The organism is Sinobacterium caligoides (assembly GCF_003752585.1).
GTDB classification, from domain to species: domain Bacteria; phylum Pseudomonadota; class Gammaproteobacteria; order Pseudomonadales; family Sinobacteriaceae; genus Sinobacterium; species Sinobacterium caligoides.
This window is the reverse complement of record NZ_RKHR01000007.1, coordinates 126,588-208,396: the sequence shown is the minus strand read 5'-3', so window position 1 is coordinate 208,396 and position 81,809 is coordinate 126,588. Positions and strand designations below refer to the sequence as shown.

Below are 81,809 nucleotides of genomic sequence, written 5' to 3'. Positions count from 1 at the left end.
GGTAGTGTGGGGCTTCCCCATGTGAGAGTAGGTCATTGTCAGGCTCTTATGCTAAAACCCCGTAAGCTAACGCTTACGGGGTTTTTTTATGCCTGGATAAAGGTACTCTAGGAGAGAGAAGACGAGCTGTCATCGGTGTTACAAGGGAGGGGAAGAGGTGATATCGAGAAAGGCGAACAGGACTATTTTGAAGCCCTGTCAGAGTGTCGCGTACCTGTTAATCATTCTTTTGTAGTTTATTGGCCCTGACGGCGAGGTCCCAACCGCCGAGATTTTTCCAACGATTAACCATCAGGCAAAAGAGTTCGGCAGTGCGTTCTGCGTCGTAGTCGGCTGCGTGTGCTGCGGCGTTGTCGAACTCAATACCGGCCAGTGAACAGGCTTTTGCTAACACCGTATGGCCGAGGACAAAGCCGGCGAGGGTGGCAGTGTCAAAGTTTGAGAATGGGTGGAAAGGGTTTCGTTTGATATCGCAGCGCTCGGCTGCGGCCATCATAAAGTTGTGGTCGAAGGCGGCGTTATGTCCGACGAGCACGGCTCGAGTACATCCCGATTCCTTGACCGCTTGGCGTACATGCTGAAAGAACTCTTTCAACACCTCGTCCTCGGTGCGGGCTCCGCGCAGCGGGTGGAAGGGGTCGATGCCGGTGAAGTCGAGGGCCGCCTGTTCTATATTGGCGTTCTTAAAAGGCTCTACCTGGTAAAAGTAGGTTTTATCCTTATGTAAGTAGCCCTGGTTATCCATCTGCACCATTGTTGCACCGATTTGTAGCAGTGCATCGGTCTTGGCATTGAAGCCGCCGGTCTCTACATCAACGATGATGGGGAGGAAGCCCCTAAAGCGCATAGCCATGGGGGTCTTGAGTTTGGTTTTACTTTCGCTCACAAAGAAGTCCTTGTCGAATCACTTGATGACTGTCGCGCGCCAGTGAAGCTGTTCGCCTGCCATTAATGGGGTTAGCTGTTGGTCACCGAGAGGTAGCTGTTCAGCCACGGTCCAGCTGTCTTTGGTTAGCTTGACTTTTTGCTGATTGCGCGGCAGTTGGTAGAAGTCTGGCCCGAAGTGGCTAGCGAAGTCTTCTAGCTTGTCGATTGCGCCTGCTGCATCGAAGGCTTCTGCGTAAAGCTCGAGTCCTGCAAAGGCGGAATAGCAACCTGCACAGCCACAGCTTTGCTCTTTCATACCTGTAGTGTGTGGAGCAGAGTCAGTGCCTAAGAAGAAGCTTTTATCACCGCTAATGGCAGCCTCGATGAGGGCCGTTTGGTGAGTATTTCGTTTCAATATGGGCAAGCAGTAATAGTGCGGCTTGATACCGCCGACCAGCATATGATTACGGTTAAATAAGAGGTGCTGCGGGGTGATAGTCGCCCCAACAAGGTCGCCATGGGTACGGACAAATTCGGCGGCGTCGGCAGTGGTAATGTGCTCGAGGACAACACGTAGTCGACTAAAACGGTTAACAATGGTCGTGAGGTGGCTATCGATAAAGGCTTTTTCACGGTCAAAGATATCAATATCTTGATGGGTAACCTCCCCATGTACCAACAAAGGTAACCCTACTTCCTCCATAGCCTCAAGAGCCGGGAAGATCTTTTCGATGGCGCTAACCCCTGAGTCGGAGTTGGTAGTGGCGCCGGCCGGGTAGAGTTTTGCCGCATAGACGATACCACTCTGTTTGGCCTCTCGTATGTCTTGTGGTGAGGTTTTGTCAGTGAGGTAGATCGTCATCAGCGGTGTGAAATCATTGCTCGCATAGCGATCTATACGGCTTTTGTATGCTTCGGCCATCGTGGTGTTGACGATCGGCGGTGTGAGATTGGGCATTACGATGGCGCGGGAGAAGATACGTGCAGTATCCGGGACAGTGCTACGCAGGGACAAGTCATCACGTAAATGCAGGTGCCAGTCATCAGGCCGGGTAATAATTAGTTCGGTCATTGCTCATTCTCAGCGGTACATGTGCGCTGCATATTACTCGATTTGGCAGATTTTCTAAAGAAACGCTTACTGCTATCGTGGTGGTAGCAGTGAGTTTAGATAAAACAGAGAGGGTGTGTGTGTTGCGTTTAACGGAGAGCAGTGTTGTAACATCAACAATAAGCCGGCGAGCGGCTGCTACAGGATGAAATTTAGTGCAACTCCGTTTAGAATAACGATCAATCATTGCACGCTAGCTAAGATTTGGCCATTGGCAGTTTCGCTAGCAAACTCAACGCGGAAATAGATATGTCAGATATAAAAAAAGTAGTACTCGCCTATTCCGGCGGTCTCGACACCTCGGTAATCGTAAAATGGTTACAAGAGACTTATAACTGTGAGGTAGTAACGTTTACTGCCGACATCGGTCAGGGGGAAGAGGTTGAGCCCGCCCGTGCTAAAGCTGAAGCTCTGGGTGTGAAGGAAATTTATATCGACGATCTGCGTGAAGAGTTTGTTCGTGACTATGTCTTCCCAATGTTCCGCGCCAATGCAATCTACGAGGGTGAGTACCTACTCGGTACCTCTATCGCCCGCCCGTTGATTGCTAAGCGTATGATCGAGATTGCCAATGAGGTGGGAGCCGATGCGATAAGCCACGGTGCTACTGGCAAAGGTAATGATCAGATTCGTTTCGAATTGGGGGCATACGCACTGAAGCCTGGTGTCGCAGTCATCGCGCCTTGGCGTGAGTGGGACCTCACTTCTCGTGAGACATTAATGGCTTATTGTGCAGAGCGCAACATCCCTGTTGACTTCGATAGCAAGAAAAAGAAGTCGCCTTACTCGATGGATGCCAACCTGTTACATATCTCCTATGAGGGCGGTCTTTTAGAGGACCCTTATGCTGAGGCAGAGGAGGACATGTGGCGTTGGAGTGTTTCTCCAGAGGAGGCACCGAATACTGCGACCTATCTTGAACTAGATTACCAGCGCGGCGATATCGTTGCCATCGATGGCAAGGCGATGACGCCGGCTGAGGTACTGACCTACCTGAATGAAGTCGGTGGCGCCAACGGTATTGGCCGCTTGGATATTGTCGAAAACCGTTATGTGGGTATGAAGTCTCGCGGCTGTTACGAGACACCGGGTGGTACCATCATGATGCGTGCGCACCGTGCGATCGAGTCAATCACTCTGGATCGTGAGGTAGCGCATCTTAAAGATAGCATCATGCCCAAGTACGCCGAGCTGATTTATAACGGTTACTGGTGGAGTCCTGAGCGCAAGATGATGCAGACGATGATTGATGAGTCACAGGAGTTTGTTAACGGCCGAGTACGCCTTAAGCTCTATAAGGGTAACGTTACCGTGGTAGGACGTAAGTCTGAAAACAGCTTGTTTGATGAGTCGATAGCCACCTTCGAAGACGATGCCGGTGCCTACGATCAGAAGGATGCCGCGGGCTTCATTAAGCTGAATGCGCTGCGCCTGCGTATCGCTGCTAATAAGGGCCGAAATAACCTATAGGCTCTGTTGTTAAGTGACACTTTGAAAAACCCGCTAAGCGGGTTTTTTTGTGGCTGAGGTTTATCGATGCAGTAGGTGTGTCGGTTGTAACGAGTTCTAGGAGTGCTGAATACAAGCTAGACCAATAACCCGGATAACTTGTCTCGTAACCAATTTTGAGCCGGGTCGTTGTTGTTACGGCTGTGCCAAAACATGGTGTGCACGACAGGCTTTGTTTCAAAGGGCGAGTTTAAGATTTGCAGGCCGAGTTTATCGGCATATTGGTTAGCAAAAGTAGAGGTCATAAAACCGATACACTCGCTATTGGCGATTAAGCCCATCATCGACATCAAGGAGTGACTTTCACAGCTTATCTTTCTTTGTAGCATAGACTCTTCGGCGAAATAGTCGGCGGTATATAGTTTGCTTCGCCTGACCTTAACTGTGATGTGTTGCTCGTGGTAATACTCTTCAGAACTTAAGCTACCGGTTATTCGAGGATGATCGTTACTGCAAACAACTACTAGCTCTTCGCTATATAATGGTTTGGAATGATAGGACTGGCTGCTGATTTGACCGATATCGATGGCGAGGTCGGCTTGCTGCAGGTTCAATTTATAAAGTAACTCGTCCTCATCGTTTGGCGCTAAATTGAAGCGGATAGAACAGTTGCCCATCCCTTCATCCTGCTCGACGAGAGGTTGTAACATGCTCATCATGGGCTCGTTGACAAAAACCTCAAATACCCGGCCCTTACGCGGATCAAAATTTCTAAAATTGCCGAGGGCAAATTCAAGGTTGTTTAATGCCGGTTCGATTTGCTGGGCAAGCTGCTGTGCGGCATTTGTTGGCGATATCCCTCGCCCCTCACGGACAAAGAGTTCACAGCCGAGCTGCTGTTTTAATCGTTTTAAGGCGCCACTGACTCCAGGTTGGGTTAGCCCTAGCGACTCTGCTGCCAGGGTGATCGAGCGCAGGCGGTATACCTCTAAGAAGATGGTCAGTAAATTGAGGTTCAGGCTGTCAGTCATCAATTAACCCATAGATTTTTGTTATGTAGGAAGCATATATTACTTTATTTCAAGTTATGTGTTAACCCCCTATAGTAACTTCATCCATTTAATATTGATTGCAATTCTCAGGGGCAAGTATGAAAAAACAACTAAGCGTTCAGAAATCAATCATTGCTATGGCCATCGTTATTTCTGCGCCGCTGCAGGCCGCCGCTCATGACCATGATCATGTCCACGGGGACTTGAGTACAGGCGGTGGTATGCCGGCTACTGCGGCGACTATTGCCTCGAACGACCAGTTTTCAAGCACACTCAACTGGGATGATCGAGTCGCATTTGCACGAAATAAGAGAGGGTTGATCGTGCCCCTGGATGTCGCATCGGCGAAGATAGTCCGTGATAACTATGATTTTATCAGTCAGGACTATATCAGTGAGACTGTTAACCCATCACTATATCGTCAGGCACAGCTGAACAATACGGCCGCTGGTCTGTATCAAGTTAGAGAGGGTATTTATCAGGTGCGGGGCACGGATCTGTCTAATATTACCTTTATCCGCGGCAAGACGGGCTGGATTGTTTACGATGTACTATTGACCAAGGAAGCGGCGAAAACGTCAACCGAATTCTTCCTTAACAACGTGCCCGAGGGCGGGGATTTGCCTATTGTGGCGATGATCTACTCACACAGCCATGCCGATCATTTTGGTGGTTCACGGGGGATTAAAGAAATGTTTCCCGGTGTGCGTGTATACGGCTCAAATAATATTACTAAAGAGACCGTTGATGAGAACGTGCTCGCAGGCAATGCAATGTCTCGGCGTGCAGCCTATCAATACGGGGCGACCTTAGGTGCGCATCGTCACGGCATCGTCGATGCGGGTTTAGGTAAAGGGCTTTCCCAGGGAGAGATTACCTACGTTGCCCCGGATTATACTTTTAATAGCGAAGGCAAGTTTGAGACTTATTCTGTCGATGGTCTTGAGATGATCTTTATGGATGCGGCAGGTACCGAAGCGCCATCGGGCATGACGACGTTTATCCCCAGTATGGGAGCGCTGTGGAGCGGTGAGCTGACTTACCACGGCATGCACAATATCTATACCTTACGTGGAGCTAAGGTTCGTGATGCGCTGAAATGGTCTAAAGATATTAACGAGATGATAAATGCCTGGGGCAACGATATTGACGTTGTTTTCAGCGCACACTCATCGCCGGTCTGGGGGAATGAGGAGGTGCTCGATTTTATGAAAATGCAGCGTGATAATTATGGTTTTGTGCACAATCAGACCCTGCGTTTAGCCAATAGCGGTGTCGTATTGCAAGACATCGGTGATGCCCTCGTAGATGCGCTACCTCAATCTATTCAGCAGGCGTGGCACACCAACGGCTACCATGGCTCATACAGTCATAATGCGAAGGCTGTGTATAACATGTATCTTGGCTACTACGATATGAACCCGGCAAATCTAGACCCGCTACCAACGGCCAAGGAGTCGAAGAAGTTTGTCGAATATATGGGCGGTGTCAATAACGTTGTAGCCAAAGCGACAGTCGATTTCGAACAGGGGCGCTATCGTTGGGTAGCGACGGTATTAAACAAGGCGGTGATAGCCGAGCCGAAGAATAGAGAGGCGAGAAGGCTATTGGCAAACACCTACGAGCAACTCGGCTACCAATCAGAGACCATGGGCTGGAGGAACAGTTATTTAACTGCGGCGCAAGAGTTGCGAGTGGGGACCATGCCAGGGGCACCGAAGTCCGCCTCTACTGATGTGTTGTCAGAAATGAGCGTGACTAACCTGTTGGATTATATCGCAGTTAAAATAGATGCCAAGAAGGCTGCCAAGACCCCATTTAGCATGAATATCATCATACCGGACCTCAATGAGATTCATTATGTTGAGATGTCTAATGGCAACTTAAGTAACGGCCTAGTACGAGAGAAGCATATGGCGGATACGACGATTGTGGCCATTAAAAAGGATATAGCGACACTGTTGAGTGGTCGTCAAAGCATCGAGAAATTAAAGGCTTCTGGTGCGGTGATGATTCAGGGTGATGAGTCTGTTTTTAGCAAGCTTAAGGCGGCTTCTGTAGAATTTGATGAGAGTTTTGAGATTGTACCGCGCCCGCTAAAAGGCCAGGAGGTTGATGCTAAGTTCTATTAACTATACGGACTAGATCGGTTTGCTTGAAAAGGTCGGCAGCTGTCGGCCTTTTTATTGGTATGGCTTCTCGTGGGATAAATGGATCTGTGATTTAGCGGGATAAATCAGTATAATGCCGCTCTTTTCACCCTGTGGATTACCTTGTATGAGCACGTTAACAGACCAGATTAGTCAGCGCCGTACTTTTGCGATCATATCTCACCCCGATGCGGGTAAGACAACGATTACAGAAAAGCTTCTTCTTTTAGGTAACCTCATCCAGGTTGCCGGTTCTGTGAAGGGCAAAAAGGCAGACCGTCATGCGACATCGGATTGGATGAGCATGGAGCAGGAGCGTGGAATTTCTGTTACCTCGTCCGTCATGCAGTTTCCCTATAACGGCTGTACGGTGAACTTGCTCGATACACCGGGCCACGAAGACTTCTCTGAAGATACTTATCGTACGCTGACCGCTGTCGACTCGGCGTTGATGGTCATCGACGGGGCGAAAGGTGTCGAGGATCGCACGATCAAGCTGATGAATGTCTGTCGCCTTCGTGACACACCCATTATTGGCTTTGTGAATAAGTTGGACCGTGATATCCGCGAGCCGATTGAGTTGCTTGACGAAGTGGAAGAGGTGCTCGGTATTGCTGCCGCGCCGATTAACTGGCCGCTGGGCATGGGCAAGGAATTCCAGGGTGTGTACAACTTATACACAGACACGATTCATGTGTTTGAGCAGGGCAAAAACTTTGTTCTCGGTGATGATATTCGCATCCAGGGGCTTGCCAGTGACGAGGCGAAGGAGTACCTCGGTATCTACTACGATGACATCGTTGAAGAGCTAGAGTTGGTCCGCGGTGCATCACACGAGTTTAATTTAGACGATTATCTCGCCGGTCAGCAGTCGCCCGTCTTCTTCGGTACTGCCATGGCTAACTTTGGCGTTAAAGAGATGCTTGACGACTTCGTCAAATGGGCGCCTAACCCCTTGGATCGTGATACTGCCCAGCGTACCGTGGCGGCAACGGAAGAAAAATTCAGTGGCTTCGTTTTTAAGATTCAGGCAAATATGGATCCCAAGCATCGTGACCGTATTGCCTTTATGCGAGTGTGTTCAGGCAAGTACAGTAAGGGCATGAAAATGAAACATGTCCGTACCGGCAAAGACGTTAAAATTGCCGATGCGGTGACTTTTAAAGCCGGTGAGCGTGTATTAGTCGAAGAGGCGGTGTCGGGTGATATTATTGGCCTGCACAATCATGGCAGTATTCAAATTGGTGATACCTTCACCCAGGGTGAGGAGCTGAAATATACGGGCATTCCACACTTTGCACCGGAGCTATTCCGCCGTATACGCCTTAAAGATCCTTTGAAGATGAAGGCGCTACAGAAGGGCTTGCAGCAGCTTTCGGAAGAGGGGTCTACTCAGGTGTTCTTCCCAACGCGCAATAACGACATCATTGTCGGCGCAGTAGGGGTGCTGCAGTTCGAGGTGGTGGCCTACCGCTTGAAGGATGAATACAAGGTTGAAGCCATCTACGAGCCAGTGAACGTCTACACTGCACGTTGGGTGGAGGGTAGTGAGGAGCACTTGGCGGAGCTTAAGCGTAAGGCGAATGACAATGTGGCGATCGATGGCGGTGGTCATTTAACTTATCTTGCGCCGACACGAGTGAACTTAGCGCTCGCGGAGGAGCGTTACCCTGAGGTCGACTTTAGGTCGACACGAGAACATTAATCGATCGACTATACTGAACCCGCACTAGCGGGTTTTTTTTCGCTGGTAGGTTGGAGTTTGATAGATCGACTTGCCGGTCGGGCGCTGCTGGTGAAGAATAGCCAATAAGACGATAACAACGTGGATGCACTGATGACCGTTAAAGACCGCTTACTGACAGCCGTGGTGCCAGCTATTATGTTGTTGTTATTAGGGGGCTGTTCGAGCCTGCCTAAACATGTATTGAAAGAGGCGTCCTATGTCACCGTTCTGCCGGAGGAGACTCCAATGGGCCGCTCGGTGCAGGAGCAGAGTCGCAGGCATGCGGGGCAGTCGGGTTTTACCTTGCTGCGCTCTGGTCGATCGGCATTTACCAGTCGTATGCTGGCGATCAGAATGGCGGAGAAGAGCCTGGATTTGCAGTATTATATTTGGGAGGCCGACACCACCGGTATGATTCTGGCGAGGGAGCTGATTCGGGCGGCTAACCGAGGGGTGAGGGTACGTTTGTTGTTGGATGACAACAATATGCAGGGTTATGATCGCGTATTGGCCGCGATGAACAGTCATCCAAACATTCAAATTAGAATATTCAATCCATTTGCTAATCGTGAATCACACCTTTTCGATGCTATGACGGACTTCTCTCGCATTAATCACCGCATGCACAACAAAGTGCTGGCAGTGGATAACGCGATAGCGATTGTTGGCGGCAGGAATATTGGCGATCACTATTTCGCGGTCAATCCACAGGCTAACTTTCGAGACCTTGATGTCGTCGCAGCAGGACCGATAGTCGAGCAGATCTCCGATACCTTCGATGAATTTTGGAACGGGCCTTATGCGTTGCCGGCGGAAAAACTTGTCGCTATCGATAGCCAGCATGATGGTGCTCATTTAGAAGAGAAGTTGACCAAGGCTCTGGAAAAGAAGCCTTATCCCTATTCGCTAACCGACGACCTCGATAAGCTGCAGGCGCTACTGGCTGATTATGAAGAGGCCTTTGTCTGGGCTAAGGCTGAGGTTGTCTATGACCGGCCAGAGTCCATTGAGGGTGAGAGTGCCGAATATGGTATTGCCTCATTAATGACTGAGAGGTTATTGCAGGCGCGACAGCGAGTTTATATTGAATCGGCCTACTTTGTTGCCAGCGGTGATACGGTGGCTAATGTTGCCAAATTGATCGATGATGGTGTCGATATACGGGTGCTGACCAATTCCCTGGCCTCTAACGATGTGATCGCTGCGCATGCCGGATATGCAGAATTTCGCGAAGCATTAATACGAGAGGGAGTGGAGGTCCATGAGTTGCGGCCCGATTCGGAAGAGATACGCAAAGCCTGGAGCGTCGCGCTGGGTGCATCTAAAGCTGGCCTGCACACTAAGGCCCTGGTCATCGATGATGACAAAGTGTTTGTCGGTAGCTATAACCTAGACCCTCGGTCGGCCAATATTAATACTGAAATTGGTCTGTTGATCTATAGTGAAGCCTTGAACGCCCAGCTTGCTGAATACATGGCGCAAGGTCGGTCGCTGAAAAACAGTTACCAAGTTTATCTCAATAAAGAGGGTAAGCTCCGTTGGCGAACACTTGAGGGCGGTGTGTTAATCGAGTATAAAAACGAGCCGAAAACACATTTTTGGCAACGCTTCTTCGCAGATTTTATTGAGCTATTACCGGTTCAATCGCAGCTTTAATTAAGGCTGCGGTTGTTCGAGTAGCGCCTCAATGGCCGCCTCTAAAGCTTCTGGCTTCGTGGCTGGTGCGTAGCGTGTTATCTGTGAGCCATCTCTGCTGATCAAAAACTTATTAAAGTTCCATTTTATCGTGGTGCTGCCGAGCAGGCCTTTTGCTTGCTGGCGGAGGAATTTAAACAGTGGCTCGGCCTGCGTACCATTGACGTCAACCTTGGCTAACATGGGGAATGTGACGCCATAGTTCAATTGGCAAAAGCTAGAAATCTCCTCCATTGTACCTGGCTCTTGTTGTGCAAATTGATTACAGGGAAAACCGATAACTTGCAGCCCCCGCTCAGCATATTTTTGGTTGAGCGCCTCGAGGCCAGAGAATTGAGGTGTCAGCCCACACTTACTTGCGGTGTTAACCACTAACAATACTTTACCTTGGTATTCGCTTAGTGTGCTGCTGGTGCCGTCGGCCTTACTGACGCTGAAGTCATAAATACTGTCGCTCATTGAGAATCTCCTTATAATTATTTATTAGCATAAATTAAAACATGAAATATGAGTCGTTGCACGGTCATCATTAGAAAGCGTTAGCTGTATAAGCATAGATCGTCTAGATATAACAAAACCAACTAAGCTTTATCCCGGATCCAGCTATAATTAAACGATGTGCAGGTATCGTTGGCCGCGTCGCCAGTTCGTTGTCGCAATGATAATATCAGAGTTAAAAGTCCTGTGAAGTAGACCTATCCCGCCGGCTATCGTGCTTTTACTTTTGCGACGATTGCTCCAATTCTGTGGCGAGGCAGAGGAGGGTTAAATGAGTATGAAAAGGCTGGCCAGCTGTTCTGGAATATTAGTGCCAGCGCTAGTGGCATTGCTGTCTTTTTTTTCTTTGAGCTCAGCTGTTGGTGATGGCGTCGGGCAGCTCGTGCTTTCGCTGGTGACGGTGTCGCCTGAGGTTTTCGGTGGTGATGTCTTTAACGACTCGATGCTGATATTGAAAGACAGTAATGTGCTGCCAGTTGAGGTTGAGATGGGGGCGGCAAACAGTGTCTCTTTTCAGTCGATACTTTATGGTGTGCTTTTTTCATTTTTTTGCTTTTATCTTTTTATTGGCTTGCGTTTGCGTAGAAGTAGTCAGTTATATTTTGTTACCTATATCTTTCTCGTTGTGCTTCTTGTTTTGTGTCGAGACTATTCGTTGCTTGGCTGGCTTGTTAATGATCATGCGGAAAGTGTTTACCCGTTACTGTTGGCCTGGTTGAAATTATTGGTGTTGGCCGTGCATGTGCTGTTCATATCCTCGTATATGAAGAGCAGGACAACTCAGCCCAATCTCTATATTAGCCTGTGTGTTTTGCTGTGCGTTAGCTTGGCGTTAGCGGTCGTTATGCCTTTTCAATCCACCGCAGCTCTGAAGATCATGTTGCCGGTTATTTATAGTTTATTTGTAGCTCTATCGATGTTTCTCGTCGGTTTCGGTGTGCAGCAGAAAATAGCGGGAGCAAAATATTTATTTGTTGCGGTTCTTTGTGCTGTGGTGGGTTTTGTCGTCAGTGAGATGGTCGAGGATGGGCTACTGCTGCTTAACGAGTATAGCTATCAGGCGCTGGTGATTGGTGTTGTCGCCGAGGTACTGTTGTTTGGTTTTTGCTTGGCAGATAAGCTGGCGATAAGCCATCAGCGACATCGTTACTTGTTGACCTCTACGCTAAAAGCTAAGGACAATGAGCTAAAAGCCTATGAGCAAAGCAATAAATTAAAAAATCAATTTCTCGCGGCAATCAGCCATGAGTTACGCACACCGATGAACGGTGTTGTGGCTGCTATCGATATATTGACGCCTGATAATCCTGACCGTGTTGAGCGAGAGAAATATCTTCAGTTGGCCAATAGCTCGGCAGAGGATATGACGAGGTTGCTGGATAAGCTGCTATCGTTTGCGGAACTGCAATCGGGAGCGGTACGTGCGAAAGAATCACAGTTTAATCTCCGTGAGCTGATTGTGGATCTGTGTGAGCGCTACGAGGAAAGGGCGCAGCGCAAGGGTATTAACCTACAGCTTTTTATTGATCAGGCTGATCAGCTTTGTGTGCTGGGTGACGTGAAAAAGCTGCGGGAAATTATCAGTCAGCTCATCGACAACGCGGTTAAGTTTACCGATCATGGCTCGGTTGTTGTAAGGCTAGATGTTTTGCCAGCGGAGACAGATCTAACGGCCGTGATTAGTGTGACAGACACCGGTGTGGGGATTCAAGCGACGGACAAGCAGAGTGTCTTTAATGCATTTGAACAGCAGGATGCGGGCTGTGATCGACGCTACAGTGGTTTGGGTATTGGCCTGAGTATCTGTCAGCAACTCGCCAATATCATGGGAGGCGAGTTGAGCTATGAGAGCGAAGAAGTGATCGGCTGCACGTTTACACTGTCTGTGCCGTTGAGACCGGCTCAGAAGCAAGCGCTAGAAGCAGAGCCAGAAGTTATCGTTCAAAACCGGGGTAATATAGCGCCGATTCTCATCGTCGAAGATAACTACGTCAATCAGTTGGTGCTCAAGGGCATGTTGACGAAGCTTGGCTACGAGGTGTTAACGGCTGACAACGGTATTGAGGCGTTGTCGGTGATGGATCGTTATGCGGTTTCCATTGTGTTGATGGATTGTCAGATGCCAGAGATGGATGGTTTTGAGGCCACCAAGAGAATTCGTGCGGGCTATGAGGCTGGTGCGGAGGTGCCGATTATTGCGGTGACGGCGAACGCCATGGAATTTGATACTGAGCGCTGTATTGCGGTGGGCATGAATGACTTTATTAAAAAGCCGGTGCGTAAAAAGATACTGATGAAAAAGCTATTGTACTGGTTGAATAAGCGTCCTGCGGCGAAAAATAACGTCGAGTTTTGAAATGATAAAAACTGTTTCTCGAAAATAATAAAACAGGTCTAAGTCTAAAGTAAAAACTAACAAGATAGATTTAAAAGGCGCGACGATCATCACTCGCCGCGCCCAAGGGGTTAATGTGTTGTCAGCGTTATGCTGTCAACTAGGTCGTTGGCAATCGCCTCCTTGGTAAAGATGACTGGGCGCCATTCGCCACGAGAGAACAGGCGCGTCTGGTCAGCGTAGTGTGGTGACTCAGGGTCGTGTGATTGGCTGTAGGTGAGAAAGGCATCAGCCTTCGGGCCATCTTCGGTAAACTCTAAGGCCATCACCCAGCTGGCACCGCTACGAATGACGTAGTTGCTGTTGGTCACAGGTAAAGAACCAGAGCTATTGATATTGAAGACACCTTCTAGGCCACCACCACCGGGAATGGCGATGCGCTCCTCACCTTTTATCGCATACTGAACCTCTTTCAGCGGTGTATCGAGGGCGATATTTGCTGCCTGTAAGGTTTGCACGGCCTTGCCGAGTGCGATTAACGCCGGATCTTCGTCGACCAATGTCGTGTCATCGATCAGCTTGAGGCCGGAGGGCGTCGCAACAGGGTTAGCAGGATCGAAAGGAGTCTCGAACAGGTCTGCCGATAACCAGCGCTCACCTACCTTATAGTAGCTTTTCAAAAATTCACGGAAGATCGGTGCACCGACACTGTCGTTGCGATAGAGACCGTCCCACTCGCTGAGCAGCTGGCAGGCGGTAGTGATGTCTATCGTCGTGCCGTCGACAACGACCTTGTTGACGGCGCTACAGCGCTCGCTGAGCTCGTCCTTCAGTAGTTCGCTCGACATGCCGCGCTCGCCGGTGACGACAGACTTCAGCTCCTCGAGGTTGAACTTGCCGTCTGCGCCGGAGACACCGTTGGCGGAGGCCTCTTGCAGCAGCACCGCATTCATCCGGGTGCGCGGGCTGCGAATGCTGTCAGCTGGGCCATAGACGATGGAAAAGTCTTCGATCGGCGCGTCGAGGTTGGTCAGCCACGGGCTGCTGTTGGCATTAAAGACGTAGTCGCTGCGAGTGAGTCGTGGTGCTTTTTCGAAGGGCACAACACCTTCAACAGGGGTGGTGCCGGTATCGACCCACTCGAACATCGAGTTGCTGCCATCTAGTATTAATTGGCCGCGCCCCTCCTGCCATGAGTATTGCATCGCCACTGCTTCGTCTGTCTGGGGAGGCGTCGATAGCAGCTGTTTCACCGTCATGTCGACTTGAGGAAGTAGGTTGGCGGTACGAGAACCGTCGATGAAGTAAGCCGTGCCAGACTTGTCGGCGGCCATGGTATTGACCCAGGGAATGCCCTGATAGTCGGCGAAGGCCTGCTCGAACTCGGCTAAATTACTGGCACGATTCATCGCCAGCCACTGTTTGACCATGTTTTCATTGCCCTGGTTGGCGTCGCGATAGGTCTGTGCGCCATCTTTCCAGCCGATAATTGGTCCATAGTGTGAACTGTACAGAGTGCGGGTCTGCGGTTGTAGGCTGCCGTCTGCCTGGAGTACCTGTACCGTGTACTCTTGTGACGACATTTGGCGATATTCGTCATCGTACTTGTACTGGGTAGGGTCGCCGTCTTTTAGCGTCAAGTGGTAGGCGGTGAAACGCTTGGATTGGGAGACGGTATGGGTCCAGGCGATGTTGTCGTTGAAGCCAATTAACACCCCCGGTACGCCGACAAAGCTGACGCCGGTAACGTTGAGCTCACCATCGATCGTGAGTTGGTTCTCGACAAAGCGCAGCGAACCGCTCCAGGGGAAGTGGGGGTTTGATAGCAGCATGCCGTGGCCGGACTCAGTCTTATCCTTACCGAGTGCCCAGCCATTGCTACCGAGTTCTTGATTGTTCTTGGTGATCTCGTTCAGCTCGGTGTTGAAGCTGCTGAGGCTGGTAACTTGTTGGGGGGCGGGTAAGGTGGCAGTAGCCACTTGTGAGGCTAGGGCGGAGCCGCTGGCAAACAGTGCCAGCTTGAGGTGGTAAGCGTAGAGGTCGGTGACCGTGACGGTGGGGATGGGGTAGGCGTTGTCGCCACTACAGGGCGAGGGGTAGACACCGTTCTTATCGGCGACTGCCTGGTTGAAACCGTTGACATAACCGGTCAGGGTCTCCGCGTCTTGTTCGTCGAGGGTCTTGACGGCCTTTTCCGCGTTCGGGTAAATGCCGAGAGCCTGTGTGGCGAAGTCGGCGTTGACATTGCTGTCTTTATAACCGGCACCGAAAGTCTTCGCCAGTTCGGCGCGCACACCGATAATTTCTTTGGCCAACGTACACATGTTTTCCTGTGCATGGGCATAACCCTGACCGTAGTAGAGCGAGCGAATATTACTAGCACTGATATGGGGTACGCCGTAGGAGGTGTATTCGATCAGCGCTGTGTCGGTGCTGGGGGTGCTGTTATCGTCGGAGGTATTGTCTGATGGGGTATTATTCTCGGGCGTATTGCTCGGGGAGTTACTACCATCGCTGCCGCACCCTGCGAGGGCGATTGCGATCGCGATTGCGATCGCACCGGGTAGAAATCGCGTGGTCGGTGTTTTTGTTATCGTCATTACTTGCTCCAAAACTCTTGTCTTCGTTCTTATTAGGTCCTTATACGGTCTGCTCCAGCTCCAATATAAAGCAAGCTCAGGGTGTCAGTTCGATGGCTTAAAATCGTCCTATCCGACCCATCCGAACTTATTTTATGCGCTGACATTACAATCAATTAGTGAAGCCCGCGGGCAATGTACTCGCGGGTTAAATTACGCTAATGTTAGCGCTAGTAATTTTAATAAGATGTATCAATTGATGATGATAATAGCGATAGCGGTGACTCTGCTGCTGGCTGCCTCTGCTTCTATTGCCACGGTGTCGCACGCGCTCTTTAATCGGCAATACCGCGGTCAGCGTAAAGCGTGTTTGGTCATGTTGATGCTCGCCTACTTGACGATAATCGGTGAGCTGGCGGTCTACCATTTCGCCAGCGAAAGCGGGGGCCTGATCACGCCCGGCAGTTACTATTATATTGTGACCTTCTCCGCACCGCTTGGTGCCGCGATTCCGGTGTTCTTGTTTCTCTACCTCAAATCCATATTGAGCCAGCACGCGGCGCGGCGCGACCTGCTTCACCTCGTGTTGCCGTTGCTTTATTTGTTGCTGATGTTGCCTTATAGCGGTCTTAGCTTAGCTGATAAGCAAGCCTTCTTCCATTCTATTAACCAGGGGCAAGACGTCGCATGGCCCTTGTCGATGACGCCGACACGCTCGACCAGATTGGCTGTCTGGGCCATCTTCGGTCTCTTCTATTTGCAGCTCGGTTGGCGTGAATTACAGCTACAAGCTGATAGCGAGGCGTTGTTTAATGTTGCTGTCAGAAAGCTTTTGTTGCTCTTTGGTAGTGCTGTCGCTGTCTTGGTCGTCTTCATCATTGTGCGTTTGCCACATAGCATGACCGGCTTGTTGAGCCTGTTGACGGGGATGTTGGCGATCGCCACCAGTGGGCTCTATCTATATCATCAACGGGTCGATAAAACATTGGGAGCGATAGCGCGGGGGGTGGCGAGCGCTGCTATTTTACCGGTGGTGGATGTTGCGGCTGCTAGTGACGATAGCGTTAATAAAGACACTGCCAGTAAGGGGGCTACAGGTCATAGCGGTACAAATAAGGGAGCAAGTAATACGGCTGCCCCGGTGGCCGTGAAGTCGTATCGTTCTTCGGTGACGGAAAAGGCGGCCGATGCTTTAGTGCGGCGGTTAACTCGGCTGATGGAGGACGGCAATTATAAGGATTCGAAGTTATCCCTAGGCAAGTTGGCGCAGCAACTCGACACCTCGACACACCATCTATCGCACGCCATTAATCAGCACTATCAAGGGGGCTACTTTCAGTTGGTACACTGTTACCGGATTGAAGAGGCCAAGCGGCTATTGGCAGAGAGTACGCTGACGATAGCCGAGATCACCTACGAGGTGGGCTACAATAGTAAATCGGTCTTTTACGGCGAGTTTAAACGACAGACGCGACAGACCCCCAGTCAATATAAAAAATCCTTCAGGCAGCTTCCGCTGACGGGGTAGGGTGGCGTTTTATACTTATCGCCGAGTATCGGCTCGGCGAAGCTACCTGCTTTCTCCCTTGCTGTAAGCGTTAGGGCTTAATCCTCGTACTTACAGAGATAGCTGCTTTCAACGACGGCCTTCACTTGAAAGCGCTTGTTCGCCTCGACGATAAACGTCTCTCCCTCGACGAAGGTTTGGCTGGCTGCGCTATCTGGCAGGGTAACGGCTAGACGGCCGCTGGTGACGGTCATGTATTCGCGCTGAGCCGTGGCAAATTCATAGTCGCCAGCGGCCATGACACCGATGGTGGCAGCGAGTGTCTCGGTTTGAAAGGCGATCGACTTAACGTTACCCGCAAAATATTCGTTGGTTTTAAACATACGGCTTCCCAAGGTTATAGTGTTGTTCTTCTATCGCAAATAATGCCATAGATTAGCTTGCCGTGCATGTTCAGCAGTTGTGCTGAATGTCGACAAAGTTACCGAATCGTCATCTTGTTGATGACTTAAATCAAGTGCCATAGGGCTGGTATTCTATTAAGATATCAACAACTGATCGAATAACGATCAGAGAGTTAAGCATCAAGAGAGGGGGTGATTCCCCGCACCAACCTGCCCCGTCTGGGTAAGGTGGTTTCCTAGCTGGAGATGCGGCCGCACTGGCAATGAATCAGGCGCCCCCCTTTCAGCTGTCATTCGCCCTTGTTATTAGTGGGAAATATGAACAGCACCATCGAGACAATCATCTTATTAGAATATGGCCACGATTTAGCGGCTCATGCACAAGCGTCTCTCGAAGCACAAGGCTATCGGGTGATTGCTGTCGACCTATGTTGTGATCAGGAGCCGACGTTTGGTGCGGTAGAAACTGCGTTGATCGTTGCGGTGTCGCAGGCGCAGTATCGCGCCCAGTGCATCGCTGAGTCCCTAGACTGCGCCCATTGTGTCTACCTCGACCCGGTTGTGCCCGTTGGCGTGGCAAAGCCCTTTAAACCTGTAAGCGTATTGCTGACGCAGCAGTCGACTGATCAGGCTGTGCCAGGGTCAGCCTATGTTGAGCGTTATCCGTTGGCGCGCAATGCGGTTTATCGTTTACCGCTATTCACTGAGTTCTTGTCGCGAGCAAGCGCCACTAGTCGTCCGCCCGCCACGCAGTGTTGCTGTTGTGGGCGTGCGGAGGAAAATGAGGCAAAGTTGCTACAGAGCCGCTCTCGAGGATTGCTCTATTCTTCAGCTCAAGGGCCGAGCTTTACGGGTGATTGGCTGTTCTCCCAGCAAGTGATCGCACAGCGCCAGTATGACCAAGGGCTCGGGCCGTGGTTCTGTGTTGGTTGTTCAGGTTTGGCGACGTTACCGGCGGGTTTATATGGGCGAGCAGAATATGGCTGTCGAGTGTTGGCTGACAACGGTCTAGATATTCGCGGCATTAATTTGTCGCCGCGATTTGGTCGGCCAGACCAGGAGGCACAGGAGACGAAAGCCCCCTGTGTTAGCGATCGCAGGCAGAGTGCTTAAGCGCGTACCCTAGCGTATCGTGGTCGCGCTCTAGCGTAGTAGTAGTAACGGTATGGCTGTGTTGTGCAGTACCTTGCTGGTTAGGCTGCCTAGCAGTATGTCGCGGATACGGCTGTGACTAAACGCTCCCATGACCGTCATGTCGATATCATACTCGGCCTGATAGTGGCCAATGGCTTCGTCTAGTTTGCCTTGCAGCAGTGCACTCTTGACCTGGTGACCGGCTTCTGTGAGCTGTGCGTGAGCGCGTCGTAGGTGCTCTTCACCGTCGGCGCCGCTGCCGACAAAGATCACATGGCAGCAGCTGTCTTTGAACAGCGGGCTGGCACAGACCATCTCTAGGGCTTTTTCTGCGCCGCTACTGCCATCAAAGGCCAGCATGACGTTTTTTGGTTCGACGAAGTCTTGATTAACTACCAGCATAGGGCGATGCAGAGTTCTTAGCGCAGACTCGAGCTTGTGCCCGATGCCGGCTTCGCTGTCCTGGTGGGCCTCGCCTCGCAGGCCCAGCACCAATACGCGAGTGCTGTCTTCGAGGTCTACCAGGGTCTCTGCTAGGCCGCCATGGCGTTGCAGTATTGTGGCGTTGATGCCGAGCTGTCGACAGCGCTGTTGTGCCTCGGCAAGCATCTGCTTACCGTTTTCGAGTATCAGCTTTGCCCGCTGTTGCTCGAGGTTGGCGAGTTCCATTAGCAGGCTCTCGCGAGCCCCTAAACCAATACTGCCCGAGAGGTTAGAGGCTGCAGGCTGCTCGTTATTACAGGTGTGTAGCAGTTGCACCGGTGTGTCGATCGAGCGGCTGATCCAGGCCGCGTAATCGCACACGCTGGTGCTGCTCTTGGAACCGTCAATGCAGGCGAGTATGGTTTTTGGGCTGCTCACTAGTGTCCTCCTAGGACCTGATCAATCTCTTCCGGTTTGTCGTGTACGCCAAAGCGGTCGACGATGGTCTTACTGGCCTCGTTGAGTCCAATGACCTCGACCTGCGCACCCTCGCGCTTGAACTTTAAGACCACCTTGTCTAGAGCTGCTACCGCGGAAACATCCCAAAAGTGCGCCTTGCTGAGATCAATAACAACACGTTCCGCCACTTCTTTAAAGTCAAACTTATCGACAAATTTATCCGCAGAGTTAAAGAACACCTGGCCGTGGATGCTATACAGCCGTGTTTGCGTCTGCTTGTCGAAGCTGGTCTTGCTATACATGAAGTGAGAGATTTTGTTAGCGAAGAACAGCGCCGCCAATAGCACACCGACAAACACCCCGAGGGCGAGGTTGTGGGTCCAAACCACGACGATCACGGTGGCGATCATCACGATGTTGCTGGAGAGGGGGTACTGTTTGATACCGGTGATAGAGCTCCAGCTAAAGGTGCCGATCGAGACCATAATCATCACTGCGACGAGTGCGGCCATGGGGATCTTTGAAACCCAGTCGCTGAGGAAGACGACCATCAGCAGCAGTACGGTACCGGCAATGAGCGTCGATAGGCGACCGCGACCGCCGGATTTAACGTTGATTACCGATTGACCGATCATCGCGCAGCCGGCCATGCCGCCGATGAAGCCAGTGGCAATGTTGGCGACGCCCTGACCCTTGCACTCGCGGTTTTTATCGCTGGTGGAGTCGGTGAAGTCGTCGATAATAGTCGCCGTCATTAATGATTCGAGTAGGCCGACGACGGCCATGGCGGCAGAGTAGGGGAAGATGATTGCCAACGTGTCGAAGTTGACGGGAACCTCGGGCCAGAGGAAGACTGGCAGGGTGTCAGGCAGCTCACCCATATCGCCGACGGTGCGAATATCTAAGCCAACAAACATCGCGAAGGCGGTGCAGCTCAGAATGCAGACAAGGGGCGAGGGGATGACCTTACCGATGACAGGCACATAGGGAAAGAGATAGATGATGCCGAGACCTGCCGCAGTCATGGCGTAGACATGCCAGGTAACATCGGTGAGCTCGGGGAGTTGCGCCATGAAGATGAGGATGGCGAGGGCGTTGACAAAACCAGTGACCACGGAGCGAGAGACAAAGCTCATTAATTGCCCCAGCTTCAGGTAGCCGGCGGCGATCTGCAGGATGCCGGTGAGCACCGTCGCGGCCAAGAGGTACTGTAGACCGTGCTCCTTGACCAGCGTGACCATCAATAGCGCCATGGCGCCGGTGGCGGCAGAGATCATACCGGGGCGCCCGCCGACGATGGCGATGACGACGGCGATAGAGAAAGAGGCGTAGAGACCCACTTTAGGGTCGACGCCGGCAATAATGGAGAAGGCGATGGCCTCGGGGATCAGTGCCAGTGCGACAACAATGCCGGCGAGCACGTCGCCTCGAATATTGCCCAGCCAATCAGCGCGGGTAGAAGACAGTAACATAATAACCTTAGACAACTTGAGCCAGCTGCGGGGTACCCCTGATCAGCCAGTGAATGAATATTAATCGTTTATTTTCGCGCGACCTTAACAGCTAGCGCACCTCTAACGCAACTTTCTAGCGGGATAACATCACCAAAGCGACTTTTTTATCGCCTTAATTATCTCCTAGCCTTGCTCTGTTTTTGGGCCATTGTTAAGGTATTGCGACCAAATTATAGTCGTGCTGGCGAGCCAGCACCGTCTAGGCTGATATAAGCCGTGATGCGCAGCGTTGCGCATTTGTCGATTCATGAACAAACCAGAGTAGTGGCATGACAGATACTATCGATACCCTCGATGATGGTATTGAGCGGGTTTCCCTCAAACAATATACCGAGAAGGCGTATCTCGATTACTCGATGTACGTCATCCTCGATCGCGCCTTGCCCCATGTGGGTGATGGCTTAAAACCGGTGCAGCGACGCATTATTTATGCGATGAGCGAACTTGGCCTGAAGGCGTCGAGTAAGCATAAGAAGTCGGCGCGTACGGTCGGTGATGTTATCGGTAAGTTTCATCCGCATGGCGATAGCGCCGTCTACGAGGCGATGGTGTTGATGGCGCAGCCCTTTAGCTATCGCTATCCGCTCGTCGATGGTCAGGGGAACTGGGGCTCGCCGGACGACCCTAAGTCGTTTGCGGCGATGCGTTATACCGAGTCGAAGTTGTCGCGTTTTGCGGAGATATTGTTGGCCGAGCTGGGTCAGGGCACGGCGACCTGGCAGCCTAACTTTGATGGCACACTCGACGAGCCGCAGACGCTGCCGGCGCGGCTGCCTTACGTCTTGATGAATGGCACCACCGGTATCGCAGTGGGCATGGCGACGGATATTCCACCGCATAATGTCCACGAGGTGGTCGCCGCCTGCGTGCACCTGCTGGAGAAGCCGAAGTCGACGGTCGCGGACTTGTGTCAGTACGTCAAGGGGCCGGACTACCCGACAGAAGCGGAGATTATTACCCCGGCAGCCGATATTCAAAAGATGTACGAGACCGGTCGGGGCAGCATGAAAATGCGCTCGATCTATCATGTCGAGGAGGGTGATATCGTCGTCACCGCGCTGCCGCATCAGACCAGTGGTGCGAAGGTGTTGGAGCAAATTGCGGCACAGATGCAGGCAAAAAAATTGCCGATGGTCAGCGACCTGCGAGACGAGTCGGATCACATGCACCCGACTCGTCTGGTGATTGTACCGCGCTCGAACCGTATAGACCTCGAGCAGTTGATGAATCACCTGTTTGCCTCGACAGACCTGGAGCGTAATTATCGGGTCAATATGAACATGATCGGCATCGATGGTCGACCTAAGGTGAAGAGCCTGCTGACCATCTTGCAGGAGTGGTTAAGCTTCCGTCAGGATACCGTGCGCAGGCGTCTGACCCATCGCTTAGAGAAGATCCTTCGTCGCCTGCATATCTTAGAAGGTCTGTTGATTGCCTATCTAAATCTCGATGAGGTAATCCATATCATTCGCACCGAGGATAAGCCCAAGCTTGTCCTGATGGAGCGCTATGGGATTAGCGACACTCAAGCCGATGCGATCTTGGACTTGAAGTTACGTCAACTGGCTAAGCTTGAGGAGATCGCCATTCGTGGCGAGCAAGATGAGCTGTCGAAAGAGCGCGATATGATCGAGAAAATTCTCGGTTCAGACGCGCGGATGAAAACACTGGTAAAGAAAGAGTTGGTTGCCGCCGGCAAGGCCTATGGCGACGAGCGACGCTCGCCACTGGTACTGCGCAGCGAGTCGAAGGCCTTCACTGAAGAGGATATGCTCAGCTCCGAGCCCGTGACGGTGGTGTTGTCGGCGAAAGGCTGGATTCGTGCGGGTAAGGGGCATGATGTCGATGCCTCGGCGCTGAACTATAAGTCGGGCGACAAGCTCGGTTTTGCTATTCACACCAAGACCAATTATCCGGCTGTTATCCTAGATGCCACTGGTCGAGGTTATACTGTAGCCACCCATAGTTTACCTTCTGTGCGGAGTCACGGTGAGCCGTTAACCGGGCGCTGTAATGTTCCCTCTGGCTCAACTTTCGAGGGCGTATTAAGCGGCGCGGACTCGCAGTTGTATTTGATGGCGACGGATGCCGGCTATGGCTTCATTGGCAAATTTGCCGATTTCCAGAGCAAGAATAAGGCGGGTAAGGCAATTATCAGTGTGCCGAAGGGGGCGAAGGTATTGCCTCCGGTGGCGATTGACGATGTTGATAACCGCTATGTTGTCGCGCTCAGCAATGAGGGGCGAATGCTGGTGTTCCCGGTTGCCGATCTGCCACAACTGGCGAAGGGTAAGGGCAATAAGTTACTGGGCATTCCTGCGGCAAGGGTTGAGAGCCGAGATGAATTCTTGCTGTCGGCGCTCATTCTCGCCGAGGAAGATAAGCTGGTGGTACACGCGGGTAAGCGCCACCTGTCGATGAAACTGGCAGAGCTTGAGCACTACCGAGGAGAGCGCGGTCGCCGTGGTCACAAGTTGCCGAGAGGCTTCCAGAAAGTGGATAAGCTAACCATAGAAAGTGCTTAGCTGATATTCACGCGATAAAAAACCGGCCTAGAGCCGGTTTTTTTATGCAGCCATGAGGCGCTATTCGGGTTGCTCGTCAGCCCTAGTGAGCTGGCCCAGCTGATTGTCGAGCAGCTTTTGGTAAACCGGCGAGACCGACAGTAGCGTGTAGATATCGTTGTGGCCACTATTTACACGGGTGCGTTCTGCGATCGTCGGCTCTGCTAATAGTAAGCGGCTCAGCACGATCTCGCCGAGTTGGTTGGCCTTGGCAAGTAACTCCCCCTCGAATTGCTGTCGATATTGCGTGTCTAGCTCTGTCGGGATCGCCTCAGCGGCCGGGGCAGTGGTGAGCGCTAGGGCGATGTCACTGTGGTCGTCGGGGTTGGAGCTTTGCTCGAACAGGCTACGAATCAGCACGGCCGCGCAGAGTGCTTGAAAGCAGGCGTCGGTGCTGTGGTTGAAGGAGAGCACTTCGCCTTCGTGGCCAGAGTGATGCTGGCCGTCATAGAGTTTGGCGACCTTATCGATAATAGCCATGTTGTCGAGCAGCAGCTGGCAGTCATCTTCTTGTTGCAGCTGGATGGGCTCGCCTCGAGAGTTGGTGAAGCGGATGGCCAATAGTGTCGGTGTGCCCTCGCCATCGACGAGGTTGTTGCTATTGTCTTTTTGGCTGTCGATGAACTGACTGGTCAATAGTGTGCGGGGAAGTTCCTTTTGAATATCAAAGCGCTTGCTGTCGCGTAGACTCGCAAAGATCGAGTCGATGGCGCTGGTAAACTTTCTCGCGCCTAGATAGCTTGCGAGGTAGATCGCGACTAAGATCAGGCCATTACAGAGCCAGAACCAGAAATTGGGCAGCTGAGGCGGCTGAGGGGCGAATTCGATATCGATATATCCGACGATATTGTCTTGTAATAGAATGCTGGCGCGATAGCTGTGCTCGCTGCGCTCCTCACCAGCTTCGGCAACGACGGTATTGTTGGCGTCGTAAATGGAAACGTGTAGAGCCTGGGACCGCTTGAGAGTCTCTGCGGCCAGCACACGCAGGCCTATTCGGCTGTCGCTCAGCATCAGATTGCTGGCTGTATAGGCTGTTTGACTGGCCAGCTGGTTGCCGTACTGGTCTTGTTGGCGCAGATGTTGAGCGCTGAACTGTTGCTGCCATAGAGCAAAGTTGATAGCGAAGATGAGCACAGCGGTGCTCGTCACGAGGGTAGCGAGCTTATGGGCAGGGGCGAGTGACTGCAGGAATTTTACGACGCGCATGGTGATATAACTGCCAATTGTTGCATTACTGGGGTTTGGGTGGTGCTGCCTCGTTCTGTAGCGGTTACAATGGCAGCAGGATAATAAATTGTTCTCGAAAGTTACATCTTCGAAGATATTCAGATGATTAATAGCATATTTTAGGCGGTTTTGGCTATGAAACGTATTGTGTTGATCAACATTTCTGGTGCTGACAAGCCTGGACTGACCTCCACTATCAGCAGTATTCTCGCTCGCTATGACGTGTCTATCCTCGATATTGGTCAGTCGGTCATTCACGACACATTATCGCTCGGCCTATTGGTGGAGTTGGAGAATGAGGCGGCGAGTAGCCCAGTATTGAAAGATATACTGTTCAAGGCACATGAGCTGGAGGTACAGGTCAAGTTCTCACCGATTGATGATGAGAGTTATAGTTCATGGGTAGGGGGGCAGGGTAAGCCGCGGCACATCGTTACGCTGTTGGCGCGTAAGGTGACGGCGCTACATATTGCCAAGGTGTCGGAGTTGGTGGCGCAATACGACCTCAACATCGATAAGATCGACCGACTTTCGGGGCGCGTGGCACTTGATAGCTTTAACGAGCACGACAAGGCCTGTGTACAGTTGTCGCTTCGTGGAGTGTTAACGGACCCTGCTGAGGTGAGGAAGGATTTTCTGACTCTGGCTGGACAACTGGGGCTCGATATCGCCTATCAGGAAGATAATATTTATCGCCGTAATCGTCGACTCGTCTGTTTCGATATGGACTCGACGCTGATTGAGGCAGAGGTGATCGATGAGTTGGCTTACGCGGCAGGAGTCGGTGAGCAGGTTGCGGAGATTACCGAGAGGGCGATGCAGGGTGAGTTGGATTTCACCGAGAGTTTTGCGGCGCGACTGGCTTTACTGGAGGGGTTGGACGAGACGGTGTTGGAGGGGGTTGCGGAGCGGCTGCCAATCACCGAGGGAGCTGAGCGACTGATTAACACCATGCGTGCGCTCGGTTATAAAACGGCTATTCTGTCGGGTGGCTTCACCTATTTCGGCCGTTACTTACAGCGTAAACTGGGTATTGATTATGTTTATGCTAACGAGCTGGAAATTCATAACGGCAAGGTCACTGGTAAGGTGAGTGGCACCGTCGTCGACGGTCAGCGAAAGGCTGATTTACTGCAAGAGTTGGCTCAGCGTGAGCAGCTTTCATTGCAGCAGGTGATTGCCGTTGGTGACGGTGCAAACGACTTGCCGATGCTCTCTATTGCCGGGTTGGGGGTGGCGTTTCGGGCCAAGCAGATTGTTAAGGAGTCGGCCCGGCACTCAATTTCGACCCTGGGGCTAGATGGCGTATTGTATTTATTGGGCCTCAGCGACAGAGAGATTAAGTCCCTTGATTCGTAGCGGTCGCTAGCACTAGCGTCGACGATAGCTGCTGGATATCTATCGTCGATGGTGGCCTAGGCGAGGTCGGCAAACTCATAATTCATCTCGCTATCGGGGCCCTGCAAGTATTCACCTTGGATATAGCCGACACCGATCTGCCACAGGGTTGTTAGCATAGAGGCGATATTGACCTGGGGAACGATAGTGCCAACATCGCTGCTAGCTAGGCTTCGTACTAATTCTTTTAGTTTTTGGCGCTCGTCGTCGTCACCGAGATGCTCGGAGACTTGGTCGGCTAGGCGTACAAAGTCGGCTTTAATATGCTTGAGAATATTGCCATTACTAAAGTGGGAGATTGAGAGGCGTAGGTGGTGTTTTTTCAGTGCGGAGAATAAGTGTTGTGTCGAGGTAATTGCGTCGCTTGCCGCATGCTCAGTGATTTGGAAAACCAATGCCTCGGCAGGGATGTCGGCAGCTTTGAGAATGATGCTAAGCCAATCCCCGAGTTCCGCATCTTTTAGGGCGCTCGATGAGAGGTTGATAAATAGTCGCGTGTCAGCCCCTCTGTTCGCTCGCTGTGCACTGAGAGCCTTGCTGGTCTCCATGATGATCCAGCGATCTAGTTTCGACTCGCCGCCCTGAAAGAAGCGTGCTCCACAGTGTTCTAAGCTTTCGTCGAGTTGATAGCTAGCTTCATAGTATTCGCCAGTATCACCGCGCAGGCTGACAATAGGTTGGTAGTGAATGTTGATGCCACCATTGTCGACGAAGCTATTGAGGTCAATATTGTCGTCAAGAATATCCACTTCGACGGTAGGTGGTGTGTAAATAGCAATTAGGTTATCGCTTCGTTTCGCCTCGATGGCAGCAGTAAAACAGTGGTCGATAATCGTTTGCGCGCTGTCACCGTTCCGTGCGGCGATAGAGCAAATACCACCGTGGCCAGATAGAGCGTAAGTTCTCCCGTCGTGTTCAAAAACCTGCTCTGCGGCGCTGGAGAGTAGTTGATCGAGGTGCCTCTGCAGTTTATCCGCAGCTAACTCGATACTGAATAGGAGGCCGTAATCGCCGAGACGAATGGGGAGAAGTTGTTTTTGTTCACAGTAATCAGAGAACTGTTCGAGTAGCGCTTCGCTCACCTCGTAGCCTGCTGTAGCCTGAATCTCCTCTAGGTTGAGCTGAATGAGAGCCGTAGAGCTGTCGATAAGCTTCGCATTGACTCGCTCTTGAGCTGTGCTGACGCTCGTCAAGGCTTGCTGGGGGGCCGAGTTGGCGGCGGTTAAGTTGGCGGCAGTGCTGGTGTCGGTAGATCCCGTCTGCTGCCTGATGAGTATCTGGGTGCAGGATTCGCCTTCGTAGGTAGCTGCTGACAACTGCATGCACACATCAAACTCGCTCTCATCTTCCTTGAGCGCTTTTAGAGAGAGTTGCTGTTCTGTCTCGGTGCTGCTGCTGTAGCGCTTCAAAAAGGTCTTAAAGAGGTCTTGCTGGTCGTCGGCGATGAGGTCGATGATAGGGAGGCAGTCGAATTCATCGATATCGTTATAGCCAAAGAGCTTTGCGTAGGCTTCGTTGACGTGAATATGCATGCCATCGGTGATATAGGCAATAGCATCTTTGGAGTTCTCGAGTAATAGTTCGTAACGTTCTTTAATTTCTGCGAATTCTTCCAGCATATTCTGGTGAGTGAGGCGTTGGCGGTGATGCTCAATCTCACGTAGGGCGCTGTGCAGCAGGTGTTGTTGGTTGGAGTCGCGAATAATATCACTGGCGCCGATGGTGAAGGCTTGCTCTAACTCGGTATCGGAGGTGTGTTCGGGGAGGATTAGCAGCGAGGGGACTTTTAAGTTGTTGTCACTGCTGTTGATAATAGAGAGTGCCTGCTCGATGCTTAATTCAGGGTGTTTGTTGTCGCTAATAAGCAGGTCCCAGTTCTGCTCGCGGAGCGCCTGATGCAGATCGGCTTCACTGTCGAGCTTCTTGGCTCTTGCTGCGTGACCAGAATTACGGAACAGGCTGATGATGGATTCTGCGTCGTTCTGCGTCTGGTAGAGCATGAGTAACTTGAAATTGTTATTGCTATTCATAGGGTGCTATATATCGAGGCAAATAGTACGTTCTGTGGAGCAGGGCAGTAGAGTTGACCCATCACTATTGAGTCGCTCACTGTAGAGGCTGCTTGATAAGCCAAGATTACAGTGTCTTCCATAATATGTCGAAGCCGTCTTTGTTTTGAGTGTGATCGACATCACGCTCAGCGTGGTTTGATGGCCTTGTCGATTTATGGGTGGCGCTATATTCGAATTGATTGATGGAGCCGGTCGCAGCAACGCGCTCGTTGAGCTTTATGGTCAGGGCGTCAGAATCATTGAACAACTCTAACTTGGCGTCTGTTGAAAAAGTTATCGGTGGCGTGATGATCGTGGCAGCTTGATTGATGAGCTTAATTTCCGGCAGCATGAGCACTCTCATGTAAGAGGAGGGGGCGCCGACTTTAGGGATCATGCGCCCGACGTAAGCGGTGCATGCAGGGCTTAACAGCTCAATGCCGAGCTGAGTTGGTTGATGCTCAGAGCGTTTAACCCAGCGCACAATAGCCACGCTTGGGCAGGTGTGCTGACTTTCTCTGACGGCTAATATTTCGCCGGTTTTAATATGAGTGTGGAGGTTCTCTGGCCAGGCAATGCAATAACCGCCGGGGCTAACATTGCTCATCGGTAGCAGGTGTTCAGGGTACTCGTTTATCTTTATGGCCGCTGTTTGAGAGGCGGCAAGCTCAGCATCCTGTCTCTCTTGAATCACCTTGTCGATATTGCTGCAAGAAATGTTGCTCGCGCCATCCTGCTCACCCTGGTAGATGCTTCCCCAGACGTCGTTGTTGCTGCCGGGACTTCTGGCAGCTTGATCTATGAAACGATTGTTGTTTTTAGTTTGTTTTGGCTGCAGTTTGCGACGCTGATGCAGCATCTGCTCAAGATTTCGTTGATTGGCAATTTGAAAGTGAGCTGGGGCCAGGCCGACGCAGACAAAGAGTTTGTCGGTAGAGGCGGCTCGGGTGTTAGTGCGTGATGAGAAGCTGCTCCAAGCGGCAATCAAATGTTGTAATAACGTATTGGAGAGCACTCCAGTGTTTTCGCTTTTTAGCTGTCTGCTGAGCTTCCCGGTCAGTTGCTGGGTATCTAGACAGAGGCTGCTAACGTGTTTGGAGGGCTTTAGTAGGGCACCGAAACAGGGGGGATGGTCACTGTAAAGAGCGACGATAAGTTGATCGTTGCTATATTGATGAATCTCTTTTAAGTGACACTCAGAGCTCCACAGGCGTAGCTGACGATAGATGACCTTCATTTCTTCTTGGCGCAGGCGGTTGGCGCTGATGCAGCCCAGTAATAGGGTGCGTTTGAAATTATCTTCAACGCTGCTTTGCTCGGTATGATCTTCGAGCGGGTCGCTGTGCCGGGCGGCGCTGAGTTGATGCTCTTGAGCAAAGCGATAAATAAGGTGTTGGCGGAGCCAGAAACCCTTGTAGACACGGTCGTAGAGCTGCTGTGAGCGCAGCAAAATCCCCCCTTGGTCGCTGAGGGCGCGGTGCAGAGCCAATGATTTCTGTAGATTGATCTTTTTCTTACTGCCAAGGAGAAAGTTAGACTGTTGCTTGGCGGTGGCGACTAATAGGTAGCCGGTACTGAGCCGTTGTTGGATGGCATGAGCGAGCTTGGCGACCTGTCTCGCTTGCTTGGGCAAAACAGCAGGCTGATTGAGGAAGTGTTTCGAAAGCGCCTGGCTGGCGTAATGTGCTTCGGGGCGGATGAGCTCCATAAGCTCCATTCGCAGGTTGGTAGAGAGTTTTAGGTGATTGATCTCATCCAGTGCTTTGTAGAGCAGGCGGCTTGTTTCACCGAGGTTTGCTTTCGGTAGTTGGTCGAGCCAGGACTTCAGTGCCGCGGCCTTCAGCTGGCAGAAGCTAAGCGTCTTCGAATTAGGTTCAGGAAGGTTGAGTTTCTGTTTAATGTCCAACACCGTGTCGCTCCAGCCAGAATGTTATTCTTTTTGAGTGGGTCGCCCTTGACCCTTGTTGTAATCGCAGCTTGCTTGCTTTTTGATCTATAACTTTGTCAATCATCCGCTATCAGCAGGCTGGCGAGATCGGCAGTCCACTAGCTAGTAGCCCACTACCTTATAGGATAGCTCGATAGCTGGGCTTGCGCAGGCTCTGTACGATAGGGTTAACGAATTAGTGTCTTCGAGCCTTCGCCGGCTAACTCCTGCACTAGCCGAGGTACCATGTAACCGGGCAGAGTGTCGCGCAACTGACGGTGTAGCTCGATGGCTTCGTCGCGATTAATGTCGAAGTGCTCAGCTCCCTGTACTTTATCCAACAGGTGAAGGTAATACGGAATCACACCTGTTTCGATCAAGCGTTTAGAGAGTGCGGATAAAATGTTTAAATTGTTATTTATGTCACGTAACAATACCGTTTGATTAAAGATAATAAAACCATTTTGTTGCATTTTGTTTAGCGCCAAGCCCACGTGCTGATCGATTTCTTGGGCGTGGTTACTGTGTACGACCATGATCATTTGTAGGCGGCTGGCACTGCTCCAGCGCAGGAAATTCTCGTCGATTCTATCGGGAAGTACGATCGGTAGACGGCTGTGGATTCTCAACCGTTTGATATGTGGGATGTCACTAATCTGTTGACAGAGCCATTCGAGCTGGCGGTCACTGGCAGCAAGCGGGTCGCCGCCACTGAGGATGACCTCTTCGATAGTGGGGTCTTCTCTCAGGTAGTTCAGCGACTTCTGCCATTCTTGACGCGAGGGTGTGTTGTCGTCATAGGGGAAATGGCGACGGAAGCAATAGCGGCAGTGGATGGCGCAGGCGCGGGTTGGCATGAGTAATACACGGCCGTGATACTTATGAATGATGCCGGGAACAGGATTGGCGTTGAGCTCTTGTAGCGGGTCGAGTGAATAGTGTGGGTGGCTATTGAGCTCCGTATCGAGAGGTAGCACCTGCTTCAGTAGAGGGTCGTGGGGATCGCCTTTGTTAATGCGCTGCAGAAAGGCCATAGGGACGCGTAGAGGAAAAGCCTCTATAGCAGCATCTATGCTGGCACGATAGCTTTGTGGGAGCTGTAAGTAGTCAATGAGTTGCTGGCTATCGGTGATGAGGTTGGCCAATTGTTGTTGCCAGCTAGACTGGCTCTCATTGTCGATACTGGTTGCGATTATCGAGGTCATGATGGGGTTATCTATTGATTCGGCAGTGCCGAACTTTATCATTACATCATCGAAGGCGTCATAAAAATTTGTCGTGCGCAAGGAGTCGACCGACTTCTATTACAAATCCCGCCGTAGCTGGTGTAGTATAGCGCGCAATTATTGTAACTATTCTCTAATAGCGAGTGTACGTCGAAGGGGATTTTTGACGGTTACAGGCTTTATTTTCGAGAGATTAACTAGGCGAGTGTGCAACATGGCAAACTATTCAACCAGTGAGTTTAAAAACGGCCTCAAGTTTATGATTGATGGCGACCCTTGTAGCATCCTTGAGAACGAGGTTGTTAAGCCTGGTAAAGGGCAGGCGTTTAACCGCGTGAAAATTCGCAACTTAATGACTGGTCGAGTACTGGAGCGCACCTTTAAGTCCGGTGAGTCTGTTGAGGGCGCTGATGTGATGGATACTGATTTGGAGTATCTCTATAACGACGGTGAATTCTGGGTGTTTATGGATCCGAACAGTTTTGAGCAGGTGCAGGCCGATGCTCGAGCCGTGGGTGATGCCCATAAGTGGTTGAAAGAGCAGGACTCAAGCACCATCACTCTGTTTAATGGTGCACCGATATCGGTGACGCCGCCCAACTTTGTCGAGTTGGAAATTACGGAAACCGACCCGGGTCTGAAGGGCGATACTGCAAACGGCGGCTCCAAGCCGGCGACACTCGCCACGGGCGCCGTGGTCAGAGTACCGCTGTTTCTTTGTGAGGGTGAAGTGATTCGTATCGATACCCGTAGCGGAGAATATGTTGGTCGTGCCAAGAGCTAATCACTCAGCAGCTTGTCTGCCATCCACTTGAACGCCTGCCTTGAGCAGGCGTTCTTGTTTGTGTCTATAGAAAAGGTGAAGTCATTGAGTAATTGTGAAGATTGGCGGCCTACCGCCAGCATGGAAACACTGCGGGCAAGGGCGGAGTTGTTGGCGGCGATCAGACAGTTTTTTGCCGCTCGCGGGGTGCAGGAGGTGGAGACGCCACTGATGGCGACGACTGCGGTTACTGATCCGTTCATCGATGCGTTCGAAATAAAGCTTGGCGCTGGCGCAGAGGTGCGCTATCTGCAGACCTCACCGGAGTATGCGATGAAACGTTTGCTGGCGGCAGGTAGCGGCCCTATTTATCAGATCTGTAAGGCCTTTCGTCGAGAGGAAGGAAGTTCTCGGCACAACCCAGAGTTCACCATGCTGGAGTGGTATCGTCCAGGCTTCGATGAGCGAACGTTGATGGATGAGGTGCAGGCGTTATTGGCTTCGTTGTTGCACGTGACGGAGTTCAGGCGTTTGAGTTACCGCGAGGTGTTTGACAGCGCTGTGGGAGTCGATCCGCATCGCAGCACGGCTGCTGAGTTGGCGAGTATCGCCCGTCAGTATGCTGAATTTTCATTTGCCGACGATGCCCTCGATCGAGACGGTTGGTTAGATGTGTTGATGACGCACGTGATTGAGCCCTCGCTCGATCCGCAGCATGGGGTGTTTATTTACGATTATCCGGCATCACAGGCTGCGCTGGCCCAGGTGCAAGAGGATGAAAGCGGTCAGCAGGTGGCGAGGCGCTTTGAGTTTTACTGCGGTGGTGTCGAGTTATCCAATGGCTATTATGAACTGTTGGATGCAGAGGAGCTGGCGCGACGGGGTAATGCAGACAATGCTAAGCGCAGTGGTCTCAATCGCCCGGAGATCGCGTTGGATCGACGGCTGTTGGCGGCAATGCAGGCGGGCCTGCCGAGCAGTGCGGGGGTATCGATCGGTGTTGATCGGTTGCTGATGATTCAGCGAGGGCTCGCGCGTATTTCTGAAGGCCTTAGCTTTGATATTGGTAATGCCTAGCGGAGGGGCGTCGCCACGCAGTTAGCTGCGTGGCGTTGATGCATCGAACTACTTTAGCTGAGCAAACTTCTCGCCCATGCGGGTGCCAGTGTCGGCGGTAAAGTCGTCGAGGAAATCGACGCTGTCTTTTGGGAACAGCATGATGACGGTTGAGCCCAGCATAAACCGCCCCATCTCTTCGCCCTTCTTCAGCGTGACTGGCTCAAGCTGACTGTATTGAGTCGTTTTTGCTGTTTTTGGCGGTGGTGCCACTTGACCGTCCCAGACCGTTTCGATGCCGGCGACGATCATCGCACCGACCATCACCATGGCAACAGGGCCGATTTCGGTGTCAAACAGGGCCACGAGACGCTCGTTGCGGGCAAACAGATCGGGGACATTCTCCGCTGTGGCAGCGTTGACTGAGAAGAGCTGGCCGGGAACATAGGTCATGCTGTTGAGCGTGCCGTCGAGGGGCATGTGCACGCGATGGTAGTCGCGAGGTGAGAGGTAGATAGTGGCAAATTGACCACCGTCGAACTGCTCTGCAAGCTCGTCGTTTGCCAGTAGTTTGGCGGCGGAGTAACTCTGCCCCTTGGCCTGAAAAATCTGCCCGTAGCGTATTTCGCCCAACTGGCTGATCACGCCGTCGGCGGGGCAGGTGATGGATTTTTCGCCGTCGTCAATGGGTCTTGCCTCAGGCTTTAGCGAGCGCGTGAAGAAGGCGTTGAAATTTTTGAACTCGAGGTAGTTCTCGGTTTCAGCCTCGTGCATCTGTACATCGTAATGGTTGATGAAATATTTGATGAAGGTGTTTTTCACCCAGGGATGCTCGCTGGCGGCGATTTTTCCTACCAAGCGAGACAGCAGGTGCTGCGGCAGTATGTACTGGGCGATGATGAATAGTGTCGTTTTCATATTGAAGCTCGTGTGATGCGGTGGTTAGGTACGGCCAGTTGCTACAGGGGTAGACGGGTGGTTGCCCCACTCCCCCCATGAACCATGGTAAGCGCGAATTTTAGGGTAGCCAAGTAATTTGGCGACGAGATAGGTGAGGCCGGAGCGGTGATGCGACTGGCAGTGTGTAACGATATCGTGCTGTGGCTGCAAGTCGCGCTCCGCCAGCATGTCGGCGATCTGTTCGAGGGGCAGTAGTCGCAGGTTGCGGCTCTTGTCCATTAGCTCGGTCCACTCGAGGTGCTTGGCACCGGGGATGTGCCCCCCTTTTTGTGCCAGTACCTTACTGCCCTCGAACTCTTCGATGGAGCGTGCGTCCCAGATGCGAAAATTAGCGTCATCGAGGCTACTTGATATATCCTCGAGCTCGGCGATGACGCTGCGGTTAAGTTGTTGTGCCTGATAGCTTGAGGGGGGGATGGCCGTCTGCTGTTGAGTGACTTCGAAGCCCTCATTGCGCCAGGCAACGAGGCCACCGTTCAGCACGCTATAGTGCCGGTGACCGATGACATCGAGGGTCCAGATGAGGCGACCAGCCCAGCCGCCACCCTCGTCATCGAGCACGACGACGTGATCATTAGCATCTAAGCCGATACGACTAAATAGCTGGCTTAGGTGTTCATTGCAGGGGATCTTGCCTGCAGCGGGCTTGATGCCAAACAGTAGCTGGCCAGGGCTAATATGTACCGAGCCTGGTATATGGCCGCTGGCATAGTTTTGGTCGCTGGAGACGTCGACGATAAGCAGGCGTTTGTCGCCCAATAATGGTTGTAGTTGCTCGGGTTCGATGAGCAGGCCTAAGTCGATGCTGTTGCTGAGAGTCGTCATGCTGACTGTTATCCTTTTAGAGCATCTCGAGTGAGGCGACGAGATGGCGAAAGCTGTCCATTCTACGCTGACTGATGTCACCGCGGGCGACGGCATCCAATAATGCGCACTGGGGCTCGCTCTGGTGTTTGCAGTCGCGGAAGCGGCAGTGGCCGATGAAGGGGCGTATATCGCTAAAGCCTTCGGCAATATCGTCCTCGTTCATATGCCAGAGGCCAAATTCGCGTATGCCCGGGGAGTCGATAAGGTCGCCGCCGCTAGGGAAGTGAAAGAGCTTGGCCGTGGTGGTGGTATGTTTACCTTTTTGAGTGCTCTCCGATAGGCCACCAACAGGAATGTTCATGCCGGGTAGCAGGGCGTTGATCAGCGATGATTTACCGACGCCAGACTGGCCGACGAAGACGCAGGTGCTGCCTCCTAAAATCTGTTTGAGTTCGTCGAGTCCGTTTGCTGACTTGGCAGAGGTGTAGACGAGGCGATAGCCAATCTGTGGATAGATTGCCAACAGCTCCTCGAGCTGTTGACGGTTGTTATCGTCAACCAGGTCGGTCTTGTTCAGTGCCAGAATGGGGGTGATGCGGGAGTGCTCTGAGGCAACGAGATAACGGTCGATGAGATTGGCGTAGGGGGTGGGAAAGGGGGCGACAACGATGACAATATAGTCGACGTTGGCCGCGACTGGTCGCAGTTCGCCGCGATTGTTGGGGCGACAAAGCTCACTGCGGCGATCGTGGCAGGCGACGACGACACCGGTGGGGTTGCCAGGGCGCCAGGCGACTAGGTCGCCGGTGACCAGTGCGGGAAGATTGGCACGCAGGTGTGCCCGTCTGCGCTCGCCTGCGCTCTCGCCCTCGGTGATCTCTACTTCGACCTGAGTGCCGAAGTGGGCGGTGATCAGCCCTTTTTGCTCGGCGCCGAGTTGGCCCTCGTCGAGCTGTTCTTCAGCGACGGCGGCGCGCCGTAGTGAGCGCTTATTGCGCTCGTCTTGAACCTTTTCGATGCGCCATTTTTGACGCCGGTTGAGCTTACGTTTTGCCATGAAAGAGCTTTGTTAGTCGGTCGAGGTGACTATTATTATGGGACTGGGGGTAATTTGCTACTAGTATGTGACGACTCGTTGCTCGGGGTGAGGGGGAGTTATGCTGCTTTAGCGCACAGGTGGTACGCTTGAGCGTATTTTTATCACCTTACGGCTGCTGGTCAATTGTTTGATTTGTCGCTATTAATTATACTCACAGTCTATTCTCTTGGTACTGGTAGGTAGCGCATGAAGTGTGCACAGAATTTAGTTTGGATCGACTTGGAAATGACCGGTTTAAATCCTGACTCCGATGTCATCATCGAAATTGCAAGCATTGTCACGGATTCCGATTTGCGCACCCTTGCTGAGGGGCCTGTTTTTGCGATTCACCAGCCTGACAGTGCGTTGGCGGCGATGGATGAGTGGTGTACTACCCAGCACGGCAAGTCTGGTCTGACTGAGCGCGTACGCCAGTCGACGGTCAGCGTGGCTGAAGCTGAGGCGCAGACGCTGGCTTTTGTGAGTCAATACGTTGACGCCGGTGTGTCGCCTATGTGTGGCAACAGTATTGGCCAGGACCGTCGTTTTCTCGCCCGCTATATGCCAGCTTTTGAGGCTTTCTTTCACTATCGCAACCTCGATGTTAGCTCGGTGAAAGAGTTGGCGCGCCGCTGGCGGCCAGATGTCCTAGCCGGGGTACAAAAGAGCGGCAGTCATTTGGCGCTGGATGATATTCGCGAGTCGATCAGCGAGCTGCAGCACTACCGTGAGACCTTCTTCAAGATGGAGGGCTAGGCTCTCACTGCTGGTGTTGCTTTAGTGCCCACTCGACGTGCTCGCGTACTAATGAGGAGGGGTGTGTCTTCCTGCTCTTTAGAGCCTCGATCACCTCGATGCTCGAAGGAGCATTACCTAGTGCGACGGCGATATTGCGCAGCCAGCAGGCGTGGCCAATACGTCGAATCGGTGAGCCTTCGGTGTTACTGAGAAAAGTTGTCTCATCCCAGGAGAAAAGCCGACACAGCTCGGCCTTGTCGAGGTCGTTCCTCGGCTGAAAGTCGGCCTCCTCGGTATAGCGGGTAAACTTGGTCCACGGGCAGACGAGTTGACAGTCGTCGCAGCCGTAGATCCTATTACCCATCAGTGGTCGCAGTGTTTCGGGGATGGCGCCTTGATTTTCGATGGTGAGATAGGAGATGCAGCGCCGTGCATCGAGTTGGTAAGCACCGCGAAAGGCGTCGGTCGGGCAGCGTTCTAGACAGCTCTGGCAGCTGCCGCAGTGGCCGCTCTGCTGTGGCTCATCGATGGGCAGGGGCAGGCTGGTATAAATTTCACCGAGAAAGAACCAGGAGCCGGCGCGGCTATTGATTAGCATACTGTTTTTGCCAATCCAGCCGAGCCCGGCGCGCTCTGCGAAGGCTCGCTCGAGTACCGGCGCGCTGTCGACGAAGGCGCGATGATTGCCACCGGCGACGGCTTCGACCATCTTGGCGAGTTTGGATAGGCGCTTGCGGATAAGTTTGTGGTAGTCGCGGCCGAGGGCGTAGCGAGAAATGTAGGCCTGGTTGCGTTGTTGAAGGCGCTTAACGGTGTCGACCTCAAGGGGGCGATAATCGAGTCGACAGCTGATCACTCTGACGGTGCCCGGGTGCAGCTCGGCGGGTTGAGAGCGCATGCTGCCGTGGCGGGCCATATAGTCCATCGAACCGTGGTCTCCGCGCTCAAGCCAACGTTGTAAGTGTTCCTCGTGCTGATGGATGTCGGTGTCGGTGATGGCAATATCGGCGAAGCCCAACTCTTTGCCCCAGCGTTTGATTTGTTGGCTGAGGGCTATTAAGTCGGTGTTATCGGCGATGTGCTGTGGGTCTGTATGATTAATGCTAGGTCACCTGGCGCGATCGTGTGCCGCCCGCGTGTTTCGAGCTGGTCATTGGCTATGGAAACGCTAATAATAACACTATCCGCTCGCATCTGCCGATAGAGGGTCATGATGAACAGAAAGTCAGTTGCTCCGCCTTATTATTCACTGGCCGCACTCTGCAGTCTGGGGCGTGAGCTGCCGTTGTATACAGCAGAGCAAGCAAGGGCGATCGATGCGGCCGAGATTCAGCGCTTAGGCAGTGATGGTTTGCTATTGATGCGCCGGGCGGCAGAGGCCTTGATGGCTTTTGTGGTGGCGACTTACCCGCGGCAACGGATGAGTATTTTTTGTGGTGGAGGTAACAACGGTGGTGATGGCTGGCTCCTCGCGTTGTTGGCACATCGTGCGGGGTGGTCTGTCGAGGTGCTCAGTGTGGCAGAGCCTGGCTCGTTATCGGGTGATGCGCGATGTGCCTACGATGAGGCACGGCAGGCGGGGGTGGTCTATCGAGAGTGGTCTGGTGACGCTGTTGAGGAGGGGGTAGTGGTCGATGCTCTGTTTGGTTCGGGCTTGAACCGTCCTATCGTCGGTCATCAACTACGGGCAGTACGATGCATCAACCGATTGTCACTGCCTGTGTTGGCGGTCGATATTCCTAGCGGTCTCTGTGCTGACAGTGGTGCGGTGCTCGGAGACGCCGTTCGAGCCGACTATACGATGAGTCTTGTGGTGTTGAAAAAAGGCCTGTTGACGGGGAGGGCGAGAGCCTTTACGGGAGAGCTTCTCCTAGCCGCGCTAGGGGTCGACGAGGCAGTCTCCAGCGCACCTGCCTCACATTACACTGTAATGCCATTGCCAGTTTCTCTGCCGAGGCGTTCAGCTGTCGCTCACAAGGGGGAGAGCGGCCGTCTGGTGTTAATTGGCGGCAGTGCGAACACAGCAGGGGCGATTATCATGGCGGCCGAGTCGGCGTTGTTGAGTGGTGCTGGTCTGATTACCGTGTTGACATCGGCGGCGACGGTTGCACCGTTGTTAGCCCGCTGCCCAGAGGTGATGCCTGTGGTAGTGGAGAAGGTGTCAGATGAAGTGATTGAGCGTAAGTTGGCTTCTGCGGACGCTGTTGTCATCGGCCCGGGGTTGGGGGTGGACAGTTGGGCTCGAGAGCTGCTGTCACGGGCGTTGCGTTGTGCTGCACCGTTGGTGCTCGATGCCGATGCGCTAAGCCTGTTGGCTGAGTATAAAGAGTTGCGAGGGGTGTTGACGGAGGCGGCTATCTTGACGCCGCATCCCGGTGAGGCGGCGAGGCTGCTCGGTACGACGGTGGCGGCAGTGGAGTCTGATCGCTATGCGGCGGTGGCATCGTTGCGGCAGCTTTATCGTACAAGAGTTTTGTTGAAGGGGGCGGGCTCGCTGATGATGGCTCGAGGAAAAGTGGCAGTTTGCCCCTATGGCAATGCAGGTATGGCCTCAGGGGGGTATGGCGATGTGTTGAGTGGTGTCCTTGGTGCGTTGTTGGTGCAGGGCTTGGCAGTCGATACGGCACTGACTATCGCTGTGAACCTCCATGCCGCCGCAGCCGATCGTCTGGAGTCGAGGCAGGGGCAGGTGGGTATGCGGCCGACAGAATTGTCGGTGGAGATTCGCGAGTTGATCAATAGCTTAGTATCATGAGCTTTTTAATGTCGTTGTGGTTGGATGTGGAATGAGTGAGTTAATAGCCGGTAGTTTTTTGGCGCCCGATGAGTTGAAGCTATTGCAGCTTGGCGGCGCGCTTTCTCGCTGTGATTGTCGCGGGGTGGTCCTGTATCTGTGTGGCGAGCTCGGCATGGGCAAGACGACGTTTAGTCGCGGTGTAATTACAGGCTTTGGCCACAGGGGGGCGGTAAAGAGTCCAACCTATACACTGGTTGAGCCCTACGAGTTTAGCGGTGTCGATGTTTACCATTTCGACCTCTATCGACTTGGTGACCCGGAAGAGCTCGAATATATGGGGATTCGTGATTACTTCACGCCGAGGAGTTTGTGTTTGATCGAATGGCCGGTTCGGGGGCAAGGGGTGCTGCAGCGAGCGGATATAGAATTGACCCTCAACTTGGCTGGAATGGGTCGTGAGTTGGTGTGGCGGGCGTTGAGTGAGCGCGGTGCTGCGCTGGCTCGTGCATGGTCTGATTTGATATGAGTTGCCGATGTCGTGATGATCGTGGCTTTATTGTTCTCTTCGCTGGCGTTTCATTACGCAGTTCCGTTAGTCTAAGCGGTCTTACCGAATGAGTTCGTCGTAATATGAGGAGTATCGATGCCCGCTCAGAGCGATAGTCAGGGGCCACGTTGGTGGTCCGTATTGTGTGTTACTGCTTTATTGTTGCTGACTTGTACGGCGCAGGCAAGCGACGTCGTTGGTGCGCGTATCTGGCGTGCGCCTGATAGCACCCGCCTCGTTTTAGATTTGAGTGCACCGGTAGAGCATAGCCTGTTGACGTTGTCCTCGCCGGATCGTTTAGTTGTCGATATTAAGGGGGGGCGGTTGAAGTCGAGCTCGGTGCTAGCGAAGCTTGATTTGGCGTCCTCACCGATCAAGCGTATTCGTTCTGCAGTAAAGGATAAGCATGATCTACGTATCGTCCTAGATTTAAAGGAAAGGGTTAAACCACGCAGTTTTTTGTTGCGTGCAGACGACAATTTAAACGACCGTCTAGTGATCGATCTTTATGATCGAGCGACAGCTAAGGTCGAAGTGAAAAAGCCAAGTGTCAATGGCAAGAGAGACATTATTATCGCCATCGACCCAGGTCATGGTGGCGAGGATCCTGGGGCCTCGGGGCCCGGCGGCATTAAAGAGAAGAAGGTGGTATTTGCCATTGCTAAGCAGCTCGAGGCAATCCTTAAACAGCAGCCGGGTTATCGCCCGTTTCTGACTCGTACTGGGGACTACTATGTTGGCTTAAGCCAGCGCCCGGCGCTCGCCCGCAAGCAGCGTGCTGACATGTTTGTGTCTATTCATGCCGACGCCTTCTCGAGCCCAAAGCCGCGTGGAGCTTCAGTTTTTGCCCTGTCGCAGCGTGGCTCGACATCGGCGATGGCGAGACATCTAGCAGACAGGGAGAACCGCGCCGACCTGGCGGGCGGGGTGACGCTGTCAGATAAAGACGATGTATTGGCAGGGGTACTGCTTGATTTGTCGATGACGGCGAATCTGGATGCTAGTTTAAAAGTTGGCGGCAAAGTTTTGCGTGGTGTCGGAAGTTTTGCGCATTTGCACAGTAAGCGGGTTGAACAGGCAGGTTTTGCTGTGTTGAAGTCGGCCGACATTCCGTCAATTCTTGTTGAGACGGGTTTTATCTCTAACCCTGCTGAGGCGAGGAAGCTGGCGACGCGGAGTTACCAGCGTAAAATGGCCCAGGCAATTTTTAAAGGTATCGATCAGTACTTCACTGCTCATCCGCCTTCTGGCACCTTGTTGGCCGCGAAGATGAGTGGCCGCTCTAAGCGTTACACGGTAGTGGCAGGTGACACGCTGAGTGGTATTGCGCAGCGTTATAGGGTAAGCGTGTCTTCGCTTAAACGGTATAATAATATGTCCAGTAGTGTTGTTCGTATCGGTCAGCACTTGAATATCCCAGCATCGTAGCGGATAAACACTTTCGATAGGAGTTGGCGGTGCGCAAAGCGCCGCCGGTGATTTTATGGCAGAGATACATGCACTTAGTCCACGGCTAGCGAACCAAATTGCGGCAGGAGAGGTGGTTGAACGCCCTGCCTCTGTGATCAAGGAGTTGATTGAAAATAGTCTCGACGCGGGGGCAGATAAGATTGATGTAGAGGTCGATGCTGGCGGCATTAAACGCATGCGTGTCCGTGATAACGGTTGCGGTATTTCCGAGGAGGATTTACCTCTAGCGTTAGCGCGCCACGCTACAAGTAAGATTAATACTTTGGACGACCTCGAGGGTGTAGTAACTCTCGGTTTTCGTGGGGAGGCTCTAGCCTCTATTAGCTCTGTATCGCGGCTATCGCTTACCTCGAATAGCTCCGGTAGTGGGGCGGGTTGGTGTGCCTCGAGTAGTGGGCGAGAGATGGAGGTCGAATTAACGCCGGCTGCTCACCCCCTGGGCACAACTATCGAGGTCAAAGACCTGTTTTTCAATACACCGGCGAGAAGGAAGTTTCTCCGTACCGAGAAGACCGAGTTTGGTCATTTGGAGGAGGTCATTAAGCGTCAGGCGCTAGGCTGCTTTGATATTGGCTTTCAGTTGACGCATAACGGTCGAGTGATTCACGCCTTGAGGAAGGCGACTTCGCTGGCGGAGCGGGAGCGCCGTGTGGCCTCGATCTGTTCACCAGCCTTCATGGAAAACGCCGTCTACATTGATACGGAAGCCGTGGGTATGCGCCTGCACGGTTGGGTCGCGTTGCCTACTTTTTCGCGCAGTCAGGCCGATTTACAGTACTTCTTTGTTAACGGCAGGGTGATACGTGATCGCCTTGTCGCGCATGCGATCAAGCAAGCCTATCGCGATGTGTTGTATGGTGGTAGACACAGTGCCTTTGTGTTGTATTTAGAGGTTGACCCGAAAGTGGTCGATGTGAACGTTCATCCGACGAAACACGAAGTGCGCTTTCGTGATGGTCGTACGGTGCATAACTTTCTCTTTAGCAGTCTGCATAGGGCGCTTGCTGATGTGGGGCCGAAAGACCACCTGCACGCAGCTCAAGAACGTGAGCAACGTACCGATGCAGAGGTGACGGCTCGCGAAGCCACGTTGACGCCTGCCTCACGGGGGGTTTTTGCCGGCCAGGCGGTGATGGAGCTGCGAGAGCCTAGGCCGCAGTCGCCGAGCCAGGTTCGAGAGCAGGTGAATGGTTATAATCAACTGCATGGTAGCTCGCCGGGCTCGTTCGTGGCGCAATCTAACGCGGTAGACGAGAAGCAAGGTGTTGAGGTGGGCGGTGAAATACCGCCGCTGGGTTATGCATTGGCGCAGTTGAAAGGTATCTATATCTTGGCTGAAGGTGCTGACGGGCTTATCGTGGTCGATATGCATGCGGCACATGAGCGTATTACCTATGAGCGGATGAAGGTGTCTTGGTCGGGTGATGGTATTCGTTCGCAACCACTGCTGGTGCCGCTGGCGGTTTCTGTGAGTGTGAGTGAGGCGGAGTGTAGTGATCTGCATCAGCCGTTGTTGGCGAGCCTGGGGCTGGGTATTGAGCGTGTTAGTGATGAGTCGCTGGTGATTCGAGAGGTGCCGATTATGCTAGCGGCCGGCGATGTCGAGCAGTTGTTACGGGGGGTGTTGAGCGATTTAACGGAGTTTGGCAATAGTGATCGTATTGAGGCGCACATCAATGAGATACTATCGACAATGGCCTGTCATGGTTCGGTGCGAGCTAATAGGCGCTTGACGATTCCCGAAATGAACGCTTTGTTACGCGACATGGAGCAGACGGAGCGTAGCGGTCAGTGTAACCATGGTCGGCCGACGTGGAGCAGCATGAGTATGCAGGAGCTCGATAAATTATTTTTACGCGGCCGTTAGGTTGTTTCAGGGGGATGTGTGACAGCGAAAGATCTGCCGCCACCGGCGATTATGTTGATGGGGCCTACTGCCTCGGGTAAGACTGACTTGGCGATTGAGTTGCGTAAGCGGCTCCCCGTCGAAATTATTAGTGTTGATTCTGCGCTGGTCTATCGTGGCATGGATATTGGTACGGCTAAGCCTAACCAAGAGGAGTTGACACAGGCGCCACACCGACTGATTAGCTTTTTGGATCCGGCGGAGAGCTATTCGGCAGCAAAGTTTCGTACCGACGCCTTGAGTGAGGTTGCCGATATACAAGCGGCGGGCAGAATTCCCCTGCTGGTCGGAGGTACGATGATGTATTTTCGTGCCTTGCTCTTCGGTATTGCAGAACTGCCGCCAGCGGACCCGTCAATCAGGGCAGATCTTGAGCATCAGGCACGGCTACGTGGCTGGCCCTATATTCACCAGCAATTAGCTGAGGTCGACCCGCAAGCAGCAGCTAGGCTGCAGCCTAATGATGCGCAGCGTGTTGAACGTGCGTTAGAAGTTTATCGCGCTACCGGAAAGACCATGACGGCTTGGCTGGCAGAGCAGAAAAATAGCGGCAGCCAGAAGAGTGAGGGAGACTGCTACGCAGACGACTTGCCCTTTCGGCCGCTGCAGATGGCGATCGCACCGCAGCAGCGTTCGGTATTGCACGAAAGGATTGCGAGACGTTTTTATAAAATGTTGGAACTAGGGTTCAAGGACGAGGTCGAAAAGTTGTACCAGAGGGGCGACTTGCATGCGGACTTGCCTGCCATAAGAGCGGTGGGGTATCGGCAAATGTGGCAGCACCTCGAGGGAGAGCTTAGTGCCGATGAGGCTATCGAACGCGGCATTATTGCTACCCGACAGCTTGCCAAGCGACAGTTGACTTGGCTGCGTAGCTGGCAAAAGGTACACTGGCTGCATACCGACGAGGGCGGTAGGCATTTGTATCATCCTGATTTGGAACGTGGTGAAAGTGTGATAGAAGCGGCAATTTCATACTTGAAAAAATACCAAGTAGGTCAAATATAGGCTATACAAAAGCTAATAATACTTGCACCATGTTCGTCGATATAACGAATTCATAGTACAATGTTCTATTGGTAGTTGGCATGGGTTATGGCCGTACGCAGGGTAATCGGCGTCGATAGTGTTTTAACGATTGGCGCGTTAGCTGGATAGCTACTTTAATTTAGGTCTCACATCGGATCTTAGATCCTTTACTTATACATTTGGCTCGGTTTGAGCATTTAGGAGTGAAAATATGTCAAAGGGGCATACGCTACAAGACCCTTACTTGAATATCCTACGTAAGGAGCGCGTACCAGTTTCTATCTACTTAGTGAACGGTATTAAGCTACAGGGGCAGGTGGAGTCATTTGACCAGTTTGTTGTTCTGTTAAAGAACACAGTTAGCCAAATGGTTTATAAGCATGCAATTTCTACAGTGGTTCCGGCACGTCCAGTGCGCATCCCTATGCAGGTGCCACAGGGTGAAGAAGGCGAAGAATAATAACGAGGTAACTGTCGTTGTTTTTTGAGCGGCCGGAATATGGTGAGCTGGCAGTGCTGGTTCATATCGACTTTGCGCAAGATGCGCAGAGAGAAGATCCACGTGAGTTTGAAGAGCTTGTGCTCTCTGCTGGTGGAGACCCTGTCGCCTATGTGTTGGGGCAGCGTAAGCTGCCAACGCCGCGCTTTTTTGTTGGTACAGGGAAGCTAGAAGAAATTCGCCAGGCGGTACAGTTGCACGGTGCCGAGGTGGTGATCTTTAACCATCAGCTAAGCCCTTCCCAAGAGCGTAATATTGAGGCGGAGTTACAGTGCCGTGTACTAGATCGTACGGGGTTGATCCTTGATATATTTGCTCAACGCGCACGTACCCACGAAGGTAAGCTGCAGGTTGAGCTTGCTCAGTTACAGCACATGTCGACACGGCTCATTCGCGGCTGGACCCATCTTGAAAGACAGAAAGGGGGAATTGGTCTACGTGGGCCGGGTGAAACACAGCTGGAGAGCGATCGGCGGTTGTTGCGTGAGCGCATCAAATACATTAATGGTCGTTTGGCTAAGGTGCAAAAGCAGCGTCATCAGGGGCGGCGAGCTCGCTCCCGTGCCGATATTCCAACGGTCTCTCTCGTTGGTTATACCAATGCGGGTAAGTCGACCTTGTTTAACGCCATGACGAATGCCGAGATTTACGCGGCAGATCAGCTGTTTGCCACGTTGGATCCGACCATGCGGCGAATTGAGCTGCAGGGCGTCGGGGCGACTGTGCTGGCCGATACAGTTGGTTTTATTCGCCACTTGCCGCACCGCCTTGTCACCGCATTTAAGGCCACGTTAGAGGAGGCTGCTTCTGCAGAGCTTTTGTTGCACGTGGTTGATGCTGCGAGTGAGGAACGCTTGGCCAATATCGAGCAGGTGGAGAATGTGCTTGTGGAGATAGAGGCGGATTCGCTACCGCGACTAGAGATCTACAACAAGATAGATTTGATGCCAGGTATGGAGCCGCGTATCGATCGTGATGCCGCGGGAGTGCCGGAGAGGGTATGGTTATCGGCGCAAACAGGTGCCGGTTTGGATCTATTGCCCTTGGCGCTTTCTGAGCTATTGTCGGTTGATTTATTGCATCAGACCATATCTTTAGCGCCGGAATATGCCAGATTACGTGCTAAGCTGCATGAGTCCTCAGCTGTCTTGACGGAGGTTTACACTGACGATGGTAGTATCGATATCGAGGTGAGGATGCCTCGCTTCGAGTTGCTGAAGATGTTGAGTGTCGAAGGTATTGAACCTGCTAGTTTAGGTGTTACCATGCCGCGTGAAGAGTGGGAAGTTGACGAAAAAGGACTGTAGGGCTATTGGATGTGCGAACAGTGCTAATGCATAGCGCCCTCTCTCTGTTAGACTCTAAAAATAACGGGCTGATGCGTAAAGTGTAATCTATTGTTTTCGCAAAAGTCTTTACGATGTAATAACGCTAAGTTAGCTAAGTATTAATAACTGAATATGATGGAGGGTCATAATGGCCTGGAATGAACCTGGCGGTGGCAATCAGAAAGATCCTTGGGGCGGTGGCGATAAGAATGGTCCGCCTGATCTTGATGAGGCGATGCGCAAATTTCAAGAGCGTATTAGCAAGATGATGGGCGGTGGCGGCGGCTCCAAACAGGGCTCGGGCGGGGGTGCCAGTGGTATGGTTTTCGCCCTTGTTGCCCTTGTTGTGCTTGGTCTGTGGTTTGCTGCGGGCGTCTATAAGCTCGATGAGCAAGATCGGGCTGTGGTGCTGCGACTAGGTAAGTTCAGTGAGATTGTCGGCCCAGGCCTGCACTGGAATCCTGCGTTGATTGATCAGCGCCAGGTAGTGAATGTTACGCGCATTCGTTCATACGCGCATAGTGCCCTGATGTTGACAGAAGACGAGAACATCGTCGAAGTGAGTTTGTCGATACAATATAAGGCTTCGGACGCGAGGAAGTTTGCCCTCAACGTACGTGACCCTGAACGCAGTCTGGCACAGGCGACGGAGAGTGCTCTGCGTCATGTAGTAGGCTCTACCGAGATGCACCTAATTCTTACCGAGGGGCGTGAGCAGGTTGCTGTTGACGTTAAGGAGCGCTTGCAGCGCTACATCGATAATTACGATACGGGTATTGAAGTGACTACGGTCACTATCGCCAACACCCAGGCGCCGAAAGAGGTGCAGGCGGCGTTTGATGATGTGATCAAGGCGCGGGAAGATGAGGAGCGAGTTAAGAATGAGGCGCAGACCTACGCTAACGGCATCGTGCCTGAGGCGCGCGGTGACGCACAGCGTGTCATTGAAGAGGCAAACGGCTACAAGCAGCAGGTAGTGGCTCGCGCCGAAGGTGAGAGTCAGCGTTTTACCGCTCTGTTGACGGAGTATCAGCGTGCACCGGCGGTAACACGTGAGCGCCTATATATAGAAACCATGCAGGAGTTGATGAGTAAGAGCTCTAAGATCCTGATGGATGTGGAGAATGGCAATAACCTGCTGTATTTGCCGCTGGATAAAATCATTGATGGCAAGCCGGGGTCCGCAAAGGCGACGATGAGCGAGAGCAAGATGAAAGACCTCACCGAAACCTTGCGCCGTCAGGCACAGCTCGATAATGCACCGTCACGCCGCACCAGCAATAGGGAGAGACGTTAAATGAATAATAAATCGCCGTTAATTCTTGGGGTATTGGCGCTGCTATTGCTTGTCGTCTCCAATTCGCTTTATGTAGTAAAAGAGACTGAGCGGGCCGTTTTGCTTCGCTTTGGTGCTATATCTCAATCTGACGTGAAGCCTGGCTTGCATGTGAAGGTGCCGTTTGTAAACACAGTGCGTATTTTTGATGCGCGTTTACTGACGCTGGATTCTCCTTCGGAGCGTTATCTAACGCTGGAAAAAAAGGCTGTTATCGTAGACTCGTACACCAAGTGGCGCATTATCGATGTAGAGAAATTCTATACCTCGACAGGTGGAGACGAAATGCGGGCGCAGGATATATTGGGTCGACGTGTTAAAGATGGTTTGCGGGCGGAGTTTGGTCGACGCTCAATGCATGAGGTGGTTTCGGGGCAGCGCGATCAGCTGATGGAAGAGCTAACCGTTAAGCAGGATAAGGAGTTACGTAAGACGCTCGGTATCGAGGTAGTTGATATTCGTGTCAAGCAGATCGATCTGCCATCAGATGTTTCTGACTCTGTCTATGCACGAATGAATACCGAGCGCCAGCGAGAGGCTCGTGAGCACCGCTCAAAGGGTAAGGAGTTGGCTGAGGGGATTCGAGCAGCAGCGGAGCGTGAGAGCACGGTTATTGCTGCGAACGCCTTTCGTGACTCAGAGGTGACGCGGGGTGAAGGTGATGCTACTGCCGCTGCGATTTACGCGAAAGCTTACACCCAAGATCCTGAGTTCTATGCCTTTGTTCGGAGTTTAGAGGCTTATCGTAGCAGCTTTGCGAACAAGTCGGACGTGATGGTGGTCGAGCCATCGAGCGAGTTCTTTAAGTATCTCGGTGATAGCAAAGGCGGTAAATAACACTCATTTGTAAGTTGTTTTTGCTCGGCCTAGCTGCCGAGTGGAAATAATTTACAGCCGATGTCGAAATTGACGTTCTTTGAGCGATCGGTTCTGTGTTAGAATTCATCAACCGGGGATTCCCGGTTTTTTTATGCACGATTTTTGAGGCCTAAGTTATGTGGGTCGAGGTGTTAACGGCGCTCTCGCTGGTGTTGATACTAGAGGGGGTTATGCCCTTCTTGATGCCAGCACAGTGGCGAGTAACGCTACTGAGAATTGCGGCGCAGCGCGATACAACCGTGCGCTGGCTTGGTCTTTCTTTTATGTTGATCGGGGCGGTCTTGTTAACAATAGTGCGCGGCTAAGATGGCGAAAGTAGGTAGTAGGGGATGGAGATGACAGTAGTAGATAGATGGTTGTTGCCTGAGGGTGTGGAGGAGTTGTTGCCGGCACAAGCTCGGCAAGTGGAGGCTATCCGCCGTCAACTACTGGACCTGTACCGTGGCTGGGGGTATCAGCTGGTGATCCCGCCTCTTGTTGAGTTTACTGATGCCCTGTTAATTGGCATGGGGCGCGATATCGACGTCAATAGCGTAAAGGTGACCGATGAGCTCACCGGTCGTATGATGGCGATTCGTCCCGATATTACCGCGCAGGCGGCGCGAATTGACGCCCATAGCTTGTGTAGTGATGACGTTACGCGTCTCTGCTATGCGGGAAGCGTGCTGCATACGAAGCCGAAGTCGCTGATGGCCTCGCGATCGCCGATACAGGTCGGTGCAGAGCTGTATGGCGAGGCCAGTGTCGCCGCTGATATTGAGGTGGTATCGCTAATGGTTGAGACGCTCCATAGTCTCGGTATTGCAGATATTACTTTGGATTTTGGTCACGTTGCTATCTTCCGTACGCTCGCCGATCAGGCGGGGCTAAGCGAGGAAGAAGAGACTGAGTTGTTTGAGGTTCTGCAGCGTAAGGCGGCGGACGAGATAGCGAGTGTAATTAATCGCTGCATTGATGACGCGGTATTGGGGGAGCAGATGCTGGCCTTGTCGAAGCTGCAGGGAGATGTCTCTGTGCTGCATCGTGCGGCGAATTTATTCGCCGGTGCTGCCCCGGGAATCATCGAGGCTATCGATGAGTTGCAGCGTGTGGCGGAGAAAATTCAAGGTCGCTACCCTTCGTTAAACTTATACTTTGATTTGACGGAGTTGCGGGGCTACCACTACCACACTGGGCTGGTGTTTGGTGCTTATGCGCCAGGTTGTGGCTACGCTGTGGCAAACGGTGGTCGCTATGACGATATTGGCCGTGTTTTTGGCCGAGCCCGCCCGGCGACGGGCTTTACAACCGAATTAAAATCTCTGTTAAACTTGGCAACGTCTGTCGAGGTTGATGGCGATATTATCTTTGCACCTTATCGTGAGGATGCAGAGCAGTGGAAACAGGTGCAACAGCTACGCAGTCAAAATCAGATTGTTATTTGCGGTCTGCCTGAGCAGAACGTAAATGCTGAATGTACCCATATATTAGTTGATGATGACGGCCGTTGGTCCATAGAATCAATCGATTAGTGATGCATATTTAACTCAACGTTGAGATACGTACCCATGAGCAAAAACGTAGTCGTACTTGGCACCCAGTGGGGTGACGAGGGCAAAGGCAAGATAGTGGATCTGTTAACCGATAAGGCAGCGGCTGTCGCTCGCTTTCAAGGTGGTCATAACGCAGGTCATACGCTGGTTATCGATGGCAAGAAAACCGTATTACATCTTATTCCATCGGGCGTCCTACGCGAAAACGTCAAGTGTCTTATAGGTAATGGCGTGGTGGTTTCGCCAGAGGCATTGCTAAAGGAGATTGCAGGTCTTGAGGCCAGTAATGTACCAGTGCGTGAGCGCTTGCGTCTCAGCCCTGCTTGCCCACTGATACTGCCTTACCATGTTGCTCTCGATCAGGCGCGGGAAGCCGCTAAGTGTGCGCAGAAGAAAATCGGCACGACAGGCCGTGGTATTGGCCCAGCATATGAAGACAAAGTCGCCCGTCGTGGCCTGCGTCTAGGCGACATGCTATACCCTGAGCGTTTTGCTGAGAAGCTACGTGAGGTGCTCGAGTACCACAACTTTGCTCTTACTGAATACTACAAGGTAGAGGCTGTCGATTACGATAAGACGCTGGCTGATTGTATGGTGATGGCGGAGCAGCTTAACCCGATGATCGAAGATGTGACTCAGACATTGCACGACTTGCGAGAAGCAGGTGAAAACATCATGTTTGAAGGCGCTCAGGGGACGCTGCTGGATATCGATCACGGCACCTATCCTTTTGTTACCTCCTCAAATACCACGGCAGGTGGTGTTTCAAGTGGTAGCGGCATGGGGCCCTTGTATCTTGATTATGTTCTTGGCATCACTAAGGCATACACCACGCGTGTAGGTGGCGGGCCGTTTCCGACCGAATTGTTTGATGATGTAGGTGAGGGGGTGGGTGAGCGCGGGCACGAGTTCGGTGCAACCACCGGCCGTGAACGCCGTTGTGGTTGGTTTGATGCTATGTTGGTGCGCCACGCAGTACGTATTAACTCTATCAGCGGTATCTGCCTGACCAAGTTAGATGTGCTGGATGGTATGGAGACTATTAAGGTCTGTACGGGTTATCAAGATGCGTCCGGCAACAGCATTGGTCAGCCAACTGACGCCGAAGGATATGCCGCCCTGACGCCTATCTACGAAGAGCTGCCAGGGTGGTCAGAGTCAACTTTCGGGGCAAAAGAGATGTCTGCTCTGCCAGCTAACGCGATTGCTTATATTAAGCGCCTCGAGCAGCTTGTCGGTGCGCCCATCGATATCGTTTCTACTGGCCCGGACCGGGTTGAAACGATTGTATTGCGAGACCCCTACGAGGCCTAGCATACCCTCTAGACTCCCAAAGCCTCGCCAACTCAGGTTGTCGGGGCTTTTTTGTAGGTGCGGATAATTGGTGCGGCCCTGTAGTGCTTCGTATTGGTGGAGTGTGGGGACTGTGGGCTATAAAAGAGCAAAGGCTGGCGAGCATGTTTTAGTCTGACTCAATAATGCTGAACTAGTGCTAAACTTGTGAGACGTGCCGCTAGTGTTTGTCGAAATGAGGCGCTATAGATAGGGCGAGAAAGCAAGTAAGTAGGGCAAGTCTACAAATTAGGTAAACCCCCTATTGCGGTAATATGTTAATATACTTTACTATTTGATTTTTGGTATACATCAGGACGTAGAATGAGTGATTCTTAATACGGAGACGCTGATTCTGGTTATTAACCGTTTCTAAAATGAGATTTTTGATCATGGCATTACATAAATTAAAAACCGCTGCAGGTCTTGCTGTTGCGATGGCACTCGTTTCAGGTTGTTCATCAACTCAGACTGCTGATGATGCTGCCGCTGCAGAGCAAGCCGCTGCCGAGGCCGCAGCTCAAGCTGCTGCTGATGCTGCCGCTGCCGCTGCCGCTGCTCAAGCAGAGGCAGAAGCTGCGCTACAGAGTGTGTACCTGTTTGAATTTGATACCTCGACACTGAGTGCAGAAATGCGCGCAGGTCTGGATGCTCAAGCTGCATTCTTACGTGATAAGAGTGGCGTTGTTCGTCTTGAAGGTCATGCTGATGAGCGCGGCAGCCCAGAGTATAACCTAGCTCTCGGTGAGCGACGTGCACAGGCTGTGGCTAACTATCTGGCAATCCAGGGTGTGCCACGTGCACAGCTCGAAGTGATTAGCTATGGCGAAGAGAAGCCTGCAGTAGAAGGCTACGGTGATGCCGTTTGGAGCCAGAATCGTCGCGTTGAGTTAAAATACGTCGATTAATTAGTACTGAGAAAATATAAGAGAGCCAGATGAAAAACGGAATACCCGCGATCGTCCTGGCCCTAAGTGGGGGAGTGCTAATGCACTCCCCTATTGCTTTGGGGCAAATTAAAATAGACAACTTGTCTGCTGAGCGTGATGCTGCGAGTGTGGCAATAGCGCCTGCTTCTCCTAGTGCGATAGCAGAGCCTGCACCGAAAGCTGATAGCCAGGTAAGTAGTGGCGGCCTGTTTAATCAGGTGCAACAGCTGCAGCAAGAAGTGATGCAGTTGAGGGGGATTGTTGAAGAGCAGTCTCATACCATCACCCAGCTACAGCAGCAGCGCAAAGATGATTACTTAAGTATTGATCGTCGATTATCGGCGATGCAATCGGGAGCGCACTCTGGCGCTGCGTCAGAGCCCAGTGTGACACGCAATAGTAGAACTGAGGTCGCTAAGAGCCCACCTAAGGCGGGCGAAGAGAAAGCGTATAAGGCAGCTTATGAGTTAATCAAGCAGCAAAAAATTCCCGAAGCTACAGCGGCATTTGAGAGCTTCTTAAAGAGTTATCCTGCAGGACGCTATACGCCCAACGGCTACTATTGGCTGGCGGAGCTGTATCAGCTGAAGCCTGACTTGGAGCGTTCGAGACAGCTCTTTGAGCAGTTGTTGGCGCAGTACCCTAATGACCGTAAGGCCATTGATGCGATGTTCAAGCTGGGTAAGACCTATTATCTGCTGGGTGACAAGGCAAAGGCTAAGCAGATTCTCGAAGAGTTACCGGTGAAGTATAAAGGGGGCTCGGCCTCTACGTTGAAGATGGCGGCAGATTTTTTGCAGCAAAATTATTGATTTTGGCTTGAGGGTTAGCTCGGATATATTGTTTTTGCGCAAGATTCTTCTGTTTCTGCTGTGGCGGTAATAAAAATTATCAATTATCGCTTGTGTTTCTAAGAGCAGACGGTATTATCTGCGCCATTCCAACAGCGGGTCGTTAGCTCAGTTGGTAGAGCAGTTGGCTTTTAACCAATTGGTCACTGGTTCGAATCCAGTACGACCCACCATATTCCTAAAAAAGGAGCCTATCGAAAGATAGGCTCCTTTTTTTTGTCTCGTTATCAGGCTACTAGAAAGGGTGGTCCAGAGCTTTAAGATTAGTGCAGGGCTTTGTAGGCGACAAGATGCGAGGACTCGGTTTCTATCTCGGCACGATGATCCCAGTAAAACTCGAAGCATGGCTGGATGCCATTATCCATATTGATCAGCTTGATGGTGGAAATGCCGGCCATCTTGGCTATCTTGGCGGTTTTCTCTGTATCGTGTCTGCCATTGTTGCGCATCTTCTCGTCTTGCCCGAAGTTGAATAGCGAGGTCGCACGCAGCTGCAGGTTTTTGGCGATGGCGATTAAGTTATAGCTAACGGGGTCGTCTTCACGCTCGGGGCTGCGGTCGGCAAACTGATTGATTGATGTTTGCACGGCAAACTCGCTGAAAACACCTGAGCAATAGGAGGCTTTCTCGCGGTCGTTGAGTGATTGCAGTGGGGCGGATAGGGCGACGCCAGGCAGTATCACTAGCAGTGTAATTAGCGCGTTGGATATGTTCATCTCTCTAGACCAAAATTGCTGAGGCGTACACGTGGAGTATATTTTAGCCGTAACAGAGTTATCACTGTGGATATTACTTAAGTATGTCGTGTCTATACGCTAGTGCATCTTGTGACGAGAAGAGCTTAGCCCTTATTTGGAGGGCGGTTTGATGTAGGTAGAAAGTTTTTATTGGATTTGTCGAAAAAAAACTTGCCAAGGGTAGGGGTGCGGCGTAAAATCGCCGCCACTCAACTGAGCAACAGAATGTTTTGGTTCAATATCTAAACTATTCGTCTACGGGTCGTTAGCTCAGTTGGTAGAGCAGTTGGCTTTTAACCAATTGGTCACTGGTTCGAATCCAGTACGACCCACCATACTCGAAAGGGGAGCCATAATGGCTCCCCTTTTTCGTTTCTGAAGTTCTTGCTTTGATAGGGCGCCGATGCGAGCAATGAGCTTGGTCTTTTTGCCTGCCTGGCGGCTGTGATATAATACCGCAGTGATTAATCGGAAAATGTAGCTGTTATGCCTGTAATTGAACAACAAGATAGCCGTGCCTTAGTGCGTGAATATTTGTCCTCTAAGGATGAGGATGGACAAGATATTGAGCAAACTCTGGCCTTGCTTGAGCGTATCAAGTCACTGCTGAAAGAGAAAAATGCAGCTATCGTCGCGCATTACTACACCTCGCCCGTTATTCAGGCGTTGGCGGAGGAGAGTGGCGGCTGTGTTTCTGATTCGCTAGAGATGGCGCGGTTTGGTAAAAACCATCCAGCAGCGACCTTGATTGTAGCCGGTGTGAAATTCATGGGGGAGACGGCCAAGATTCTCTCGCCGGAGAAGCGCATATTAATGCCGACACTGGAGGCGACTTGCTCTCTCGATATTGGCTGCCCGATTGATGAGTTTAGTGCCTTCTGCGATCAGCACCCAGATCGGACTGTGGTGGTTTATGCCAATACCTCGGCTGCGGTTAAGGCGCGAGCAGACTGGGTTGTGACGTCAAGTATTGCGCTAGAGGTTGTCGATCACCTCGATAGTCTTGGCGAAAAAATACTCTGGGCACCAGATAAGCATTTGGGCGGTTATGTGCAGAAGCAGACGGGGGCCGACGTGTTGTGTTGGGATGGTTCCTGTATCGTGCATGAGGAGTTTAAGGCCCAGGGCATCCTGGACTTAAAGAAGGTCTATCCGGATGCGGCGGTGCTGGTCCATCCTGAGTCACCGGCCTCTGTGGTGGAAATTGCCGATATGGCAGGCTCGACCTCGCAGATTATTCGGGCAGCGAAAGATATGCCCAATAAGCGCTTCATTGTAGCGACTGACCAGGGTATTTTTTATAAGATGCAGCAGGGGGTGCCGGATAAAGAACTCATTATAGCGCCGACGGCGGGCAGCGGGGCAACTTGCCGCAGCTGTGCTAATTGCCCTTGGATGGGCATGAATGAGCTGCAGAATCTTGCTCAGTCATTGGAATTTGGCATCAATGAGATTCGTGTTGACGAGTCACTCAGACTCGCGGCGATGAAGCCGCTGCAGCGTATGCTGGACTTTAAGGCTTAGTCGCTCCTTTTGCGCTATCTTGGGCCCCGCCAATTGGTGGGGCCTTTTTGTTTCTGCGTAAGCCCTACAGAGAGGTGACGCTGAGTCGGTGACAAGAGCGTCTTGCTCGACCATAATTTTATCTATCTCAATGATAATAATTTAACAGAGGCAGGTAATTGCAATGGCGATAATGATTAAGCATGAGGTACCGGTGAAGGCTCCGGCTGAAGTAGTCTGGGGGGTGATTGCGGATATGCCTCGTTACGGCGAGTGGAACCCTTTTGTTGTGGCTTGTGAGTCGAGCCTGGTGGTGAGCGCCCCTATTCGCATGAAAGTTAGGGTGATGCCTTTTATGGCTCAGCCACAGACGGAAACGGTGTTGGAGCACATAGCAGGGGAGTCGCTTAGCTATGGTATTGCGATGCCCTTCGGCATGTTATCGAGCAATCGGCGTCATTTAGTCGTACCAAAGGAAGATGGTACGAGTTGTTATTATTCTACTTTTGAACTTAATGGTTGGTTCTCGCCGGTGGTTAAGCTGTTTGTTGGGCGGCAGTTGCAGCGAGGCTTCAGCGAGATGTCGGCGGCAATTGGTCGTAGGGCGTTGACACTGAGTACTTCGTAGAGGCATGTTGAAACACTGACGCGGCTTCGAGATGCTGTTAAACTGTTGACATAACAGTCAACATTTAAGGCCGGAACCTTGTCAAGCGTTAGAACTATAGCCTCAGTTAGTGTCTTGTCTACTGCGTGGTCGGCGAGCTTGCAGCTACATTTTGAGCACACCGCTGACAAAACAATCCTGCGTCGCAATCATCATGCTGGTCCGCTACGTGTGCAGCGCCCCTTTTACCCCGAGGGTGGGCGAGCGCACGTGTATATTTTGCATCCGCCTGGGGGAATGGTTAGTGGTGATGACTTGCAGGTTGATGTTACAGCAGCCACCTCTGCGCAAGTGTTATTAACGACGCCGGCTGCGGGCAAGGTTTATCGTGCACGACAAAACAATCAACGGCAGTCACAGCGGGTTCATATTGAACAGGCCGAATCAAGTTCGCTCGAGTGGTTACCCCAAGAGACAATTATCTTTAGCGGTGCGAAAGTCGATCTGAGCACGAGTATCGAGCTCGCGATGGGGGCCGATGTGCTGGGCTGGGATATTGTTTGTCTCGCACGGCCAAGCTGTAATGAAAGCTTTGAGGCAGGAGAGATTGTACTCGATTTGCGCATTGCCCGCTGTGGTCGGCCACTTCTTATAGAGAAGACACGGCTTACCGGTTCCTCTTCAATGCTAACCGCAAAGTGGGGGCTTAATCATGCCACAGTTCTTGGGACCTTTTACTGTACTGTCGAGTGCTCTGATAGCGATATTGAGCTTTGGCGACAACAGCTGTCTGACTTTACTTTTGTCGGGCAGTTAGCGCTTAGTTATCGTCGCGGCGTGTTGGTGGCGAGGTATTTGGGTGACTACGCTGAACCAGCACGAAAAATATTTGAACAGTTGTGGCGCTTGATTAGAGAGTTTCGGGGTGAGCACTTCTGCCGCCCACGAATTTGGAATACTTGAGATGAGGGTGTGGCGTGGAATTAAATCCGAGAGAGAAGGACAAGTTGCTGGTGTTTACCGCAGGGTTACTGGCTGAGCGACGTTTAGCGCGAGGTCTGAAGCTCAACTACCCGGAGGCGGTCGCCTTGATTAGCTGTGCGGTGATGGAAGGGGCTAGGGATGGTAAAAGTGTGGCGCAGATGATGAGTGAGGGGCGAGAAGTCTTGACGGCAGAGCAGGTTATGGATGGCGTCGCCGAGCTGATTCACGACGTACAGGTCGAGGCAACCTTCCCTGACGGCACTAAGCTCGTCACCGTCCACAACCCGATCGTATAGGAAATCGCATGAAACCAGGACAGATTGAGACCCGAGGGGCCGAGATTGAGCTCAATGTTGGTCGCCCGAGGGTGATAGTGGTGGTCGCCAATAATGCAGATCGCCCGATACAGATAGGTTCGCATTATCACTTTTTCGAAGCTAACCCGGCGCTACAATTTGATCGAGCGAAGACTCGGGGTTATCGGCTGAATATCATTGCCGGTACCGCAGTTCGCTTCGAGCCGGGACAGACTCGAGAAGTCGAGCTAGTAGCCCTCGCAGGGCGCCGTTGTGTCTACGGTTTTCTCGGCAAGGTTCAAGGTCCGCTAGAACGACAGGGAGAGCTATCATGACGACAATGGATCGTACGACTTATGCCGAGATGTTCGGCCCGACCCTGGGTGATCGTGTACGCCTCGCAGACACGGAGCTTTGGATCGAAGTGGAGAAAGACTTTACCCACTACGGTGAAGAGGTCAAATTTGGTGGTGGTAAGGTTATTCGCGATGGTCAGGGCCAGAGTCAGGCGAGTTGCTTGCAGACACCTGACACCGTTATCACCAATGTCGTCATTTTGGATCACTGGGGGGTAGTGAAAGCGGATCTCGCGATTAAAGAGGGACGAATTTGGCGCATAGGTAAGGCGGGTAATCCGGATACGCAGGACGGAGTTGATATCGAGATTGGCCCCGGCACCGAGATAATTGCCGGCGAGGGAAAGATTGTCACTGCTGGTGGCATCGACTCACATATTCACTTTATCTGTCCACAGCAGATCGAAGAGGCGTTGATGAGTGGTGTGACGACGATGCTTGGTGGTGGCACGGGGCCGGCGACAGGAACGAATGCGACTACTTGTACGCCGGGCCCTTGGCATATAGGAAAGATGCTGCAGTCTTTTGAGGGCTTACCGATGAATATCGGTTTGCTGGGCAAGGGCAACAGTAGCTTGCCGCTGGCACTAGAGGAGCAGCTAGAGGCGGGCGCCTGTGGCTTAAAATTACATGAAGACTGGGGCACCACACCGCAGTCGATCGACACCTGCTTAACCGTGGCGGAGGCCTACGATGTGCAGGTGGCTATTCATACTGATACGTTGAATGAGTCGGGTTTTGTCGAAGACACCATCGCTGCCTTTGCGGGGCGCACGATACATACCTATCACACCGAGGGTGCAGGAGGCGGGCATGCGCCAGATATCATCAAGGCGTGTGGCCTTAATAATGTGCTGCCCTCATCGACTAACCCCACCCGCCCCTATACGGTCAATACTATCGATGAGCATCTCGATATGCTGATGGTCTGTCATCACTTGGATCCGAATATTGCTGAAGATGTGGCCTTTGCCGATTCACGTATTCGCAAGGAGACGATTGCAGCGGAGGATATCCTGCACGACCTCGGTGCTTTCTCGATGATAAGCTCCGACTCTCAGGCCATGGGCCGAGTTGGTGAGGTTGTTACGCGAACTTGGCAGACGGCACACAAGATGAAGTTGCAGCGTGGTGCGTTACCAGAAGATAGCGATTGGAGTGATAACTTCAGGGCGCGTCGCTACGTCGCCAAATATACGATCAACCCAGCTATTGCGCACGGCATCAGCCACGAGGTGGGTTCCATTGAGGAAGGGAAATTGGCTGACTTGGTGTTGTGGAAGCCGGCTTTCTTCGGCGTTAAGCCCTCGTTGATTATTAAAGGGGGGATGATTGCTGCAGCGCCGATGGGTGATCCCAACGGCTCGATACCGACACCGCAGCCAGTGCATTATCGTAAGATGTTTGGGGCGCTGGGGCGAGCGGCCACGGCGACATCGGTGAACTTTGTCAGTCAGGCCGCGGTTGATGCGAAGTTGGATGAGAGTCTGTCGCTAAAGCGTCGTCTAGTGGCGGTGAAAAATTGTCGAAACATCGGCAAGCAAGATATGAAACTGAATGCCTATCAGCCTGTAATGAGTGTTGATTCGCAGACCTACGAGGTTCATGCCGACGGGGTGCTACTCGATTGTGAGCCGGCCTCAGAGTTACCGATGACGCAACTGTATTCGCTATTTTAATGACGATTTTAGGCTAATGAAACTTGAGGTAAGTCGTACAATGTTGACATGTAGAGAGACTGTAGTTACGGCCAAAGACAGTAGCGATACGCAGGTGGAGCTGAGCTGGGATCAGCGTAAGCGTTCTCGCTATAAAGCGGTGACTTGTTGCGGTCGGGAGCTAGGCTGGATGCTGCAGCGAGGTCAAACCTTGCGTGATGGTGATTGCTTGTTGGCAGAGGATGGTACGCGAATACGTGTTAAGGCGGCGTTAGAGGATGTTTCCGTTGTCTTGGCAGAAGATGCGCTGTTGTTGATGCGTGCAGCTTATCATCTTGGTAACCGGCATATGCCACTTCAGCTTGGAGAGGGTTGGCTGCGTTATCAGCACGATCATGTGTTAGATGAAATGGTGCGAGGGTTTGGCCTTCGCGTTGAGCGGTTGAGCCAGCCCTTTCAGCCGGAGAATGGTGCTTATGGCAGTCATGGTGGGCATCATCGGCATGAGCACTGAGGGGCTGGCCCGACTAAAGCTATTGCAACTGGTCAGTCCGGCGCTACCGGTTGGAGCTTATGCCTATTCTCAGGGGTTGGAGTATGCTGTTGAGTGCGGCTGGATCGATAGCGCCACGAGCACTGCTGCGTGGGTCGAAGGTGTGTTGGCTGAGGGCTTGGCTCACCTCGAGTTGCCGATACTGTTACGTCTCTATCGTGCGCTACAGCTATCGGATTGCGAGGGTGTGCAATACTGGAATGATTACTTGCTGGCTAGTAGAGAGACTCGGGAATTATTGCTCGAGGACACTCAGTTGGGGGCGGCACTAAGGCGACTGTTAATGCAGCTTGATATTGCAACGTTGCCGCTACTCGAGGGGATGACTGAGCTGAGCTTTTGCACTGCCTTTGCGCTTGCCGGCGCCGAGGCGGGGATTGATGAGCGCGCTTTGTTGGAAGGCTTTGCTTATAGCTGGCTGGAGAATCAGGTACAGGCGGCGACAAAGATCGTGCCGCTCGGGCAAACTGCTGGGCAGAAATTGATTGTGGCGGCTATGCCGGTAATTATTACTGCCGTTGAGCGAGCGCTGAGTCTTGATGACGAAGCTGTCGGTAGCAGTCTTACCGGTGTAGCGATGGCCAGCAGTTGGCATGAGAGTCAGTACAGCCGTCTGTTTAGATCTTGATTTTCGTTGATAGGGAGAGTGAAATGACACAATTATTGCGGGTCGGAATTGGTGGGCCTGTTGGTTCTGGTAAAACGGCGCTGGTGAAGGCTCTGTGCGGCCATATGGCAGAGCAATATAACTTGGCGGTGATAACCAATGATATCTACACTAGGGAGGATGCAGAGTTTCTCCAGCAGCACGATGTCTTAGCGAAGGATCGCATCATCGGTGTCGAAACGGGGGGGTGTCCGCATACGGCGATACGAGAAGATGCGTCGATGAACTTAGCGGCGATCGATGAACTCTGCGATCGTTTTGATAACTTGGAGTTAGTCTTTGTGGAGAGTGGCGGCGATAATTTGGCTGCAACCTTTAGCCCTGAGCTATCAGATTTAACGCTTTATGTCATCGATGTTTCGGCGGGAGATAAAATTCCTCGCAAGGGTGGGCCAGGCATTACTAAGTCTGATTTGTTGATTATTAATAAAATCGATTTGGCGCCGATGGTGGGCGCTTCATTACAGGTCATGGAGCGTGATGCGACAAAAATGCGTGGTACTGCCCCTTTCATCTTCTCAAACTTGAAAGATGGCACGGGCACACAGGCTATTATCGACTTTATTATTGATCGAGGCATGCTTGCCGAGAGACAGTAACAGGCAGATTGAGGGGTTACATTCAGCGGGGTGAAAACACTACTGAGTTGTATCAAGCATTGCTGCAGCTTTAACATGCGTTTTTTTAATGCGCGGGGTATAATCTCGCGCTTTCATAGTTATCAATAGCGGAATTCAGTGCATGAGCCTAGTTACCGAAGCGCGTCAAATAATGGCGGAAGCTGATCTTGTAGTCAGCGAAGAGGCAGTCAAAGCGGCCTATGACAAGATGGCCGCAGAGATTACAGCAAAGTTGGCGGATCGAGATCCTTTGTTTATCTGTGTGATGAACGGTGGCTTGGTAACCACCTCAGAGGTAACTCAGCGGTTGAGCTTTCCTTCTCAGATCGATTACTGTCATGCCACTCGCTATCGCGATGATACTGTGGGTGATGAGACCTTAGAGTGGCGTGCCATGCCACAGCGTTCTTTAGAGGGTCGCGTCGTCGTCGTGGTTGACGATATTTTGGATGAAGGCGTGACACTTGCTGCAATTATTCAGTCTTGTAAGTTGCAGGGGGCGGCAGAGATATACAGTGCAGTACTGGCTAATAAGCTACACGATCGCAAAATAGATAAAGCGATTGTCGGTGATTTTGTCGGTATGGATGTTGAGGATCGCTTTATCTTTGGTTGTGGCATGGACTACAAAGGTTACTGGCGAAATCTCCCCGCTATCTATGCGATTAAGGGCAAGTAATCGTTCGCATTATAGTGAGTTTATAAAAAAGCGCCTTAGGCGCTTTTTTTATGGCTGTTTTTTAGCTGCCTTATAGCCGTTGTTCTAGGTCGCCGACAAAAAGGTAGAGCGCCCACTGTGGCTTGCCAACCTTATCGATTTTGATGCGTTGAAGAGTCACGGCGGGTAGCTGGTTGCCACGCTGGTAGGTGATTTTGCTATCATTCTCAGGTTGTTTTCGCGGCGTAATAGTCTTGCTCCAGCTATCATCTAGGCACTGCTCGACGGTGCTTTGCATCTCCTTGAACAGCTGTCCTGCCGCGCTCTCGGAGCTGAAGTTCTTCGAGCAGGTATAGGTCGACTTACCATCGTCCCAAGCCCAGATGTGGCAGGACCCTTTGACGATTTGATAGGGAGTGTCATACAGGGTGAGTTTACGCAGCGGCTTGGCGGTACCGCGGAGTTCTGCATAGCCGCTGGGATAATGCGCGATGATGTCGTTGAGCCCTTCGCAGGATGAGCTGGGTACGTAGGTATTGCTCTTATAGAGGCTACAACCAGCGACTGTAAATAAGCTGGCGCTACAGAGTAGTACGGTGGCAATTTTGGTTAATGGCTGCATAGCTATCCCTGTGGGTTGTCGTTGTTCCATTAATGATGCTTGAAAACATGTTTATGCTACTTAAATTTATCAGATAAACAAGCTGTTAGAACGTCGCTTAGCTTTAGTTGCTGGCGAGCTCGAGCGGGTGGCCGCTGATCGTTAAGACGACCAGTGCCATCTCGTCCCATACATTGCCCTGCTCGGCACCTTTGATCATATTGTCGATGCGTCGACAGTTGTCGAGTGCTGCGTGACAGCGTTGACCGTTCAGTCGTGCGAGCATTTTCTTATAGAGTGGTTGGCGGCGGTCGAATACACGCAATTGCTTGAAGCTGACGGCGAGGTTGGGACTGTTGATCAGCTGACAGAGAAGGCGTACCTCCCGCGTGATTGCCCATAATACCAGTATGGCTTCACTTCCCTCGGCACGTAGGCCGTTCAAAACTCTAAGGCTGTCGGCTGGCTGGCCGGCGAGCATTTTGTCGGTCAAGTTGAAGGGGGTGTAGCGTGCGTTGTCGGCGACAACCTGCATCACAGTGTCGGCAGTGATTAGTGGCTCGTCAACCAGGAGGCTAAGCTTCTCTATTTCCTGTACCGCTGCTAGTAGGTTGCCCTCGACACGCTCGGCAAGCAGTTGGCAGGCATCAGGTTCAGCCTGTAGGCCAGCTTGCTGTAGCCGCTGCCCGATCCACTGGGTTAGCTGATAGCCTTCTACTGGCCAGACGGGCACGATGACACTCGCTTTTTCAATAGCCTTGTAGCCTTTGCTGCGGCTGGCGCTGGCGTCGAGTTTAGGGCTGCAGAGGATGAGAATCGTATCTGGGCTGGGGTTTTCTAGGTAGCTTTGCAACGCTTTGTTGCCTTTGTCATCGAGCTTGCCCTTGGTCAGGCGAACCTCGATAATTTTACGACTGGCGAACAGTGAGAGGCTGTTGGCGCTAGTTAGCACCTCTGCCCAGTTAAAACCGCTCTCTACATGGTAGCGTTCACGCTCATCGTAGCCCTGTTGCAGGGCGATGCTACGCAGTTGCTCGCAACTCTCTTGGACCAGCAGTGGCTCGTCACCGCAGATCCAGTAGAGGGGGCTGAAACCTTTCTGACAACTCTTGGCGAGTTGATCTGCCCTGATTTTCACCGTTTATTGCGGCCTGTTCGTAGGGTTAGCTGTGGGCGGAATCGCATGACGGTCGAGCTCTTCCTGCTTAGCTTCGGCGGCTGCTTGAGCCTCTTTGAGTTGCTCTAGCTTGTTAGGATCGATAGTCGCGAGCTGGTTGAGTAGGGCGTTGGCGACCTGTACGCGTAGGTCTTTCCACAGTAGCTCTTCCTCGTTGTCAGAGGCAATGACATTGTTTGGGTTACTGTTATAGGTCTTCTCACCATAGAGTTTACGTGGTGGAATCAGAGTGTTGCCTTGATTGTCGAGCAGTGTGAATTCGACCTCTATGCTGAGTTCGTATTCGCTGGTGCGGGCCAGGGCGTCGTAGCTGAGGCTGCGTGTATCTTCCTCTACCTCGAGGAATGACAGCTCATAGGCCTGCGGGTCGGTGTTGGCTGCGATATGGATGTCGTAGAGGGGGAAGCGTTGACGAACACGGCTAGTAAAGGGGTTAGAAGTCTTGCCTGTGAGATGCAGATGCTTGACCGGCTCGGCAATATTCAACTCACCACGCAGCTGAAAACCGCAGCCGACCAGGCCGATAAAGAGTGTGACTAGGCACAGTAGGCGGCTGGGAGATAGGTGGCGAAGCGAAGTGTTCTGCATGGTCTGTGGGCCTTGGGGTGGGAGAGCAGTTGTCTATGAGTTTAAAAAAAATCATGGTTAATACAAGGGGTCAGATAAACTATTCTGAGCTTAACATCGAGTTAACGACGGTGCCGAGCGGGGCTCACCACCGTTAGCCTATCTAACAGGGGGGCGGTTAAGCCCCCACAGCGTTAGTTGGCGACAATATTAACCAGCTTGCCGGGTATTACGATGATTTTGCGTACGGTCTTTTCCTCGAGGAATTTTTGCACACCCTGGTCGGCAAGCGCTGCGGCTTCGAGCTGTTCCTTGTCGGCTTCTGCGCTGACTTTTAGTTTAGCGCGCAGCTTACCATTGACCTGTACGATCAGTTGAATGCTTGACTGTACGAGTGCAGACTCGTCAACGCTGGGCCAGAGTGCGTCAATAGCAGCACCGTCATGCCCTAGGGCTGACCATAACTCGTGGCAGAGGTGTGGCGTGATCGGTGATAGCAGTAGCGTGATCGCTTCCAAAGCCTCGCGAATGACGGCGCTGTTTTGCTCGCCATCTTCTTTGAGTTTGTTGGTTTCGTTGACCAGCTCCATGGTGGCAGCGATGGCGGTATTGAAAGTTTGTCGACGCCCGTAATCATCACCGACTTTCTGGATGGTCTGGTGCGTCTTACGGCGTAACGCCTGCTGTTTGTCGTTGAGCTTTGCTATATCCAATGATACAGCTGGTTGCTGGGTATGGGCGTGCACTAAGCGCCAGACGCGCTTGATGAAGCGGTTCGAGCCCTCTACCGCGGAGTCTGACCACTCGAGTGTCTGCTCAGGTGGCGCGGCAAACATCGTAAATAGACGCACGGTATCGGCACCGTACTTGTCGACGGCCTGTTGTGGGTCGATGCCGTTGTTCTTCGACTTGGACATCTTGGTGACACCGCCGGCGATCACGGGCTCGCCGTCACTCTTTAGTGTCGCACTAACGATACGCCCCTTGTCGTCACGCACCACGTCGACATCTGTCGGTGCAAACCAGCGCTTACCGCCATTATCGAGTTCACGGTAGTATGTTTCGGCGAGTACCATGCCCTGACAAAGTAAGCGTTTGAATGGCTCATCGCTATTCAATAGCCCCTCATCACGCATCAACTTGTGGAAAAAGCGCGCGTAGAGCAGGTGTAGGATAGCGTGTTCGATGCCGCCGACGTATTGATCAACGGGTAGCCAGTAGTTGGCTTGATCGCTGTCGAGCATCATGTTATCGACATCTTTGCAGGTGAAGCGGGCGTAGTACCAGCTGGACTCCATAAAGGTGTCGAAGGTGTCTGTCTCGTGCTCGGCGGGCTGACCATTGTATTCGGTTTTACGCCACTGGAGATCGGACTTGATTGGCGAGTTGACGCCGTCCATGACCACGTCGGTCGGTAGCAAGATAGGCAGACGATCAGCGGGAACGGCGATTTCGCCACCCTCGGGCAGGTTTAGGATAGGGATCGGTGTGCCCCAGTAGCGTTGACGGCTGACACCCCAGTCACGCAAGCGGTAGTTGGTGGTTGTCTCTCCCTTGTCGCTACTGGCTAGTTCGCGGCTAATGGCTTCGAAGGCGGTCTCGAAGTCCATGCCGTCGAAGGCGCCTGAGTTGACGAGAATGCCCTTCTCGGTGAAAGCGCTGGTCGCTAAATCAATCGGCTCGTCATTGGCCGGCTTGATGACCTGGGTGATCGGTAGCCCATAGGTCTTGGCAAACTCGTAGTCACGCTGATCGTGGGCGGGTACGGCCATGACGGCACCGGAACCGTAATCCATGAGCACATAGTTGGCTATCCAGATTGAAACTTCTGCACCGGTAATCGGGTGCAGCGCCTTGAGACCGGTGTCCATGCCTTTCTTTTCCATCACCGACATGTCGGCTTCGGAGACAGATTGCTTTTTACATTCGGCGATGAAACTGGCTAACGCAGCGTTGTCTTCCGCCAGCTTGAGGGCGATGGGGTGTTCGGCGGCCAGGCTGACGTAGGTGACGCCCTGAATCGTATCTGGGCGAGTGGTATAAACATCGAAGCTATCGGCGACATCGGCGAGAGGCTGCTTTAAGGCGAAGTTCATGGTGATGCCGCGGCTCTTGCCAATCCAGTTGCGCTGCATCTGCTTGACTTGCTCGGGCCACTCGTCGAGCTGTTCGAGGTCGTTTAATAGCTCATCGGCGTAGTCGGTGATTTTGATAAACCACTGAGGGATTTCTTTGCGCTCGACCAGGGCGCCGGAACGCCAGCCGCGACCATCGACGACCTGCTCATTGGCGAGTACGGTCTGATCGATAGGGTCCCAGTTAACGGTTGCCATCTTTTTGTAGACCATGCCCTTCTCGTAGAGGCGGGTAAAGAACCACTGCTCCCAACGGTAGTAATCTGGTTTACAGGTGGCGAGCTCGCGGCTCCAGTCATAGCCGAAGCCCAGGCTGTTGAGCTGCTGCTTCATGTAGGCGATGTTTTCATCGGTCCACTTGGCTGGGGCGGTGTTGTGGTTGGTCGCGGCATTTTCGGCGGGGAGGCCGAAGGCGTCCCAGCCCATAGGTTGCAACACATTCTTACCCAGCATGCGCTGGTAGCGAGTGATGACGTCGGTGATGGTGTAGTTGCGCACGTGCCCCATGTGCAGTTTGCCGCTGGGGTAGGGGAACATGGCCAGACAGTAGTATTTTTCTTTACTGTCATCTTTGTCGACTTCGAAGCACTTGTTTTCAACCCAGTATTGCTGGGACTTTGCTTCGAGTTTTTTTGGAGAATATTGCTCTTCCATCGTACCGTTTCTTTCGCTATGCCGCAGGTTGCGGGAGGATAAAATTTGTTGGTTAGGATACCGCAGCCATAGCATACATGGCTACTGCTTTCAGGCTTTCAGCAGGCTACTGGCTCCAGGGAGTCTTGCCTTGCATCAACGGTACCTCGCCGGTGAGGGTCTGGTGACGGAAGCGGTCGCTCTGCTTGACGATGCGACCACGAGCATCAATGATTGCAGAGATGCCGTCGTTGGTGGCGCGGATCATCCAGCGACCACTTTCCAGTGCGCGCATTTGCGCCATCTGTAAATGTTGTAGGGGGCCGATCGAGTCACCAAACCAAGCGTCGTTGCTGATGGTTAGTAGTAAGTCACTGGCGGCGGCGTGATGACGGGTAAGGTCGGGGTAGACAACTTCGTAGCAGATTAATGGAAGTAATTCTGCTTTGTCCGTGTGCAGTAGACCCTGCTGGCTGCTACCGGCGCGAAAATCCGACATGGGCATGTTGAAGAATTTAATGAGGCCGCGCAGCAGCGATTCAAACGGGATATATTCGCCAAAGGGTACCAGTCGCTGTTTAAAATACTCACTCTGCTGCTGGCCGCTAGCGATGATGCTGTTGTAGTAGGCGGTGACGGACTGGCCGTCCTCTTTAATCCGGCGGGCATAGGGGATACCGGTGATCAGCGTTGAGTGATGTTCGGTCGCCTGTTTGTTCATTACGGTCATGAAGCTGGTCGCGCGTTGGTAAAGCATCGGCACAGCGGCCTCTGGCCAGATAACCAGGTCGTGTCCCCAGACGGCTTGGCTGTCATTAGCGAGTAGCGCGAGTGTCGGTTGGAGTTGTTCTGGCTTCCATTTTAGCTCTTGAGCGATATTTGGTTGAATCATCGCCACACTGAGTGTCCTGCCGCTGGGCTCTGTCCAATCGATCTGGTTGAGCCAGTAGCCACCGCCCCAGACGAGACTGATACAGCCGATGGCGGCAACTTTACTGGCCGTGCGACGATCGAGTACCACGCAGGCGATGCTGCTGGCGGTCAGCGCGGTGGCTAGTGAGGCTGCCCAGACAGCGCCGATGGGCACCCAACCGGCTAGTGCGGTTTCAAGATGGGCATAGCCAAGGAAGAGCCAGGGAAAACCGGTGAGTACCCAGCTTCTTAGCCATTCACCCAAGACAAAACTGAGTGGGAAGAGTAGGAGGGTACCTAGCAGCTTCCCACGTCCCCAGCGCAGCTGAATATAGCCAGGAACGAGGTAAAAAATGGCACAGGTGGCACAGAATAATAGAGTGAAGAGAGCGGCCAAAGGAGCCGGCGCGGGGCCGTACTCGTGGATGCTGACATAGACCCAGGAGGCACCTGTTAGCAATAAACCAAGGCCAAAATAGAAACTGCGCCATAGGCCAGCACGTAGACTGACCTTGTCGAGGCTGACAATGAAGGCGGCGACACCGAGCACGGCACAGGGCCAGAGATTGAAGGGGGCGAAGGAGAGTGTCAGCAGCGCGCCGGAGAGGAAGGCAAGTAGATGCCCTAGCGGGCCCTCGGCGCGGATAACAGCGATAATTTTCTGCAACATGGAGACTCGTCTAAGTGGCTGTTGACGCCGGCGGGCGCAGTGGCTTCAACGGCTTTTAATCCGTTGAAACTTCCTCGTTTTCGCTCTGTGGAGGGGTAACTGAGAGCGTTTTGATGCGACGGCTGTCGGCATGACTGATGGTGAAGAAAAAGCCGTCGATGTCGATGCTCTCGCCGTTCTCCGGCACGCGACCGAAGCCCTGGCTGACGATACCGCCGATGGTGTCGAACTCCTCTTCGCTGAACTGGCAGCCAAAAGCATCGTTGAAGTCTTCGATACTGGTGAGTGCCTCGACGCTGTAGAGGGTGGGCGAAATGGTGCGGATGTTGTCGACCTCCTCCACATCGAATTCGTCTTCAATATCGCCGACGATCTGTTCGAGTACGTCTTCGATGGTGACAAGGCCGCCGACGCAGCCGTACTCGTCGATAACGACGGCCATGTGACTGCGATTCTCGCGGAACTCGCGCAGTAAGATGTTGAGACGTTTGCTCTCAGGCACGATATTGACGGGGCGAAGAATGCTTTTGAGGGAGAATTCCTCGTTGCGTTCGAGCAGCTGTGGCAGCAAGTCCTTGGCCAGCAGAATACCGAGAATGTCGTCGCGATCCTCGCCAAATACAGGAAAACGGGAGTGAGAGGACTGAATAATGGTTTTCAGTGCCTCTTTGAACGGCGTATCAACTTGAATCGACACCATCTGCGTGCTGGGGATGAGGATGTCTCGTACTTGTTGCTTGGAGACCTCCATCGCGCCTTCGATGATACTCAGGGCGTCGGCATCGATAATCTCATTCTGTTCGGCCGAACGAATCTGCTCACGTAGATCATCGCTGTTTTTTGCTTCGGGAGAAAATATATCTGTAAGTTTTCCGATCCAGGATTTGACTTCTGGATCGTTGCTAGATCGATCTTCGCTCATTCGTTTTGTCTAATTCTCGCGTCGTGTGTATGAAAATATAAGGTTGTTGATAATGGGTTGATGGTAAAACGATCGGCGTGTGAAAGCTAGCGGCTTCGCACTCTACTCTTGGTCGTAGGGGGCCGGGTAGCCCATCGAGGTCAGTATCTCAGTCTCGAGCGCCTCCATTTCCTCTGCTTCATCATCGTCGATATGGTCGTAGCCTAGGAGGTGCAACGTGCCGTGCACCACCATGTGGGCCCAGTGTGCCTCCGCCAGTTTGCCTTGTTGCTGAGCCTCGCAATCGACGACTTCGGCGCTGATGATGATATCGCCGAGCAGTGGGATGTTGAGCTCCGGTGGTAAGTCGGCGGGGAAAGACAAGACGTTGGTGGGCTTGTCCTGCTGGCGGTAGCTGCGGTTGAGCTCTTGTACCTCGGCGCTGTCGGTAATCCTCAGGCTGAGCTCAGCCTCGGCGCGGCGATCGGCAATGGCGGCGGTGACCCAGCGCTCGAATTGCGCCTCGCTCGGGCAGGCGCTGTCGACAGCAATCTGCAGATCAATATCCAGGCTCATCGCTACGCTTCCTCGTGATGATCGTAGGCTTCGACGATACGCTGAACCAGAGGGTGTCGCACCACATCTTTACTGTCAAAGTGAGTGAAGCTGATGCCCTTGACGCCGCTCAGCACTTCGATAGCATGCTTGAGGCCAGAGTTGGCGCCACCTGGCAGGTCGATCTGGGTGATGTCGCCGGTGATGATGGCCGTTGAGCCAAAGCCAATTCGCGTGAGGAACATCTTCATCTGCTCGCGCGTGGTGTTCTGGCTTTCGTCGAGAATAATATAGGCGTTGTTCAGTGTGCGACCGCGCATGAAGGCCAGTGGCGCGATCTCGATGACGTTATTCTCGATTAGCTTGGCGACTTTCTCGAAGCCCAGCATCTCGTACAGCGCGTCGTACAGTGGGCGCAGGTACGGGTCGATTTTTTGGGCGAGATCGCCGGGTAGGAAGCCGAGCTTCTCGCCGGCCTCGACGGCGGGGCGCACCAACATAATACGGCGTACCTCATCCTGTTCGAGAGCCTGCGCCGCGGCGGCAACGGCGAGGAAGGTCTTACCGGTCCCCGCGGGGCCAACACCGAAGTTGATATCGTTGTCGGCGATGCGCTTGATGTAGTTCTGTTGATTGTCGCCGCGAGGCTTAACGATCAGCTTCTTAGTTTTAACCACGACTTCGTTGGCGTGCAGCTCGTCGTCGAAATCGTCGACGATGGCGTCTCGATTTGCCTCCTGTAAAAACAGGTGTACCAGTTCGGGGGTAATCTCTTGGCCCTGCTTGGCTTCTTTGTAGAGGTGTTTCAGTAGCTGACTGGCGATACGCACCTGGCTCGGGCCGCCGTGCAGCGAGAATTGGTTGCTGCGGTTGTGGATGCGTACTTCGAGCCGCTGCTCGATCTGCCGTAGGTTTTCGTCGAGCTGGCCGCAAAGGTTGGCGAGCGTATGTGGGTTGTTAGGCTCGAGAGAGAGACGTTTTTCGGTGCTGGTAAAAGTATTCAATATCTATTGGCCTCGGGTTGTGTAGGCTGCGCAGGCAATCGAGCCGCGCAGCGGAACCCAGATGATTTTATTAGAGGGCGTACGACCGCTAGCGAGCCGGTGTGCCTAGCATTTCGCCGCGTAGCGAGTTGGCGTAAGCGTCGCCAATGACGACGTCGACGAATTTACCGATGATGCTGTGATCGTCGGCCTTGAAGTTCACGACGCGGTTGTTTTCGGTGCGCCCCTGCAGTTCGCCGGGATCTTTCTTCGAGACGCCGGTGACCAGTAGGGTCTGTTTGCTGCCGACCATCTTGCGGCTGATATCCATCGCCTGCTGGTTGATGCGTGCCTGCAGGATGGCAAGACGTTGCTTCTTCTCGCTCATGGGTAGTTCATCTTTTAGGTCGGCCGCGGGGGTACCGGGGCGGGCGCTGTAGATGAAACTGAAGGACATGTCGAAGCCGATCTCGGCGATGAGGTCCATGGTGTCTTGGAAGTCTTTGTCGGTCTCACCGGGGAAGCCGATGATAAAGTCAGAGGACATTGATAGATCGGGGCGAATCTTGCGCAGGCGACGGATCTTCGACTTATACTCAAGCACCATATGGTTGCGCTTCATTAGCGCTAGGACACGGTCGGAGCCGCTCTGTACCGGTAAGTGTAGGTGGCTGACCAGCTCGGGGACGGTGGCGTAGACGTCGATCAAGGCGTCGGAGAACTCGGTCGGGTGGCTGGTGGTATAGCGAATGCGGTCGATGCCGTCGATGGCGGCGACAAAGGTGATCAGCTCGGCGAAGTCGATGATCTCGCCCTCATGATTCTCGCCACGGTAGGCATTGACGTTCTGGCCCAGCAGATTGACCTCACGTACGCCCTTGCTGGCGAGCACAGCAATTTCTGCGATGACGTCATCGAAGGGGCGGCTGACTTCTTCGCCGCGGGTGTAAGGAACGACGCAGAAGGTGCAGTACTTCGAGCAACCCTCCATGATCGAGACAAAGGCGGAGGGCCCTTCGACCTTGGGGTCAGGCAGGCGGTCAAACTTCTCGATCTCAGGGAAGCTGATGTCGATGACGGCACTTTTGTTGAGATTCTGTTTCGAGGCGTCGATCATCTCTGGAAGACGATGCAGCGTCTGTGGGCCGAAGATGACGTCGACAAAGGGGGCGCGTTTGCTGATGGCTTCGCCTTCCTGTGAGGCGACGCAGCCGCCGACGCCGATGACGAGGTCGGGATTATTGGTTTTAAGATTCTTCCAGCGACCGAGCTGGTGAAATACCTTCTCCTGCGCTTTCTCGCGGATAGAGCAGGTGTTGAGCAGCAGTACGTCGGCTTCGGCCTCGTTGTCGGTGACCTCCAACTGATGGCTCTCACCCAGTAGGTCGCTCATACGTGCAGAATCGTACTCATTCATCTGGCAACCGTGGGTCTTAATAAAGAGCTTCTTCACTGTCTCGGACATCTTGATACCTTAAAACGAAAGCAAGCCAAGGTGGCTGCGCGTTGTATTTTCATAGAGGCCCCCATTATACCAGCCCTTTAAGGGCTAAATCAGCCTATTTTATTGTCATAGTGTGCTACTATTGGGGGCTGTTCCTTTCAGGAGCGGCGCAAGAAATTTGTTTCACCCCTCGTTTATGGTTGCACCGATGGCCTCATCCCCTGTTTATAAAGTAGTTTTTCTCAATCACGAGCAAATAATCGAGCTCTACGCGCGCGCGATATTTCAGAGCGATCTGTATGGTTTTGTCGAGGTCGAGGAGTTCATCTTTGAGCCCGGTGGCGACCAAGAGGGCGATAAGCTTCGTGATGACTTCGCCGGTGTCAAGCGCAGTTACCTGCCGATGCACAACATTATTCGTATCGATGAGGTCGAGAAAGAAGGCGTCAGCAAGGTGAGTGACGCTACAGCACAGCACAGCAAGGTGATGCCGTTCCCGGTTCGCTCGGCGCTGAAGGTGCCGGATGCGCCAGAGCCAACGGAATAGCCAGCGAACGCCAGATACTGAAAAACACCGCCTAGGGCGGTGTTTTTGTTTGTGCACAAGAATGACGGTGTTGACGCACGAGATTTCTGCTGTTTGCTGATCAAGGGGCTGGCAATCCCTAAAACTACTGTCATAATAACCAGTAGTTTTTAACAGGTGAGACCGTTATGGCGATTATCCTCGGTATTGATCCCGGCTCGAGAAAAACCGGTTTTGGTATCATTAGCAGTGTTGCGGGCCGTCATGAATACATCACCAGCGGCATTATCCGCTTGCCTGAGGCCGACTTGTCGGAGCGATTGAAGATTATCTTCGATAGTATTACCGAGTTGATTGAGCAGTATTGCCCACAACAGCTGTCGATAGAACAGGTGTTTATGGGTAAGAACGCGAGCTCAGCACTGAAGCTGGGTCAGGCACGAGGGGCGGCTATTGTTGCCGCGGTCAATCAGAGTTTGCCGGTGGCAGAGTACTCGGCGCGACAGATTAAACAGTCGGTCGTGGGCAGTGGTGCAGCCGATAAGGCGCAGGTGCAGCACATGGTGAAGTTGTTGTTGAAGTTACCGGCGGCGCCGAGTGAAGATGCTGCCGATGCGTTGGCGGCGGCCCTGTGTTTTGCCCACAGCAACGCTAGCCTGGTGGCGATGGCCGGTTCTATGCGCAAGTATCGCCGCGGCCGGCTAAGTTAAGCTGATGGGCGGGGCAGTAGCCAATACGCTCAAATTTACCCAATTGGAAAGTATGATGATCGGTAGGATTCGCGGAGTTTTAATCGAGCGCCAGGCACCGGAACTGGTAGTGGATGTGATGGGGGTGGGCTATGAGTTGCATGTGCCGCTGAGTACGCTGTTCAAACTGCCGGCGCTGGGTGAAGAGGTGACACTCTATACCCACTTTAGTGTCAGCGAGAACAGCCAGAGTCTGTACGGTTTTGCCGAGAGGAATGAACGCGAGTTGTTTCGCACGCTGATCAAGGTCAGCGGTGTTGGCCCTAAACTGGGTCTGGCGATCCTCTCCGGGATGGGGGCCGAGGAATTCGTGAAGTTGGTACAGCGAGGCGATGCTGCGGCGCTGGTGAAACTGCCCGGTGTCGGCAAAAAGACAGCGGAGCGCCTCGTCATCGAGATGCGTGATCGTCTCAAGAGCTGGCAGTCAGCACCGGCACCGCTGTTCGATGGCAAGATGGTGCAGACCGAGGCCGCTACGGCTAATATCAACGTGTTGGTCGCTGATGCGGAGAGTGCCTTGGTGGCACTCGGTTATAAGCCGACGGACGCGGCCAAGGCGATTAATCGGGTGCTCGATGATGGCGTTACCAGCTCCGAAGAGCTGATACGCATGGCACTGAAGGGGATGGCGTGATGCGACAAATACGGGCAACAGTACGAATTAGCCTCAGGGTACCAGCATGATAGAGACCGATCGTCTAATCAGTGCGGAGCCGGTATCGCGTGAAGAGCGAGACAGTGTCGACCGTGCCATACGCCCGACTCGTCTTGCCGACTATGTTGGCCAGCCGGCGGTGAAAGAGCAGATGGAGATCTTTATCGATGCCGCCCGTCGTCGAGATGAACCCCTCGATCATAGCTTGATCTTCGGCCCACCGGGACTAGGCAAGACGACGCTGGCTAACATCATTGCCACGGAGATGGGGGTGGCCCTGAAAACCACCTCGGGGCCGGTACTGGAGAAGGCTGGCGATCTGGCGGCGATCATGACCAACCTAGAGCCTGGTGACGTATTGTTCATCGACGAGATACATCGTCTAAGTCCTAATATCGAAGAGATACTCTATCCGGCGATGGAAGACTATCAACTCGACATTATGATTGGCGAAGGGCCTGCAGCTCGCTCTATTAAGTTGGACTTGCCACCGTTTACCCTCGTTGGTGCAACCACGCGAGCCGGCTTGTTGACCTCGCCGCTACGCGATCGTTTCGGCATTGTGCAGCGTCTGGAGTTTTATAACTGCGCAGACCTGACCAGTATCGTGTCGCGATCGGGGCAGATTATGGGCATGACGATTGATAGCGGTGGTGCCGAGGAGATCGCTCGACGTTCGCGCGGCACGCCGCGTATCGCCAACCGCTTGCTGCGCCGTGTGCGTGACTACGCCGATGTGAAGGCCGACGGCGATGCGACTCGCGAGGTGGCGGATGCGGCGCTCAATATGCTGAATGTCGACGAGGGCGGATTCGATCATCTCGACCGCCGCCTGTTGTTGACCATGTTGGAGAAGTTTGATGGCGGCCCCGTCGGTGTGGATAACTTGGCGGCGGCGATCGGCGAGGAGCGCGATACGATTGAGGATGTATTGGAGCCTTACCTGATCCAGCAGGGTTTTTTGATGCGTACGCCGCGGGGCAGGGTGGTGACCCGTCACGGCTATGCACACTTTGACCGTGCGTCTGAATACAAAGAACGTTAACCGAGTGCGCTTGTCGTAGCGCCTGAGTATGAGTAGTAGTGAGTTATGTCTGCCTTTGAGTTTCCTATTCGAGTCTATATTGAAGATACTGATGCCGGTGGCATCGTCTATTATGTCAACTATTTGAAGTTCATGGAGCGAGCGCGAACGGAGATGATGCGCTCGCTGGGCTTTGGTAAGACAAGTATCTTTAGCGTCGATAAGATGTTTGTGGTGCAGTCGGTACAGGCGGATTACTTGGCACCGGCGAAATTAGACGATCAGCTGCGGGTGACGGCGCAGCTAATTAAGTCGGGTGCCGCCTACCTGCAATTAAAACAAGAGGTATTCTGTGGTGCTGAACTGTTGTGTCGAGGTGAGGTCAAAATAGTCTGTGTCGATAAGCAGACTATGCGCCCGAGTGTCATGCCTCACGAAATTAGACAGGCGTTGCAGGCAGACAGTTAGAGTGCAACCTACATCAATGAAGCTGTGGCTAAAATATACTGATAATGGCGCCCCAGTTTGATAGATGTGAGAGTCGAGGTAGGAAATGCCTCGATTATTAGTTAGTAACCGGTAAGCTACGATTAACTTTACCGGTTGTTGGTGACTGTGTCGGCGTTTGATAACGTGGACTCAGGCATACTAAACAGTTAATTGAACCTATTTTAGAGATGGAGCAAGTCAATCGTGAATGAGCAGATGTCAATAATGAGTCTAGTGTCTAACGCCAGCCTGTTGGTACAAATGGTGATGTTAGCCTTGCTACTCGCATCGATGGTGTCGTGGTCGATGATTGTGCGACGCTCACTCTTCTTTCGCCGCGCCAAGCGTGAGCAGATGCGTTTTGAGGGTGAGTTTTGGTCGGGTATGGATCTCGCGCAACTGTTTCGCGATGGCAATGAAGATGCTCAAGCTGGCAAGACTCGCGATGGCTGCGAGGCGATATTCCGCGCCGGTTTCAAGGAGTTCACTCGCCTGCGCCAGCAAAAAATGGATGCCGATGCGGTGATGGAAGGGACGCAGCGTGCGATGCGCGTGGCCTTGAATCGTGAGGAAGAGCGACTCGATCAGAACCTACCGTTTCTCGCATCGGTGGGGTCGACCAGTCCCTACGTGGGCTTATTTGGTACGGTTTGGGGTATCATGAGTTCGTTCCGAGGCTTAGCCAATGCGCATCAGGCGACCCTGCAGACGGTGGCGCCGGGGATCTCTGAGGCACTCGTGGCGACTGCAATGGGGCTGTTTGCGGCGATACCAGCAGTGTTAGCCTATAACCGCCTATCGGCTCGTTCGGACAGTTTATACAGCCAGTATGAGACTTTCTCCGATGAGTTTTCCTCTATTTTGCACCGACAAGTTCACGCTCGCACCACTACCAGTGCGTCGCAATAATGTGTCGATCGAACCCCGTTAGCGTGCAGGTATAGAGATTATGGCGAAAAGAAAACGCAAGAGTATGGCCGAGATTAACGTCGTGCCTTACATCGATGTGATGTTGGTGTTATTAATCATTTTCATGGTAACGGCGCCGATGTTGACTCAGGGGGTGAAGGTTGATCTGCCAGACGCTCCGGCCGAGCCCGTCTCCAAGGTCGACGATGAGCCACTGATTGTCTCAATTAAGGACGATGGTACGCTCTATTTGAATTTGGGCAAAGATACCCACAAGGTGCTCACTATCGAACAGGTTAGTGAGCAGGTGTCTAAGATCATGCGCAGCAAGCCGAAGACGCCGATCCTGGTGTGGGGTGATACCAATGTCTCCTATGGCAAGGTCGTGACGTTAATGGCTCAGCTGCAGGCGGCCGGTGCGCCGAGTGTCGGCCTAGTGACGGAAGAGAAGTAGGCGCGCATGACGAAGATGCAGAGAGCCCTGCAGAGTTACATCATCCCAGTGCTGGTGACGTTGTTGTTACACGGCGGCTTGCTTTGGTTGTTGATGTCTAACTGGCAGCCGGAGAAAAAGCCGTTCACGCCGAAAACACCACAGTTCGTGCAAGCGAAGCTGGTGAAAATTAAGGCGCAGCCGGTCGCTAAACCGAAGCCGGTGGCTAAGCCGAAAGTCGCGGAGAAACCCAAACCGAAACCGAAACCCAAGCCAGTCGTTAAACCGAAGCCCAAGCCTAAACCCGTGGTGAAGCCGAAGCCAAAAGTGAAGCCGAAGCCGAAGATTGATCACAAGGCGGAAGAAAAAGCGAAGCAAGAGGCCGAAGAGCGCAAGGCGAAGGCCGAAGAAGAGCAGCGTAAGCGCGAGCAATTGGAGCGTGAGCGCCGTGAGCAGGCGTTACTGGCGGCAGTGGCGGAAGAGGACCGGCTTGCTCAAGAGGCCAGTGATCAAGAGTTAGCGGCCAGCTATATGAGTATTATTCAAGAGCGGGTAGAGTCTAACTGGAGCCGGCCACCGAGTGCGCGCAACGATATGGAGGTCTTGCTGATCATTACCTTAGTGCCGACGGGAGAGGTGGTCAGTGTCGAGATTGAACGATCGAGCGGTAGCGCAGTGTTTGATCAATCGGCGGTGAAGGCGGTACGTAAAGCCGAGCGCTTCCCAGAACTACAAGAGTTGCCGCCGGCTGTTTTTGAGCGGAACTATAGAAACTTCCACCTATTATTTAGACCAGAGGACTTACGCCTGTGAAGTGGTTAACCCGATGCACGCTGATCATCAGTGTGTTGTTTGCCAGTGTGGCAAGCGCACAACTGACTATTGAAATTACACAGGGGCAGGATAATCCGACGCCGATAGCGATCGTGCCTTTCGCCGGTAGCCAGGGCTTGTCGGAAGATTTGACCGCTATTATCTCCAATGACTTACTCTACTCGGGCCAGTTCTCGCCTCTTGCGCGTGGTGATATGTTGGGGCACCCGACCAAGCAGAGTGAGGTCTACTACCGGGATTGGCGCGCCGTCGGCTCCGACTACCTGGTCATAGGCAAGGTAACCAAGGAGGCGACAGGCTACCGTTTGGCCTATGAGGTTTACGATGTGGGTGGGCAGCGACTGATCCTCTCAAACCGTGTTACCGGCACACTGAGTGGCCTGCGTGATATGGCTCACCTCGCCAGCGACCAGATCTTCGAAAAGCTAACCGGTATGCGTGGTGCTTTCTCGACTAAGATCCTCTATGTGAATCGTCGCCCTCTCGGCGCTGGCGAGTACCAATACAATCTGATGATGGCCGATGCCGATGGTCAGCGTGAAAAGTCGATACTTAGCTCCGGCCACCCTATTTTGTCGCCGACTTGGTCACCTAACGGCAAGGAGATTGCCTATGTCTCTTTCGAGTCGACACGTCCGGCGATCTATCGTCAGGTGCTGGCGACGGCGAAGCGAGAGAAGCTGACCAACTTTAAGGGCCTCAATAGTGCCCCTTCTTATTCACCCGATGGCAAGAAGTTAGCGATGGTGCTCTCCAAAGACGGCAGCCCGGATATCTATATCATGGACCTGGCGACGAAACGCCTGACTCGCGTCACCAAGCACTATGCAATCGAGACGGAGCCGAGCTGGAGTAACGATGGCAAGTCGATCCTCTACACCTCGGACAAGGGCGGTAGCCCGCAGATCTACCGGGTCAACCTCGGCGATAACTGGCAGGAACGTGTGACCTTCCAGGGTGCTTATAATGCGCGTGCTCGCGTGTTGCGTGATGGTAGTGGCATCGTTATGGTGCATCGCTCTGAGCGCGGCGGAGACTTCCACATTGCACTGCAGAACCTCGAGCGTGGCACACTGCGTATGCTCAGTGGTAACGCGCTGGATGAGTCGCCCACCGTGGCACCCAATGGCTCGATGATGCTTTACGCGACGAAGAAAGGCGGCCGCAGCATCTTATCAGCGGTCTCTATCGACGGTGGTGCACGCTTCAACCTGCCCTCTAAGCAGGGTGATGTGCGTGAGCCTTCGTGGTCACCGTTTTTGAATTAAGAGAGATAGTATGAGTGTAGAACAGCGAGCCTATGGTGATGGCGATGCATCGTATCAAGCAGCAGGTCAATTTGAGGGCCTGCAAAGGCTGACGACAGCCTTCTACCGTGCGATGGATGAGTTGCCAGAGGCGCAGCTGATTCGCGACATGCACCCGCAGGATCTCGAGGAATCGACGGATAAGCTGGCGCGTTTTCTCGCTGGCTGGCTCGGTGGGCCGCGTTTGTACCGTGAGAAGTATGGCGCGATCGCGATTCCTCGCGCCCACGCTCACCTGGACATTGATGAACAGGGGCGGGATGCCTGGCTGCGCTGCATGGCGGTGGCATTAGAACAGCAGCCCTATGCCGAAGATTTTAAAGCCTACCTGTTGCGCGAGCTCTATCGGCCGGCTGAGCGCAGTCGTGTCGTCTCACAGCAGGCGCGACAGCAGCAACCCGTTTAACTAAAACACTTTTTGTTTTCTTCGCCGTCACAGCTATGCTGTGGCGGCTTCTTCGGTTGAGGATCTCGCGTCATGAAATATGTCGGAGCACATGTCAGTGCCAGCGGTGGCGTTGAAAACGCACCGCTGAATGCGGCGGAATTGGGGGCGACAGCCTTTGCTTTCTTCACAAAAAATCAGCGCCGCTGGGAGGCCAAGCCGCTGACTGAAGAGAGCATCGGCGCCTTTAAGGATAATTGCCGGCGTCTCGGTTTTTCACCGCAGCAGATTCTACCGCACGATAGCTACCTGATTAATCTTGGCCACCCGGAGCAGGAGGCGTTGGCGAAGTCCCGTGCTGCCTTTCTCGATGAACTGCAGCGTTGCCAACAACTGGGGCTGAGCTTGCTGAACTTTCACCCCGGCTCACACCTCAATAAGATCTCCATAGACGACTGCTTGGCGCGCATCGCTGAATCGATCAACATTGCCTTGGCACAGACTAAGGGGATCACCGCAGTGATTGAGAATACGGCCGGTCAGGGCAGTAACCTCGGCTACCGTTTTGAGCACCTAGCGGCAATCATCGATCGGGTTGAGGATAAATCCCGGGTCGGTGTCTGTCTCGATACCTGCCACACCTTTGTTGCCGGCTACGACCTACGCACAGCAGCTAGTTGTGAGCAGGTCTTTGCCGAGTTTGAGCGCATCGTCGGTTTCGATTATTTGCGAGCCATGCACTTGAACGGTTCGAAGGCGGAGTTTGCTTCGAAAAAGGATCGACACCATTCTCTGTTGGATGGGCATTTAGGCGTTGCGGTGTTTGAGTTCATCATGCAAGATGAGCGATTCAATGATATACCGATGGTATTGGAGACTATCGACAGTTCGATCTGGCGTGATGAAATTGCGATGTTAAAACGTTGGCAGCACCGTGAAGCTAGCGTCGACCAGTAATCGATTAAGGTAAGGATCACCACAGTGAGTTTGTTCTAGCGCCTCTGCGTGCTGAATAGCAGCCCCCTATGGCTAATTTCCTATAGTGATTATGGTCATCATTGATATAAATCTCGCGTCGTTTTGTGCACCATTACCACGGAAAGACTGGTCTGATGTGGCAGGGGGTAACGATTGTGCTCGTTTGCGTCGTGTCTTTCGTTACCACACGGCTTATTAATACATTGAGCCTGTTTGCACAGCCGAGGGATCGATTGTTACGATAAGTTAACAGTGACGTTGTGTCGGCAATGCTGGCGATATTAAAAAATGAGTAAACACCGGGAAGAGTGACTCAGGGAATTAAAATAACAAACACGTATGGAGATGTTATGAATCATAAAGGATTCACTATTAGACCGTTGGTGCAGGCCGTTGCCGCGGCAGCATTATTGAGCTCGGCGAGCAATGCAAGTCATGCCGCAGAGGCCTCAATGCAGCTGGAAGAGGTGGTGGTCACAGCGCAGAAGCGGGTCGAAAACCTACAGGATGTGCCGGTATCTGTCAGCGCCGTTAGCGGCGAGAAAATGTACGAGGCGGGTATCGACCGTCTAGAAGGCTTGCAAAGTTACGTCCCCAATCTAACGATGACCGAGACCGGCATCGGTACCAATATTTATATTCGCGGCATTGGCTCCGGCATTAACCAGGGCTTTGAGCAGTCTGTCGGCATGTATGTCGATGGCATCTACCATGGTCGTGCACAGCTAACACGCGCGCCCTTCCTTGACTTAGAGCGCGTCGAAGTACTGCGTGGCCCGCAGATGATCTTATTCGGTAAGAACTCGATCGCCGGCGCCATCGACCTGCATACCGCCAAGCCCAGTGACGAGTTTCAGGGGGAGGTGACCGCAAGTTATGAGCCCGAGTACGGCAGCAAAGAGTTGACCGGTGTGGTGTCTGGCCCGTTGACCGATAAGGTTGGTGGGCGTCTAGCGCTGCGTAAGTTCGAGACTGACGGTTACATCGAGAACCTCACCAGCGGCAAGGACGAGCCGTCGCGCGACGAGCAGAGTGTACGCGGTACCTTGTCGGTGGCCTTTACCGAGCAGCTTGAGGCGACACTGAAGCTGCAGCACGACAGCTTCGATAATAAGGGGCGGCAGATTGAGATTATCACCGCGAACCCAGGTGGTGCAGCCAGTCCGGCACCAGGTGCCACCTTTGGCCAGTTCCTCGCTGTTGGTATGGCCCAAGATCCGTCAGTAA

74 protein-coding genes, 2 tRNA genes and 1 riboswitch (1 of these 77 only partly in view) are annotated in these 81,809 nt (G+C 52.7%); of the genes, 50 read left to right on the top strand and 26 right to left on the bottom strand.

Annotation, left to right across the window (positions count from 1 at the left end; all coding sequences use genetic code 11):
* Positions 1–217: 217 nt before the first annotated feature.
* Together rnt and pyrC are read right to left on the bottom strand one after the other, a co-directional pair.
* Positions 218–853, bottom strand: coding sequence for a ribonuclease T (gene rnt, locus EDC56_RS17360; RefSeq protein ID WP_123713838.1), 636 nt, complete (start codon positions 851–853; stop codon positions 218–220).
* 51 nt (positions 854–904) lie between these two features.
* Positions 905–1,939 carry a dihydroorotase gene (pyrC, locus tag EDC56_RS17355; protein WP_123713837.1) on the bottom strand — a complete coding sequence of 345 codons (1,035 nt, stop codon included), beginning with the start codon at positions 1,937–1,939 and terminating at the stop codon, positions 905–907.
* Between the two features lie 288 nt (positions 1,940–2,227).
* On the opposite strand from pyrC, the gene EDC56_RS17350 reads away from it, so the two are divergent.
* Complete coding sequence (locus EDC56_RS17350) at positions 2,228–3,448, top strand: argininosuccinate synthase (protein ID WP_123713861.1); 1,221 nt, start codon at positions 2,228–2,230, stop codon at positions 3,446–3,448.
* Between the two features lie 116 nt (positions 3,449–3,564).
* Here the strand turns inward: EDC56_RS17350 and EDC56_RS17345 are convergent, their stop codons facing one another.
* On the bottom strand, positions 3,565–4,458 hold the full coding sequence (locus tag EDC56_RS17345; protein ID WP_123713836.1) for a LysR family transcriptional regulator: 894 nt from the start codon (positions 4,456–4,458) through the stop codon (positions 3,565–3,567).
* Between the two features lie 119 nt (positions 4,459–4,577).
* On the opposite strand from EDC56_RS17345, the gene EDC56_RS17340 reads away from it, so the two are divergent.
* The 3 genes from EDC56_RS17340 to EDC56_RS17330 all read left to right on the top strand — a co-directional run bounded on the left by EDC56_RS17340 (position 4,578) and on the right by EDC56_RS17330 (position 10,011).
* Positions 4,578–6,611, top strand: a complete 2,034-nt coding sequence (locus tag EDC56_RS17340; protein WP_123713835.1) for an alkyl/aryl-sulfatase — start codon at positions 4,578–4,580, stop codon at positions 6,609–6,611.
* Between the two features lie 145 nt (positions 6,612–6,756).
* On the top strand, positions 6,757–8,334 hold the full coding sequence (locus EDC56_RS17335) for a peptide chain release factor 3 (RefSeq protein ID WP_123713834.1): 1,578 nt from the start codon (positions 6,757–6,759) through the stop codon (positions 8,332–8,334).
* Positions 8,335–8,466: 132 nt separating this feature from the next.
* On the top strand, positions 8,467–10,011 hold the full coding sequence (locus tag EDC56_RS17330; RefSeq protein WP_148059444.1) for a phospholipase D family protein: 1,545 nt from the start codon (positions 8,467–8,469) through the stop codon (positions 10,009–10,011).
* On the opposite strand, the gene EDC56_RS17325 is transcribed toward EDC56_RS17330, so the two are convergent.
* Positions 10,012–10,509, bottom strand: coding sequence for a glutathione peroxidase (locus EDC56_RS17325; RefSeq protein WP_123713832.1), 498 nt, complete (start codon positions 10,507–10,509; stop codon positions 10,012–10,014).
* A 310-nt stretch (positions 10,510–10,819) separates the two neighbouring features.
* On the opposite strand from EDC56_RS17325, the gene EDC56_RS17320 reads away from it, so the two are divergent.
* Entirely contained in the window at positions 10,820–12,904 is a 2,085-nt protein-coding gene (locus EDC56_RS17320) for a response regulator (protein ID WP_123713831.1), read from the top strand.
* Between the two features lie 110 nt (positions 12,905–13,014).
* Here EDC56_RS17320 and EDC56_RS17315 read toward each other — a convergent pair whose 3' ends face one another.
* A complete protein-coding gene (locus EDC56_RS17315; protein ID WP_123713830.1) occupies positions 13,015–15,483 on the bottom strand; it encodes a penicillin acylase family protein in 2,469 nt (822 codons plus the stop codon).
* Positions 15,484–15,721: 238 nt separating this feature from the next.
* Between EDC56_RS17315 and EDC56_RS17310 the strand changes: the two genes are divergently transcribed.
* Positions 15,722–16,990 carry a helix-turn-helix domain-containing protein gene (locus tag EDC56_RS17310; protein ID WP_245980740.1) on the top strand — a complete coding sequence of 423 codons (1,269 nt, stop codon included), beginning with the start codon at positions 15,722–15,724 and terminating at the stop codon, positions 16,988–16,990.
* A gap of 77 nt (positions 16,991–17,067) precedes the next feature.
* Here the strand turns inward: EDC56_RS17310 and ppnP are convergent, their stop codons facing one another.
* Complete coding sequence (ppnP, locus tag EDC56_RS17305) at positions 17,068–17,352, bottom strand: pyrimidine/purine nucleoside phosphorylase (RefSeq protein WP_123713828.1); 285 nt, start codon at positions 17,350–17,352, stop codon at positions 17,068–17,070.
* A 193-nt stretch (positions 17,353–17,545) separates the two neighbouring features.
* A riboswitch (SAM-I-IV-variant riboswitch) is annotated at positions 17,546–17,651 on the top strand.
* Positions 17,652–17,691: 40 nt separating this feature from the next.
* Here ppnP and EDC56_RS17300 point away from each other — a divergent pair.
* Entirely contained in the window at positions 17,692–18,486 is a 795-nt protein-coding gene (locus EDC56_RS17300) for a hypothetical protein (RefSeq protein ID WP_123713827.1), read from the top strand.
* A gap of 30 nt (positions 18,487–18,516) precedes the next feature.
* Here EDC56_RS17300 and EDC56_RS17295 read toward each other — a convergent pair whose 3' ends face one another.
* Positions 18,517–19,368, bottom strand: a complete 852-nt coding sequence (locus EDC56_RS17295) for a universal stress protein (RefSeq protein WP_123713826.1) — start codon at positions 19,366–19,368, stop codon at positions 18,517–18,519.
* Positions 19,368–20,861, bottom strand: coding sequence for a SulP family inorganic anion transporter (locus tag EDC56_RS17290; protein ID WP_123713860.1), 1,494 nt, complete (start codon positions 20,859–20,861; stop codon positions 19,368–19,370). Before EDC56_RS17290 ends, EDC56_RS17295 begins: the two co-directional genes overlap by 1 nt.
* 311 nt (positions 20,862–21,172) lie before the next feature.
* On the opposite strand from EDC56_RS17290, the gene parC reads away from it, so the two are divergent.
* Positions 21,173–23,428 (top strand): DNA topoisomerase IV subunit A, encoded by a 2,256-nt coding sequence (gene parC, locus EDC56_RS17285; RefSeq protein ID WP_123713825.1) that lies wholly within the window; start codon positions 21,173–21,175, stop codon positions 23,426–23,428.
* A gap of 60 nt (positions 23,429–23,488) precedes the next feature.
* Here parC and EDC56_RS17280 read toward each other — a convergent pair whose 3' ends face one another.
* Complete coding sequence (locus tag EDC56_RS17280) at positions 23,489–24,676, bottom strand: hypothetical protein (RefSeq protein WP_123713824.1); 1,188 nt, start codon at positions 24,674–24,676, stop codon at positions 23,489–23,491.
* Between the two features lie 156 nt (positions 24,677–24,832).
* Here EDC56_RS17280 and serB point away from each other — a divergent pair, with 156 nt between their 5' ends.
* Positions 24,833–26,056, top strand: a complete 1,224-nt coding sequence (gene serB / locus EDC56_RS17275) for a phosphoserine phosphatase SerB (RefSeq protein ID WP_123713823.1) — start codon at positions 24,833–24,835, stop codon at positions 26,054–26,056.
* A gap of 56 nt (positions 26,057–26,112) precedes the next feature.
* Here serB and EDC56_RS17270 read toward each other — a convergent pair whose 3' ends face one another.
* The 3 genes from EDC56_RS17270 to epmB all read right to left on the bottom strand — a co-directional run bounded on the left by EDC56_RS17270 (position 26,113) and on the right by epmB (position 31,359).
* A complete protein-coding gene (locus tag EDC56_RS17270; RefSeq protein WP_123713822.1) occupies positions 26,113–28,125 on the bottom strand; it encodes an EAL domain-containing protein in 2,013 nt (670 codons plus the stop codon).
* Between the two features lie 106 nt (positions 28,126–28,231).
* Positions 28,232–30,055, bottom strand: coding sequence for a hypothetical protein (locus tag EDC56_RS17265; RefSeq protein WP_123713821.1), 1,824 nt, complete (start codon positions 30,053–30,055; stop codon positions 28,232–28,234).
* A gap of 206 nt (positions 30,056–30,261) precedes the next feature.
* Entirely contained in the window at positions 30,262–31,359 is a 1,098-nt protein-coding gene (gene epmB / locus EDC56_RS17260; RefSeq protein WP_245980738.1) for an EF-P beta-lysylation protein EpmB, read from the bottom strand.
* Between the two features lie 154 nt (positions 31,360–31,513).
* Between epmB and efp the strand changes: the two genes are divergently transcribed.
* Positions 31,514–32,083 (top strand): elongation factor P, encoded by a 570-nt coding sequence (efp, locus tag EDC56_RS17255; RefSeq protein WP_123713820.1) that lies wholly within the window; start codon positions 31,514–31,516, stop codon positions 32,081–32,083.
* Positions 32,084–32,143: 60 nt separating this feature from the next.
* Positions 32,144–33,139, top strand: coding sequence for an EF-P lysine aminoacylase EpmA (epmA, locus tag EDC56_RS17250; RefSeq protein ID WP_245980737.1), 996 nt, complete (start codon positions 32,144–32,146; stop codon positions 33,137–33,139).
* A gap of 48 nt (positions 33,140–33,187) precedes the next feature.
* On the opposite strand, the gene asd is transcribed toward epmA, so the two are convergent.
* The 3 genes from asd to rsgA are packed head-to-tail and all read right to left on the bottom strand — an operon-like array spanning position 33,188 to position 35,942.
* Positions 33,188–34,036, bottom strand: a complete 849-nt coding sequence (gene asd, locus EDC56_RS17245) for an archaetidylserine decarboxylase (RefSeq protein ID WP_123713819.1) — start codon at positions 34,034–34,036, stop codon at positions 33,188–33,190.
* 24 nt (positions 34,037–34,060) lie between these two features.
* Positions 34,061–34,903 (bottom strand): sulfurtransferase, encoded by an 843-nt coding sequence (locus tag EDC56_RS17240; protein ID WP_123713818.1) that lies wholly within the window; start codon positions 34,901–34,903, stop codon positions 34,061–34,063.
* Positions 34,904–34,919: 16 nt separating this feature from the next.
* Positions 34,920–35,942, bottom strand: coding sequence for a small ribosomal subunit biogenesis GTPase RsgA (gene rsgA, locus EDC56_RS17235; RefSeq protein ID WP_123713817.1), 1,023 nt, complete (start codon positions 35,940–35,942; stop codon positions 34,920–34,922).
* Positions 35,943–36,170: 228 nt separating this feature from the next.
* Here rsgA and orn point away from each other — a divergent pair, with 228 nt between their 5' ends.
* The gene (gene orn / locus EDC56_RS17230; RefSeq protein WP_123713816.1) at positions 36,171–36,719 is read left to right on the top strand and encodes an oligoribonuclease; all 549 of its coding nucleotides are present in this window, start codon (positions 36,171–36,173) and stop codon (positions 36,717–36,719) included.
* Between the two features lie 4 nt (positions 36,720–36,723).
* Here orn and queG read toward each other — a convergent pair whose 3' ends face one another.
* On the bottom strand, positions 36,724–37,779 hold the full coding sequence (queG, locus tag EDC56_RS17225; RefSeq protein WP_123713815.1) for a tRNA epoxyqueuosine(34) reductase QueG: 1,056 nt from the start codon (positions 37,777–37,779) through the stop codon (positions 36,724–36,726).
* Between the two features lie 132 nt (positions 37,780–37,911).
* Here queG and EDC56_RS17220 point away from each other — a divergent pair, with 132 nt between their 5' ends.
* The 15 genes from EDC56_RS17220 to EDC56_RS17150 all read left to right on the top strand — a co-directional run bounded on the left by EDC56_RS17220 (position 37,912) and on the right by EDC56_RS17150 (position 53,249).
* Positions 37,912–39,456, top strand: a complete 1,545-nt coding sequence (locus EDC56_RS17220) for an NAD(P)H-hydrate dehydratase (RefSeq protein WP_123713814.1) — start codon at positions 37,912–37,914, stop codon at positions 39,454–39,456.
* 31 nt (positions 39,457–39,487) lie between these two features.
* Positions 39,488–39,964, top strand: a complete 477-nt coding sequence (tsaE, locus tag EDC56_RS17215) for a tRNA (adenosine(37)-N6)-threonylcarbamoyltransferase complex ATPase subunit type 1 TsaE (RefSeq protein WP_123713813.1) — start codon at positions 39,488–39,490, stop codon at positions 39,962–39,964.
* Between the two features lie 117 nt (positions 39,965–40,081).
* Positions 40,082–41,413, top strand: a complete 1,332-nt coding sequence (locus EDC56_RS17210) for an N-acetylmuramoyl-L-alanine amidase (protein ID WP_123713812.1) — start codon at positions 40,082–40,084, stop codon at positions 41,411–41,413.
* Between the two features lie 55 nt (positions 41,414–41,468).
* Positions 41,469–43,322 (top strand): DNA mismatch repair endonuclease MutL, encoded by a 1,854-nt coding sequence (gene mutL / locus EDC56_RS17205; RefSeq protein WP_123713811.1) that lies wholly within the window; start codon positions 41,469–41,471, stop codon positions 43,320–43,322.
* Positions 43,323–43,379: 57 nt separating this feature from the next.
* Positions 43,380–44,369 (top strand): tRNA (adenosine(37)-N6)-dimethylallyltransferase MiaA, encoded by a 990-nt coding sequence (gene miaA, locus EDC56_RS17200; RefSeq protein WP_245980739.1) that lies wholly within the window; start codon positions 43,380–43,382, stop codon positions 44,367–44,369.
* 232 nt (positions 44,370–44,601) lie between these two features.
* Positions 44,602–44,850: an RNA chaperone Hfq gene (gene hfq, locus EDC56_RS17195; protein WP_123713810.1), complete on the top strand. Its 249-nt coding sequence runs from the start codon at positions 44,602–44,604 to the stop codon at positions 44,848–44,850.
* 17 nt (positions 44,851–44,867) lie between these two features.
* Complete coding sequence (hflX, locus tag EDC56_RS17190) at positions 44,868–46,196, top strand: ribosome rescue GTPase HflX (protein WP_123713809.1); 1,329 nt, start codon at positions 44,868–44,870, stop codon at positions 46,194–46,196.
* Between the two features lie 169 nt (positions 46,197–46,365).
* The gene (hflK, locus tag EDC56_RS17185; protein ID WP_123713808.1) at positions 46,366–47,514 is read left to right on the top strand and encodes an FtsH protease activity modulator HflK; all 1,149 of its coding nucleotides are present in this window, start codon (positions 46,366–46,368) and stop codon (positions 47,512–47,514) included.
* Entirely contained in the window at positions 47,515–48,390 is an 876-nt protein-coding gene (hflC, locus tag EDC56_RS17180; protein WP_123713807.1) for a protease modulator HflC, read from the top strand.
* Between the two features lie 158 nt (positions 48,391–48,548).
* Positions 48,549–48,737, top strand: coding sequence for a DUF2065 domain-containing protein (locus EDC56_RS17175; protein WP_123713806.1), 189 nt, complete (start codon positions 48,549–48,551; stop codon positions 48,735–48,737).
* 30 nt (positions 48,738–48,767) lie between these two features.
* The gene (locus EDC56_RS17170) at positions 48,768–49,943 is read left to right on the top strand and encodes an ATP phosphoribosyltransferase regulatory subunit (protein WP_123713856.1); all 1,176 of its coding nucleotides are present in this window, start codon (positions 48,768–48,770) and stop codon (positions 49,941–49,943) included.
* Positions 49,944–49,979: 36 nt separating this feature from the next.
* The gene (locus tag EDC56_RS17165; RefSeq protein WP_123713805.1) at positions 49,980–51,278 is read left to right on the top strand and encodes an adenylosuccinate synthase; all 1,299 of its coding nucleotides are present in this window, start codon (positions 49,980–49,982) and stop codon (positions 51,276–51,278) included.
* A gap of 410 nt (positions 51,279–51,688) precedes the next feature.
* On the top strand, positions 51,689–52,204 hold the full coding sequence (locus EDC56_RS17160; protein ID WP_123713804.1) for an OmpA family protein: 516 nt from the start codon (positions 51,689–51,691) through the stop codon (positions 52,202–52,204).
* 29 nt (positions 52,205–52,233) lie between these two features.
* Positions 52,234–53,037 carry a YbgF trimerization domain-containing protein gene (locus EDC56_RS17155; RefSeq protein ID WP_123713803.1) on the top strand — a complete coding sequence of 268 codons (804 nt, stop codon included), beginning with the start codon at positions 52,234–52,236 and terminating at the stop codon, positions 53,035–53,037.
* Positions 53,038–53,173: 136 nt separating this feature from the next.
* Positions 53,174–53,249: transfer RNA gene (locus tag EDC56_RS17150), tRNA-Lys, on the top strand.
* Between the two features lie 90 nt (positions 53,250–53,339).
* Here EDC56_RS17150 and EDC56_RS17145 read toward each other — a convergent pair.
* Positions 53,340–53,792 (bottom strand): hypothetical protein, encoded by a 453-nt coding sequence (locus EDC56_RS17145; RefSeq protein ID WP_123713802.1) that lies wholly within the window; start codon positions 53,790–53,792, stop codon positions 53,340–53,342.
* A gap of 280 nt (positions 53,793–54,072) precedes the next feature.
* On the opposite strand from EDC56_RS17145, the gene EDC56_RS17140 reads away from it, so the two are divergent.
* The 11 genes from EDC56_RS17140 (at position 54,073) to EDC56_RS17090 (ending at position 61,736) form a co-directional block, all read left to right on the top strand.
* Positions 54,073–54,148: transfer RNA gene (locus tag EDC56_RS17140), tRNA-Lys, on the top strand.
* 151 nt (positions 54,149–54,299) lie between these two features.
* Positions 54,300–55,337: a quinolinate synthase NadA gene (nadA, locus tag EDC56_RS17135; RefSeq protein ID WP_123713801.1), complete on the top strand. Its 1,038-nt coding sequence runs from the start codon at positions 54,300–54,302 to the stop codon at positions 55,335–55,337.
* A gap of 163 nt (positions 55,338–55,500) precedes the next feature.
* Positions 55,501–55,944 carry an SRPBCC domain-containing protein gene (locus EDC56_RS17130; protein WP_123713800.1) on the top strand — a complete coding sequence of 148 codons (444 nt, stop codon included), beginning with the start codon at positions 55,501–55,503 and terminating at the stop codon, positions 55,942–55,944.
* Positions 55,945–56,082: 138 nt separating this feature from the next.
* Positions 56,083–56,886: an urease accessory protein UreD gene (locus EDC56_RS17125; protein WP_148059443.1), complete on the top strand. Its 804-nt coding sequence runs from the start codon at positions 56,083–56,085 to the stop codon at positions 56,884–56,886.
* A gap of 14 nt (positions 56,887–56,900) precedes the next feature.
* Positions 56,901–57,203 (top strand): urease subunit gamma, encoded by a 303-nt coding sequence (locus EDC56_RS17120; RefSeq protein ID WP_123713798.1) that lies wholly within the window; start codon positions 56,901–56,903, stop codon positions 57,201–57,203.
* 8 nt (positions 57,204–57,211) lie between these two features.
* Positions 57,212–57,538: an urease subunit beta gene (locus EDC56_RS17115; protein ID WP_123713797.1), complete on the top strand. Its 327-nt coding sequence runs from the start codon at positions 57,212–57,214 to the stop codon at positions 57,536–57,538.
* Positions 57,535–59,238, top strand: coding sequence for an urease subunit alpha (gene ureC / locus EDC56_RS17110; RefSeq protein WP_123713796.1), 1,704 nt, complete (start codon positions 57,535–57,537; stop codon positions 59,236–59,238). Before EDC56_RS17115 ends, ureC begins: the two co-directional genes overlap by 4 nt.
* A gap of 40 nt (positions 59,239–59,278) precedes the next feature.
* Positions 59,279–59,731, top strand: a complete 453-nt coding sequence (gene ureE / locus EDC56_RS17105; protein ID WP_123713854.1) for an urease accessory protein UreE — start codon at positions 59,279–59,281, stop codon at positions 59,729–59,731.
* Positions 59,703–60,398: an urease accessory protein UreF gene (locus EDC56_RS17100; RefSeq protein WP_425452469.1), complete on the top strand. Its 696-nt coding sequence runs from the start codon at positions 59,703–59,705 to the stop codon at positions 60,396–60,398. The genes ureE and EDC56_RS17100 overlap by 29 nt, the downstream gene beginning before the upstream one ends.
* A gap of 23 nt (positions 60,399–60,421) precedes the next feature.
* Positions 60,422–61,036 (top strand): urease accessory protein UreG, encoded by a 615-nt coding sequence (ureG, locus tag EDC56_RS17095; protein ID WP_123713795.1) that lies wholly within the window; start codon positions 60,422–60,424, stop codon positions 61,034–61,036.
* A gap of 142 nt (positions 61,037–61,178) precedes the next feature.
* On the top strand, positions 61,179–61,736 hold the full coding sequence (locus tag EDC56_RS17090; RefSeq protein WP_123713794.1) for a hypoxanthine-guanine phosphoribosyltransferase: 558 nt from the start codon (positions 61,179–61,181) through the stop codon (positions 61,734–61,736).
* Positions 61,737–61,806: 70 nt separating this feature from the next.
* Here the strand turns inward: EDC56_RS17090 and EDC56_RS17085 are convergent, their stop codons facing one another.
* The 9 genes from EDC56_RS17085 to miaB form a co-directional block, all read right to left on the bottom strand.
* Positions 61,807–62,337 carry a hypothetical protein gene (locus tag EDC56_RS17085; protein ID WP_123713793.1) on the bottom strand — a complete coding sequence of 177 codons (531 nt, stop codon included), beginning with the start codon at positions 62,335–62,337 and terminating at the stop codon, positions 61,807–61,809.
* Between the two features lie 103 nt (positions 62,338–62,440).
* Positions 62,441–63,454 carry a DNA polymerase III subunit delta gene (gene holA, locus EDC56_RS17080; protein ID WP_123713792.1) on the bottom strand — a complete coding sequence of 338 codons (1,014 nt, stop codon included), beginning with the start codon at positions 63,452–63,454 and terminating at the stop codon, positions 62,441–62,443.
* A gap of 3 nt (positions 63,455–63,457) precedes the next feature.
* On the bottom strand, positions 63,458–64,081 hold the full coding sequence (locus tag EDC56_RS17075) for an LPS-assembly lipoprotein LptE (protein ID WP_123713791.1): 624 nt from the start codon (positions 64,079–64,081) through the stop codon (positions 63,458–63,460).
* Between the two features lie 173 nt (positions 64,082–64,254).
* Entirely contained in the window at positions 64,255–66,849 is a 2,595-nt protein-coding gene (leuS, locus tag EDC56_RS17070; protein WP_123713790.1) for a leucine--tRNA ligase, read from the bottom strand.
* Positions 66,850–66,955: 106 nt separating this feature from the next.
* Positions 66,956–68,410: an apolipoprotein N-acyltransferase gene (lnt, locus tag EDC56_RS17065; RefSeq protein WP_123713789.1), complete on the bottom strand. Its 1,455-nt coding sequence runs from the start codon at positions 68,408–68,410 to the stop codon at positions 66,956–66,958.
* Between the two features lie 55 nt (positions 68,411–68,465).
* Positions 68,466–69,332: a CorC family transporter gene (locus EDC56_RS17060; RefSeq protein WP_123713788.1), complete on the bottom strand. Its 867-nt coding sequence runs from the start codon at positions 69,330–69,332 to the stop codon at positions 68,466–68,468.
* A 102-nt stretch (positions 69,333–69,434) separates the two neighbouring features.
* On the bottom strand, positions 69,435–69,887 hold the full coding sequence (ybeY, locus tag EDC56_RS17055; protein ID WP_123713787.1) for an rRNA maturation RNase YbeY: 453 nt from the start codon (positions 69,885–69,887) through the stop codon (positions 69,435–69,437).
* 2 nt (positions 69,888–69,889) lie between these two features.
* The gene (locus tag EDC56_RS17050; RefSeq protein WP_123713786.1) at positions 69,890–70,870 is read right to left on the bottom strand and encodes a PhoH family protein; all 981 of its coding nucleotides are present in this window, start codon (positions 70,868–70,870) and stop codon (positions 69,890–69,892) included.
* A gap of 88 nt (positions 70,871–70,958) precedes the next feature.
* A complete protein-coding gene (gene miaB, locus EDC56_RS17045) occupies positions 70,959–72,314 on the bottom strand; it encodes a tRNA (N6-isopentenyl adenosine(37)-C2)-methylthiotransferase MiaB (protein WP_123713785.1) in 1,356 nt (451 codons plus the stop codon).
* 187 nt (positions 72,315–72,501) lie between these two features.
* Here miaB and EDC56_RS17040 point away from each other — a divergent pair, with 187 nt between their 5' ends.
* From EDC56_RS17040 to EDC56_RS16985, 12 genes are all read left to right on the top strand, one after another.
* Entirely contained in the window at positions 72,502–72,840 is a 339-nt protein-coding gene (locus EDC56_RS17040) for a DUF1820 family protein (RefSeq protein ID WP_123713853.1), read from the top strand.
* A 167-nt stretch (positions 72,841–73,007) separates the two neighbouring features.
* A complete protein-coding gene (gene ruvC, locus EDC56_RS17035; RefSeq protein WP_123713784.1) occupies positions 73,008–73,529 on the top strand; it encodes a crossover junction endodeoxyribonuclease RuvC in 522 nt (173 codons plus the stop codon).
* A 55-nt stretch (positions 73,530–73,584) separates the two neighbouring features.
* Positions 73,585–74,202, top strand: a complete 618-nt coding sequence (gene ruvA / locus EDC56_RS17030; protein ID WP_123713852.1) for a Holliday junction branch migration protein RuvA — start codon at positions 73,585–73,587, stop codon at positions 74,200–74,202.
* Between the two features lie 46 nt (positions 74,203–74,248).
* Positions 74,249–75,268, top strand: coding sequence for a Holliday junction branch migration DNA helicase RuvB (gene ruvB / locus EDC56_RS17025; protein WP_123713783.1), 1,020 nt, complete (start codon positions 74,249–74,251; stop codon positions 75,266–75,268).
* A gap of 45 nt (positions 75,269–75,313) precedes the next feature.
* Positions 75,314–75,715, top strand: a complete 402-nt coding sequence (gene ybgC / locus EDC56_RS17020) for a tol-pal system-associated acyl-CoA thioesterase (protein ID WP_123713782.1) — start codon at positions 75,314–75,316, stop codon at positions 75,713–75,715.
* A gap of 222 nt (positions 75,716–75,937) precedes the next feature.
* Entirely contained in the window at positions 75,938–76,645 is a 708-nt protein-coding gene (gene tolQ / locus EDC56_RS17015) for a protein TolQ (RefSeq protein WP_425452468.1), read from the top strand.
* Between the two features lie 40 nt (positions 76,646–76,685).
* Positions 76,686–77,099: a protein TolR gene (tolR, locus tag EDC56_RS17010; protein ID WP_123713780.1), complete on the top strand. Its 414-nt coding sequence runs from the start codon at positions 76,686–76,688 to the stop codon at positions 77,097–77,099.
* A gap of 6 nt (positions 77,100–77,105) precedes the next feature.
* A complete protein-coding gene (gene tolA, locus EDC56_RS17005; RefSeq protein ID WP_123713779.1) occupies positions 77,106–77,891 on the top strand; it encodes a cell envelope integrity protein TolA in 786 nt (261 codons plus the stop codon).
* A complete protein-coding gene (gene tolB / locus EDC56_RS17000; protein WP_211333742.1) occupies positions 77,888–79,180 on the top strand; it encodes a Tol-Pal system beta propeller repeat protein TolB in 1,293 nt (430 codons plus the stop codon). The genes tolA and tolB overlap by 4 nt, the downstream gene beginning before the upstream one ends.
* A 10-nt stretch (positions 79,181–79,190) precedes the next feature.
* Positions 79,191–79,625: a group II truncated hemoglobin gene (locus EDC56_RS16995; protein ID WP_123713777.1), complete on the top strand. Its 435-nt coding sequence runs from the start codon at positions 79,191–79,193 to the stop codon at positions 79,623–79,625.
* 72 nt (positions 79,626–79,697) lie between these two features.
* Positions 79,698–80,561, top strand: a complete 864-nt coding sequence (nfo, locus tag EDC56_RS16990; RefSeq protein WP_123713776.1) for a deoxyribonuclease IV — start codon at positions 79,698–79,700, stop codon at positions 80,559–80,561.
* 371 nt (positions 80,562–80,932) lie between these two features.
* Positions 80,933–81,809, top strand: partial view of a TonB-dependent receptor gene (locus tag EDC56_RS16985; protein ID WP_123713775.1) — the 5' end (the start) only. Its footprint extends 1,532 nt past the window's final position; only the first 877 of its 2,409 coding nucleotides appear in the window; the start codon lies at positions 80,933–80,935; its stop codon lies beyond the right edge, outside the window.

Coding starts and splice junctions, on each gene's coding strand:
- EDC56_RS17270 (WP_123713822.1), bottom strand. CDS start 28,125: ATGAATAGCAATAACAATTTCAAGTTACTCATGCTCTACCAGACGCAG.
- parC (WP_123713825.1), top strand. CDS start 21,173: ATGACAGATACTATCGATACCCTCGATGATGGTATTGAGCGGGTTTCC.
- EDC56_RS17220 (WP_123713814.1), top strand. CDS start 37,912: ATGATGAACAGAAAGTCAGTTGCTCCGCCTTATTATTCACTGGCCGCA.
- EDC56_RS17290 (WP_123713860.1), bottom strand. CDS start 20,861: ATGTTACTGTCTTCTACCCGCGCTGATTGGCTGGGCAATATTCGAGGC.
- efp (WP_123713820.1), top strand. CDS start 31,514: ATGGCAAACTATTCAACCAGTGAGTTTAAAAACGGCCTCAAGTTTATG.
- EDC56_RS17310 (WP_245980740.1), top strand. CDS start 15,722: ATGATGATAATAGCGATAGCGGTGACTCTGCTGCTGGCTGCCTCTGCT.
- nfo (WP_123713776.1), top strand. CDS start 79,698: ATGAAATATGTCGGAGCACATGTCAGTGCCAGCGGTGGCGTTGAAAAC.
- EDC56_RS17325 (WP_123713832.1), bottom strand. CDS start 10,509: ATGAGCGACAGTATTTATGACTTCAGCGTCAGTAAGGCCGACGGCACC.
- ruvB (WP_123713783.1), top strand. CDS start 74,249: ATGATAGAGACCGATCGTCTAATCAGTGCGGAGCCGGTATCGCGTGAA.
- EDC56_RS17300 (WP_123713827.1), top strand. CDS start 17,692: ATGAACAGCACCATCGAGACAATCATCTTATTAGAATATGGCCACGAT.
- EDC56_RS17240 (WP_123713818.1), bottom strand. CDS start 34,903: ATGACGACTCTCAGCAACAGCATCGACTTAGGCCTGCTCATCGAACCC.
- EDC56_RS17075 (WP_123713791.1), bottom strand. CDS start 64,081: ATGCAGAACACTTCGCTTCGCCACCTATCTCCCAGCCGCCTACTGTGC.
- EDC56_RS17130 (WP_123713800.1), top strand. CDS start 55,501: ATGGCGATAATGATTAAGCATGAGGTACCGGTGAAGGCTCCGGCTGAA.
- EDC56_RS17210 (WP_123713812.1), top strand. CDS start 40,082: ATGCCCGCTCAGAGCGATAGTCAGGGGCCACGTTGGTGGTCCGTATTG.
- ruvC (WP_123713784.1), top strand. CDS start 73,008: ATGGCGATTATCCTCGGTATTGATCCCGGCTCGAGAAAAACCGGTTTT.
- tolA (WP_123713779.1), top strand. CDS start 77,106: ATGACGAAGATGCAGAGAGCCCTGCAGAGTTACATCATCCCAGTGCTG.
- rnt (WP_123713838.1), bottom strand. CDS start 853: ATGGCTATGCGCTTTAGGGGCTTCCTCCCCATCATCGTTGATGTAGAG.
- EDC56_RS17160 (WP_123713804.1), top strand. CDS start 51,689: ATGGCATTACATAAATTAAAAACCGCTGCAGGTCTTGCTGTTGCGATG.
- EDC56_RS17155 (WP_123713803.1), top strand. CDS start 52,234: ATGAAAAACGGAATACCCGCGATCGTCCTGGCCCTAAGTGGGGGAGTG.
- EDC56_RS17350 (WP_123713861.1), top strand. CDS start 2,228: ATGTCAGATATAAAAAAAGTAGTACTCGCCTATTCCGGCGGTCTCGAC.
- ureE (WP_123713854.1), top strand. CDS start 59,279: ATGTTGACATGTAGAGAGACTGTAGTTACGGCCAAAGACAGTAGCGAT.
- EDC56_RS16995 (WP_123713777.1), top strand. CDS start 79,191: ATGAGTGTAGAACAGCGAGCCTATGGTGATGGCGATGCATCGTATCAA.
- ybgC (WP_123713782.1), top strand. CDS start 75,314: ATGTCTGCCTTTGAGTTTCCTATTCGAGTCTATATTGAAGATACTGAT.
- EDC56_RS17040 (WP_123713853.1), top strand. CDS start 72,502: ATGGCCTCATCCCCTGTTTATAAAGTAGTTTTTCTCAATCACGAGCAA.
- orn (WP_123713816.1), top strand. CDS start 36,171: ATGAAGTGTGCACAGAATTTAGTTTGGATCGACTTGGAAATGACCGGT.
- ruvA (WP_123713852.1), top strand. CDS start 73,585: ATGATCGGTAGGATTCGCGGAGTTTTAATCGAGCGCCAGGCACCGGAA.
- tsaE (WP_123713813.1), top strand. CDS start 39,488: ATGAGTGAGTTAATAGCCGGTAGTTTTTTGGCGCCCGATGAGTTGAAG.
- EDC56_RS17175 (WP_123713806.1), top strand. CDS start 48,549: ATGTGGGTCGAGGTGTTAACGGCGCTCTCGCTGGTGTTGATACTAGAG.
- leuS (WP_123713790.1), bottom strand. CDS start 66,849: ATGGAAGAGCAATATTCTCCAAAAAAACTCGAAGCAAAGTCCCAGCAA.
- ybeY (WP_123713787.1), bottom strand. CDS start 69,887: ATGAGCCTGGATATTGATCTGCAGATTGCTGTCGACAGCGCCTGCCCG.
- lnt (WP_123713789.1), bottom strand. CDS start 68,410: ATGTTGCAGAAAATTATCGCTGTTATCCGCGCCGAGGGCCCGCTAGGG.
- EDC56_RS17320 (WP_123713831.1), top strand. CDS start 10,820: ATGAGTATGAAAAGGCTGGCCAGCTGTTCTGGAATATTAGTGCCAGCG.
- hfq (WP_123713810.1), top strand. CDS start 44,602: ATGTCAAAGGGGCATACGCTACAAGACCCTTACTTGAATATCCTACGT.
- EDC56_RS17335 (WP_123713834.1), top strand. CDS start 6,757: ATGAGCACGTTAACAGACCAGATTAGTCAGCGCCGTACTTTTGCGATC.
- EDC56_RS17170 (WP_123713856.1), top strand. CDS start 48,768: ATGACAGTAGTAGATAGATGGTTGTTGCCTGAGGGTGTGGAGGAGTTG.
- EDC56_RS17315 (WP_123713830.1), bottom strand. CDS start 15,483: ATGACGATAACAAAAACACCGACCACGCGATTTCTACCCGGTGCGATC.
- ureG (WP_123713795.1), top strand. CDS start 60,422: ATGACACAATTATTGCGGGTCGGAATTGGTGGGCCTGTTGGTTCTGGT.
- EDC56_RS17085 (WP_123713793.1), bottom strand. CDS start 62,337: ATGCAGCCATTAACCAAAATTGCCACCGTACTACTCTGTAGCGCCAGC.
- EDC56_RS17280 (WP_123713824.1), bottom strand. CDS start 24,676: ATGCGCGTCGTAAAATTCCTGCAGTCACTCGCCCCTGCCCATAAGCTC.
- hflC (WP_123713807.1), top strand. CDS start 47,515: ATGAATAATAAATCGCCGTTAATTCTTGGGGTATTGGCGCTGCTATTG.
- nadA (WP_123713801.1), top strand. CDS start 54,300: ATGCCTGTAATTGAACAACAAGATAGCCGTGCCTTAGTGCGTGAATAT.
- EDC56_RS17165 (WP_123713805.1), top strand. CDS start 49,980: ATGAGCAAAAACGTAGTCGTACTTGGCACCCAGTGGGGTGACGAGGGC.
- EDC56_RS17100 (WP_425452469.1), top strand. CDS start 59,703: ATGGTGGGCATCATCGGCATGAGCACTGAGGGGCTGGCCCGACTAAAG.
- pyrC (WP_123713837.1), bottom strand. CDS start 1,939: ATGACCGAACTAATTATTACCCGGCCTGATGACTGGCACCTGCATTTA.
- mutL (WP_123713811.1), top strand. CDS start 41,469: ATGGCAGAGATACATGCACTTAGTCCACGGCTAGCGAACCAAATTGCG.
- serB (WP_123713823.1), top strand. CDS start 24,833: ATGAAACGTATTGTGTTGATCAACATTTCTGGTGCTGACAAGCCTGGA.
- hflK (WP_123713808.1), top strand. CDS start 46,366: ATGGCCTGGAATGAACCTGGCGGTGGCAATCAGAAAGATCCTTGGGGC.
- rsgA (WP_123713817.1), bottom strand. CDS start 35,942: ATGGCAAAACGTAAGCTCAACCGGCGTCAAAAATGGCGCATCGAAAAG.
- miaA (WP_245980739.1), top strand. CDS start 43,380: ATGGGGCCTACTGCCTCGGGTAAGACTGACTTGGCGATTGAGTTGCGT.
- EDC56_RS17145 (WP_123713802.1), bottom strand. CDS start 53,792: ATGAACATATCCAACGCGCTAATTACACTGCTAGTGATACTGCCTGGC.
- EDC56_RS17340 (WP_123713835.1), top strand. CDS start 4,578: ATGAAAAAACAACTAAGCGTTCAGAAATCAATCATTGCTATGGCCATC.
- EDC56_RS17115 (WP_123713797.1), top strand. CDS start 57,212: ATGAAACCAGGACAGATTGAGACCCGAGGGGCCGAGATTGAGCTCAAT.
- miaB (WP_123713785.1), bottom strand. CDS start 72,314: ATGTCCGAGACAGTGAAGAAGCTCTTTATTAAGACCCACGGTTGCCAG.
- EDC56_RS17090 (WP_123713794.1), top strand. CDS start 61,179: ATGAGCCTAGTTACCGAAGCGCGTCAAATAATGGCGGAAGCTGATCTT.
- EDC56_RS17060 (WP_123713788.1), bottom strand. CDS start 69,332: ATGAGCGAAGATCGATCTAGCAACGATCCAGAAGTCAAATCCTGGATC.
- ureC (WP_123713796.1), top strand. CDS start 57,535: ATGACGACAATGGATCGTACGACTTATGCCGAGATGTTCGGCCCGACC.
- asd (WP_123713819.1), bottom strand. CDS start 34,036: ATGAAAACGACACTATTCATCATCGCCCAGTACATACTGCCGCAGCAC.
- EDC56_RS17345 (WP_123713836.1), bottom strand. CDS start 4,458: ATGACTGACAGCCTGAACCTCAATTTACTGACCATCTTCTTAGAGGTA.
- tolR (WP_123713780.1), top strand. CDS start 76,686: ATGGCGAAAAGAAAACGCAAGAGTATGGCCGAGATTAACGTCGTGCCT.
- ppnP (WP_123713828.1), bottom strand. CDS start 17,352: ATGTTTAAAACCAACGAATATTTTGCGGGTAACGTTAAGTCGATCGCC.
- EDC56_RS17330 (WP_148059444.1), top strand. CDS start 8,467: ATGACCGTTAAAGACCGCTTACTGACAGCCGTGGTGCCAGCTATTATG.